This is a genomic window from Anaerococcus obesiensis (genome assembly GCF_016599815.1).
GTDB lineage: Bacteria > Bacillota > Clostridia > Tissierellales > Peptoniphilaceae > Anaerococcus > Anaerococcus vaginalis.
This window is the reverse complement of sequence record NZ_CP067016.1, coordinates 1,614,802-1,730,144: the sequence shown is the minus strand read 5'-3', so window position 1 is coordinate 1,730,144 and position 115,343 is coordinate 1,614,802. Positions and strand designations below refer to the sequence as shown.

The 115,343-nt window shown below is 27.4% G+C and carries 108 protein-coding genes (1 of these 108 running past the window's edge); 102 read left to right on the top strand and 6 right to left on the bottom strand.

Translation table 11 applies throughout. The annotated features are described in order from the left end of the window. Positions 1 to 92: 92 nt before the first annotated feature. Together brnQ and I6H46_RS08720 are read left to right on the top strand one after the other, a co-directional pair. Positions 93 to 1,403 carry a branched-chain amino acid transport system II carrier protein gene (gene brnQ, locus I6H46_RS08725; protein ID WP_019117579.1) on the top strand — a complete coding sequence of 437 codons (1,311 nt, stop codon included), beginning with the start codon at positions 93 to 95 and terminating at the stop codon, positions 1,401 to 1,403. A 223-nt stretch (positions 1,404 to 1,626) separates the two neighbouring features. Then, on the top strand, positions 1,627 to 2,808 hold the full coding sequence (locus I6H46_RS08720) for an acetyl-CoA C-acetyltransferase (RefSeq protein ID WP_019117580.1): 1,182 nt from the start codon (positions 1,627 to 1,629) through the stop codon (positions 2,806 to 2,808). A 100-nt stretch (positions 2,809 to 2,908) separates the two neighbouring features. Here I6H46_RS08720 and I6H46_RS08715 read toward each other — a convergent pair whose 3' ends face one another. Further along, positions 2,909 to 3,514: a thymidine kinase gene (locus tag I6H46_RS08715; protein WP_004838932.1), complete on the bottom strand. Its 606-nt coding sequence runs from the start codon at positions 3,512 to 3,514 to the stop codon at positions 2,909 to 2,911. A 7-nt stretch (positions 3,515 to 3,521) separates the two neighbouring features. Further along, positions 3,522 to 4,619, bottom strand: coding sequence for a redox-regulated ATPase YchF (gene ychF, locus I6H46_RS08710; protein WP_019117582.1), 1,098 nt, complete (start codon positions 4,617 to 4,619; stop codon positions 3,522 to 3,524). Positions 4,620 to 4,750: 131 nt separating this feature from the next. Between ychF and I6H46_RS08705 the strand changes: the two genes are divergently transcribed. The 10 genes from I6H46_RS08705 (at position 4,751) to I6H46_RS08660 (ending at position 18,593) form a co-directional block, all read left to right on the top strand. Then, positions 4,751 to 6,520, top strand: coding sequence for an aminopeptidase P family protein (locus I6H46_RS08705; RefSeq protein WP_019117583.1), 1,770 nt, complete (start codon positions 4,751 to 4,753; stop codon positions 6,518 to 6,520). Next, complete coding sequence (gene uvrC, locus I6H46_RS08700) at positions 6,520 to 8,367, top strand: excinuclease ABC subunit UvrC (RefSeq protein ID WP_019117584.1); 1,848 nt, start codon at positions 6,520 to 6,522, stop codon at positions 8,365 to 8,367. Before I6H46_RS08705 ends, uvrC begins: the two co-directional genes overlap by 1 nt. Before the next feature lie 10 nt (positions 8,368 to 8,377). Further along, positions 8,378 to 9,310: an HPr(Ser) kinase/phosphatase gene (gene hprK / locus I6H46_RS08695; protein ID WP_019117585.1), complete on the top strand. Its 933-nt coding sequence runs from the start codon at positions 8,378 to 8,380 to the stop codon at positions 9,308 to 9,310. Positions 9,311 to 9,413: 103 nt separating this feature from the next. Next, entirely contained in the window at positions 9,414 to 12,944 is a 3,531-nt protein-coding gene (gene nifJ, locus I6H46_RS08690) for a pyruvate:ferredoxin (flavodoxin) oxidoreductase (RefSeq protein ID WP_019117586.1), read from the top strand. Positions 12,945 to 13,161: 217 nt separating this feature from the next. After that, a complete protein-coding gene (locus I6H46_RS08685) occupies positions 13,162 to 13,515 on the top strand; it encodes an Asp23/Gls24 family envelope stress response protein (protein ID WP_019117587.1) in 354 nt (117 codons plus the stop codon). Between the two features lie 7 nt (positions 13,516 to 13,522). Next, positions 13,523 to 15,094, top strand: coding sequence for a DAK2 domain-containing protein (locus I6H46_RS08680; protein ID WP_019117588.1), 1,572 nt, complete (start codon positions 13,523 to 13,525; stop codon positions 15,092 to 15,094). A 5-nt stretch (positions 15,095 to 15,099) separates the two neighbouring features. Beyond that, entirely contained in the window at positions 15,100 to 17,079 is a 1,980-nt protein-coding gene (locus tag I6H46_RS08675) for an ATP-dependent DNA helicase RecG (RefSeq protein WP_019117589.1), read from the top strand. After that, positions 17,079 to 17,639 (top strand): 16S rRNA (guanine(966)-N(2))-methyltransferase RsmD, encoded by a 561-nt coding sequence (gene rsmD / locus I6H46_RS08670; protein WP_004838923.1) that lies wholly within the window; start codon positions 17,079 to 17,081, stop codon positions 17,637 to 17,639. The genes I6H46_RS08675 and rsmD overlap by 1 nt, the downstream gene beginning before the upstream one ends. Continuing rightward, a complete protein-coding gene (gene coaD / locus I6H46_RS08665) occupies positions 17,617 to 18,111 on the top strand; it encodes a pantetheine-phosphate adenylyltransferase (protein ID WP_019117590.1) in 495 nt (164 codons plus the stop codon). Before rsmD ends, coaD begins: the two co-directional genes overlap by 23 nt. Then, complete coding sequence (locus I6H46_RS08660) at positions 18,111 to 18,593, top strand: H+-ATPase subunit H (protein WP_019117591.1); 483 nt, start codon at positions 18,111 to 18,113, stop codon at positions 18,591 to 18,593. The genes coaD and I6H46_RS08660 overlap by 1 nt, the downstream gene beginning before the upstream one ends. Before the next feature lie 21 nt (positions 18,594 to 18,614). Here the strand turns inward: I6H46_RS08660 and I6H46_RS08655 are convergent, their stop codons facing one another. Then, the gene (locus I6H46_RS08655; protein ID WP_019117592.1) at positions 18,615 to 19,790 is read right to left on the bottom strand and encodes a nucleotidyltransferase family protein; all 1,176 of its coding nucleotides are present in this window, start codon (positions 19,788 to 19,790) and stop codon (positions 18,615 to 18,617) included. A gap of 140 nt (positions 19,791 to 19,930) precedes the next feature. Between I6H46_RS08655 and efp the strand changes: the two genes are divergently transcribed. From efp to I6H46_RS08520, 27 genes are all read left to right on the top strand, one after another. Continuing rightward, positions 19,931 to 20,488, top strand: a complete 558-nt coding sequence (gene efp, locus I6H46_RS08650; protein WP_004838919.1) for an elongation factor P — start codon at positions 19,931 to 19,933, stop codon at positions 20,486 to 20,488. A gap of 10 nt (positions 20,489 to 20,498) precedes the next feature. Beyond that, positions 20,499 to 20,813 carry an Asp23/Gls24 family envelope stress response protein gene (locus I6H46_RS08645; protein ID WP_019117593.1) on the top strand — a complete coding sequence of 105 codons (315 nt, stop codon included), beginning with the start codon at positions 20,499 to 20,501 and terminating at the stop codon, positions 20,811 to 20,813. Further along, positions 20,813 to 21,202: a transcription antitermination factor NusB gene (gene nusB / locus I6H46_RS08640; RefSeq protein ID WP_019117594.1), complete on the top strand. Its 390-nt coding sequence runs from the start codon at positions 20,813 to 20,815 to the stop codon at positions 21,200 to 21,202. The genes I6H46_RS08645 and nusB overlap by 1 nt, the downstream gene beginning before the upstream one ends. Beyond that, the gene (gene xseA / locus I6H46_RS08635; RefSeq protein ID WP_019117595.1) at positions 21,203 to 22,384 is read left to right on the top strand and encodes an exodeoxyribonuclease VII large subunit; all 1,182 of its coding nucleotides are present in this window, start codon (positions 21,203 to 21,205) and stop codon (positions 22,382 to 22,384) included. Beyond that, the gene (gene xseB / locus I6H46_RS08630) at positions 22,374 to 22,568 is read left to right on the top strand and encodes an exodeoxyribonuclease VII small subunit (RefSeq protein ID WP_019117596.1); all 195 of its coding nucleotides are present in this window, start codon (positions 22,374 to 22,376) and stop codon (positions 22,566 to 22,568) included. The genes xseA and xseB overlap by 11 nt, the downstream gene beginning before the upstream one ends. Next, positions 22,552 to 23,394 carry a polyprenyl synthetase family protein gene (locus I6H46_RS08625; protein ID WP_019117597.1) on the top strand — a complete coding sequence of 281 codons (843 nt, stop codon included), beginning with the start codon at positions 22,552 to 22,554 and terminating at the stop codon, positions 23,392 to 23,394. The genes xseB and I6H46_RS08625 overlap by 17 nt, the downstream gene beginning before the upstream one ends. Continuing rightward, positions 23,391 to 23,843 carry an arginine repressor gene (locus I6H46_RS08620; RefSeq protein ID WP_004838913.1) on the top strand — a complete coding sequence of 151 codons (453 nt, stop codon included), beginning with the start codon at positions 23,391 to 23,393 and terminating at the stop codon, positions 23,841 to 23,843. The genes I6H46_RS08625 and I6H46_RS08620 overlap by 4 nt, the downstream gene beginning before the upstream one ends. Further along, positions 23,844 to 25,535 carry a DNA repair protein RecN gene (recN, locus tag I6H46_RS08615; RefSeq protein WP_019117598.1) on the top strand — a complete coding sequence of 564 codons (1,692 nt, stop codon included), beginning with the start codon at positions 23,844 to 23,846 and terminating at the stop codon, positions 25,533 to 25,535. Position 25,536: 1 nt separating this feature from the next. Further along, entirely contained in the window at positions 25,537 to 26,076 is a 540-nt protein-coding gene (locus tag I6H46_RS08610) for an NUDIX hydrolase (RefSeq protein WP_004838911.1), read from the top strand. After that, a complete protein-coding gene (locus tag I6H46_RS08605) occupies positions 26,066 to 26,779 on the top strand; it encodes a segregation and condensation protein A (protein ID WP_019117599.1) in 714 nt (237 codons plus the stop codon). The genes I6H46_RS08610 and I6H46_RS08605 overlap by 11 nt, the downstream gene beginning before the upstream one ends. After that, complete coding sequence (gene scpB / locus I6H46_RS08600) at positions 26,772 to 27,308, top strand: SMC-Scp complex subunit ScpB (protein ID WP_019117600.1); 537 nt, start codon at positions 26,772 to 26,774, stop codon at positions 27,306 to 27,308. The genes I6H46_RS08605 and scpB overlap by 8 nt, the downstream gene beginning before the upstream one ends. After that, a complete protein-coding gene (locus I6H46_RS08595) occupies positions 27,298 to 27,993 on the top strand; it encodes a pseudouridine synthase (protein WP_200225818.1) in 696 nt (231 codons plus the stop codon). The genes scpB and I6H46_RS08595 overlap by 11 nt, the downstream gene beginning before the upstream one ends. 2 nt (positions 27,994 to 27,995) lie before the next feature. Further along, positions 27,996 to 29,222, top strand: a complete 1,227-nt coding sequence (locus tag I6H46_RS08590) for a BaiN/RdsA family NAD(P)/FAD-dependent oxidoreductase (RefSeq protein WP_019117602.1) — start codon at positions 27,996 to 27,998, stop codon at positions 29,220 to 29,222. Further along, positions 29,215 to 29,865: a (d)CMP kinase gene (gene cmk / locus I6H46_RS08585; protein WP_019117603.1), complete on the top strand. Its 651-nt coding sequence runs from the start codon at positions 29,215 to 29,217 to the stop codon at positions 29,863 to 29,865. The genes I6H46_RS08590 and cmk overlap by 8 nt, the downstream gene beginning before the upstream one ends. Beyond that, positions 29,855 to 30,445 carry a lysophospholipid acyltransferase family protein gene (locus I6H46_RS08580; RefSeq protein ID WP_019117604.1) on the top strand — a complete coding sequence of 197 codons (591 nt, stop codon included), beginning with the start codon at positions 29,855 to 29,857 and terminating at the stop codon, positions 30,443 to 30,445. The genes cmk and I6H46_RS08580 overlap by 11 nt, the downstream gene beginning before the upstream one ends. Before the next feature lies 1 nt (position 30,446). Continuing rightward, positions 30,447 to 32,522, top strand: coding sequence for a bifunctional 4-hydroxy-3-methylbut-2-enyl diphosphate reductase/30S ribosomal protein S1 (locus I6H46_RS08575; RefSeq protein ID WP_019117605.1), 2,076 nt, complete (start codon positions 30,447 to 30,449; stop codon positions 32,520 to 32,522). A 71-nt stretch (positions 32,523 to 32,593) separates the two neighbouring features. Continuing rightward, the gene (miaB, locus tag I6H46_RS08570) at positions 32,594 to 33,952 is read left to right on the top strand and encodes a tRNA (N6-isopentenyl adenosine(37)-C2)-methylthiotransferase MiaB (protein ID WP_019117606.1); all 1,359 of its coding nucleotides are present in this window, start codon (positions 32,594 to 32,596) and stop codon (positions 33,950 to 33,952) included. A gap of 20 nt (positions 33,953 to 33,972) precedes the next feature. Further along, positions 33,973 to 34,950 carry a V0D/AC39 family V-type ATPase subunit gene (locus tag I6H46_RS08565; protein WP_019117607.1) on the top strand — a complete coding sequence of 326 codons (978 nt, stop codon included), beginning with the start codon at positions 33,973 to 33,975 and terminating at the stop codon, positions 34,948 to 34,950. Positions 34,951 to 34,954: 4 nt separating this feature from the next. Beyond that, positions 34,955 to 35,827: a V-type ATP synthase subunit I domain-containing protein gene (locus I6H46_RS08560; protein ID WP_019117608.1), complete on the top strand. Its 873-nt coding sequence runs from the start codon at positions 34,955 to 34,957 to the stop codon at positions 35,825 to 35,827. Positions 35,828 to 35,839: 12 nt separating this feature from the next. Continuing rightward, a complete protein-coding gene (locus tag I6H46_RS08555; protein ID WP_200225816.1) occupies positions 35,840 to 37,255 on the top strand; it encodes a V-type ATP synthase subunit I in 1,416 nt (471 codons plus the stop codon). 10 nt (positions 37,256 to 37,265) lie between these two features. Then, the gene (locus tag I6H46_RS08550; protein WP_004838899.1) at positions 37,266 to 37,691 is read left to right on the top strand and encodes an ATP synthase subunit C; all 426 of its coding nucleotides are present in this window, start codon (positions 37,266 to 37,268) and stop codon (positions 37,689 to 37,691) included. Position 37,692: 1 nt separating this feature from the next. Then, entirely contained in the window at positions 37,693 to 37,929 is a 237-nt protein-coding gene (locus tag I6H46_RS08545) for a V-type ATP synthase subunit F (protein WP_004838898.1), read from the top strand. 14 nt (positions 37,930 to 37,943) lie between these two features. Beyond that, the gene (locus tag I6H46_RS08540) at positions 37,944 to 38,564 is read left to right on the top strand and encodes a hypothetical protein (protein WP_019117610.1); all 621 of its coding nucleotides are present in this window, start codon (positions 37,944 to 37,946) and stop codon (positions 38,562 to 38,564) included. Further along, positions 38,548 to 40,299: a V-type ATP synthase subunit A gene (locus tag I6H46_RS08535; RefSeq protein ID WP_019117611.1), complete on the top strand. Its 1,752-nt coding sequence runs from the start codon at positions 38,548 to 38,550 to the stop codon at positions 40,297 to 40,299. The genes I6H46_RS08540 and I6H46_RS08535 overlap by 17 nt, the downstream gene beginning before the upstream one ends. Beyond that, on the top strand, positions 40,296 to 41,669 hold the full coding sequence (locus I6H46_RS08530) for a V-type ATP synthase subunit B (protein ID WP_019117612.1): 1,374 nt from the start codon (positions 40,296 to 40,298) through the stop codon (positions 41,667 to 41,669). The genes I6H46_RS08535 and I6H46_RS08530 overlap by 4 nt, the downstream gene beginning before the upstream one ends. Beyond that, positions 41,662 to 42,285 (top strand): V-type ATP synthase subunit D, encoded by a 624-nt coding sequence (locus tag I6H46_RS08525; protein ID WP_070640571.1) that lies wholly within the window; start codon positions 41,662 to 41,664, stop codon positions 42,283 to 42,285. The genes I6H46_RS08530 and I6H46_RS08525 overlap by 8 nt, the downstream gene beginning before the upstream one ends. Before the next feature lie 69 nt (positions 42,286 to 42,354). Further along, positions 42,355 to 42,891, top strand: a complete 537-nt coding sequence (locus I6H46_RS08520; protein ID WP_019117614.1) for a TIGR01440 family protein — start codon at positions 42,355 to 42,357, stop codon at positions 42,889 to 42,891. A 36-nt stretch (positions 42,892 to 42,927) separates the two neighbouring features. On the opposite strand, the gene rodA is transcribed toward I6H46_RS08520, so the two are convergent. Beyond that, on the bottom strand, positions 42,928 to 44,103 hold the full coding sequence (rodA, locus tag I6H46_RS08515; protein ID WP_019117615.1) for a rod shape-determining protein RodA: 1,176 nt from the start codon (positions 44,101 to 44,103) through the stop codon (positions 42,928 to 42,930). Positions 44,104 to 44,200: 97 nt separating this feature from the next. Here rodA and nth point away from each other — a divergent pair, with 97 nt between their 5' ends. The 40 genes from nth to I6H46_RS08315 all read left to right on the top strand — a co-directional run bounded on the left by nth (position 44,201) and on the right by I6H46_RS08315 (position 85,669). Beyond that, complete coding sequence (gene nth, locus I6H46_RS08510; RefSeq protein WP_019117616.1) at positions 44,201 to 44,848, top strand: endonuclease III; 648 nt, start codon at positions 44,201 to 44,203, stop codon at positions 44,846 to 44,848. Beyond that, complete coding sequence (locus tag I6H46_RS08505; RefSeq protein ID WP_019117617.1) at positions 44,845 to 45,678, top strand: Cof-type HAD-IIB family hydrolase; 834 nt, start codon at positions 44,845 to 44,847, stop codon at positions 45,676 to 45,678. Before nth ends, I6H46_RS08505 begins: the two co-directional genes overlap by 4 nt. After that, positions 45,671 to 46,141, top strand: a complete 471-nt coding sequence (locus tag I6H46_RS08500; RefSeq protein WP_019117618.1) for a tRNA (cytidine(34)-2'-O)-methyltransferase — start codon at positions 45,671 to 45,673, stop codon at positions 46,139 to 46,141. The genes I6H46_RS08505 and I6H46_RS08500 overlap by 8 nt, the downstream gene beginning before the upstream one ends. Then, positions 46,142 to 47,068: a thioredoxin-disulfide reductase gene (gene trxB / locus I6H46_RS08495; protein WP_019117619.1), complete on the top strand. Its 927-nt coding sequence runs from the start codon at positions 46,142 to 46,144 to the stop codon at positions 47,066 to 47,068. A gap of 77 nt (positions 47,069 to 47,145) precedes the next feature. Beyond that, complete coding sequence (gap, locus tag I6H46_RS08490) at positions 47,146 to 48,153, top strand: type I glyceraldehyde-3-phosphate dehydrogenase (protein ID WP_004838887.1); 1,008 nt, start codon at positions 47,146 to 47,148, stop codon at positions 48,151 to 48,153. 47 nt (positions 48,154 to 48,200) lie between these two features. Next, positions 48,201 to 49,397 (top strand): phosphoglycerate kinase, encoded by a 1,197-nt coding sequence (locus I6H46_RS08485; RefSeq protein WP_019117620.1) that lies wholly within the window; start codon positions 48,201 to 48,203, stop codon positions 49,395 to 49,397. 9 nt (positions 49,398 to 49,406) lie between these two features. Further along, positions 49,407 to 50,159, top strand: a complete 753-nt coding sequence (gene tpiA, locus I6H46_RS08480; RefSeq protein WP_019117621.1) for a triose-phosphate isomerase — start codon at positions 49,407 to 49,409, stop codon at positions 50,157 to 50,159. A gap of 18 nt (positions 50,160 to 50,177) precedes the next feature. Continuing rightward, positions 50,178 to 51,473, top strand: a complete 1,296-nt coding sequence (eno, locus tag I6H46_RS08475; protein ID WP_019117622.1) for a phosphopyruvate hydratase — start codon at positions 50,178 to 50,180, stop codon at positions 51,471 to 51,473. 108 nt (positions 51,474 to 51,581) lie between these two features. Beyond that, positions 51,582 to 51,809, top strand: coding sequence for a preprotein translocase subunit SecG (gene secG / locus I6H46_RS08470; protein ID WP_004838883.1), 228 nt, complete (start codon positions 51,582 to 51,584; stop codon positions 51,807 to 51,809). Between the two features lie 77 nt (positions 51,810 to 51,886). Continuing rightward, positions 51,887 to 54,007, top strand: coding sequence for a ribonuclease R (gene rnr, locus I6H46_RS08465; RefSeq protein WP_019117623.1), 2,121 nt, complete (start codon positions 51,887 to 51,889; stop codon positions 54,005 to 54,007). After that, positions 53,991 to 54,434 carry an SsrA-binding protein SmpB gene (smpB, locus tag I6H46_RS08460; protein ID WP_019117624.1) on the top strand — a complete coding sequence of 148 codons (444 nt, stop codon included), beginning with the start codon at positions 53,991 to 53,993 and terminating at the stop codon, positions 54,432 to 54,434. Before rnr ends, smpB begins: the two co-directional genes overlap by 17 nt. 4 nt (positions 54,435 to 54,438) lie before the next feature. After that, complete coding sequence (locus I6H46_RS08455; RefSeq protein WP_019117625.1) at positions 54,439 to 55,140, top strand: ABC transporter ATP-binding protein; 702 nt, start codon at positions 54,439 to 54,441, stop codon at positions 55,138 to 55,140. Between the two features lies 1 nt (position 55,141). Further along, positions 55,142 to 58,642 carry an FtsX-like permease family protein gene (locus I6H46_RS08450; RefSeq protein WP_200225814.1) on the top strand — a complete coding sequence of 1,167 codons (3,501 nt, stop codon included), beginning with the start codon at positions 55,142 to 55,144 and terminating at the stop codon, positions 58,640 to 58,642. 51 nt (positions 58,643 to 58,693) lie between these two features. Beyond that, entirely contained in the window at positions 58,694 to 59,263 is a 570-nt protein-coding gene (locus I6H46_RS08445; RefSeq protein WP_019117627.1) for a histidine phosphatase family protein, read from the top strand. Further along, on the top strand, positions 59,260 to 60,291 hold the full coding sequence (locus I6H46_RS08440; protein WP_019117628.1) for a metallophosphoesterase family protein: 1,032 nt from the start codon (positions 59,260 to 59,262) through the stop codon (positions 60,289 to 60,291). Before I6H46_RS08445 ends, I6H46_RS08440 begins: the two co-directional genes overlap by 4 nt. Further along, positions 60,284 to 62,194 (top strand): ATP-binding protein, encoded by a 1,911-nt coding sequence (locus tag I6H46_RS08435; RefSeq protein ID WP_019117629.1) that lies wholly within the window; start codon positions 60,284 to 60,286, stop codon positions 62,192 to 62,194. The genes I6H46_RS08440 and I6H46_RS08435 overlap by 8 nt, the downstream gene beginning before the upstream one ends. After that, the gene (locus tag I6H46_RS08430; RefSeq protein WP_004838875.1) at positions 62,191 to 62,871 is read left to right on the top strand and encodes a metallophosphoesterase; all 681 of its coding nucleotides are present in this window, start codon (positions 62,191 to 62,193) and stop codon (positions 62,869 to 62,871) included. Before I6H46_RS08435 ends, I6H46_RS08430 begins: the two co-directional genes overlap by 4 nt. Then, the gene (locus I6H46_RS08425; protein ID WP_019117630.1) at positions 62,871 to 63,404 is read left to right on the top strand and encodes a class IV adenylate cyclase; all 534 of its coding nucleotides are present in this window, start codon (positions 62,871 to 62,873) and stop codon (positions 63,402 to 63,404) included. Before I6H46_RS08430 ends, I6H46_RS08425 begins: the two co-directional genes overlap by 1 nt. Positions 63,405 to 63,462: 58 nt before the next feature. Beyond that, positions 63,463 to 64,392: an aspartate carbamoyltransferase gene (pyrB, locus tag I6H46_RS08420; protein WP_004838873.1), complete on the top strand. Its 930-nt coding sequence runs from the start codon at positions 63,463 to 63,465 to the stop codon at positions 64,390 to 64,392. Further along, positions 64,385 to 64,813 (top strand): aspartate carbamoyltransferase regulatory subunit, encoded by a 429-nt coding sequence (locus I6H46_RS08415; protein ID WP_004838872.1) that lies wholly within the window; start codon positions 64,385 to 64,387, stop codon positions 64,811 to 64,813. Before pyrB ends, I6H46_RS08415 begins: the two co-directional genes overlap by 8 nt. Continuing rightward, the gene (locus I6H46_RS08410; protein WP_019117631.1) at positions 64,813 to 66,009 is read left to right on the top strand and encodes a dihydroorotase; all 1,197 of its coding nucleotides are present in this window, start codon (positions 64,813 to 64,815) and stop codon (positions 66,007 to 66,009) included. Before I6H46_RS08415 ends, I6H46_RS08410 begins: the two co-directional genes overlap by 1 nt. Next, positions 65,984 to 66,850: an orotidine-5'-phosphate decarboxylase gene (pyrF, locus tag I6H46_RS08405; RefSeq protein ID WP_200225813.1), complete on the top strand. Its 867-nt coding sequence runs from the start codon at positions 65,984 to 65,986 to the stop codon at positions 66,848 to 66,850. Before I6H46_RS08410 ends, pyrF begins: the two co-directional genes overlap by 26 nt. Continuing rightward, positions 66,837 to 67,553, top strand: a complete 717-nt coding sequence (locus I6H46_RS08400; RefSeq protein WP_200225811.1) for a dihydroorotate dehydrogenase electron transfer subunit — start codon at positions 66,837 to 66,839, stop codon at positions 67,551 to 67,553. The genes pyrF and I6H46_RS08400 overlap by 14 nt, the downstream gene beginning before the upstream one ends. Further along, positions 67,553 to 68,452, top strand: coding sequence for a dihydroorotate dehydrogenase (locus I6H46_RS08395; RefSeq protein WP_019117633.1), 900 nt, complete (start codon positions 67,553 to 67,555; stop codon positions 68,450 to 68,452). Before I6H46_RS08400 ends, I6H46_RS08395 begins: the two co-directional genes overlap by 1 nt. Before the next feature lie 8 nt (positions 68,453 to 68,460). After that, a complete protein-coding gene (gene pyrE, locus I6H46_RS08390) occupies positions 68,461 to 69,030 on the top strand; it encodes an orotate phosphoribosyltransferase (RefSeq protein ID WP_019117634.1) in 570 nt (189 codons plus the stop codon). Positions 69,031 to 69,112: 82 nt separating this feature from the next. After that, a complete protein-coding gene (locus tag I6H46_RS08385) occupies positions 69,113 to 69,814 on the top strand; it encodes a glucosaminidase domain-containing protein (protein ID WP_019117635.1) in 702 nt (233 codons plus the stop codon). 127 nt (positions 69,815 to 69,941) lie between these two features. Continuing rightward, complete coding sequence (locus tag I6H46_RS08380; protein ID WP_019117636.1) at positions 69,942 to 71,273, top strand: Mur ligase family protein; 1,332 nt, start codon at positions 69,942 to 69,944, stop codon at positions 71,271 to 71,273. Then, the gene (locus tag I6H46_RS08375; protein WP_019117637.1) at positions 71,270 to 71,920 is read left to right on the top strand and encodes a type 1 glutamine amidotransferase; all 651 of its coding nucleotides are present in this window, start codon (positions 71,270 to 71,272) and stop codon (positions 71,918 to 71,920) included. The genes I6H46_RS08380 and I6H46_RS08375 overlap by 4 nt, the downstream gene beginning before the upstream one ends. A gap of 108 nt (positions 71,921 to 72,028) precedes the next feature. Further along, complete coding sequence (locus tag I6H46_RS08370; RefSeq protein WP_019117638.1) at positions 72,029 to 73,678, top strand: formate--tetrahydrofolate ligase; 1,650 nt, start codon at positions 72,029 to 72,031, stop codon at positions 73,676 to 73,678. Between the two features lie 9 nt (positions 73,679 to 73,687). Further along, positions 73,688 to 74,008 carry a YerC/YecD family TrpR-related protein gene (locus I6H46_RS08365; protein WP_004838856.1) on the top strand — a complete coding sequence of 107 codons (321 nt, stop codon included), beginning with the start codon at positions 73,688 to 73,690 and terminating at the stop codon, positions 74,006 to 74,008. A 165-nt stretch (positions 74,009 to 74,173) separates the two neighbouring features. After that, positions 74,174 to 76,363 (top strand): ATP-dependent helicase, encoded by a 2,190-nt coding sequence (locus I6H46_RS08360; RefSeq protein ID WP_019117639.1) that lies wholly within the window; start codon positions 74,174 to 74,176, stop codon positions 76,361 to 76,363. Between the two features lies 1 nt (position 76,364). Beyond that, entirely contained in the window at positions 76,365 to 78,371 is a 2,007-nt protein-coding gene (gene ligA / locus I6H46_RS08355) for an NAD-dependent DNA ligase LigA (RefSeq protein ID WP_019117640.1), read from the top strand. Continuing rightward, entirely contained in the window at positions 78,372 to 78,650 is a 279-nt protein-coding gene (gene gatC, locus I6H46_RS08350) for an Asp-tRNA(Asn)/Glu-tRNA(Gln) amidotransferase subunit GatC (protein ID WP_019117641.1), read from the top strand. A gap of 9 nt (positions 78,651 to 78,659) precedes the next feature. Continuing rightward, positions 78,660 to 80,069: an Asp-tRNA(Asn)/Glu-tRNA(Gln) amidotransferase subunit GatA gene (gene gatA, locus I6H46_RS08345; protein WP_019117642.1), complete on the top strand. Its 1,410-nt coding sequence runs from the start codon at positions 78,660 to 78,662 to the stop codon at positions 80,067 to 80,069. Next, positions 80,059 to 81,480: an Asp-tRNA(Asn)/Glu-tRNA(Gln) amidotransferase subunit GatB gene (gene gatB / locus I6H46_RS08340; RefSeq protein WP_019117643.1), complete on the top strand. Its 1,422-nt coding sequence runs from the start codon at positions 80,059 to 80,061 to the stop codon at positions 81,478 to 81,480. Before gatA ends, gatB begins: the two co-directional genes overlap by 11 nt. Before the next feature lie 30 nt (positions 81,481 to 81,510). Continuing rightward, on the top strand, positions 81,511 to 82,791 hold the full coding sequence (locus I6H46_RS08335) for an amidohydrolase (RefSeq protein ID WP_019117644.1): 1,281 nt from the start codon (positions 81,511 to 81,513) through the stop codon (positions 82,789 to 82,791). After that, on the top strand, positions 82,788 to 83,975 hold the full coding sequence (locus I6H46_RS08330; RefSeq protein ID WP_019117645.1) for an NAD(P)H-hydrate dehydratase: 1,188 nt from the start codon (positions 82,788 to 82,790) through the stop codon (positions 83,973 to 83,975). The genes I6H46_RS08335 and I6H46_RS08330 overlap by 4 nt, the downstream gene beginning before the upstream one ends. 2 nt (positions 83,976 to 83,977) lie before the next feature. Then, a complete protein-coding gene (alr, locus tag I6H46_RS08325; protein ID WP_200225809.1) occupies positions 83,978 to 85,081 on the top strand; it encodes an alanine racemase in 1,104 nt (367 codons plus the stop codon). After that, complete coding sequence (locus I6H46_RS08320; protein ID WP_019117646.1) at positions 85,071 to 85,415, top strand: type II toxin-antitoxin system PemK/MazF family toxin; 345 nt, start codon at positions 85,071 to 85,073, stop codon at positions 85,413 to 85,415. The genes alr and I6H46_RS08320 overlap by 11 nt, the downstream gene beginning before the upstream one ends. A 56-nt stretch (positions 85,416 to 85,471) precedes the next feature. After that, positions 85,472 to 85,669: an MBL fold metallo-hydrolase gene (locus I6H46_RS08315; RefSeq protein WP_234287350.1), complete on the top strand. Its 198-nt coding sequence runs from the start codon at positions 85,472 to 85,474 to the stop codon at positions 85,667 to 85,669. A gap of 48 nt (positions 85,670 to 85,717) precedes the next feature. Here the strand turns inward: I6H46_RS08315 and murC are convergent, their stop codons facing one another. Continuing rightward, positions 85,718 to 87,109 (bottom strand): UDP-N-acetylmuramate--L-alanine ligase, encoded by a 1,392-nt coding sequence (gene murC / locus I6H46_RS08310; RefSeq protein ID WP_019117648.1) that lies wholly within the window; start codon positions 87,107 to 87,109, stop codon positions 85,718 to 85,720. 158 nt (positions 87,110 to 87,267) lie between these two features. Between murC and rpiB the strand changes: the two genes are divergently transcribed. The 10 genes from rpiB (at position 87,268) to I6H46_RS08260 (ending at position 99,256) form a co-directional block, all read left to right on the top strand. Continuing rightward, positions 87,268 to 87,711: a ribose 5-phosphate isomerase B gene (gene rpiB / locus I6H46_RS08305; protein WP_019117649.1), complete on the top strand. Its 444-nt coding sequence runs from the start codon at positions 87,268 to 87,270 to the stop codon at positions 87,709 to 87,711. Beyond that, the gene (gene tkt, locus I6H46_RS08300) at positions 87,711 to 89,705 is read left to right on the top strand and encodes a transketolase (protein WP_019117650.1); all 1,995 of its coding nucleotides are present in this window, start codon (positions 87,711 to 87,713) and stop codon (positions 89,703 to 89,705) included. Before rpiB ends, tkt begins: the two co-directional genes overlap by 1 nt. Before the next feature lie 117 nt (positions 89,706 to 89,822). Then, positions 89,823 to 90,542: a purine-nucleoside phosphorylase gene (deoD, locus tag I6H46_RS08295; RefSeq protein ID WP_019117651.1), complete on the top strand. Its 720-nt coding sequence runs from the start codon at positions 89,823 to 89,825 to the stop codon at positions 90,540 to 90,542. 9 nt (positions 90,543 to 90,551) lie between these two features. Then, on the top strand, positions 90,552 to 91,943 hold the full coding sequence (gene glmU, locus I6H46_RS08290; protein WP_200225804.1) for a bifunctional UDP-N-acetylglucosamine diphosphorylase/glucosamine-1-phosphate N-acetyltransferase GlmU: 1,392 nt from the start codon (positions 90,552 to 90,554) through the stop codon (positions 91,941 to 91,943). A gap of 2 nt (positions 91,944 to 91,945) precedes the next feature. Continuing rightward, a complete protein-coding gene (locus I6H46_RS08285) occupies positions 91,946 to 92,932 on the top strand; it encodes a ribose-phosphate diphosphokinase (protein WP_026074028.1) in 987 nt (328 codons plus the stop codon). A 2-nt stretch (positions 92,933 to 92,934) separates the two neighbouring features. Further along, the gene (pth, locus tag I6H46_RS08280) at positions 92,935 to 93,519 is read left to right on the top strand and encodes an aminoacyl-tRNA hydrolase (RefSeq protein WP_019117654.1); all 585 of its coding nucleotides are present in this window, start codon (positions 92,935 to 92,937) and stop codon (positions 93,517 to 93,519) included. Continuing rightward, entirely contained in the window at positions 93,512 to 97,006 is a 3,495-nt protein-coding gene (gene mfd / locus I6H46_RS08275; protein ID WP_019117655.1) for a transcription-repair coupling factor, read from the top strand. Before pth ends, mfd begins: the two co-directional genes overlap by 8 nt. Then, entirely contained in the window at positions 97,003 to 98,022 is a 1,020-nt protein-coding gene (locus tag I6H46_RS08270; protein WP_004838831.1) for a peptidylprolyl isomerase, read from the top strand. The genes mfd and I6H46_RS08270 overlap by 4 nt, the downstream gene beginning before the upstream one ends. After that, a complete protein-coding gene (locus tag I6H46_RS08265) occupies positions 97,985 to 98,887 on the top strand; it encodes a peptidylprolyl isomerase (RefSeq protein WP_200225802.1) in 903 nt (300 codons plus the stop codon). The genes I6H46_RS08270 and I6H46_RS08265 overlap by 38 nt, the downstream gene beginning before the upstream one ends. A gap of 87 nt (positions 98,888 to 98,974) precedes the next feature. Next, a complete protein-coding gene (locus I6H46_RS08260) occupies positions 98,975 to 99,256 on the top strand; it encodes an HU family DNA-binding protein (RefSeq protein WP_004838829.1) in 282 nt (93 codons plus the stop codon). A 51-nt stretch (positions 99,257 to 99,307) separates the two neighbouring features. On the opposite strand, the gene I6H46_RS08255 is transcribed toward I6H46_RS08260, so the two are convergent. Then, positions 99,308 to 101,056, bottom strand: a complete 1,749-nt coding sequence (locus tag I6H46_RS08255) for an Rqc2 family fibronectin-binding protein (RefSeq protein ID WP_200225800.1) — start codon at positions 101,054 to 101,056, stop codon at positions 99,308 to 99,310. Between the two features lie 98 nt (positions 101,057 to 101,154). Between I6H46_RS08255 and gmk the strand changes: the two genes are divergently transcribed. The 13 genes from gmk to I6H46_RS08190 all read left to right on the top strand — a co-directional run. Beyond that, on the top strand, positions 101,155 to 101,751 hold the full coding sequence (gmk, locus tag I6H46_RS08250) for a guanylate kinase (RefSeq protein ID WP_004838827.1): 597 nt from the start codon (positions 101,155 to 101,157) through the stop codon (positions 101,749 to 101,751). A 2-nt stretch (positions 101,752 to 101,753) separates the two neighbouring features. Continuing rightward, positions 101,754 to 101,942: a DNA-directed RNA polymerase subunit omega gene (gene rpoZ / locus I6H46_RS08245; RefSeq protein ID WP_004838826.1), complete on the top strand. Its 189-nt coding sequence runs from the start codon at positions 101,754 to 101,756 to the stop codon at positions 101,940 to 101,942. Then, a complete protein-coding gene (coaBC, locus tag I6H46_RS08240) occupies positions 101,935 to 103,107 on the top strand; it encodes a bifunctional phosphopantothenoylcysteine decarboxylase/phosphopantothenate--cysteine ligase CoaBC (RefSeq protein ID WP_195216506.1) in 1,173 nt (390 codons plus the stop codon). The genes rpoZ and coaBC overlap by 8 nt, the downstream gene beginning before the upstream one ends. Before the next feature lie 8 nt (positions 103,108 to 103,115). Continuing rightward, complete coding sequence (gene priA / locus I6H46_RS08235) at positions 103,116 to 105,494, top strand: primosomal protein N' (RefSeq protein WP_019117657.1); 2,379 nt, start codon at positions 103,116 to 103,118, stop codon at positions 105,492 to 105,494. Positions 105,495 to 105,503: 9 nt separating this feature from the next. After that, on the top strand, positions 105,504 to 106,613 hold the full coding sequence (gene ftsY, locus I6H46_RS08230; protein ID WP_019117658.1) for a signal recognition particle-docking protein FtsY: 1,110 nt from the start codon (positions 105,504 to 105,506) through the stop codon (positions 106,611 to 106,613). 133 nt (positions 106,614 to 106,746) lie between these two features. After that, positions 106,747 to 107,535 carry a 30S ribosomal protein S2 gene (gene rpsB, locus I6H46_RS08225; RefSeq protein ID WP_200225798.1) on the top strand — a complete coding sequence of 263 codons (789 nt, stop codon included), beginning with the start codon at positions 106,747 to 106,749 and terminating at the stop codon, positions 107,533 to 107,535. A gap of 10 nt (positions 107,536 to 107,545) precedes the next feature. After that, the gene (gene tsf, locus I6H46_RS08220; protein ID WP_180362997.1) at positions 107,546 to 108,217 is read left to right on the top strand and encodes a translation elongation factor Ts; all 672 of its coding nucleotides are present in this window, start codon (positions 107,546 to 107,548) and stop codon (positions 108,215 to 108,217) included. Positions 108,218 to 108,406: 189 nt separating this feature from the next. After that, on the top strand, positions 108,407 to 109,330 hold the full coding sequence (gene cysK / locus I6H46_RS08215; protein ID WP_200225796.1) for a cysteine synthase A: 924 nt from the start codon (positions 108,407 to 108,409) through the stop codon (positions 109,328 to 109,330). Beyond that, positions 109,320 to 109,850: a serine O-acetyltransferase EpsC gene (epsC, locus tag I6H46_RS08210; protein WP_019117660.1), complete on the top strand. Its 531-nt coding sequence runs from the start codon at positions 109,320 to 109,322 to the stop codon at positions 109,848 to 109,850. Before cysK ends, epsC begins: the two co-directional genes overlap by 11 nt. Positions 109,851 to 109,926: 76 nt before the next feature. Further along, complete coding sequence (locus I6H46_RS08205; RefSeq protein WP_019117661.1) at positions 109,927 to 111,660, top strand: ABC transporter ATP-binding protein; 1,734 nt, start codon at positions 109,927 to 109,929, stop codon at positions 111,658 to 111,660. Beyond that, entirely contained in the window at positions 111,653 to 113,392 is a 1,740-nt protein-coding gene (locus I6H46_RS08200; RefSeq protein ID WP_019117662.1) for an ABC transporter ATP-binding protein, read from the top strand. The genes I6H46_RS08205 and I6H46_RS08200 overlap by 8 nt, the downstream gene beginning before the upstream one ends. A gap of 84 nt (positions 113,393 to 113,476) precedes the next feature. Beyond that, positions 113,477 to 115,015, top strand: coding sequence for a ribonuclease Y (gene rny, locus I6H46_RS08195; RefSeq protein WP_200225793.1), 1,539 nt, complete (start codon positions 113,477 to 113,479; stop codon positions 115,013 to 115,015). Positions 115,016 to 115,184: 169 nt separating this feature from the next. Further along, positions 115,185 to 115,343: the 5' portion of a hypothetical protein gene (locus I6H46_RS08190; RefSeq protein WP_200225791.1), read on the top strand. The gene runs 90 nt beyond the window's last position; only the first 159 of its 249 coding nucleotides appear in the window; it begins with the start codon at positions 115,185 to 115,187; its stop codon lies off the right edge, out of view.

The window sequence follows — 115,343 nt, the reverse complement described above, 5'->3', positions numbered from 1 at the left end:
AATAATTAAAAATTTGTAAAAAACTTTAAAAAAGACTTAATAAGTAATCAAAAAAATGGTAAAATATAAAAGTACAGCTTTAAGGAGGAGTTATGGATATTTTAGTAATAGGATTTGCATTATTTGCAATGTTTTTTGGAGCGGGGAATTTAATTTTTCCACCAATGTTGGGATATACTTATGGAGATAAGTGGTTATTGGCATCTATTGCCTTTACAATTGTAGGAGTCGGATTAACTTTGCTTGCTGTAGTTAGTATGGCAAAAAGGCAAGGAAATATTTTTACTTTTACTTCACTTGCAGGAGATAGGCTTTCAAAAGCAATAGTTTTAATTATTGCTCTTTGTATTGGACCTTTAGGAGCAATTCCAAGAACTGCAGCTACAAGTTTTGAGATGGTACAATCAGCAGGCTTTAATGTAAATATTTGGGTCTTTACTTTAATATTTTTTGGATTATCATTGTTTTTGTCTTTGGCAAAAAATTCTGTTGTAGATTTAATTGGAAAATTTTTGACGCCACTTTTATTAATTTCTTTATTTATAATGATAATTGTTGGAATGTTAAATCCAATTGGACAAATAAAAGAAATTAATATAGATTTAAGTAAAATATTTTCTGATTCAATGCTTGAAGGATATAATACAATGGATGCTTTGGCAGCTCTCGCATTTACACCAATAATTGTAGAAAGCGTAATAAAAAAAGGCTATAAAAATCAATTATTAAAAAAGACGATAGAGGCATCACTAATTGCAGTTTTTGGACTTGCTTTTGTGTATATCTCATTAACTTTTTTGGGAGCAAGTGCCTCAACAAGTATTGATACAGATTCAAGAGTTATTTTATTAAATTATATTTCAGAAAAAATTCTTGGAGATAAGGGCAAATTTGTTTTATTAGTCGCAATTATTATGGCATGTTTTACAACATCTGTAGGCTTGATTTCATCAATCTCTAATATTTTCGCAGAATTTTCTAAAAATAAATTCAATTATAGTTTTCTTGCAATAGCAATAGCTTTAGTGTCTTTATTATTATCTGTTCTTGGAGTGGAATCAATAGTAAAGATTACAGGACCATTTTTACAATTTGTCTATCCTTTAGCAATTGTTTTAGTAGTATTTAATTTGATCGGGAAAAATTCTCTCGATAAATTAGTAATTAGAAATTCTTTTATTGTTGTAACAATTGTTTCATTTATGGATGCTCTAATTAGTTTGATAGATATTTTAAAAGAAATGTTTAATGTAAATCTTTCATTTTTAGTAAGTTTAGAATCTGTGTTGAAAAAAATTATACAAGTTATCTCCTTAAATATTGTAGATTTTCCATGGATAATTCCTCTAATTCTTATAATTATCCTAACTAGCCTATATTTAAAATTAAATAAAAATAAATAAATTTTTGCATCCAAATTTGTTTTTGGATGTTTTTTATTAGAAATTTTTTGCAATTATTTTTTTATCCTGTATATTTTTATTGTAAGTAAAAATATTAGAAAAAGGATTTCAAAATCCAAATAAAAATTATTAGAAAATGTTTGATAAATTTTTAACTACATGTTATAATCGTATTGTAAGTTAAGATAACAATTTATCAGATATAAAATCGAAAGGGGAAATTATGACAAGAAAAGTAGTAATTGCAAGTGCAGCTAGAACTCCAGTAGGAAGTTTTGGTGGAGCTTTAAAATCACAAAGCGCAGTTGATTTGGGTGTTGTTGCAGCTAAAGCAGCTATCGAAAGAGCTGGAATTAAACCAGAAGATGTTGAAGAAACTGTTTTAGGATGCGTTTTACAAGCAGGACTTGGACAAAACGTTGCAAGACAAATTTCATTAGGAGCAGGAATCCCAATAACAACACCTGCAATGACAATTAATAAAGTTTGTGGATCAGGACTTAGAACTGTTTCACTTGCAGCTCAAATGATTTTAGCAGGAGATGTTGACGTTGTTTTAGCAGGTGGTGCTGAAAGTATGTCAAACGCCCCATTCTTATCTAATGAATCTAGATGGGGAGCTAGAATGGGAAATAAAAAATTTGTTGACGAAATGATTACTGATGGTCTTTGGGACGTTTACAATGATTATCACATGGGAGTTACAGCTGAAAATGTAGCTGAAAAATATGGAATCACAAGAGAAATGCAAGACGATCTTGCAGCAGTAAGTCAACAAAGAGCAAGCAAGGCTCGTGCTGAAGGAAGATTTAAAGATGAAATCGCTCCAGTAGAAATTAAAGATAGAAAAGGAAATGTTACAGTTGTTGAAGATGATGAATATATCAGAGACGGTGTAACACAAGAAGGAATTTCTAAATTAAGACCAGCATTTATAAAAGATGGTACAGTTACAGCAGCTAACGCATCAGGAATTAATGATGGAGCAGCTTGTCTTGTAGTTATGAGCGAAGAAAAAGCTAAAGAATTAGGCGTTAAACCACTTGCTACAATCGTAAGTTATGCATCAGCAGGTGTTGATCCAAAAGTTATGGGAACAGGTCCAATCCCTTCAAGTAAAAAAGCTCTTGAAAAAGTAGGATGGAAAGTTGAAGATCTTGACTTAGTTGAATCAAACGAAGCTTTCGCAGCTCAATCATACGCTGTAAGAAATGAAATGGGATTTGACCCAGAAAAAACAAATGTAAACGGTGGAGCAATTGCAATAGGTCACCCAATCGGAGGATCAGGAGCAAGAATTCTTACAACACTTTTATACGAAATGGAAAAAAGAGATTCTAAAAAAGGTCTTGCTACACTTTGTATAGGTGGAGGAATGGGAACAGCTCTAGTAGTTGAAAGATAATAATTTTATAAACAAAAATAAGGTTGCTATAAATAGCAGCCTTTTTTCGTTTGTAAATATAAAATTTTTTAAAAATAAAAACTACCCAATAAAGAGCAGTTTAAATTTCATCTAATGATATTTGATTTTTATTTTTTTCTCTATCTTTCATTTTTCTATTGTAGCATGACCTACACAAAGGTTCGTATGAATCTTGAGCTCCGATTTCTATTCTTTCTTCATTGTAAGATTTTCTAAAAGAAACCCAAGCATCTTCTCCGCATGATGCACAAATTGCGTGGTGTTTTATTAATTCGTCAGCTATTGGCATCAGCTCTTTTACAACTTCAAATGGTTTTGTTTTATAATCCATATCAAGTCCTGACACAACAATTGTAATATGATTTTGCATAAGTTCTACAAAATAATCTACAATTTTTGATGGCTTGTCTGGGAAAAATTGAACTTCATCAATTCCTATAGCATCAATTTCATTATTTTTTGCATAATCCAAAATTTCTTTTATGGATTCTATTTTAATCGCATCAAGCTCCAAATTATCATGGCTTATTATTTTTTCATCTTCATGTCTTGAATCAACTGATGGTTTGAATGCAATTGTTTTGTATCCTGCAACTTTCATCCTATAAAGCTCACGCCATAGGGAAGTTGTTTTTCCAGAAAACATAGAACCTGTATGAACAATAAGTTTAGCTTGTTTTTTCATATTTCACCTAAACATTGAATTTAAAATTGGTAATATCTCCATCTTTCATAACATAATCTTTTCCTTCCATACGAAGTTGACCATGTTCTTTTACTTTTGCCATATTACCATATTCTTTTAGAGTATCAAAACTTACGATTTCTGCTTTTATAAAACCTCTTTGTATATCTGTGTGGATTTTCCCAGCAGCATCTACAGCTTTTGTTCCATTTGTAATTGTCCAAGCTCTTGTTTCATCTTCTCCTGTTGTCAAAAATGAGATTAAATTTAAAGTTTTGTAAGAATCTTTTATAACTTGATCGCAACCTGATTCACTTAAACCAATCATTTCCAAAAATTCTTTCTTTTCTTCTTCGCTTTCAAGCTCTGATATTTCTTGTTCAATTTTTGCACTTACAACAGAAACTTGAGCGTTTTCTTCTTTGGCAAATTCCCTAACTTTTTGAACAAATTCATTATCATCTCCGTTATTTGCAACATCACTTTCATCGACATTGCAAACATAAATTATTGGTTTTGTTGAAAGAAGTTGGTAGGTTTTAAGAAGAGCTTTTTCTTCATCGTGTAAATTTAAAACTCTGGCAGATTTTCCCTCTTCCAAAACTTCTTTTATTCTTTTTAATAATTCAACTTCGCTTCTTGCTGATTTATCAGATTTTGCGACTTTTTCTCTTTTTACCAAAACTTTTTCAACAAGCTCAAGGTCTGAAAGTATAAGCTCAAAATTTATTGTTTCAATATCTCTTAATGGGTCAATGTTACCATCTACGTGGGTTACATTTGGATCATTAAAACAACGCAAAACTTCTACTATTGCATCAGTTTCTCTTATATTTGATAAAAATTTATTTCCTAATCCTTCGCCCTTGCTTGCACCTTTTACAAGTCCTGCTATATCATAAAATTCTATAGCTGCTGGTACAATTTTTTTTGAATTGTGCATTTTTGCAAGATAATCAACTCTATAATCTGGAACATTTACAAGTCCTACGTTTGGATCTATTGTGCAGAAAGGATAATTTGCAATTTCTGCTCCAGCTTTTGTAATTGCATTAAATAAAGTTGATTTGCCTACATTTGGTAGGCCAACTATTCCTAATTTCATTTAATCACTCTCTCTTTTTTATTCTTTATTTAGCATTATTAATTATATAGAAAGCGCCTAAAAAAATCAATTTTTATATTATGCAACAATGGTATAATATGAATAAGATTATAAAAAAAAAAGGAGAAATTATGAATATTGATCAAAAACTAGAAAAGCTTAGAGAGCTAATGGCTAGCAGAAAAATAGATGCTTATATTATTAATACATCTGATCCTCATCAATCAGAATATATTAGTGATTATTATAAAACTCGCGAATTTATTTCAGGTTTTACTGGCTCTGCGGGAGTTTGCGTTGTTACAAAAGATAAGGCAAGACTTTGGACAGATTCAAGATATTTTTTGCAAGCTGCAAATGAATTAAAATATTCAGAATTTGAATTTTATAAACAAGGTTTTGATGAAGATCCAACTATGGAAGAATTTTTGTTGGAAGAAGTTGGAGAATTTGGAAAAATTGGTTTTGATGGTACTTGTTATTCAGTAAAAGATTATAAATCTTTAAGTGAAAATATGGCATCACGTGCTTTGGTTTATGACATAGATTATATTTCTCAAATTTGGGAAGATAGACCAAGCCTTCCAAAAGAAAAAGTTTGGATTTATGATCAAAAATATGTTGGCGAAAGTTTAGAATCAAAAATAAATAGATTAAGAGAAGAATTAAAGAAAAAAGATTGCGATTATAATTTTATTGGATCTCCAGAAGATATTTGTTACCTTTTAAATATTAGAGGAAATGATATTGGATATACTCCAGTAGTTTTGTCATATTTGTTGGTTTCAATGGATGAAATTCATCTTTGCATAGACCAAGATAAACTTGACGATGAAGTTTTGGATTATTTAAAAGAAAATAAGGTAAAAGTTCATTCTTATGATTATATTTATTCTTTATTAAAAAATATTAAGGGGAAAAATAGAATTTATATAGACCCAGAAAGAACTAACGTTGCAATTTTTGATTCTATAAATTCAAATGTAAGAATTACTAGCGGTGTAAATATTTCAACTCAAATGAAAGCGATTAAAAATGAAACTGAATTAGAAAATGAAAGAAAAGCTTATATTATTGATGGTGTAAGTTTAATTAAGTTCTTTAATTGGGTTGAAGTTGGAACAAGTACAGGTTCTTTGACAGAGCTTATAGCTAGCAAAAAATTGCAAGATTTAAGAAAAGAAAATGAATCATATATTGAAGATTCTTTTGAAACAATTGCAGGCTACAAAGAAAATGGAGCTATTGTCCATTATGAACCAACTTCACTTTCATCAAAAACTCTCGAAGAAAAATCACTTTTATTGGTAGATTCAGGAGCTCATTACAAAGAAGGAACTACAGATATAACAAGAACAATTGCCCTTGGAGAATTGACTGATGAAGAAAAAGAAGACTATACCCTAGTTTTAAAATCTCATATAGGCTTGATGAGTGCAAGATTTAAAGAAAAAACCAAAGGACAAAGATTAGATGCAATTGCTAAATATCCATTGTGGAAAGCTGGAAAAGATTATTTCCATGGAACAGGCCACGGAGTCGGATTTAGCTTAACAGTTCACGAAGGCCCAAATAATATTTCTCAATTTAATGATGTAGAATTATTAGAAAACATGACAACATCAATTGAGCCGGGTCTATATATAGCAGATAAACACGGAGTAAGAATTGAAAGCGAAGTTTATGTGAAAAAAGATTTGGAAAATGAATTTGGTAAATTTATGAAATTCGAATGTCTAACTTACGTGCCAATTGATACTAGACCAATAAATATGGATATGATGGATAAGTGGGAAATAGAATGGATAAATGTATATAACAAAAAATGCCAAGAAGTTTTATCTCCATATCTTGAAGGATCAGATTTAGAATATTTGATAGAAAGATGTAAAGAGATTTGATGAACAATCAAATAAAGGAAAAGCTAAAAGAATTACCAGACCTACCAGGCGTTTATATAATGAGAAATAGCCAAGATGAAATAATCTATGTTGGCAAGGCTATAAATTTAAAAAAACGTGTAAGCCAATATTTTGACAACAACAAAAATAAGGGCAGAAAAGTTCTTGCTATGGTAAGTCATATAAATCATTTTGAATATATAATTGTAGAAAATGAAGTCGAAGCTCTTGTGTTAGAATCAAATCTAATAAAGAAAAACAGACCAAAATATAATATTGTTCTAAGAGATGATAAGCAATATCCATATATAAAAATTACAAATGAAAAATTTCCTAGAATTCAAAAAGTAAGAAATGTAAAAAAAGATAAGGGCTATTACTATGGCCCTTATCCTGATGCTTATGCAGTAAATGATGTAATAGAATTATTTCATATACTTTACCCAATAAGAACTTGCAATCTAAATTTTGATAAGGGACAGCAATTAGATAGACCTTGTCTAAATTATTATATAAATAGGTGTAAAGCTCCATGCGTTGGTAAGGGAGATGAAAAAGAATATATGGATAATATAAATAAAATCAAAAATTTTTTAGAAAATAAATCTGATTATATACCAAATTTAGTTATAAATAAGATGAATAAGGCAAGTGAAATTTTGGATTTTGAAAATGCTGCAAAATACAGAGATTACCATAGGGCCTTATCAACCATTTCTCAAAAACAAAAAGTTACTACAACAAATGGTGATGACATAGATATAATTGCAATGTCCAAAGGAATATTTTATGTCACCATGCAGGTATTTTTTATGAGAGATGGAAAGATTGTTGATAGAGAACATTTTATTATTAAAGATGATTACAGAGAAAAAGATGAAGATATAATTTCATCTTTTATGAAGCAATTTTACTTAAACCTTATGTATATACCAAAAGAAATTTTAGTTCACAAATTGCCATCAGATCTTGATGCCCTTAATTTATTTATTGAAAAGAAAAAAGGCATTAAGGTAAAAATTACTTGCCCAAAACTTGGTAAGAAAAAAGAATTAGTAGATATGGCTTTTAGAAATGCAAGCGATATGATGAAAAAATACGAAAAAAGGCTTGAGGAAAAAGAAAGAAAAAAACATTCTGGCTTAAATGGATTAAAAGAAATTTTGAATTTAAAATCTTTAAGTAGGATAGAAGCTTACGATATTTCAAATACATCGGGGGTACAATCAGTTGGATCAATGATTGTATTTCAAAATGGGATAGCAGAAAGAAAAGAATATAGAAAATTCAAAATAAAAACTATAGAAGGGCCAGATGATTATCATTCCTTGGAAGAAGTTCTTACAAGAAGATTTGAAAGAGCAAAAAAAGAAATTAAAAATAATAATACTTATACTGGTTTTGGAAAACTCCCAGATTTAATATTAATGGATGGGGGAAAAGGTCAAGTAAAGTCAGCAAAAAAAGTTTTGAAAGATTTAAATTTTTCAATAGAAGTTGCAGGACTTGTTAAAGATGACAAGCATACAACAAGAGCGATTATATATGAAAATGAAGAAATACAAATAAAAAAACGAGATCCAGTATATAAATTAATTTACGAAATCCAAGAAGAAGCCCACAGATTTGCCATAAATTATCACAGAAAATTAATGACTCAAACTATGAAAAAATCTGAACTTGATAATATTAATGGCATAGGAAAAAGAAAAAAAGAAAATCTTCTAAAACATTTTAAAAGCGTAAAAAATATAAAAAAAGCAAGCTTAGAAGAGCTTATGGAAGTAGATTTGATTGGGGAAAGCCAAGCACTTGAAATAATTAAATATTTTAAACTAAACAATTAAAGAGGATAAAATGGGAAAACAAACAAGCGTAAAATTAAAAGACGTGGTTGAAAATTTAGATCTTGAAATAGTTCACAAATCCACAGATTATGATGAAATTATTTTGCAAAGTCCAGATATTAATAGACCAGGTCTTCAACTTACAGGATATTTGGAAGAATTTCCTTACAAAAGATTACAAATAATAGGAAGCGTAGAATATACTTACCTAACAAGTCTTGACAATAGAATGCAATATGAAAGATTTAGGGGAATATTATCATACAAAATGCCAGCCATACTTTTTTCATATAATGCAGGATTGCCAAAAGATATATTAGACCTTGCTGATTATTATGATATTACAATTTTAAGGTCAAAACTTCCTACGACAAAATTAACATCAATAATTTCGCAAGAACTAGAATATATTTTTGCTGATAGAACTCAAATTCACGGAGAACTTCTAGAAGTTTTTGGTGTTGGAGTTTTAATTAGAGGAGAAAGCTCAGTAGGAAAAAGTGAAACGGCTTTAGATTTAGTAAATCGTGGTCACAGACTTGTCGCAGATGATGTCGTAGAAATGGCTGCTTACGATAATAAACTTGTAGGACAAGCTCCAGAAAATATAAGGCATTATACAGAAATAAGAGGGCTTGGAATTGTAGATGTAAGAAGACTATATGGGACAGGCTCTGTAAAAGTTTCAACTGACATAGATTTGGTAATAGAGCTTGAACATTGGAGAGAAGATTATGAATATGATAGGTTGGGACTTGATGAGCATTATACAGAAATTTTAAATGTTCAAATTCCAAAAATTTTAATTCCAGTAAGAGCAGGAAGAAATTTAGCAATGATTATTGAGGTTGCAGCTATGAACCAAAGAGAAAAATCTATGGGATATAACGCAGCAAAAGTAATGACAGACAATCTATTTAAAAATTCTGACAATGATAATTAGCTTGTGAAATTATTTGATATTTGCTTGACTAATGATGTGATATTTATTATACTAAAAATAGTGTTGACGATAATTGATTCATATAATTTTTAGGAGGTCTTAAATGACAATTAAAAGAGCTATGAAGACTATGGATGGTAATACTGCAGCTGCTCACGTATCTTATGCGTTTACAGATGTAGCAACAATCTATCCAATAACACCTTCATCACCAATGCCTGAAGCAGTAGATGTTTGGGCAGCAAACGGTAGAAAAAACGTATTTGGAAGACCAGTTGAAGTAAAGGAAATGCAATCAGAAGCTGGTGCAGCAGGAGCAGTACATGGAGCACTTGCAGCAGGAGCACTTACTACTACATACACAGCAAGTCAAGGATTATTATTAATGATCCCTAATATGTATAAGATTGCTGGAGAAAGATTGCCAGGTGTATTCCATGTTGCAGCAAGAACACTAGCAACTCACGCACTTTCAATTTACGGTGACCATTCTGACGTTATGGCAGCAAGACAAACAGGATTTGCTATGCTATGTTCAGGATCAGTTCAACAAGTAATGGACTTAGGACCAGTTGCTCACTTAGCAGCAATTGAAGGAAGAATTCCATTCTGCCATTTCTTTGATGGATTTAGAACAAGTCACGAAATTCAAAAAATACAAGTTTGGGACTATGATACATTAGCTCCATTAGTAAACTACGAAGCTGTAGATAAATTTAAAAATGAGTCTTTAAATCCAGAAAGACCAAAAACAATCGGTACAGCTGAAAAGAATATTTTCTTCCAAAGAATGGAAGCTTCAAACCCTGCATATACTGATATAGTAGGCATAACAGAAAACTACATGAACAAAATCAATGAATTAATCGGTACAAATTACGGATTATTTAATTATTATGGTGCAGATGATGCAGAAGAAATCATCATTGCTATGGGTTCTGTTTGCCAAGCAGCTGAAGAAGCAATTGATAAATTAGTAGAAGATGGTAAAAAAGTTGGTATGGTTGAAGTTCACTTATTCAGACCATTCTCAAAAGACCATCTATTAAAAGCTATACCAAAAACAGTAAAGAAAATCGCAGTACTTGATAGAACAAAAGAAAAAGGTTCAGTTGGAGAACCATTATTACTTGATGTTAAATCAGCTTACTATGATGTAGAAGATAAACCACAAATTATAGGTGGTAGATATGGATTATCTTCAAAAGATACAATCCCTGCAGACATTGAAGCAGCATTTAACAATTTAGCTGGCGAAATGAAAGATGATTTCACATTATCAATTACAGATGATGTTACAAATAAATCACTTGAAAGAACAGATTTAAGAATCAGACAAGAAGGTACAAGCAGATGTAAATTCTGGGGATTCGGATCTGATGGAACAGTTGGAGCTAATAAACAAGCTATCAAAATCATCGGTGATAATACAGATATGTATGCTCAAGGTTACTTTGACTATGATTCTAAAAAATCTGGTGGACTTACAGTATCACACTTGAGATTTGGTAAAAATCCAATTAGATCAACATATCTATTAGATGAAGCTGACTTTATTTCATGTTCAAAACCAGCTTACGTTAATCAATATGATTTATTAGCTGGACTTAAAGATGGTGGTACATTCTTATTAAACTGCCCATGGTCAGAAGATGAACTTGAACAACATCTACCAGCTTCAATGAAAAAATACATTGCTGAACACAATATTAACTTTAATATAATAGATGCTTCTCACATCGCTGCTAATATTGGATTAGGTTCAAGAACAAATATGATAATGCAATCTGCATTCTTTAACCTTGCAAATGTAATTCCAATAGATGAAGCTATCAAATACCTTAAAGATTCTATAGTAAAAGCTTATGGACACAAGGGTGATGATATAGTAAATATGAACTACAAAGCAGTAGATCAAGGAATTGATGCAGTAGTTAAAGTTAATGTTCCAGATTCATGGAAAGATGCAAAAGATGAAGTTAAAGAAGAAAAAGAACTTCCAGAGTTCATCAAAAACATCGTTAAACCAATGATTGAACAAAAAGAGGATGATCTTCCAGTTTCAGTTTTCAAAGATAGAACAAATGGAGACTTTGAACCAGGTACAACTCAATATGAAAAGAGAGGAATTGCTCTTAACGTGCCAGAATGGCAAATTGATAATTGTATCCAATGTAACCAATGTTCATACGTTTGTCCTCACGCTGTAATTAGACCATTCTTATTAACAGAAGAAGAAAAAGCTAATGCACCAGAAGGATTTGAAACAAAGAAAGCAATTGGTAAGGGAATGGACGGATATGATTTCAGAATCCAAGTTTCACCACTTGATTGTACAGGTTGTGGAAACTGTGCTGATGTATGTCCAGCTCCAAAGAAGGCTCTTTTAATGAAACCTTTTGAGGAAGAATTAGAAAAAGAAAAAGATAATTGGGAATATGCTCATGAAGAAGTTGGATACAAAGAAGATGTTATGGATCCAATGACAATTAAAGGTTCTCAATTTAAACAACCATTACTTGAGTTCTCAGGTGCTTGTGCAGGATGTGGAGAAACACCATACGCAAAACTTGTTACCCAATTATTTGGAGATAGAATGTATATAGCTAATGCTACAGGTTGTTCATCAATCTGGGGAGCATCATCACCAGCTACACCATATACAACAAATGCTTGCGGACAAGGTCCAGCTTGGGGTAATTCATTATTCGAAGATGCAGCAGAATATGGTTATGGTATGAAACTTGCAGCTGATTCAAACAAACACCTTCTTGAAACATATATGAATCAATTCAATGAATTAGAAGCTGATAGTGAATTAAGCGAAGCATTCAAAGCATGGATTGAAGGAAAAGAAGACGTTAAAGCTTCAAAAGAAGCAACAGCTAAAATTCTTAACCTTGAAGAAAAAGCTAACAGTGTAAGTGATGAAGAACAAAAAGATTTACTACACAAAATATATTCACTAAAAGACTATATGATTAAAAAATCAGTTTGGATATTTGGTGGAGACGGATGGAGCTATGATATTGGATTTGGTGGAGTAGACCACGTACTAGCTAGTGGAGAAAACATCAATATCTTAGTATTTGATACAGAAGTTTACTCAAATACAGGTGGACAATCATCTAAAGCTACACCATTATCAGCAGTAGCTCAATTTGCTGCATCTGGTAAAAAGGTAAGAAAGAAAGACCTTGGTTTAATGATGACTTCATACGGTTATGTTTACGTAGCACAAGTTGCTATGGGCGCAAACCAAAATCAAACAATCAAAGCTATGAAAGAAGCTGAAAGCTATGATGGACCATCTCTAATCATCTGCTATGCACCATGTATCAACCACGGTATAAGAATCGGTATGGGTAAATCTCAATTTAGAGAAAAACAAGCAGTTGATGCTGGTTACTGGCACTTGTGGAGATTCGATCCAAGACTTGCTGATGAAGGAAAGAATCCATTCCAATTAGATTCAAGAGAACCTAAGGAATCATTCCAAGAATTTATCCAAGGAGAAGTTAGATACTCTTCACTCAAGAGATCATTCCCTGAAACAGCTGACCAATTATATCAAGAAGCAGAAAAAGCTGCAAAAGATAGATATCAAACATATAAGAGATTAGCTGGAAAATAAGATAAATTAAATAAAAATTTTAAAGGATGAGCTTGCTCATCCTTTTTTTGTGCGTAAAATTAATTTTGAAGATTTTATTTTTAAAATTTTACAAAAAAATTTATGTTGAAAACTTTTTGAAAATTTTAAATTTAATTTTGCTAAAAGTGTACAATTATAAATATTTACTATTTATGGTATAATAAATTATATATAAAAAAATAAAATGGAGGAGTTTATGGCAATTAAGTATAAAAACAATTACGGTAAAGTTAGTATTTCAGAAACAGTAATTGCAAATATTGCTGCAGCTTCTGTTATGGAATCCTATGGTGTTGTAGGTCTTGCTAGCAGAAGTACAAAAGATGGATTTTATAAACTTTTAGGTATTGATAATATGAATAGAGGTGTAAAAGTTTTAAGAAATATAGATGGAACTGTGACTATAGATATATCATTGTTTTTAAATTATGGTGTAAGAATTGCAGTTGTATGCCAAAATATAATTGAAAATGTGAAATATAATGTTGAACATTCTCTTAATGTTGGTGTATCTAGTGTAAATATTTTAGTTCAAGGAATTAGAAGTTAGGTGAAATATGAAAAAAATCGATAGTAATAAGTTCAAAAGCATTATTATTAAAGCTTTTGAACTACTTAATGAGAAAAGGGATGTTGTCGATAGCTTAAATGTTTTTCCTGTTCCAGATGGGGATACGGGAACAAATATGACTATGACAATGAAATCTGGTGTAGAAAGAGTAAAGGATACTGAAACTTCATCTTGTTATGATGTTGCTAAGGCTTTAAGCCAAGGCACTTTGATGGGAGCGAGAGGAAATTCTGGTGTAATTTTATCACAACTTTGTAGGGGAATGTCTAAAGCTATCAAAGGCAAGGATATTATTGATGCAGAAAGTATAAGAGATATTTTTACAGTTGCAAATAAAACTGCTTATAAGGCTGTAATGAAACCTACTGAGGGAACAATTTTAACTGTGTCAAGATTGATGGCAGAAGAAGCTAATAACGCTTTTGAAAATAACATTGATATTGATAAGTATTTATATAAAATTATTGCAGCAGGTCATAAGGCTTTGCTTGATACTCCAAATTTATTGCCAGTTTTAAAAGAGGCTAAGGTTGTAGATTCTGGTGGACAAGGATTGATGTTTTTGCTTGAAGGCGCTTTAAAAGCCTTAAATGGAGAAATTGATATTGAAACTGATTTATCAGAAATTGAAATTGAAGATTTGCCATCAAAAGACTATAATATCGACCTATCAGTAAGCATAAGTGAAGATGAAAAAGATGATTTACTTGAAAAATTAAATGAGCTTTCTACATCGTTGACAGAAGATTTTGATAATGGAATTTTGAGACTTTCATTTGATTGCGATGGTATAAAGGAACTTTTAGAAGTGGTTTCAAAATATGGACAAGTTTTGACGATGAATGTTGAAAATACTAATCCAGATGTATTGAATGATATAAAAGTAAACAAAAAACCATCTAAAAAATATGGATTCATAGCTGTTTCAAGGGGAGAAGGCTATGATAAAGTGTTTGAAAGTTTAAATGTTGATAGGATTATTGCTGGTGGGCAAACTATGAACCCTTCAACTGAAGATATTTTTAAGGCAATTGAAAAAGTAGATAGCGAAAATATTATTATCTTCCCTAATAATAAAAATATAATTATGAGTGCTAAACAAGCTTGTCAATTGTCTGATAAAACTTGTAGAGTAGTTGAAACTAGGTCAATTCCAGAATCTTTTTCTGCCCTACTATCATTTGATGAAGATGAATCACTAGATGAAAATATGGAAAATTTCAACGATGCGATTGAAGATGTAAGAGTTTTGGAAGTTACTATAGCAGTTAGAGATACAAATGTGAACAATGTAGAAATTAGAAAAGATGAATACATTGGAATAGTTGACAATAATATTGTTACAAGCAAAAAAACAATAGAAAAAACTGCTAGAGAAACCTTGGAGAAGGCGGTCGATGATGACACATCTCTTATAACTATATATTATGGAGAAGATATAGAAGATAAGGAAGCCAGAAAACTCCAAAAATTTGCTCAAAAAAAATTCAAAGATTGCGATGTAGAATTGATTTATGGTGGACAACCTTTATATTATTACACTATTACCTTGGAGTAGTATAGATGGATCTTTTGGACCTAAAAGGTTTAGGCAAAAAGAAAAAAGAATATTTAGAAAAATTATCAATTTATAAGCTAGAAGATTTATATAATTATTATCCTAGGGAATATGAGGATAGGTCAAAAAAATACGACTTATCCCATGGTCTTGATGGAAATAAACATTATTTTGAATGGAAAATAGAATCAAAGCTTTATACAAATTATAGTAAAAAATTTTCTATCTCTTATCTTTATGCGAGTGAAAATGATAAAAGAGTAAAAATAGTATTTTTTAACGACAAATTTTTGCCAAGATCCTTAAAAATCGGACAAACATATAAATTTTATACAAAAATCGTAAAAAATGGTTATGAAATTGAATGCCATAATCCAGAATTTACAGATATAGATGACGATAGAATTGGAAATATTGTACCTATATATCCGCTTACAAAATCTTTGACTAATAAAAATTTATCTGATTTTATAGGTCAAGCCTTGGAATTTTTTGATGAAAATGAAGTTTTATTAGATAAAAAAGTTCTTAATGACTTTGATTTTTCGGATAAACTTTCAAATTTGAAGGAAATTCATTTCCCAACTAGCCTTGAAAATTTAAAAAGTGCTAAAAGTCAAATTAAGATTATAGATTTATTAAAGGAATTGATTTTTATATATGTAATGCAAAAAGAAAATTCCTACCAAGATTTAAATTTAAAATATAATCTAAATGATATTTTAAATAAGCTTGATTTTAAATTGACACCAAGTCAATATAAGTCTTTGATTGAAATTTTAAAAGATTCTACAAGTAAATCAATTATGAATAGGCTTTTGTGTGGGGATGTTGGAAGTGGTAAGACTATTATTGCTTTAATAGTGATGATTATTTTTTCGATAAATTCATACCAAACTTGTATGATGGTTCCTACTGAAGTTTTAGCTATTCAACAATATGAAAAAAATAAAGAATTTGTTGAAAGCTTTGGCTTAAAAATTTCTTTACTTACATCATCAACAAAAAATAAGGAAGACCTTAAGAATAAAATCAAAAATGGCGAAATAGACATTGTTATTGGGACGCATGCACTTATTGTAGATGATGTGGAATTTAAAAATTTGAAATTAATTGTTGCGGATGAACAGCATAGGTTTGGAGTTAGGCAAAGACAAGCCTTATACGAAAAAGGTAATGATGCAAATTACCTAACAATGACAGCAACTCCTATTCCAAGGACACTTTTTTTGAAGATGAAAAAATTATTAGATTTATCTCAAATTACTGAACTTCCAAAAGGAAGAGGAGAAATTATAACTGAACTTGTTCTTTTGTCAATGGAAAATAGTCTGTTTTCTAAAATAGATGATTTTATAAAAAGTGGTAGGCAAGTTTATGTTGTAAGTGATTCTATAGATAGTGATGATGAAAATTCTTTAGAGAATTTATATAAACGCTATAAAAAAAGATTTAAAAATATTAGAATTGTAAAACTTCACGGAAAGTTAAAGGCAAGTGAAAAAGAAGAAATTCTTAGAGATTTTTCTGATGGTAAAATTGATATTTTAATATCTACTACAGTTATAGAAGTTGGAATTGATGTATCTAATGCAAATTGTATGATAATTTATAATGCCAATAATTTTGGTTTATCATCACTACACCAACTTAGAGGAAGAATAGGTAGGGGATCTTATAAATCATTTTGCTATTTGATTAGCGAAAAAGTTGATGAGAGAAGTAAGCTAAATATAATAAAAAATTCAAACGACGGTTTTGAAATTGCAAAAAAAGATTTGAAACTAAGAGGTGCTGGCAAGATTCTATCAACAATTCAACATGGAAAAAATCTTGATGATGTAAATTATTTCAATTTAAAAGAAGATGAAATAAATCTTTGCTTTAAAATATTTACATATCTTAAAGATAAAAATTTCGAAGGAGTTAATTTTTCTTATTTAGAAAAATATTTTAATATAGACAAAAGGATTGTGTTAAATTAATGAGAGTAGTAGCTGGAAAGTATAAAGGATTTAATATAAAATCTCCAAAAGCTAACAATTCAAGACCTACAGATAACAAGGTAAAAGAAGCAGTTATGGCTATGCTTTATCCTTACAAAAAAGACTTTACAGCCTTAGATTTATTTTCATGCACAGGGCAAATGGGAATAGAATTTTTATCTCATGGTGCAAAAGAAGTTGTTTTTGGAGAATTAAATAATTCAAATTATAAAATACTCAAGGAAAATATAGAAAAAATTCAAAGTCAAAATGCTCTAACTATAAGAGGGGATTTTAGAAAAGTTTTGGAAATTTTAAAAGAAAATAATAAAACTTTTGATTACATATACCTAGATCCTCCTTATAAAGAAGATTATTTGAAAATTAGTCTAGAATATATATTGACCTATCATTTATTAAATAAAAATGGTATAATAATAAGCGAATCAGATAGGAATATTGATTTTTCTGATATGACTAATTTAAATTTGATTAAAGAAAAAAAATATGGAAGGAAAATCATAAAAATTTATTGCTATGAAAGTGATATATCCAGGTAGCTTCGATCCTATTACAATCGGACACTTAGACATAATAAAAAGATTAAATAAGATGTTTGATGAGGTAGTCATTGCTATATTGATAAATGAAGCCAAGCACTCTCTTTTCTCAATTAAAGAGAGAAAACAATTAATAGAAAATGAAATTAAAGAATTTCAACTAGATAATGTCAAAGTCAAAACTTTCGAAGGTTTGTTAGTTGATTTTGCAAAAAAAGAAAATTCAAAAATTATAGTTAGAGGTTTAAGGGCAGTTACAGACTATGAGTATGAAATGAATATTGCTCAATTTAATTCAAGCCTATATGAAGATCTTGAAACTATATTTCTACTTTCTGACCCGAAATTCTCATTTATAAGCTCAAGTGGAGTAAGAGAGCTAGCTAGTTTTGGTGGAGATGTATCTAAATTTGTATCAAAAAATGTAAAAAAAGCTATATATGAAAAAAATAAACTAGGAGGAAAAAACTAATGGCAAATATTAACGAACTAATTGATGAAATTGAAGATATAATGGATAATGCTAGTTCTGTTCCATTTTCAAGAAAGGTTTCAGTTGATCCAGATGAAATTTTTGAAATTGTTAGAGATATGAGAGATTCTCTTCCAACAGAAATCAAAAACGCTCAATGGATTAACGATGAAAAAGAAAGAATTTTGCAAGAAGCAGAAAACGAAGCAAGATCTAAAGTACAAAATGCAAATAATGAAATCAAAAATTTCAAAGAACAAGCTAAAAGCCAATATCAAAGAATGATTTCAGAACATCAAATAACAGCAGAGGCTAGACAAGAAGCGCAAAGAATTCTTGAACAAGCAAACCAAGAAGCAAATAAAATTAAACAACAATCATACCAATACATTGACCAATTATTTACAAAATCATGTGAAAATTTCAGCCAATTGGCTCAATCATTGGAAAAAAATAAACAACATATATTAAATCAAAAATAAAATTTGCAAAATAAAAATCCTCTAATATGAGGATTTTTTAATTGAAATTTTTTCTCTATAATCACTATCAAATTTTCTTCCTATAATCATTGAATATAAATTTGATGCCTTAATCATTTGCTCAAAGATTATTTTATTTTCTTTATTTAATTTATCTATATCCTTTTTTTGCATAATTACATTAAGCTTACATTCTTTGAATAATTTTGTGGCATTTTCATTAAAAGATAAAACTTTTATAAAATTTATGTCAACTTCATTAAGATAAGTTTTATTTTCTAATAGGTAATTTATCATAAGCCTTTTTATCCTAGATTTTGTAAATCTTTGGCTTGTAGAATTTTTAATAAAATCTTTATAAAATATTTCATCTTTTGCTATTTTTTTTAGATAATTATCCATGCCGTCTTCGTAACATAAAGTATCTTTCATATTTTTTTCTTCTATTAAAATTTTATACCTAAAAATCTCATACAATAAATCATTTTGTGGAAAAATATTGTATTCATTTTTAAATTTTTTTATATAATTATAAGAAAGACTTGGAAGATAATCTTTAATTTTTATATTTTCAATGTTATTTCTAATAGAACTTGAAGAAGAAAATGAATCTTTTCTTAATTCAACATCTTTATTCATAGAATTTTTTCTCTTGATTGGTACAATTTCTATATTTGCTTTTAGTTTTTTTATAGCTCTGAGATATTCTAAAGCAAGTATATTATTTGCGGAAAAAAATTCTTTATTTTCTATATATTTGATTGAGGCAAGATATGATGCTTTTGCAAAAGACATTCCCTCATCTAGAAAATTCTTTGTATCAATATTTATTCTATTTTCATTTTCAAATATCTTCTCACAAGTCTTTAAAAAATTTTTTTCACTAATATTTTCAATTCCAAATGCAAGATAATCAATTTCTAATTTGTTTAAAATTTCTATATTTTTTCTAGCAAAAAGATTTGCTGCTTGTAAAGAGATAAATGAAGGCATTTCAATAACTAAATCTGCAGAAAGCATTGCAGAATTTGCTCTTTTATATTTGTCTATTAGGCTTATTTCTCCTCTTTGAACAAAATCTCCACTCATTATTGCTATAACTATATCTGCATTAGTTATTTCTCTTGCTTTTTTTTGTATATAATTGTGTCCATTATGAAATGGATTATATTCTGAAATAATTGCTAATTTTTTCATGTCAACTCCTTTTATTATTATATCAAATTGTAAAAAATAAAGTGAAAATTTATTTTAGATTATTACATAATTTTACATTTTTATTTAAAAAATAAAATATAAGTGGTATAATATTAGAAAACAACCTATTAGGAGGATATATGATATCAGCAAATGATTTAAGAAAAGGAATAACTTTTGAATATGATGGAGATGTTTATCAAGTAATAGATTTCCAACACGTAAAACCAGGTAAGGGTGCAGCTTTTGTAAGAGCAAAAATAAAATCTGTTATGCAAGGCGGAAATAAAGATGTAACTTTTAACCCAAATGAAAAGTTTGAACAAGCTATTATTTCTACAAAAGAAATGCAATACTTATACAACGACGGACATTTATATTATTTTATGGATCCAGAAACTTTTGAACAAATTCCTGTTGATAAGGATGCAGTTTCTGAAGCAATTCCTTATATAAAAGAAAATGATACAGCTACAATGAGATTTTATAAAAACAATCCATTTTCAATTGAGGCACCTAATTTTGTAGAACTTGAAGTTGTAAAAACTGAACCTGCAGTTAAGGGAGATACAGCAACAAATGTAACAAAACCTGCAGAAGTTGAAACAGGTGCAATTATAAATGTTCCAGTTTTTGTAAATGAGGGAGATGTTATAAAAATTGATACTAGAAAAGGGGAATATTTATCCAGAGTATAAAGGAGATAAAATGACAAGAGCATTTAAATTTGGAAGTGTTAAAATTGCAAATGAAACTATTGAAGAAATAGCTAAAAAAGCTTGTAGTGAAGTAAATGGTGTAATTGAATCAAACACAAAATCCAATAAGGAAGCAAAAAAAGATACAAGAATTTCTGTAATGGATGGCTTTGTAATTATAGATTTAAATCTTGTACTTAGTGCAGATGTAAATGTGAGAAAAACAATAAAAAATGTCCAAGAAAATGTAAAAAGACAAGTTGAAACTATGACTGGCTTATCTGTAAAGAGAGTAAATGTCGAAGTAAATAGTTTAGTAATATAATGAATAGGGCAAAACAAAGAGACTGGGTATTTAAGTTAATATTTGAAAATCAAATAAAAAATATTGACGATATAGACCAAGCCTTTATTAATCATGAGATAGATTTAAATAAAGATTCTTTTTTATATAAGTCATTAAAATCATATATAGAAAATTATGATAATCTAGAAAATATAATTGCAGAACAAATAGGATTAAAATCTTTACAAAGAATGGCAAAAGTTGATAGGTCAATTTTATTTTTGAGCGTTAATGAAATGGAAAATTTAGATATTCCTATAAGTGTTTCTATAAATGAGGCTGTAAATATTGCAAAAGAATATTCAACAAGTGATGGATACAAATTTATAAACAGCGTGTTAGGTAAAATTGCAGAAAAGAGAAAATAATTGAAATCTTTAAGCGTAAAACAATTTAACCAATATATAAAAACTTCTTTTAAGCACGATCCTTTATTTCAAAATGTAAGTGTAAAAGGTGAAATAGCCAACTACAAAATATCTCACAATCATATATATTTTTCCTTAAAGGAGGAAAATGAAATTATTGATTGTGTGATTTATTATTATGAACAAAAGGATATAGAAGACTTTAATAATGGAGATGAGGTTATTGTAGATGGAAATTTGATTTACAATAGCTTTTTTTCCAAAATATCTATATCAGTAAATGATATGGAAAAAAAGGGCTTGTCAGAAGAATATTTAAATTTTCTAAAGATCAAAGAAGAATTTTTAAAAAAAGGTTATTTTGATAAAGATACCAAAAAAACTATTTGCGATTATCCCAAAGAAATAGGCCTTATAACTTCGGATAAATCAGCAGCTATAGTAGATTTTTTATCTGTAATAAATAAAGAAATTTCAGACATAAATATTTATCTTTATCCAGTAAAGGTTCAAGGACTTAGTGCAAAAGATGAAATAATTAATGCAATAAATGTTCTTGATAAAAAAAACTTAGATGCAATTGTTATTACCCGTGGTGGTGGTAGCAAAGAAGATTTAAAGGTTTTTAATGAAAAAGATATAGTAGAAGAAATATATAAGGCGAAAAGTCCAATAATTTCAGCTATAGGACACAAAATAGACTTGTCTTTAACAGATTTAGTTAGTGATTTGTCCTTGCAAACGCCAACAGAAGCAGGCTCATATTTGGTAAGAAATTATAAAAAAATTAGACAAGATATAAATAAAATATTTATAGACATCCAAAAAACTTTAAATAGAAATATTGAATTAAAAGAATTAAAACTTAATAATTTAAAATACAGCTTAGATTCTTATAGTTTAGATAAATTACTTGATGAAAAAACTAAAAATGTAAATGAAATATTTGAGAAAATCAAGAATAATTTAAATTTAAACATTGAAAAGAAAGAAAAAGATTTAGAAATTTTAAAATATAGACTTAATTCTTTAAAATCAATTTTGGATATTAAGAAAAATAGTATTTTTATTAAGGATTTTGATGGCAATTTTATTTATTCTAAATATTCTTTAAAAAATAAGGATAAGGTAAATATAGTTTTTAGTGATGGAGAAGTGAAAGCTGAGATTTATGATGGATAACACATTTGAAGCAAATTATAAAAAAATGGAATCTTTGTTAAAAGATTTAGAAGAAAATAAAGATAATATAGATAAAAGCCTTGAAATTTATAAAGAGGCTAAAGAAATTTATGATAAACTTAATAAAAAAATCAATGATTATAAGGCAAAGGTTGAAATAATAAATAATGACAAAAATGAATAAGGAAAAATTTGATAAAATTTTAATTGCTGACAAAAATATAATTGATAGGGCAATGATAAAAAAATTTGATGAAGATAATCCTTTAAGTAAGGCCTTGATTTATGCAAGTGATTCTGGAAAAAGAATAAGACCTGTAGTTTTTTTGGAAACTATAAAAATGCTTTTGGGAGAAAATGCAATTAATGAAAAAATAATTGATTTATCATTGGCACTTGAGATGGTTCATGCCTATTCTTTGGTACATGATGATATGCCTTGTATGGATAATGATGATTATAGGAGAGGAAAACTTACAGTCCACAAAAAATATGGAGAAGATCTTGCGATTTTGGTTGGAGATAGTTTGTTATCCTATGCTTTTGAAATCATTCTTGATTTGAGTATATATGACCAACGTTTTCTTGAAGCTGGAAAATATTTGGCAAATGCTTGTGGTAAAGATGGAATGATAAAAGGACAAGTTTTTGATATAAAGGCAAAAAAGGATGAAAATTTGGAATATATTCTTGATGTTTATAAAAATAAAACTGCAAGACTTTTTATGGCTGCAATTATGATGGCAGCTTTGTATGCAAATGTTGAAAAAGATGAGCTAGAAAAATTAGAAAATTACGCATATTATCTAGGACTTGCTTTCCAACTTCAAGACGATATTTTAGACAAATATGATGAGTTTGAATTAAATATTTTATCATGTATTTCTATTGATGATGCAAAAAAATTACTACTAGACTTTAATAGAAAAGCTAAAGAAAATATCAATGACTTTAAAAACAATGATTTTCACATTTATTTAATTGATTATTTAACAGAGAGGATCAAATGAAAAAATACACTAGACAAAGACTTATATTAGATATTATTCAAAATAATGAAGTAAAAACACAAAGTCAACTTTCTAAATTATTAAGAGATCAAGGAGTAGATGCTACTCAAGCTACAATTTCAAGAGATATAAAAGAGCTTAGAATATCAAAAGTACAAACAGATGATTATGAATACAAATATACAGTAATAGATACTGTTTATGATTCATTAAATGAAAGAATGGAAAAAATATTTAAAGAATCTGTCTTATCTGTAGAAAGATCTTACCAATTAGTTGTTATAAAAACTATTTCTTATACTGCAACAGTTTGTGGTTTGTATATAACAAATGCAAAACTCGAAAATATTGGTGGAATTGTAACAGGACTTGATACTATATTTATAACACCAAAAAATATAGATGAAATTGACGATTTGATTGAAACAATAAGAAGTATGGTGAAATAAGTGTTAGCTGAGTTATTTATTAATAACCTAGTGATTATTAAAAGAGATCACTTATTTTTTGATAGCGGATTTAATGTTTTATCTGGAGAAACTGGTTCTGGAAAAAGTTTAATTTTAGAAGCTATCAATATTGTCTTGGGGAAAAGGACAAATAAAGATATAATTGGAAAATTTGATGATAAAACAATTATAGAAGCAGTTTTTAATTTGGACGAAGATACAATAAAAAAATTAGAAGATAAAGATATTACATTTGATGATAATAAACTTATTATTACAAGAACAATAAACCAACAATCTTCATCAATTAGAATAAATGGAAGAGTAGCAAATCTTTCGTTAATAAAAGAAATTTCTTCATTATTAATTGATATTTACAAACAAGGCGATTCAAATATTTTTATGGATAAGGGAAATTATCTTGATATTATTGATGCCTACAAAAAAGATAAGGAAACTATCAAACTAAAAAATGAAATTAATAAATTATTCAATGAAAAAAATAATTTGCTTAAAAAGTTTGATGAATTTAATTTATCCCAAGAAGAAGTTTCAAGAGAAAAAGAATTAATTAATTATCAACTTGATGATATTGAACAAATTGATCTTTTAAATATTGATGAAGAAAAAATTGACCAAGAATATAAAAAATTAAATTCTATAACTGAGCTTAGAGAAAGTATTGAAAGTAGTGAAGAATTGATTTCTTCCTTTGATTATGACAAAGCATCTATTAGCTCACTTCTAGCTAATTTATCTTCAAATTTATCAGATTTTTCAGAAATAGACAAGAGCATTGAAGAAGTTAACGATAAAATATATACTGTTATAGACTTAGTAAATGAAATTTATTCTGAGCTTGATAATTATAAGGATAAGCTTGATCAAAATCCTGAAAGATTATACGAGCTTGAAATGATTAATCAAAAACTTTTCGATTTGAAAAGAAAATATGGAAATGAAATTGAAGATATTATAGAATACTATGATAAAATTTCTTTGAGATTAAAAGAATTAAAAAAAATAAGTGATTTAAAGAAAAATATTGACAAAGATATAAAAAATATAAATAAAAATTTAGAAGAAAAGTCCCTAGAACTTTCAAAAATTAGAAAAGAAAAATCTAAAAATTTGGAAAAGGAAATAAAAAGTGAAATACAATCTTTAAATATTATTAATGGGGATTTTAAGGTTTTATTTAAAAATAAAAACAAAATTGATTCTAATGGAATTGATGATATAGATTTTCTCATTAAAACTAACAAGGGAGAAGATTTAAAATCCTTATCAAAAACCGCATCTGGCGGAGAAGTTTCAAGGATTGTATTGTCATTTAAAAAAATTTTTGCAGATTATGATAAAATTGATACCATGATATTTGATGAAATTGATCAAGGAATTAGCGGTAGAACAGCTCAAATTGTTGGAGAAAAAATTTTAGACTTATCAAAAGAAAGACAAATTTTAGCTATAAGCCATCTTCCACAAATAGCATCTTTATCAACTAATCATATTCTTATAGAAAAATTTGACCAAAAAGATTTAACTATATCAAAATCTACAAATATTAAAGAAAATGATAGGGTAAAAGAAATAGCTAGGCTTTTGGCTGGCGTTGATATTACTGATAAAACAATGGAATCTGCAAAAGAAATGATAGAAATGGCAGAAGAGTTAAGAAAAGGAAATTAGTATGGATAATTATGAAAAAACGATAAAAGTTGACAACATTTATGAAGGAAAAATTCTTTCTTTGAGAGTTGAAACTGTGGAAATGCCTGATAAAAAGTATTCAAAAAGAGAAATAGTAGATCACGTTAAAGGCGTAGGAATAATTGCTTTTGATGGGGAAGATTCTATTTATTTGGTACGTCAATATAGAAAGGCAATCGATGAATTCACTTTAGAAATTCCTGCTGGTTTGGTTGAAGTAAATGAAAAACCAATTGAAACTGCAAAAAGAGAATTGCAAGAAGAAATTGGTTATAAACCATTAGATATTGAATATTTGTTTGATATGCACGCATCTCCTGGTTTTACAAACGATAAATTATCATTCTTTTTGGCTAAAAATTTGGAAGAATCAAAATTAGAATTAGATGAAGATGAATTTTTAGAAAAAAAATCATATAAAATTGAAGATGTTTATAATATGGTAATTAACGGCGAAATCACAGATGCTAAAACAATAATAGCTGTAATGTATGCAAAAAGATTGATTGATGAAAAGTAATAGTTTAAATATTGATTTAGAAGTTTACACAGGACCATTTGATGTCTTGTTAAGACTTATAGAAAAACAAAAAGTAGATATTTATGACATAAAAATAGAAGATATAACAAGCCCTTACATGGAGGCTATCAATGAAATGGATATTCCTCTTGGTCAATTAAGTGAGTTTATTTATATATCTTCTATTTTGTTATACATAAAATCTAGTAAATTGATGCCAAAAGATAAAAATGATACAGTAGAAGAAGATTTTATTTCATATCTTATAGAATATAAAAAAATAAAAAGTGTAGAAGATGATTTAAAAATTCTTGAAAATGAAGCGAAATCTTATTATACAAAATACCAAGAAGATTTATCAAAATATAAGTCAAACGATGAAATAATTAGTAAAGATGTAAATATTTTAAAAAATGAATTTATAAAATTAATAAGAGCTTACAAGAATGAAAAAATAGAAAAACCAGATCTTATTAAATCAATTAAAAGACTTGATGTAAATGATTATATAAAAAAAATAAGAAATACATTAAAATTTACAAAATCAATAAGGCTAAATAAAATTACAGATGAAATAAAATCAAAAGATGCTTGTATAGGAACATTTTTAGCACTTCTTGAGCTTGTAAGATTAAAGGAAATATACTTGGAAGAAGAAAAAATAAATGAATTTTTGATAGTAAAAAGGGATAAGAATGAATAGTGATTACTTAAAAGGAATTATTGAAGAAATTTTATATATTTGGGGCGAACCGATTGACATCAATGATCTTGGAAAAATTATATTTGACGCCGAAAAATCTGAAATAAGAAAGGCAATTAATGAGATGGTTGATGACAGGAATTTAAAATCTTCGGGACTTATTATAAAAAAATATGAAGATAAATACCAATTTGCAACCAGACCAGATCACGAAAAATATATTTCAAATATAGTAAAAAAATCGGAGAAAAATTTATCTAATTCTTCTTTAGAAACCCTATCAATTATTGCATACAAGCAACCAATAACAAGAGCAGAAATTGATAAAATAAGAGGAGTCAAATCCCAATCAACAATAGATTCTCTTTTAGATAAAAAACTTATAAAAGAAAATGGCAGACTTGATAAAATCGGAAAGCCTATTATATATGTTACAACTGATCTTTTTTTAAAGTATTTTAATATTTCAAATCTTGACCAATTGCCAAAAATTGATGAAAAAATAGATGGAGAAATTGATGAGGATTAATAAATATATAGCAAAAACAGGATTTGCATCAAGAAGAAAAAGCGAAGAATATATAAAAACTGGTAAAGTTTATGTAAATGGAAATAAATTAGAAGACTTATCATATCAAGTAAAAGAAACAGATGAAGTTAAAATTGATGGAAAAATTTTAAAAATTCAAAAAAATTTCTACTATAAATTAAATAAATCTATTGGATATATCTCATCAAATTATGATCCTCACAACGAAAAAGATTTAAATAAGTTGCTTAATATTGATGAGAGATTTTTTTGTGCGGGAAGGCTTGACAAAGATAGTCATGGTCTTATGATAATTACTAATGATGGCAAAATAACAAATAAAATAATTCATCCAAGTAAAAAAATTGATAAAATTTATATAGTTAAGGTAGATAAAAAACTTACAGCTTACCAAGAAAAAATTTTTATGGATGGGGTAAAATTATCGCAAAAAGAAATAACATCGGATGCAAAAATTTCTTTAATAGATAAAGAAAAAATTACTTACAAAGTTACAATTCATCAAGGCTACAATAGGCAAATTAGAAGAATGTTTGAATATTTCAAAATAAAAGTTTTAGATTTAAAAAGAATAAAAATAGGACAAATTTGTCTTGATGATTTAAAAGATGGAGATTATAAAAAATTAAGTAAAAAAGAAGTGGAATATTTAGAAAGTTTATAAAAATGGATATTGGAATAATTGGAGCAGGAGCAGGCGGTATTTTTACTGCAATAAATGCTAAAAACGAAAAAAATAAAATAACTTTAATAGAAAAAAATGACAAAATTGGCAAGAAAATATTTATTACCGGAAAAGGCAGGTGTAATATTACTAATGCCAAATTTTTTGATGAATTTTTGGATAATATTCTTGTAAACAAAAAATTTATGTATTCGTCATTTACAAATTTTGATAATTATGCTCTTATGGATTATTTGGAAAATAAGGGATTAAAACTTACAACCCAAAGAGGAGATAGGGTTTTTCCAAAAAGTGAAAAATCAAATGACGTGATTAAATTATTTGAAAAGCTTATTAAAGAAAAAAATATAGATTTGAAATTAAATGAAAATGTAAATAAAATCTATAAAGACAAAGATTTAAATAAATTTATTGTTCTTACCCAAAAAAATTCTTATGAATTTGATAAAGTTGTAATTGCAACAGGAGGTCTTTCATATCCGTTGACAGGTTCAACTGGCGATGGTTATAAATTTGCAAAATATTTTTCCCATAAAATTATTAGTACAAAACCGGCTCTTTGTCCAATTAAATTTTTAGATGATGACTTAGATAGCTTAAATGGAATTTCCTTAAAAAATGTAAGCTTGAATGTGGAGTGCGAAGATAAAAAAATTAGTGAATTTGGAGAAATGCTAATAGGAAAAAATTTCATAACTGGACCTATTGTTTTAACTATGTCATCACTAATTAATAGAAAAAAAGTCAAAAATATGTATATTGACCTTAAAGCAGGTCTAGATTTTGAAAAATTAGATAATAGGCTTCTAAGAGATTTTGAAAATAATTCCAATAAAGATGTAGGAAATATTTTAAAAAAACTATTGCTAAATGCTTTTGTAGATGTAGTTTTAAAAAGATCAAATATAGATTTTCATACAAAAGCAAACCAAATTACAAAAGATGAGAGATTTAGATTAATAAAAGAAATTAAATATTTTCATTTAAAATTTAATGGATTAAGTGAAATAAAAAATGCTATTATAACCTCAGGTGGAGTTGATTGTAAAGAACTTGATCCTAAAAATATGCAATCAAAAATAGTTTCTGGTCTGTATTTTGTTGGGGAAGTTACAGATGTTGATGCTCTTACAGGAGGATATAATTTACAAATTGCATTTTCACAAGCCTATGCTTGTGCTAAGGATTTAAGGAGGGAAAATGAGTAATTTTATTATAGCTTTAGATGGACCTAGCGGCTCAGGAAAAAGCACAATAGCAAATATTTTGGCTAAAAAATTAAAAATTTCATATTTAAATACAGGTTCAATGTATAGGGCTGTAACCTTATTTTTTTTAGAAAATAATATAGAAAAATCTGATAAGATTGATATAGATTTGCTTAGAAAAATTAATATCGACATAAAAGGTGACAGGGTATTTTTAAATGAAAAAGATGTAAGCGATAAAATTAGAAATAAGGAAGTAACTGAAAATGTATCATGGGTATCTTCTATTTTCTTAGTTAGAAAATATTTAGTAGATATGCAAAGAAAAATTTCTCAAAATAAATCAATTATTCTTGATGGAAGAGATATTGGCACAGTTGTTTTTCCTAATGCAAAGTACAAATTTTTTCTAGTAGCATCAAGTGAAGTTAGGGCAAAAAGACGATATGAGCAAAATGAAATTGATAAACCTTTAGAAGAAATTCAAAAAGATATAGAAAAAAGAGATTACTTAGATTCACACAGGGAAATTTCTCCATTAAAAAAAGCAGAAGATGCCATAGAAATAGATTCTTCAAATTTAACAATTGATGAAACTATTGAAGAAATTATAAATAAAATGGACAAAGAAGATGTTTTATAGATTTATATATTTAATATTAAGATTAATAGCAACACCTTTGTTTAGGATAAAAGTACACGGTTATGAAAATATTCCACAAGATAGAAAATTTATTGTTTGTGCAAATCACAAATCTTTTCTTGATCCGGTTTTTGTAGCAATGGCTTTAGATAGGCAGATTCATTTTATAGCAAAAAAAGAATTATTTGAAATACCAATTTTAAAAAATATATTAAAATCTTTAAATGCAATACCAGCTCAAAGAGATGGAAAAGATTTATCGGTTTTAAGAGATTCAATAAAATTAATAAAAACAGGAAAAATTTTAGGAATATTTCCTGAAGGAACAAGAGTTAAGGAAATAAAAAGAGAAAATATAAAAGATGGTGCAGGATATATTGCACTTAAATCAAAAACTGATATATTAACAATAGAAATTTTATCTTCTTATAAGCCATTTTGTAAAACAGATTTATACATAAAAAATCTTATACAAATTGAAGATTTTGAAAAATATAAATCAAAAGATGCAATGGAAAAAATTATGGATAAAACTTATGAGAAAATGTATGAAAATCACAAATTTTTAAGAAAGGTTTGAGATGAAAGTAATAGTTGCGAAAAATTCTGGCTTTTGTAATGGAGTTAGAAGAAGTGTTGACCTTGCAAATAAAGCAAGCGAAAAAAATATAAAAACATATACACTAGGGCCTTTGGTTCACAATCCAACGCAAGTTAAAATGCTTGAAAAAAAAGGCGTAAGTGTTGTAGATGAAAATGAAGTTTTAAAAATAAAAAATTCACAAATAGTAATAAGAAGTCATGGAGTAAGTGAAAATTTAAAAGAAAATCTTAAAAAAAATTCTAATGAAGTTGTTGATGCAACTTGCCCAGTTCTTTTAAATATTTACAAAAAAATAATTGAAAAAGAAAATGAAGGATACACCGTAGTAATTATTGGAGATAAAGAACATCCGGAAATAAAAGCTATGGCATCTTACGTAAATAATGGTATAATAATAAAAGATGAGACTGAAGCAAAAAATATTACAAATATGTCAAAACTTTATGTTGTTAGTCAAACAACAAACAGAATTGATTTTTTTGAGAATATTGCTCATGAGTTAGAGAAGACGAATGATGATGTAGTAATAGAAAATACAATCTGCAATGCTACAAGATTAAGGCAAGAAGCATGTAAGAGCCTATCAAAAGAAGTTGATTGTATGATTGTTGTTGGTGGTTTTAATAGTTCGAATACAAACAAGCTTTATCAAATAGCACAAAAGTATTGTGAAAATGTTCAAAGAATAGAAACTGTTAAAGATCTACCTTTGCAAAAGCTCTCAAATTTTAATATAATAGGGGTAATCGCTGGTGCGTCCACACCAGATCAGGTTATCGAGGAGGTAGTTAATAGGATGGATGATTTAACAAATGAAGAATTAATGAACAGCATTGAAGATAGTATGAAGAAAATATATCCTAGAGATGTTGTAAACGGAACAATTATTGATGTGAAAGATGATGAAGTTTTCGTAGACATTCAATATCGTGCAGATGGTATTGTAAAATTGGATGAAATGACTGAAGAACAAAGAGAAAATCCAAAAGATAATTTTGAAATCGGTCAAGAAGTAGAAGTTTATGTTATAAAACTTGATGATGGAGAAGGCAATGTTTCATTATCTACTAGAAGAGTAGAAGGAATGAAAAATTGGAAAAACCTTAGAGAAGCTTACGAAAATGACCAAACTGTTGAAGGTGATGTAACAGGAGCAAACAAAGGTGGTCTTACAGCTAGAGTTATGGGAATCAATGGATTTGTTCCTGCAAGCCAAATAGCTCCATATTTTGTTAAAAACTTCAAAAAATTTGTTGGAGAACATTGGGATCTTAAAATCATTTCAATAGATGAGAGAAAAAATCGTCTAGTTTTATCAAGAAAAGACATTGTTGAAGAAAAACTTGATGAACAATGGGATGAATTAGAAGAAGGACAAGTTATAACAGGAAAAGTTGCAAGACTTACAGATTTTGGTGCTTTCATTGAAATAGGAAGTCTTGATGGATTACTTCACGTATCTGATATAGCTTGGACAAGAGTAGAACATCCAAAGGATGTTTTAAATATCGGCGATGATATTGAAGTTAAAATTTTAAAATTAAACAAAGAAAAAAATAGAATTTCGCTTGGAAGAAAACAACTTCTTGAAAAACCATTTGCAGAATTTACAAATGAACATGAAGTTGGAGATGTTATAACAGGAAAAGTTGTAAATCTTTTAGACTTTGGTGCTTTCGTTGAAGTTAGCGAAGGAGTTGAAGGATTAATTCACGTTTCTGAAATTTCATGGGATCATGTTGAAAAACCATCAGATGAATTAAATGTTGGTGATGAAGTAGAAGTTAAAATTTTAAGCATTGACCCAGAAGAAGAAAAAATTGGTCTTTCAATTAAAGCTTTAAAAGAAGCCCCAGAAAGAATTGAAAGAAAACCAAGAAGAAATAACGAAGAAAATAAAAACAGATCTAATGCTAAAGCTAAAAGAAAAGCTGAAAAGAAAGAATCAAATAACGAATTTGGCGATAATGATTTAAATAATAACATTGGATTTGCTATAGAAGAAGTACTATCAGGTATAGAAATAGAAGACGAAGATTCTACTGAAGAATAATATCTGATAAATTACAATTATACAAAAAAGAGATGGTCTAGATCATCTCTTTTTTAGCTGTAAGGAGATATATGCAATTAAAAAATAATGAAAAATATAAGAATTATTTTGAAAATAAAAAATATAATATAACAACCTTTGGTTGTCAGATGAATGAACATGATTCTGAAAGAATTTCTTATATATTAGAAGATTTAGGTTATACAAAAACTGATGATAGAAATAATGCTGATTTTATTTTATTTAACACTTGTCTTGTAAGAGAGAATGCTGAATTAAAACTTTATGGTCAAGTATCAAGTTTAAAAAAATTAAAAGAAAAAAATCCTGAAAAAATTATAGCAGTATCAGGTTGTATGATGCAAACTAGCGTTGCTAGAGAAGTTATAGAGAAAAAACACAAAGAAGTTGATATAATTTTTGGAACTAAAAATATAAATTCTTTGCCAGATCTTTTATTTAAATATTTAGAAACAGGCGAAAGAGTAATTGATGTTTCAGAAGATAATGTAAAAGATGATTACGTAAATTATAATAGCAAAAATAATTTTCAAGCTTATGTAAATATAATGAGAGGCTGCGATAATTTCTGTTCATATTGTATAGTTCCTCAATCAAGGGGAAGAGAAGAAAGTAGAAGACCATCTCACATTATTGAAGAAATTGAAAATTTAGTTAAAAATGGCTATAAAGAAATCACACTTTTAGGACAAAATGTAAATTCTTATGGAAACAAATCAGACTTTAATGTAACTTTTCCAGAGCTTTTAGAAAAATGCGCAAAAATTGAAGGGGTTGAAAGATTAAGATTTACAACAAGTCATCCAAAAGACTTATCTGATGATTTAATTAGAGTTATTAAAGAAAATGATAATATATGTAATTATTTCCACCTTCCTATGCAATCAGGTTCTGACAAAGTTCTAAAAGATATGAATAGAAAATATAATAAAGAACAATATTTAGAAAAAGCTAGAAAATTAAAAGAAGAGATTCCTGGTATTGCAATTTCTACGGATATTATTGTAGGTTATCCTACTGAAACAGAAGAAGATTTTCAAGAAACTTTAGATGTTTGTAGAAAAGTAGGATTTGATACTGCTTTTACTTTTAAATATTCTCCAAGACCAAAAACAAAAGCTGCTAAATTGGATCCAATTGACGATAAAATTGTTCAAGATAGGTTTGATAGATTACTGGATACTCTTTATCCAATATTTAATGAAAAAAATAAAGAATATGTAGGTAAAGTTGTTGAAGTCTTGTTAGAATCTGAAAGTAAAAATAATAAAGATGTTTTGACTGGTAGAACAGATACTTTTAAACTTGTTCATGTAAAAGCAGATAAGAAATTAATAGGGCAAATTGTCAAGGTAAAAATAACAGATAACACTTCATTTACAATATCAGGAGAACTAGTCCAAGATTAAATATTAAGAAAGAAGGCACTATGAAAGCTTATGTAGTAAAAGCAAAAGCTAAACTTGGGAAATTGCCTAGTAAAGAAATTTGTAGAGATTTATTGTACGAAGACAGTTTGGAAAGAAAATTAGATATTATTAGAGCAAATAAAAGTGAAATACCTAATATTTACTCTAAAAAAGATGTGGAAATTTTTCTTTCCAATAGCTTATATGACGATTTAAATTCATTTTTGAAATTTCTTAAAGGAGAAGAGAAAAATTTCTTTATAAAATATATTTCAAAATTCGAACTACAATTAATTCAATTAATTGTTCAGGCAATTTTAAATGAGCATTTGAAAGACAGTTTAGATATTATAAAAAGAGAAAAATTTTCTCAAAACATAAATGTATCGAAAGACGATGATTTTCAAACTTTTGTAGAAAAATCTAAGTCAACTAGGTACTATAGAACTCTTTATCCATTTTTAAATGAAAATATGCAAAAAAATTCTATAATTTTTCTAATATCTAATTCATTAAATAAATTTTACTATAGAGACCTTTTAGAAGAAACTAAAAAACTTCCAAAAAATCTTGCTAAGGAGCTTAGAGAATTTATAGGTAGAGAAATTGATATTTTTAATATTGAAATGTTATTTAGATTAAAAAACTACTTTATTTTAAATGATTATGAAATATTTAATTATTTAATTGAAGGAGGCAAATACCTAAAAACAGAAGATTTAAAAAAATTATCAAAATTAAGTCTAGATAAAGTTAAGGAAAGAATATTAGGAAGTCCTTATAATTCATTATTTAATAATTCCTCTAATTTCTATAAAGCAAAGAAAGATTTATTGAGTGATAATTCAAAAAGATTAAATAATTCAAAATATGATTTGCTCAAATTAATTTATATAGTTGATATGATGGAAGTTTCTAATAAAAATATCATAAGTATGCTTGAATTTGATGAAACTTTTGATAAGGATGAAAAGAAGCATTATATAATAAAGAGGTGATAAAATGGCTGTTGAAAAAATGCACTTAGTTAATATAATGGCTAAACTTGAAAATTTAGATGATTTTCTAGAAGATTTAATTAACATTGATGAATTTGATCAAGTTGATGCCTTTAGGCAAGTACAAAACAGAGAGTTTTCTATAAAAGCTAGCGAAGAAAATATCGATAAAACAGAGGACTTTAATGAGCTAGATAGCTTTGAAAAAATAGATTCTACTTTTATAAAAAATCTTGAAGATATTAAAGAATTTTTGAATTTAGAAGATTCCGATAATGGGAAAAGAATTAATGATGAAAAACTTAAAAATTTGCTAAAAATGCTTGAAGATAATATAGAAAAGAAAAAGAATTTAGAAGAAAGAAACAAAAAACTTGAAGAATATATAAATAACTTACAAGCACTTGAAAACGAGGAAATTAATATAAATAAAATTACAAATTTAAATTATTTTAATTATAGATTGGGAGAAGTTAGTAAAGACGGTAGGTTTATATTAAAAAATAATTACGAATCTATACCATCATTAATTATTCATTTACAAAAAAATGATCCAAATATAAAAACTAATAAGGAAGCTTTGAAAAGTATTTATAGTATTGATGATGAAACGACAAAATTAAGAAATGATACTGATGTAATACTAAAAAATGAAAAAGATAATGTTAATAAAGTTAGTCTTGAACTAAACAAAAATTATGATTCAAAAACTAAGGATGATTCCAATAAAATTTATGATGATATTTTAAAAGAAGCGGATTATAAGAAAAAAGAAATAGAAGAATTTTACGAAGAGCAAAAATTAGAAAGTAAAAAAGTTTTTAATGAAAAGAAAGATAAGTTAGTAAAAGAATTCTTTGAAAAGATTATTGACTAGAAGGCAGGTTTTATGAAATTATTGGAAAAATTAGGATTTAAAGATAAGAATGAAAATAATATAAACCAATCTATTGAAAGTGGGAATGAAGATTATCTTTTAGTTTATCCAAAAAGTGTTGAAGATGAAGTAAATAGAACAATTTCATCTTTGGGTTTTATTGATAAGGATATTCCAGAAAATAAAAGTTTAGAAGAAATAAAAAAAGAATACCAAGAAAATAAAATTAAGCTTAAAAAAATAAATGAAAATCTAGAAAAAATCAAAATTGATAATATAGATGAATTGAAAAACCTTCCAAAAACTATAGATTTTTATAAGAAGTCTTCTAAAATAAAAGATAAAATGTTAAAAGGTAGAAAGTATTTTTATCTTTCAGGTTGGGTACCAGAATCAAAATTACAAGTTGTAAAAGATTCTGTAGAAAAATATGAAGATAGTTTGGTAGATCAAAAAAAAAATAGCCAGACAATAGCAAACCCACCAACTAAATTAAAAAATAATAAACTAACTAGGCCCTTTGAGTTTTTGGTTAATATGTATGGAGCACCAAACTACAATGAAATAGATCCGACAGGATTTTTCGCAATAACTTATATGCTTTTGTATGGAATGATGTTTGGGGATCTAGGACAAGGATTAATTTTCATCTTAGCTAGTTTTCTAGTAGAAAAGAAAAATAAAATATTTGGTCAATTAGTAAGAAGAATAGGATTTTCTGCTTGCTTTTTTGGCATAATGTATGGATCATTTTTTGGAATTGAAGATTTAATACCAACATTATTAATTAAACCATTTGATAATATTTTAAAAGTATTAGTTGCTTCAGTCGCCTTTGGAGTTATTCTAATTCTTATATCCTATATCTTAGGAATTTATAATAAACTTCACAAGCAAAAAGATTTAGAAGAAGGAGTTTTTGGAAAAGAAGGTATAGCAGGATTAATTATGATGATTTCATTTATTTTAATCATTTTAAATATTGTAAAAATTAATCCATTGCCAATGAAATTTTCAATAACTTTACTTGTATTATCAATTATATTGATGATATTTAAACAACCAATTTCTAGAAAAATATTAGGAATTAATCCAATATATGATCAATCTTCTGCTGATTATTATATAGAAAGTTCATTTTCTATAATTGAAGCTTTGCTTTCTGTATTTTCAAATCTTGTTTCTTTTACAAGAGTAGGTGCGTTTGCTATAAACCACGTAGGTTTATATATGGCTTTTGAAGTTATGAGTAAGCTTGTAGGCGGAGGAATTATAGGAATTATTATTTTAATATTTGGAAATATTTTAATAATAGGACTTGAAGGAATGATTGTATTTATTCAAGGTTTAAGATTAGAATTTTATGAAATGTTTAGTAAATATTACAAGGGAGATGGACAAAAATTTAGTCCAATAAGTAAATTATAAGGAGAAAATAATGATTTTAATTTCAATATTAGCATTAGCATGCGTTGTTATAACAATTTATTCAGGTTTGTACTTATTAAAAAATAATGAAGATAGCTCTAAAGAAAAAATAAGAAAAGCTTTAAAAATAAATTTATCTACATTTATTCCAATAATGGTTATGATTTTGGTTTTAGTTTTACCAAACGGTGTTAAAGCAGCTACAGCTGGAAGTGCTAGTGAAACAGCAAGCGGCTTGAAATATATTGGGGCAGCCTTATCAACAGGTCTTGCAACAATAGGAACAGGATATGCAGTTGGTCAAGTAGGCTCAGCAGCTCTTGGAGCAATTTCAGAAGATGCATCAATTCTTGGAAGAACAATAATTTTCGTAGGACTTGCTGAAGGTATTGCAATCTTTGGTGTAATTATTTCTATAATGATTTTATTTGCTTAAAATGAAAGCAAAAGTAATTACAAATGACTTATCTTTTCTTCTTGGCTTTAGGCTTGGAGGAATTGATGGTTTGATTTTAGAAAATGAAGAAGAAATATCTTATAATTTTAAAGATTTTACAAAAGAAAAAGACTTAGCTTTAATTATATTTTCAAAATATTGCTATGAGAAAATAAAAGATGAGGTAGAAAATTATAGGGTAGAAAATGCTACTCCTTTAGTAGTAGTTTTAGATTAGTAAAGGAGACTTAAATGCTAGATTTAAGTGCAAAAATTTCAAGCTTTAGGAAGATGGTTTGGTCAAATGAAAAAAGAAAAAGCGAAAAAGAATTATATGATTCAACAGACTTTTCTTCAAAAACTTTAAATGAAATTAAGGATAATTTAGATAAAAATTATAAGCTTTATATAGAAAAAAGAAAAGAATTTGCCAATGCAAGAAAAAATGAAAAAATTGCAAATATTTCTCAAAATAAAAAAACTTCATATAACAAATTCAAAGAATCTTTGCTTGATGAATTAATTGAAGAAATTAAAGATGAATTAAAAAATTATTCAAATAGTAATGAATATAAGAAAAAACTTGCAATAAAGGCAAATGAAATATATAAGAATTTATCAGAAAATGATAAAGATTTGATTTTATGTGTAAAAAAATCTGACCAAGAATTATTTGATTTTAAAACAGAAGAAATGGATGATTCGAAAATAGGAGGCTTTATTATAAAAAATAAAGATTTAACTTATCAATATGATTATTCCTTAGAAAAGAAATTAGATAATTATAAATATGAAATAGGAAGCAAATTTTATAAAATAATTTCTGATGAATTTGAAAAAGAAATGGAGGATAAGGATGACTCCAACAATTAAATCTATAAATGGTCCTGTAATAAAGGCAAGAAATGCGTCAGATTTAAAAATAAGAGAGATGGTAACTGTAGGTAAACTTAAACTTATTGGAGAAGTTGTTTCGATAGATGGGGATTATGCAATAATTCAAGTTTATGAAGATACTTCAGGTTTAAAAATAAATGACGAAATAATAAAAACAAATAGACCCTTATCAGTAAGACTTGGCCCTGGGATGATTGGAAATATGTTTGATGGAATCCAAAGACCGCTAGATAAAATTGCTTTAAATCATGGCTCTTTTATTCCATCAGGACTTGGACTTTCAAATCTTGATGAAAAGAAAAAATGGGATGTAAAAATCAAAGTAAAAGTTGGCGATAAAATAAAAAAAGGTCAAATATATGCAACTATTGATGAAAGTCCAATAATTGAACATAGGCTAATGTCAAATTTTGATGGAGAAGTCCTAGAAGTTTTAGATGATGGAAAATATTGTATTGAAGATACAATTGTAAAAGTTAAAACTAAAGAAAAAATTGAAGATTTAAAATTGTATCAATATTGGCCTGTAAGAGTTCAAAGACCGATTAAAAGAAATAAACCTTTAAGTGAACTTTTACTTACTGGTCAAAGAGTTTTGGATATATTTTTTCCTGTTGCAAAGGGAGGAACAGTTGCAATTCCTGGAGGATTTGGAACAGGAAAGACTATGCTTCAACACCAATTAGCTCAATATTCTAATGCAGATATAATTATTTATATTGGTTGTGGAGAACGTGGTAACGAAATGACTCAAGTTCTCGAAGATTTTCCTAATCTTATTGATCCTAATACAGGCAGAGGATTAATGGAGCGAACAATTCTTATTGCAAATACTTCAAATATGCCTGTAGCTGCAAGAGAGGCGAGTATTTACACAGGAATAACTATGGCTGAATATTTTAGAGATATGGGCTATGATGTTGCTTTGATGGCAGATTCTACATCAAGATGGGCAGAAGCTTTAAGAGAAATTTCTGCAAGACTTGAAGAAATTCCAGCGGAGGAAGGATACCCAGCTTATCTTGGCTCACGACTTTCACAATTTTATGAAAGAGCAGGCGATTTTATAAATTTAAATGGAAGTCATGGTTCTGTTACTCTTATTGGAGCAGTTTCTCCAACAGGTGGAGATTTTTCTGAGCCCGTAACAGAAAACACTAGAAGAAGTGTAAATGTATTTTTGGGACTTGATAAAAATCTTGCTTATTCAAGACATTATCCTGCTATAAATTGGTTAAATTCATATTCAAATTACCTAAATCAAATGGCAAATTATTATGAAAATATTAGTGGGGAAGATATAGTTTCTTTAAGAAATAAAATGATGGAAATTTTAACTGAGGAAGACAAATTGCAATCAATAGTAATGCTGGTAGGAAAAGATTCCCTATCAGATAAGCAAAAAAATCTTTTGGATGTAGCAAGTATGATTAAAATTGCTTTTCTTCAACAAAATGCCTTTAATGATACCGATAAATATGTTCCATTAAATAAGCAAATTCAAATGCTAAAAGTTATAGAAAATTATTATAATATTTCAAAAAATTTAATCGAAGAAGGAATATCTTATAAAAATATTTACGATAAAACATTAATAGCCAAAATTAATTCAATGAAATATGATATTAAAAATGATGAAATTGAAAAATTTGCATCACTAAATAACAATATTCAATCATATTTTCAAAGTGTGAAAGAAGGTAATAAATGAAAAAGCAATATACAAAAATCAAAAAAATTGAGGCCTCAATTATTGAACTTGATAAGGTAGAAGATATTGCTTACAATGCTGTGGTAAAAGTAAACACTTTGGGAGAAAATTTTATTGGTCAAGTTGTAAAAATTGATGATGATACAGTTACAGTAGAAGTTTTTGGAAATACACAAGATTTTTCCTTAAATGATATTGTTGTAGAATTTGAGGAAAAACCTTTAGAAATTCCTTTAAACGAATCTATTTTGGGAAGAATTTTTAATGGGATTGCAAGACCAATTGATGATGGTGGAGAAATTTATTCTGATAAATTTTATTCGGTTGAAGGAAATCCTCTAAATCCTGTTTCTAGAGAATATCCAAGAAATTTTATCCAAACAGGAATTTCATCAATAGATATTCTTACGACATTAATTCGTGGACAAAAACTTCCAATTTTTTCTGGATCAGGAATGCCACACAACGAAATCGCAGCCCAAATTGTAAGGCAAGCAAAATTAAAAACTGAAGAGGATTTTTGTTTTGTTTTTGCAGCTATGGGAATTAAAAAAGATGAAGCTATGTTTTTTGAAGATGCTTTTACCAAAGCAGGAGTTAAAGATAAGGTAGTAATGTATGAAAATTTGGCAGATGATCCAATTATGGAAAGATTAATTACACCAAAATGTGCCCTTACAGCTGCTGAATATTTGGCTTTTGAAAAAAATAAACACGTTTTGGTAATAATTACAGACATTACATCTTATGCAGAAGCTCTTCGTGAAGTTTCTTCAATTAGACAAGAAGTCCCTTCTCGTAAAGGCTATCCTGGATATTTATATTCAGATCTTGCAAGTTTATATGAAAGAGCTGGTATGATTGATGGAGTTAATGGTTCTGTAACTTTAATTCCAATTTTAACAATGCCAAATGATGATATTACTCATCCAATCCCAGATTTAACGGGATATATTACAGAAGGACAAATTGTAATTGATAGAAGCTTAGATCAAAAAGGAATTTATCCTCCAATAAATATTCTTCCTTCTTTATCAAGACTTATGAAAGATGGAATTGGAGAAGGCTTTACAAGAAGTGATCATGATGATTTGATGAATCAGCTTTACGAATCTTATTCAAAAGTTCAAGAAATTAGAAATATTTCTCAAATAGTTGGAGAAGATGACTTATCAGATTTGGATAAAAAATATTTGGATTTTGGTAAAAATTTTGAAAATAGATTTTTAAGCCAAGATTCTTATGAAAATAGGAGTTTGGAAGATTCTTTGGATTTGGGATGGGATATTTTAAAAATTTTACCAATTGAAGAAATTCACAGGGTAAGCAAGGAAAATAAGGAAAAATATTTGGGAGCTAAATATGACTGAAACAAAATTTGCCCCAACTAAGGCAAATTTGATGAAGGCAAAAAATCAATTAAGCCTAATCAATGAAGGTTATGATATTCTTGATAAAAAAAGAAAAGCTTTGATAGGTCAATATAATGCAAAAATAAATCAAAGAAATGAATTGAATAAAATTGTTAATTCTTGCATTAAAGATGTTAAAAAAAATATAAAAAAAGCAATTGTAACAACTGGGGAAGATAGGTTAAAATCGATAGCCTTATCAGTTCCCCTAGATGAATCCATTACTTTGAAAGAAAAAAAGTTTATGCAAACAAAAATTTTTGAAATTGATTTTGATTCGAAAAAATTGGACTTATCGTATTCATTAAATTTGACTAATTCTTTATTTGATGAGGCTCTTTTGTCATTGAATGATTTAAAAGAGAAAGTATATAAACTTGCAGAGCTTGATACAACTATTAAAAATTTGGATACAGAAATAAAAAAAACATCCAAAAAAGTAAATTCATTAGAAAAAGTTCAAATTCCAAATTATAAGGCTATAATTAAATCAATTTCTAGCCAAATTGAAGAGAGAGAAAGAGAAGAATTTTCTAAAACAAAAATGATTAAAGACAAAAAAATTAATAAGTAAAAGATAGGTGCTTATGTCATCTATCTTTTTTTATTGGGTATATTTCTAATAGAGTGATTAGGAGGGGTTATGGAAGATATAAAAAATGAAGTTAAAAAAGCTTGTTTGGAAATTCTTGAAAAATCTAAGGCAAAAGCGGGAGATGTTTTTATTCTAGGTGGATCATCTTCTGAAATTTTGGGATATAAAATTGGTTCACATTCGAGTGTAGAAGTTGGAGAGGAAGTTATTAAAACTTTACTTGAAATTTTAAATGAGAAAAAAATTTATCTTGGTGTTGGTGGATGTGAACATATAAATAGGGCGATTGTTGTTGAAAGAGAGCTTGCTTTTAGGGATAGATATGAAATTGTATCTGTCATTCCTCAAATACACGCAGGAGGTTCTTTTGCAACTGCTGCTTATAAATATTTTAAAGATCCTGTTGTAATTGAACATATAAGTGGAGATATTGGTATGGATATTGGAGATGCAAATATAGGGATGCATATAAAATTTGTCCAAGTTCCTCTTAGATTAGAAATTAAAAATATTGGAAATGCTCATTTGACTGCTTTAAAATCTAGACCAAAATTAATTGGTGGAATTAGGGCAAGATACGAATAAAAAAATCCTTGCAAATTAATTTTTGCAAGGATTTTTTTATTTATTCTCAGATAAATTTATATTTTTATTAGGTGTATTTTTAAATTTTATAGTTTCGTAATAACTTGTATCTTCAATATCATAGGATGATTTTTGCATTGATGCTGATAGGGCAAGTCCTATATTTATAAAACAAATTAGTAAGAATGTTCCACCTGATGAAAAAAATGGGAGGGGAATTCCTGTTACAGGCATAAGTCCTATAGTCATTGCCACATTTTCAAAAATATGGACAAAAAACATTGCACAGATACCAGCAACCATTAAAGAAATAAAGTAGTTTTTTGAATTTTTGCTTATTGTTAAAAGTCTATAAATCATAATTACAAAAGCAATTAACATTAGTATAGCTCCAATAAATCCTAATTCTTCTGCAAGAACTGAGAATATAAAATCACTTTCTTTTTCTGGAATATAACCATATTGTGCTTGAGTTCCTTGCATAAATCCTCTACCAGATAACATTCCTGAAGCAATAGCTATTAAACCTTGTTGTTGTTGCCATCCACTTCCTGATGTATCCCTTGATGGGTCTAAAAAATCGTGAATTCTATCAGCCTTATAGCCTTCTAGATTTAATAATAAAAACAAAGCTCCCAAAACTGCCACAGCTAAAAGTCCAACAATCCATTTCCAAGAAAGACCTGCCAAAAAAAGCATTACAGCTATAAAGAAAATATAAACCATAGCTGTACCAAAATCTGGTTGCAACAAAATAAAAACTATTGGCAAAAATGCAAAAATTAAAGTTTTTATCAATCTTGATGGATTGTTAATTTCGTCCTTATATTTTTCTAAATATGCTGCTAAGGCAAAAATAATTCCTATTTTTGTAATTTCTGATGGTTGGATTTGAACAGGTCCAATAATTAGCCAAGAATTTGAACCCCATCTTTCAGCACCTTGTCCTAAAAAAATAGTTAAAATCAAAAGCAATAGAGAAACTCCATAAACTGGGTAAGCTGCTTTTTTTAAAACATCTAGATCCATTGTGCAAATAAGTATTATAAAAGAAAATCCTAAAATACTAGCAATAATTTGGCTTTTAATTTCTGAAAAATTTCCAGAAAAAGCAGAATAAAGGACAAATAGTCCATATATACTCAAAAAAGTTGTGCTCAAAAACAAAAGCCAATCAAATTTTTTGAATTCTTTTTTCTTTATATTAAACATTTAATCACTCCAATTCAAAAATAATTATATAATAGACAGAAAATTTCTTCAATTAATATTTTTATATTTAAGGGTATAATGATAAAACGATAAAGAGGTGATAATTATTTTAAACAAAAGTGAAATTAATGAAGTTGTTGATAGATTAGATCAAATGTATCCAAATTTAGATAAAAGTTTTTTAGATTTTACAACGCCATTTGAGCTTTTAATTGCAACAATTTTGTCTGCCCAATGTACAGATGTTAGGGTAAATAAAGTTACAAGCAATATGTTTAAATTCGCAAATACTCCAGAAGATTTTTCTAATATGGATATAAAAGAAATTGAATCTTATATAAAAACTTGTGGTTTATATAAAAATAAGGCAAAAAATATAAAAAATGCCTCAATAATGCTTATTAGAGAATTTGATGGAAAAGTTCCAAATAATATGAAAGATTTAACAAAACTTCCAGGCGTTGGAAGAAAAACTGCCAATGTTGTAATGAGCAATGCTTTTGGCATTGATGCAATAGCAGTAGATACTCATGTTCAAAGAGTTTCAAATAGAATTGGACTTGCAGCTAGCAAAGATGTTTTGAATACAGAAAAAGATTTAAGAAAAAATTTGCCAAAAGAAAAATGGTCAAAACTTCATCACCAAATAATTGCTCATGGAAGAAAAATTTGTAAGGCAAGAAATCCCTTATGTGAAGAATGTGATTTAAGAGATTTATGCGAAGATTATAAGGAGAGAAGATGATAAAATTATTTGCAATGGACTTGGATGGAACAAGTCTTGACAATAATTCAATTTTAAGAAAAGAAACAATAGATGCCCTAAAAAAATTAGATGAAAATGGAATTAAATTTGTATTTACATCAGGCAGAGCTATGCCTTCAGTTAGATATTTAATGTCTTTAACAGGCATTGATAATCCATTTGTTACAAACAATGGAGCACTTGCTATGATAAATAAAGAAAAACCAATATACACAAAAGGAATTGAAGATAAAAAAATCAAAGAGCTTATAAATTTTAGCGAAAACTATGAGCTTTCCTATCAATTTTATGACGTAGATACATACTATTCAAACAGAATTAGACCAGAAAGATTTAATCATTTGAAAAAAGATAGTCAGTACGGAATGAATTATCAAGTGAATTTTTCATTTTCAACAAATCCATTAAAAGAATTAAATAATAGAAAAAATACCGCCTTAAAATTTCAAATTTTTCCAGATGTAGAAAAAAAAGAAGAAAAGATTATGGTTTTAGAAAAAGTTAAAGAGTTAGACCTTTATGCTACAAGCTCAAATGATAAAGTTATTGAGATTATGGAAAAAGATGTAAACAAGTTTAATGGAATAAGTGAGATAGGAAGTTTTCTGGGTATAAATAAAAATGAGATTGCAGCAATTGGAGATCAAGATAATGACATTCCTATGTTAGAAAATTCAATACTATCATTTGCTATGGGAAATTCTATTGAAAAGGTAAAGGAAGTTTGCGACTATACTGTTTCAACAAATGAAAATTTTGGCTTAGTTGAGGCAATAAATATAGTATTGGAGAAAAATTCCCATGTTTAATATAGTTTTAATTTCACCAGAACATCCTGGAAATGTAGGAAATATTTCAAGAACCTGTGTATTAACCGAATCAAGACTCCATTTAATAAGACCATTTAAATTTGATTTTTCAGATAAAAGTTTAAAAAAAGCAGGCATTGATTATTGGGATAAACTTGATTTAGTAGTTCACGACTCAATGGAAGAATTTTTGGAATATATAAAAGGGAAAAATATTTATCTTATTGAAACTGGTAGTGATAAAAATTATGCAGATATTTCTTACAAAGATGGAGATTATTTGATTTTTGGCAGGGAAAAAGAAGGAATTGATAAAAAAATAATAGAAAAATTTAAAGATAGGGTTTATACAATTCCAATGACAAAAAATATGGATAGGTCACTTAATTTAGCCAATTCAGTTGCAATAGTTTTATATGAAGGTCTTAGGCAAAATAATTTTTTAATTAATAGAGGTGATTAAATGTTTGATGTAATTATTATAGGAGCAGGCCCTGCGGGACTTACAGCAGGTCTTTATGCAGGAAGAGCAAAATTAAAAACATTAATTTTAGAAAAAGATATAGCAGGTGGACAAATTGCTACAACAGAACATGTAGAAAATTATCCAGGATCAATGAAAGATGCTGGTGGACTTGCCCTATCTGATAGAATGGAAGAACAAGCCAAACAGTTTTGCGATATAAAATATCAAGAAGTAACAAAAGTAGAACTTTTGGGCGATGTTAAAAAAGTTTATACAAAAGATGAAGTTTATGAAACGAAAGTTGTAATCCTTTCAACAGGAGCAAGCCATAGAAAATTAAATGTAAAAGGCGAAAAAGAATTTGCAAATCTTGGAGTTTCATATTGTTCAACTTGTGATGGTCCATTTTATCAAGGACTAGATATTTATGTAGTAGGTGGTGGAGAAGCTGCCCTTGAAGAAGCTTTGTACCTTACAAAATTTGGAAAAAGTGTAACAATAATTCACAGAAGAGAAGGACTTAGAGCAAGTCAAACTGTTATTGATAGATGCAAAGATAATGAAAAAATTTCTTTCTTATTAAATTATACAGTTGAAGAAATAAAAGGAGATAGCGAAGTAAAAGAATTAGTTTTGAAAAATACACAAACTAATGAATTAAAAACAATAAAAAATGACGACGATAGTCCAATTGGAGTTTTTGTATATATAGGAAATGTTCCACAAACAGATTTGTTTAAAGACCAAGTTGAATTAGAAAATGGATATATTCCAACAGATGAGGATATGAAAACAAATGTTAAAGGAGTATTTGCTGTAGGAGACACTAGAGTCAAAAAAATTAGGCAAATGGTAACAGCTGCAAGTGATGGATGTATTGCTAGCGAAATGGCAAATAAGTATATTGAAAATGGTAATTGGTAGAACTAACTTGACAAAAAAACGTCAATTAGTAAAATAATTATTGTAAAACACATTGAAAAAGCACTTAGGAGGAAATAATGACAACAAAAGTAGCTATTAATGGATTTGGAAGAATAGGACGTCTTACACTAAGAAGAATTTCTGAAGTAGAAGAAAATATTGAAGTAGTAGCAATCAATGACCTTATTGATAAAAAAGGTTTATTATATGCATTTAAATATGATACTGCTCAAGGAAGATTTAACGGAGATGCTGAACTAACAGATGATGGATTTAAAATCAATGGCAAAGATATCAAAGTTTTTGCTGAAAGAAATCCAGAAGATTTACCTTGGAAAGAATTAGGTGTTGATATAGTGCTTGAATGTACAGGATTCTTTACAGAAAAAGAAAAAGCAGAAGCACACATAAAAGCTGGAGCTAAAAAAGTTCTTATTTCTGCACCAGGAAAAGGAGATTTAAAAACAATAGTATTTGGAGTAAATCATGAAATACTTGATGGATCTGAAACTGTAGTTTCTGGAGCAAGTTGTACAACAAACTGCTTAGCACCAATGGTTAACGTTCTAAAAAATGAATTTGGATTTGTTTCAGGACAAATGTCAACAATCCATGCTTATACAGCTACACAAGCTATTCAAGATACACCAGCTTCTAAAAAAGACTTAAGAGGTGGTAGAGCTGCAGCACAAAATACAATTCCTGCATCAACAGGAGCTGCAAAAGCTGTAGGAAAAGTACTTCCAGAAGTAGAAGGAAAAATTGACGGTTCTGCATTGAGAGTTCCAACAATTACAGGATCTATTACAGAACTATACTCAGTATTAGAAAAGAAAGTTACAGTAGAAGAAGTTAATGCAGCAATGAAAAAATACTCATCAGATGCATTTGCTTACACAGAAGATGATATTGTATCAAGCGATATAATAGGTTATCCAGCAGGTTCAATATTTGATTCTCAACTTACAAAAATAGTTGAAGGAACAGATGGAACTCAAGTTGTTAAAACTGTTGCATGGTATGACAATGAAATGGGATACGTATCTAACCTAGTTAGAACACTTGATTACTTAGCAAATCTTTAAGAGTTAGACAGGCGAGATATTATTCTCGCCTTTTTTAGAGGAGAATTATGAATAAAAAAACTGTAAAAGACTTAAATGTTGAAGGTAAAAAAGTTTTGGTAAGAGTAGACTTTAACGTTCCTTTATCAAAAGACGGAAATCATACAATTTCTGATGATACAAGAATAAAAGCTGCCCTTCCAACAATTGACTACCTATTAGAAAATAATGCAAAAGTTATTTTGATGAGCCATTTGGGAAGACCAAAAGGAGAAGCAAATCCAGAATTTTCATTAAAACCAGTAGCAGAGTGGTTAGAAAATCACTATGGAGAAAAATTCCACTTTTTACCATCAGATGTAGTAGTTGATGAAAAAGTAAAAGAGGAAGTAGAAAAGCTTGAAAATGGAAATCTTGCTTTGCTTGAAAATACAAGATATGTAAAAGGCGAAACAAAAAATGACCCAGAATTTGCAAAAGAATTATCATCACTTGCTGATTTGTTTGTAAATGATGCTTTTGGAACAAGCCACAGAGCTCACGCTTCTAATGTTGGTGTAGCAAGTAATCTTGAAAGTGCTGTAGGATTTTTAATTCAAAAAGAAATTGAAATAATGGGCAAAGCTTTGGAAAATCCAGAAAAACCATTCGTTTCAATCCTAGGTGGAGCAAAAGTTTCAGATAAAATTGGCGTAATAGAAAATTTAATTTCAAAAGTTGATTATATTTTAATCGGCGGAGGAATGGCTTATACTTTCTTAAAAGCGCAAGGAAAAGAAATAGGAAAATCACTTCTTGAAGAAGACAAGATGGATTTGTCTTTAGAATTAATTAAAAAAGCTGAAGCAAATAATGTAAAAATACTTTTACCAAAAGATGTAGTTATTGCTGATGAAATAAAAGAAGATGCTGAAACTGAAATAGTTGATATTGATAATATCCCACAAGATAAAGAAGCTTTAGATATTGGACCAAAAACTGCAAAAGAATATGCTGATATTATAAAGAAAGCAAAAACAGTTGTATGGAATGGACCTATGGGAGTATTTGAAGTAAAAGTATTTGCTAATGGAACTAATGAAGTAGCAAAAGCCTTGGCAGATTCTTCTGCAACAACAATAGTAGGTGGTGGAGATAGTGCACTTGCTATAGAAGAAGCAGGATATAAGGATAAAATTACTCACGTATCAACAGGTGGTGGAGCAAGTCTAGAATTTTTAGAAGGAAAAACTCTACCAGGAATTGATTGTATAGATGAAAAATAAGGAGTAGATATGCGTACACCTGTAATAGTAGGAAATTGGAAAATGAATATGACTCCTAGCGAAGCTAAATCTTTGCTAGAAGAATTAGTAGAACTTGACCTTGATGAAAGCGTAGAAAAAGGTGTTTGTGTACCAGCGATTGACCTTTTACTTGCAAGTGAGATTTTAAAAGATTCAGATATAAAATTTGGTGCTCAAAACATGTACTTTGAAGAAAGTGGAGCTTATACTGGAGAAATTTCTCCAAAAATGTTAAATGACATAAAAGCTGATTACGTAATTTTGGGACACTCTGAAAGACGTGAATATTTTAATGAAGACGATGAACTAATCAACAAAAAAGTCCTTTCAGCACTTGATCATGATATAGTTCCAATTCTTTGTGTTGGCGAAACTTTAGAAGAAAGAGAAGCTAATAAACAAGAAGAAAAAGTTAAAGAACAACTTGAAAAAGATCTTAAAGGAATTGAAGGTAAAGATATAACAAAAGTTATTATTGCTTACGAACCAATCTGGGCTATAGGAACTGGCAAGACTGCATCTGCAGAAGATGCTGATGACATGTGTGCTTTTATTAGAAATTATATAAAAGAAGCATTCTGTGAAGATTGTGCTGGAAAAATTAGAATTCAATATGGTGGTTCAATGAAACCAGCTAATGTTAAAGAATTATTAGCAAAAGAAAATATTGACGGTGGACTAATAGGTGGAGCAAGCCTTAAAGCAAATGACTTTGAACAATTAATTAATCACAAAAAATAAAAATATAAGGAGAATAAGATGAGCTTAATTTCAAGCGTATATGCTAGACAAATATTAGATTCAAGAGGAAATCCAACTGTAGAAGTTGAAGTAGTAACAGAAGAAGGTGGTTTCGGTAGAGCAAGCGTACCATCAGGCGCATCAACAGGTGAATGGGAAGCAGTTGAACTAAGAGATGGCGATAAAGATTATTATTTAGGAAAATCTGTTCTTAAAGCTGTTAATAATGTAAATGAAATCATAGCTGAAGAATTAGAATTTACTTATGATGTTTCTGATCAAATCGGAATAGATAAAGCAATGATTGAACTTGATGGAACAGAAAATAAAGGAAAATTAGGTGCAAATGCAATTCTTGGAGTTTCTCTTGCAGTAGCAAAAGCTGCAGCAGATGAACAAGGTGTTTCTCTATATAATTATATTGGAGGAGCTAATGCAAAGCTTCTTCCTACACCAATGATGAATATTTTAAATGGTGGAGAACACGCTGATAACTCTGTAGATATTCAAGAATTTATGATTTTCCCACTAGGAGCTGAAAGTTTTTCACATGCTTTACAAATGGGCGCAGAAGTATTCCACAGCCTTAAAAAAGTTCTTTCAAACAAAGGCTACAATACAGCTGTAGGTGATGAAGGTGGATTTGCTCCAAACTTAAAATCAAATGAAGAAGCTCTAGAAATTATCTGTGAAGCTATAAAAGAAGCAGGCTATGAACCAGGAAAAGATGTTTATATAGCTATGGACTGTGCATCAAGTGAATTTTACAACAAAGAAGATGGAAAATATCATTTAGATGGAGAAGGCACAGTTAAAACAGAAGATGAAATGATTGATTGGTTAGAAGAATTAGTAGGAAAATATCCAATTATTTCAATCGAAGATGGACTTGATGAAAATGACTGGGAAGGATGGGCAAAACTTACAAAAAGACTTGGAAATAAAGTTCAATTAGTAGGGGATGACCTATTCGTAACAAATACTAAAAAACTTGAAAAAGGAATTAAAGAAGGCGTTGCTAACTCTATCCTTATCAAAGTAAACCAAATAGGTTCTTTAACTGAAACATTAAATGCTATTGAAATGGCAAAAGAAGCAGGATATACTGCAGTTGTTTCTCACAGATCAGGAGAAACTGAAGATACAACAATTTCAGACTTAGTTGTAGCTGTTAATGCTGGACAAATTAAAACTGGAGCTCCATCAAGAACTGATAGAGTTGCAAAATATAATCAACTTCTAAGAATTGAAGATGAATTATTTGATACAGCTAAGTTTAAAGGACTTAAAGCATTCTATAATATTAATAAATAATATTATTATTTAATAAATAGAGGGGTAAAATAATAGAAAGCCCCTCTTTTTATTGTAAAATTTATATAATTGTGATATTATAAAATAGTATGAAAACGGAGGTGTCAGATGACAACAGTATTATCAGTATTATTGATGATAGCTTCTGTAATTTTGGTTATAGCAGTAACCTTACAAGAACCAAAAACTGATGGGCTTGGAACCTTAGCTGGTCAAGAAACAAATGTATTTGGTAGAAGCGCTCATAAATCAAAAAACGAAATGTTAGATAAGGTTGTAATTTTTGCAGGTGTTGTCTTATTTTTATTAAGTACAATACTTCTTGCAATAAACTAAGGGGTTTAGTAAAGATTTTTAATTTGTAAGGCAAGTTAAGAAGGCTTTCACTAGCCTCTTTTTTAATAGGAGAAAATATGAATTTTAAAGATTTAATTATAAATATAGTAAACGATAAAAATTACAAGCCAATGACTATTGATGAGATGTTAAGATATTTGGATTGTGATAAGTATATAAAAAAAGATGTAAAAAAAATTATTAAAAAACTTGCTAAAGAAAATGAAATCAAAATAAGCTCAAAAAATAAAATTCATCCATTAAGTAATGATGATAAATCACTTATGGGAGAAATTTCACTCGCTCAAGGTGGATATGGATTTTTTATTTCTGATAATAATGAATATATGGATGTTTTTATTTCTCAAAATAATTTAAATTCAGCAAATGACAAAGATAGGGTTAAAATTGAAATTATAAAAGAAAAAGAATATGGGAAAAATGCTGAAGGAAAAGTAGTAGAAATTCTTCAAAGAAATACAAATCAAATTGTTGGACTTTATAAAAAAAATAAGGGATTTGGATTTGTAATAAGCGATAGAGATAACTTATCTTCAGATATTTATATTGATGAAAAATTTTCAAAAAAAGCAAAAAATAATGACAAGGTAGTTTGTGAAATTATAAAATATCCAAAAAATGGCTCTCCAGAAGGAAAAATTGTAGAAGTTTTAGGAAATAAAAATGATTTTAATGTTGATGTTTTATCAATAATAAGATCTTACGGATTAAAAGATAATTTTTCAAAAAAAACAAAAAAAGAAGCTGTTTTTATTGAAAAAGAAATAGATATTTCAAAACAAAAAGATAGAAAAGATTTAAGGGATTTATTTACAGTTACGATTGATGGTAGGGATTCTAAAGATTTTGATGATGCAATATCTATAGAAAAAGATGAAGAAGATTTTATTTTATATGTTCATATTGCAGATGTAAGCCATTATGTAAAAGAAAATAGTGAAATTGATAAGGAAGCTTATCAAAGAGGAAATTCAACTTATTTATACAATATAGTTTTGCCTATGCTACCAGAGGAATTATCTAATGGAATATGTTCTTTAAATCCAAATGAAAATAGACTTGCTTTAAGTTTAAAAATGAGAATTAACAAATCAGGTAAAGTTGTTGATTATAAAATATATAAGTCTATGATCAAATCTAACTATAGGTTAGTCTACGATGATGTAAATGATTATTTGGATAATAAAGACAAAGTTTATGATGATGAAATTTTGATAGAAAAATTAGAATTATTTGACAAATTATACAAAATTTTAAAAAATAAAAGAGAAAAAAGAGGAGCTATAGATTTTAATTTTACGGAAAGTCAAATTGATGTAAATGAAAAAGGAGATGTTTTAAATATTTCTATTTTTGAAAGAGGATCTGCAAATAAAATGATAGAGGAATTTATGTTAGTTTCAAATGAAACTATAGCTAGTTTATTTGCTTACATGGATTTTCCATCATTATATAGAATTCATGAAAAGCCAAAAGATGAAAAGGTAGAATCTTTCAAAAATATTTTAAACACATTAGGCTATAATATTAAGGGAAAAGAACTTCATCCAAAAGATTTCCAAGAAATTTTAAAAGAAGTTTCAGGAAAAGATGATGAAAGTCTTGTAAATATGTTAATGCTTAGGACAATGAGAAAAGCAAAATATGCAAATTATAGGGATATTCATTTTGGTTTAGCAACAAAATATTATACACATTTTACAGCTCCTATAAGAAGGTATCCTGATTTAATTGTTCATAGGCTTGTAAAAGATTTTGTTGATAATAAATTTGAAAATATAAGCCAATCATCATTAGAAAAACAATTAGCAAAAAATGCAGAACACTTATCAATTACAGAAAGAAATAGTGAAGAATGTGAAAGAGATGTAGAAGATTTATATAAGTGTAAATATATGAAAAAATATATTGGAGAGAAATTTCAAGGAATTATTTCAACGATTACAGATTTTGGGATTTTTATTGAACTTGAAAATACGGTTGAAGGATGTTTTATGTATAAATTTTCTGACGATCATTTTGAATATATTGAACAAAAGCTATCTTGTGTAAATAGAGATAATAATAAAAGATATAAAATTGGACAAAAAGTTTTGATTGAAGTTAAAAATGTAGATCTTGAAAAAAGAAATATAGATTTCGATTTGTTGGAGGAAGAATTTGAAAATTTTAGCTAATAATAAAAAAGCAAAACATGATTATTTTTTGGAAGAAAAATATGAGGCTGGAATTGAATTAAAGGGAAATGAAGTAAAAAGTATAAGAGAAGGAAAAGTTTCGATAAAGGAATCTCACGTTGGGGATTATAAGGGAGAATTATTTATTTATAATATGAATGTTACACCTTATGAACAATCCTACGAAAAAAATATTGATCCAATTAGAACTAGAAAGCTTTTGCTTCATAAAAAAGAAATTGATAAATTAATTGGAAAAGTTTCTCAAGCAGGTTATACTATGATTGTAAATAAAATTTACCTAAAAGATGGCTTGATCAAAGCGGAAATTGCTCTTGCAAAGGGTAAAAAAATCTATGATAAAAGAGAAACTATAAAGAAAAATGATGCTAAAAGAAAAATAGAAAGAGCACTCAAAAATTATTAATGATATGGCATATATAGAATTAAAAAATGTATACAAGTATTTTGAAGTTGGTAGAAATAAGATTGTTGCAAATGATAATATTAATTTAAGTATAGATGAAGGCGAGCTTGTTATAATTGTAGGAGCAAGTGGAGCAGGAAAGACTACACTTTTAAATTTAATTGGTGGAATGGATACTTTAAGTGATGGAGAAATAATTGTTGATAAGAAAAATCTATCAAAAATGAATGAAAAAGAATTGACTAAATATAGAAGAGATGACGTAGGTTTTGTTTTTCAATTTTATAATTTAATACCAAATCTTACAAGCATCGAAAATGTTGAGCTTGCTAGTGAAATCGCAAAAGATAATATGGATGCTGAAAAAGCCTTGGATGAGGTAGGACTTTCTCATAGAAAGAATTCTTTTCCTTCTCAACTTTCAGGTGGGGAACAACAAAGAGTAGCAATTGCAAGAGCAATTGCCAAAAACCCAAAACTTTTATTGTGCGATGAGCCAACAGGAGCTTTGGATTATAAAACTGGAAAATCAATTTTGAAATTATTGCAAGATACTGCAAAAAATTTAAACACTACTGTAATTATTATAACTCATAATGGTGCAATAAAAGATATAGCAGATAAGGTTTTTGAACTAAAAGATGGCACAATTGTAAATTCTTATGTCAATGAAAATCCGGAAAATGTTGAAAATATAGAGTGGTAAAATGAAAAAAAATAATTATTATAGGTCAATTTTTAGGGATATAAAACAAACCAAAGGCAAGATTTTTTCGATTTTTGTTATGATAATGCTTGCTTCTATGGTTGTTGTTGCCCTTTTTATGACTGGGCCTTCAATGCGAAAAACTCTAAATAAGACTTTAAATAAAAATAAACATCCAGATATAATTATTAAAGCAACTTATGGAATTAAAAACGAAGATAAGTTAATTATCGAAAAGGATGAGGATATTGATAAGCTTGCTTATAAAAAAAATTTGGATTTATATGCTAAAGATAAGCTTATTTCTGTAAAATCTTATGATAAAGATATTGAAAAATTAAATATAATAAAGGGAAGAAAAATCAAAAATGATGAAGAAATAATTTTAGATGAATTATTGAAAAAAAATTATAAACTAGGCGACTATATATATTTTAAGTCAATAGATGATGAAAAATTAGATGATTTACTAAAATATAAAAAATATAAGGTCGTAGGTTTTGCAAATTCTTCTGAATATTTGATGGATGAAGTAAGGGATGTTTCTTATAAGGGAAAAGAAATGGTTTTTTCTTTTGCCTATATAAACAAAGATAATTTTAAAACTGATGAGATTAGTGAAGTTGATATTAGTTATAAAAAAACAAAAAATATGGATAGATTTTCTGATGAATATAAATCTTATGTAAAAGAAAAAAGAGAAAATCTAAAAAAAGATTTAAAAAACAGACCTAGTCAAGTTTTAAAAAGAGTAAAAGCTGATGCTAATAAAAAACTTAATGAAAAAGAAAATGAACTATCTTCTAGTGAGAAAAAATTACAAGAACAAAAAGATAAACTTATAGATGCAAACGAAAAGTTGTTAGATGGTATAAATTCATACAACAAAGCAGAAGATGAATTTAAGGTTAAAATTAACGATGCCTATGAAAAGTTAGGTGCATCAAAAAAACAAATTGACCAAGGATTTTCTAAATTAAATAGTGGTAAAAAAAGCTACAATAAAAATTTTCTTTCTTTTAATGAACAAATGAAAAAAAATGAAGAAAAATTAAACGATTCAAAAGAGAAAATAGATAAGGCTTATGAAGAAATTGATAAAAATTATAATAAGATAAATTCGAGCAAGTCTTTAATCGAAAATTCTTTTTTAGAAAAAAAAGCTATGCTTAAAAATTTGGAAGATAAAAAAAATGAGGAAAATACAAATCTAACAAATTACAAATCTGAATTAAATGAAATAAATTCAAAAATAGAAAATTTAGAGAAAAAATTAGAAGTATTATCAAACTTGAGTGATAATGAAGAAAATAAAAAAGAAATTGAAAATATAAAAAAAGAATTACTTTCTTTAAATGAAAAAAAAGAAGATTTAAATATTAAAATTTCTCAAAGTGAAATTATATTGGATAAGTTAAATAAGGAGTATTTAGCAAATAAAAATAAATTTGATGAAGCTTACCAAAATGCTATGAGTCCAATAAATGAAAATTTGAAAAAATTAGATAAAGCAAAAAGAGAGTTGGATGAAAAAAACTCTTTATATAAGCTATCAAAAGAGAAATTTGAAAAAGAAAAAATTGATGCATCAAATAAATTAAAACAAGGCAAGATAGAACTTGATAATAATGAAAAAAAATTAAACTCAGCTTTGATTTCTTATAAGAATGGAAAAAGAAAATTAGATGATGAAAAAATTAAGGGAGAAGAAAAGTTAAAGTCTTCTTTTAATGAACTTTTAGAAAAAGAAAGTGAGCTTGATAAGGCGAATAAAAAGTTTGAAGACGAAGAAAAAAAGGCTAAAAATAAAATCAAAAAGGGATATGAAAAAATTAATGAAGCTCGAGAAAATTTGGTAAATTTAATTGATCCTACTTATGAATTTGAAAGCATATTTTTAAATAAATCTATTGATAGCTATTACAAAAATAGTTTAAATATGGACGAATTATCAAAAGTTTTTCCAACATTTTTTTATTTTATCGCCCTTCTTGTTTCTCTTACAACAATAAAAAGATATATTGAAGAACAAAGAATACAAAACGGAACTTTGAAAGCTTTGGGTTATTCTAATTTTGATATAGGTAGAAAATTTTTTATTTACGGATTAATTCCTACGATTTTTGGTTCTTTAATCGGTTCATTAATTGGAAAATATATAGTTTGTAAAGTTATTTTTAAAGCATATTCAACTGGATTTAGAGTTTTAGATTTGGAATTTATAAATTCGTTTTGGATAATTTTATTTACTATATTTTTATCTACTTTTTTAATTTCACTAACTGTTTATTTTACAAGCATAAGCGAAGTAAAAGAGCAAACAGCAGATTTATTAAGAGCTAAAGCTCCAAAAAATGGATCTAGGATATTTCTTGAAAAAATTAAATTTATTTGGAATAGCCTATCTTTTATGACAAAAATTACATTTAGAAATTTATTTAGGTATAAATCTAGAATGTTTATGACAATTTTTGGAGTGGGTGGTTGTACTGCACTTTTATTTTTTGGTTTTGCCATGATTGATTCTGTTAAAGATACATCTAAATTGCAAAAACAAGAAATTACAAAATATGATTTTATATCAATTTTTGATAAAAATGCCAAAAAAGAAGATAAAAAATCTTATGAAAGTATTTTAAAAGATACAGAATCTATGAAAATTATCTATGAGAATGTAGATGTAAGCTTGAAAGATAAAAATAAAAAAGTTAATTTAATTGTTTTTGATGATAGAGAAAGAATTGATGATTTTATAAAAATAAGGGATAAAAATAAGAAAAAAATTTCACTTGATAATAATAAAGTTGTAATTAGTAAAAATTTATCAAATAATTTAAAATCAAACAAAAAATTAAAATTTGAATTAGATTATAAAATTGTAGAAACGGACATTAAAGATATTGCCGAAAATTATATTGATGATTATATTTATATGACAAAAAATGCATATAAAAATAAATTTGGCAAAGATTTTATTGCAAATGCTAATCTAGTAAAAGCAGGCGGTCAAATTAAAAATAAAATATTGGAAAATAAAATAAGTCAAAGTATTATAGAGCCAAGTAAATTTTACGAAACGATGGACACTTTAATGGCAAATTTAAATCTAGTAATTGGAATTATTACCGTGGTTTCTATGCTACTTGCCGTTGTAGTTTTGTATAATTTGACTAATATTAATGTGAGCGAGAGAAAAAAAGAACTTGCAACTACAAAAGTTTTAGGATTTTATCCTAGAGAAACAACTTCCTATATTTATAGGGAAACATATATTTTAACATTTTTTGGCATTATTCTTGGATATATTTTGGGATATATTATGCTAAGATATGTTTTAATTGTAGCAGCACCAGATGGAATTTTTATTTCTTACAAAACTCATTTATCATCATATATATTTTCTGCCTTTATAACATTATTTACATCATTTTTGATAATGTTGATTGTTCATTTTAAATTAAAAAAAATAAATATGGCAGAAGCAATGAAAGCAGGCGAATAAAAAGCATTCGAGCCTGCTTTTTTTATATGTTATAATAATAAAGGTGATAATATGAAAATAATATTTTTAAGACATGGATTAACAGAATCAAATAAAGAATTAAAATTTTCAACTCCTAAAACAAAACTTTCAAAAAAAGCTTATATTGATTTGGATAAAAGCAAAAAAAATTTAAAAAATTACAAAATAGATAAGGTCTTCACATCAAAATTAATAAGAAGTCAAGAAACAGCAAAATATTTGGGCTTTGATGAATTTATTGAAGATGAAAGATTAAATGAATTAGATTTTGGGGATTTTAAGGGACAAAAAGTTTTAGATACAAAAGAAAAATATAAAGATTTCTATGAAAATTTAAAAAATAATCCTTACTCAACTAAATATCCTAATGGAGAAAGCGTTGAAGATTTAATAAAAAGAGTTAATGATTTTATAAAAGAAAAATCTACTTATGATGGAAATATTTTGTGTGTAAGTCATGGAATTGCAATTAGAGCAACTTTATTTACAGTCTTAAAAGATTTGGACAATTTCAAAAATTTTTGGATAGATAACGGCTCTATTACAGTTTTTGATATAAGTGAAAATAAAACAATGATTGAGTGTGTGAATTTGATATGAAATTTCTCCATATTTCTGATATACATTTGGCTGATAAATTGGATTTTGATAGTTCATATAGCAAGCTTATAAGAAAAATAAAATGGGATAGCTTTGAAAAAATTTTGAAAGAAAGTAAGGATGTAGATTTCTTGTTAATTTCGGGAGACCTTTTTGAAAGAGATTATTTTAGTTTAAAGGATTATCAAAAATTATTTGAAATATTTGAAGAATTTTCTAAAAATATATATTATCTTTGCGGAAACCACGATTATATAGATTCAAAAAATGAAATATTTTTCTCAGATAAACCTAAAAATCTTCACATATTTTCTAGTGAAAAATTTGATTTTTTTGAATATGAAAATGTAAGAATTTATGGGATTTCTTATAATGATAGGATATTTGATAAAAATTTTAACTATAATATAAGGCTTGATTACAATTTTTATAATATCTTTTTAGGTCATGGGGAATTTAATCAAAATAATTCAACTTATATGAATTTAAATTTGGAAAAAATAAAAAATCTTAAATTTGATTATGTTGGTTTGGGACATATTCACAAAAGAGAAGAGTTTTTTAAAAATATTTTTTATGTAGGAAGTATAGAACCAGTTAGTTTCAAAGATAAGGGCGATTTTGGCTATAATTTAGTAGATGATTATGGCATAAATTTTATAGATTCTTCACAAATGAGTTTTAAAAGTTTAAAAATTGACTTAAACAATTTTGAAAATTTTGATGAATTAAAAAAATATTTGGCAAATTTTTTGGAGAAAAAATATAATTTTTTATCTATAAATTTATTAAATTATGATAAATTTGCTTTTGATGAGAAAAGTTTAAAGGAAAAATTAGATATTACTTATCTTAAAATTAATAGGGAAAAAAGCATAGATTATTATGAAAATTTAGGAAAAATTTACGAATCTTCTTTGCTTGGAGATTTTTATAAAAATGTTAAAGATTTGGATATGGAAGATCCTATTAATAAAAGATGTTTAGAAATTGGCTTTGATGCCATATTGAGGAGCAAGGATGAGTAAGGTTTTTATTAAAGAATTGAATTTAATTTCTTTTGGTAAATTTCAAAATAAATCCATAAAATTAAATCAAAATTTCAATTTAATTTATGGGGATAATGAAAGTGGTAAATCTACAATTTCTGATTTTATTGAAGGAGTATTTTATGGCTTTGATGATGGAAATAATAAAAGGCATTTCTCCTATAAAAAAGAAAAATACAAACCTTTAGGCTCTTATAAATATTTTGGGAATTTGATCTTATCATCTAATAATGAGGATTTTAGGATAGAAAGAAATTTTGATGATGGTTCATATAAAATATATAACTTGTCTTTGAAAAAAGAAATTTTGGGAAAAAAATCAAATTTGAATTTTCCTGGAGAATATTTTTTAAAATTAAATTATTCTTTGTATAAGAGTATAGCAAACAATTACCAACTTCAAAGTTTTGATAAGGATTCTAAAAAGGTTGTAATAGATTTTTTAAAAAATCCATCAAATGATATAATTTTTTCTCAATTAAAAGCTATTGATAATATAAAAGATTGGCTAAATAAAATTGGAAGTTCAAGGGCATATACAAAGCCTTATGCAAAAACTTTAAAAGAATTGGAAAATAAAAATGAAAAATTGGATAATATTAGAAATCTTAGAAAATCCTATAATAACGACATAATAAATTTGAAAAGACAAAGAGAAGAAATAAAACTCTTAGAAGAAAATCTCAAAAAATTAAAAATTGATAGGGATAATTACAGAAAATTTAAAGCAAATTCTAATTATATTGAAGAAAAATCTAGGCAAGACCAGCTTAAAATAATTGATAAAAAATTAGAAGAATATAAGGAATTTTCAGGAATTGACAAAGTATTTTTTGATAATCTTGATAGGCTTTTGGAAAAGCAGGATGATTTTTATAAGAATAAAAAAGATAATAAGATAAATTTACTTTATTTTTTAATAGGATTTATGATTTTATTTGTATCAATTTTTACAAAAAAATATTTTATTTTATTATTCCTGCTTCCACTTTTTTTATTTTATTTTTTTAAAGGTAAAATTTTAAATATAAATAGCAGAGAAGAGATTAGCAATTTAAATATAAAAATAAAAAATGAATTTGCTAAAATTTCTGTAAATTCTAAATCTTCTTATAAAAATGCAAAAAACAAATACAAAGACTATGAAAAATTAATTATAGAAAGAGATAAGACTTTAGAAATTTTAAATATTCTTCAAAAACAGGAAAAATATGATGTGCCTGTTGATTTTTCTTGTGATGAAATTGATATTTTGAAATTAGAAAATAAAATTAAATTTTACGAAAATTCATATTATAAACTTTTAGATGATAATTTAAAACTTGAAAAAAAGCTTGTAAGTGTTGAGGAAAAAATATCAAAAGAAGTTGATTTGATTGATGAAATTAATCAATTAAAGGAAAAATTAAATAATTTAGAAATAGAAATTTCTGCGTGCAATAAAGCTATAGATATTATAAGTTCAAACAAGGATAAATTTATTTATAATAAAAAAATTCTATCTCAATTTATTAGTCAAATAATTAGAGAAATTTCAAAGGGGAAATATAAAAAAATTGATTTTGACAAAAACCTAGAGCCTATCATAATAAGTTCTGATAATGAAATAATTGATATTGATAAAGTTTCAATAGGTTTTTTTGACCAAGTTAATTTTTCTTTAAGATTTGCTCTTTGTGAAAAATTATTAGATAATTTATTTTTGATTTTTGATGATGCTTTTATAAATTATGACAATGATAGGTTGAGGATGGCTTTGTTAAATTTGTTGGATTTATCAAAAAAATTTCAAATTATTTATTTTACATGTCACAAAAGAGAAAAAGATATTTTTGATGCAGAGGCTATTAATATAGATATAAAAAATATGGAGCAAGTATGATATATGCAATAGGAGATTTACATCTTGATTATACAGAAGAAAAATCCATGGAAGTATTTGGAAAATCATGGCTTAATTATCAAGAAAAAATATTTAACAATTGGAATAAGATTGTAAATTCTGATGATACAGTTTTGATTGTGGGGGATATTTCTTGGGCTATGAATATAGAAGACGCCTACATTGATCTTAAAAAAATCGATGATCTTAACGGAAATAAAATAATGCTAAAAGGCAATCATGATTATTGGTGGTCATCCTTAAAAAAACTCAATGAATTAGATTTAAAATCTATTAAATTTTTGCAAAATAATTCTTTTTTTGAACAAGGCTATGAAATTTGCGGAACAAGAGGATGGATTAGCAGAGATAATAGTGAATTTACAGAACACGATGAGAAAATTTTTAAAAGAGAGCTACAAAGACTTAAAAATTCATTGGACTCTAGTAAGACAAATAATAAAAAAATTGTTATATTACATTATCCACCTCTTAACAGCGATAAATCTTTGAATGAATTTTTTGGAATTTGTAAAGAGTATCAAGTAGAATGTGTATTGTATGGACATCTACATGGACCAGGGCATAAACAAATTTTTGAAGGTATAGTAGATGGTATAGAAATAAAATGTGTGGCAGGAGATTATATAAATTTTTTGCCAGAAAGGATAAGTTAATGGATAGAGAATTAGAAATCAAGGTATTAAATATTAATATCGAAGAAATTGAAGAAAAATTAAAAGCAAAAGGTGCAGAATTTTTGGGAGTAGAAATTCAAAAAAATTATACCTTTGCTCCAAAAAACGCAAAAGAATTTTCTAATGGTTATTTGAGAATTAGAGAAAAAACTGTAGATGATAAAAGAGAAGCTACAGAGCTAACTTTCAAAGAAGTTGTTGATAACAAAGATAATATAAGAGTAAATAATGAATACACTACTACAATAAATTCAACTTCAAATATGATAAAAATTTTAGAAGAAATTGGCTTAGTTGAAAGATATGTTGGCGATAAAAAAAGAATTTCTTATAATTATAGGGGACAAAGATTTGATATAGATATTTGGTCCAAAGATGTTTATCCTGATCCTTATATGGAAATTGAATTTACTAATGTAAATTTAATGGAAGAAATTCTAGATGAATTTGAAATTGATAGAAAAAATGTGACAAATGAATCAATTAACGAGTTAATCGAAAAGCGTAAATAATTATTGACGAGTCTATATGCTTTTGGTATAATAGTAAAAACAAAAAAAGGAGTGTCAAATGCTAAAGATTAAAAATTTGTTAAGTGCAGAAGATTTGTTTAAAGATGATTTACTTGAAATAATTGATTTAGCAGAAGACATAATGAAGAGTCCTGAAAAATTTTCCAATTATTGTAATGGAAAGTTATTAGGGACTCTTTTTTTTGAGCCTTCTACTAGAACAAGACTTTCTTTTGAATCAGCAATGTTAAGACTTGGAGGAAGTGTTGAAGGATTTTCAAATCCAAAAGCATCAAGCCAAGCTAAGGGAGAAAGCTTACAAGATACAATTAGAACTGTAAGCCAATACGTTGATGTAATTGCAATGCGCCATCCACAAGAAGGAGCTGCAAAATTATCATCAGAAACATCTGATTGTCCAATAATAAATGCAGGAGATGGTGGACATCAACATCCAACTCAAACTCTTACAGATATTTTGACAATTTCAACTTATAAGAAAAGACTTGAAGGATTAAAAATAGGAATTTGTGGAGATTTAAAATATGGAAGAACTGTTCACTCTTTACTTAAAGTTATGACCTTATTTGATAATAACGAATATGTTCTAATTTCTCCAGAAGAATTAAAACTTCCTAACTACATTAAAAAAAGTGTTTTTGAAAAAAATAATATAGAATATGTTGAAAAAAGATCTTTGGATAATTCTATAGATGATCTAGATATTTTATATATGACAAGAATCCAAAAAGAAAGATTTTTCTCTGACAACCAATATACAAGATTAAAAGATTCTTACGTATTAAATAGAGAAAAATTAGCTAATGCAAAAAAAGATCTTGCAATCCTACATCCACTTCCAAGAGTAAATGAAATTGACAAAGATGTGGATGATGATCCTAGAGCTTTATATTTCCAACAAGTTAAATGCGGAATGTATGCTAGAATGGCACTAATTATAAAATTATTGGAGGCTAATAATGATTGAGATTACTTCATTAAAAAATGGAATTGTAATAGACCATATTAAACCAGGATTAGGAATAAAAATTTTTAATCTTTTAAATCTAGACCAACTTGATGATGAAGTTGCACTAATATTAAACGCAAATTCTTCCTCTCAAGGAAAAAAAGATATAGTAAAAATTGCAAATAACTTAGATATTAATTTAGATGCTGTATCAATAATAGACCCAAGTGCAACAGTAAACTTCATTGAAGAAGAAAAAGTTGTAGAAAAGAAACAATTAGAATTACCAGAAGTTAGCAAGGGAATTTTAAAATGTCAAAATCCAACTTGCGTATCAACCACAGAAAGAAATATTGAAAGCAAATTTATATTGATAGATAAAAAAGAAAAAATGTACAAATGTGCTTATTGCGATCACATATATGATGTGGAGGAATAATGAAACAAATTTTTACAAATCTTGTTGCCATTGATGATATAAATATATCAAAAAGGGACATCTTTGTAGAAGATGGATTTATAACAACTGAATTTAAATCTGATGAGGAAACTGAGATTATAGACTGTAATGGTCTTGTCTTGGTTCCTTCTTTTGTGGACATGCATACTCATTTTAGAGATCCTGGATTTACCTACAAAGAAGATTTAAAAACAGGATCAATGTCAGCTCTAAAAGGTGGATATACAACTGTAAATTTAATGCCAAATACAAATCCAATTGTATCAAGCAAAAAAGTATATGAGGATATTGTTAAAAGAGCAAAAGATTTAGATTTAATAGATATAAAACAAGTTTACTCAATAACAAAAGATTTCAAAAGCGATGACCTATCTCATTTAAAAGATTTACCAGAAGGATTATTGTTCTTGTCAAATGATGGTAAGGGAGTTGATGATGATTTTTCCATGTATCAAGCCATAAAAATCGCAAAGAAAAATAATTTAAAATTTACCTTGCATGAAGAATGTAAGGAAATTTCAAAATATGATTATGAAATAGCAGAAGATGTTATGACTTTGAGAGATTGTTATTTATCTTATAAGATGGATATGCCAATTCATTTTTCTCACGTTTCTACAAAAGGAGCAATTGAGGCAATAAGATATTTTAAAGATTTGGGAGCGAAAATCACGTGCGAAGTAACACCTCATCATATATATTTTTCTGATAGAAAAGAGTTAAAAGTAAATCCACCAATTAGAAAAGAAAAAGATAGATTGGCTTTATTAAATATGATAAAAAAAGGATATGTTGATTGTATAGCCACAGACCATGCTCCTCATTCAAAGGAGGAAAAAGAAAACGGTAAGCCAGGTTTCATTGGACTTGAAACAGCTTTTTCAACTTCTTATATGACTTTAGTGAAAAGTGGAATTATTTCATTAAATGATTTAATCAGGTTAATGTCAACAAATCCATCAAAACTTCTTGAAATAAAAAAAGGAAAAATAGAAGAAGGATATATGGCTGATTTTACTCTTATAGATTTGGATAAAATATACGAATATAAAGAAGAAGATATTTTATCAAAATCAAAAAATTCATTATTTATAAATCAAAAACTCCAAGGACAAATAGTAAGAGTTTACAAGAAAGGAATTTTGAAATATGACCTTAATGGAAAGACTTTATAAAAAAATCGAAGAAAATGGATTTGTTTGCGTTGGTCTTGATACATCACTAGATTATATTCCAGAAAAAATGAAGAAAAATAAAAGTGTAAGCGAACAATTATTTGATTTCAATAAGGAAATTATTGACAATACAAAAGATGTTTGTGCTATTTATAAAGTTCAAATTGCCTACTACGAATCTTATGGTATTGAAGGAATGCTTGCTTACAAAAATACTTTAAAATATTTAAGAGAAAATGATTTGTTATCAATTGCTGATGTAAAAAGATCAGATATTGCTCAAAGTGCAAGTCAATATGCAAAAGCACATTTTTCTGGAGATTTTGAGGCTGATTTTATGACTTTAAACCCTTATATGGGAATGGATTCAATTTCTCCATATCTTGAATTTATAAAAACTAAAGATAAAGGAGTATTTGTTCTTTTAAGAACTTCAAATCCAGGAGCAAATGATTTTGAATGTTTAAGATTAAAAGATGACAGCGAATTATTTTATACAATTGGAGATAAATTAAAAGAATTAAATGATAAATTGATTGATGATTCAGGATACGGACCAATTGGACTTGTAGTTGGTGCAACTCACAAAGAGGAAGTTGAAAAAATTAGAAAAAGATATAATAATATGTTTTTCTTGATTCCAGGTTTTGGAGCACAAAAAGCCGATTCATTAAATGTTTATAATTTATTAAATTCATTAAATGGAGGAGTTGTAAATTCATCAAGGGCAATACTTAAAAATTATTTAAACTATGATGATGGGGAAGATAAAATAGGATATTATGCAAGAGAAAAATGTATAGAAACTAGAAAGGAAATCCAAGCTAATGGAATCTTATAGAGAAGCTTCTGTAATTTTTAATAAAAAAATAAAGGATGATATTTATTTTTGTAAAATAAAAACCAAATTAAATGCAAAAGCAGGTCAATTTTTTATGTTAAGATGCGATAGCTTTAGAAATTCGCCCCTTCTTTCAAGACCCTTTGGTGTTTGTGATAAAGATGATGAGTCTATGTCTTTTTTATACCAAGTAAAAGGCGTTGGAACAAAAATTTTAAGTGATTTAAAAGAGGGTTCAAAAGTAAAAATATTAGGCCCTTTGGGAAATGGATTTGAAATAAAAAAAGGAAAAAAAGCTGCAATAGTTGCTGGTGGAATTGGAATAGCTCCACTTTTATATTTGGCAAAATCATTAGATTTAAAGGCAGATTTTTACGCAGGATTTAGCGATGAAGAATACTTTACTGATTATTTTAAAGATTATGTAAATTCTACAACTGTAACTATTGATAAAAAAGATAAAATTTTTATAACTGAAAAAATTGATACAGAAAAATATGATGTAATTTATGCTTGTGGCCCAAATCAAATGCTAAAAACTTTGGCGAATAAAAATAAAAATGCTGAAATTCAAATTTCAATGGAAGCACACATGGCATGTGGAATCGGAGCTTGTCTTGGTTGCACAGTAGAAAATGTAAAAGGCGATTTTATAAGAGTTTGCAAAGATGGTCCGGTTTTTGATTCAAAGGAGATTTTCTAATGAGTTTAAAAGTGAATATTTGCGGAATTGAATTTAATAATCCGGTCATAGCTGCAAGTGGAACTTTTGGTTTTGGTAAAGAATTTGCAGACTATATTGATATAAATAAACTTGGAGGAATTTCTTCAAAAGGACTAACCCTACATAAAAATTTGGGAAACAAGGGGATAAGAATCTATGAAACTGCTGCTGGAATTATGAATTCAATTGGACTTCAAAATCCTGGAATAGAATATTTTATAAAAGAAGAATTGCCATTTTTGGAAACAAAAGATGCTGTAACAATTGCAAATCTTGGCGGACACAGCGTAGATGAATATGTTAAGGGAGCAATCTTGCTTGATAAAACATCTGTCCCAATAATTGAATTAAATATTTCTTGCCCAAATGTAAAAGAAGGTGGAATGGCTTTTGGAACAAATCCTAAAAAAGCTTGCGAAGTTATAGAAAAAGTAAGAAAAGCTACAAAAAAAGTTTTGATGGTAAAACTTTCTCCAAATGTTGGAGATATAAAAGAATTTGTAAAAATTGCAGAAAATTCAGGAGCTGATTGTATTTCTCTAGTAAATACTTTTAATGCCCTTGCAATTGATGTTGATAATAAAAAAGCTGTTTTTGAAAATAAAACGGCAGGTCTTTCTGGACCTTGTATAAAACCAATTGCTTTAAGAATGGTTTATGAAGCAAGTAATGCTACAAATTTACCAATAATTGGTATGGGTGGAATTTCAAATTACAGGGACTGTTTGGAATTTATTATGGCAGGAGCAAGTGCAGTGCAAGTTGGAACAAGCAATTTTGTAGATTTTAACACAATGATAAATATAGTTGATGATTTAGAAAAATACATGCAAAGAGAAAATTTAAATTCATTAGAAGAAATAAGAAAAATTATATAGGAGAGATTATGGATAGAACAATTGAATTATTAAAAAAATCTGATGCACTATTAGAAGGACATTTTTTATTATCAAGTGGTAAACACTCAAAAAAATATATTCAATGTGCAAAATTAATAGAAAATCCTGTTTATTGCGAAGAAGTTTCAAAAATAATTGCTGAAAAAATAAAAGAATCTGGTATAAAAGTAGATTTGTGTGTAGGACCTGCAATGGGCGGAATAATTATAGCTTATGAAGTTGCAAGAGCTTTGGGAGTTAATGCAATTTTTACTGAAAGAGTTGATAATATTATGACTCTAAGAAGGGGATTTGAAATAAAAGAAGGTATGAATGTAATTATAGTTGAAGATGTAGTTACAACAGGCAAATCTTCTTTTGAAACTGTTGATGTAATTGAAAGCTATGGAGCAAAAGTAAATGCTTTAACATCAATTGTAAATAGATCTGGAAAAAAAGAAATTAATGGTTTAAAATTATTATCTGCAACTGAGCTTAACATTGAAACTTATGATCCTGATAATTTACCAGAAGATTTAAAAAATACACCAGCTATAAAACCAGGTTCTAGAAAATAAAATTTGCAATCTAGCATAAGAAATGATATAGTAGTTGTAATTGTTTTGTTACTATTTATTTATGAAAGAAGGAAGATAAAGGATGAAAAAAAATAGAATTAAAATTTCATTTTTATCTTTTTTAGCTATTGTTCTTGTGCTAGTTATTTCAACAGGATTGGAAAAATCATCTCTAGCTGCAAAAAACAAAGGTAAAAGAGATAGCTTGATTAATGGAGTAAATGAAATTAGCAATGAAACCTTAACTTTAAGACAATCTAGAATTGAAAGATTTGAAAAATTAGAAAAAGATTATAAAGAATTGAACGATAAAGGATCTGATGAATTAAGCAAAACATCAATGTTGTATTTGACAAACAAAACTAATTTAACTGCTGAGGAACTTGAATATGGTCTTAAAAATACAAATTTACAAGGTCTTGGAAAAGATTTCAAAAAAGCAGAAGAAAAATATGAAGTAAATGCGATTTTATTGATGGGAATGGCAAAACATGAAACTGGAAATGGTCATTCATACCTTGCTAAAACAAAAAATAATTTATTTGGCTTTAATGCTATCGACCAAGATCCTATTAACAGTGCAAATACTTTTAAAGATAAGGGCGAATCAATAGATCACGTTGCTAAATTTCTAAAAGAAAATTATTTAAGTGAAGATGGAAAATATTATAATGGGATATCTACAAAATCTATAGGAAAGTTATATGCTAGCGATCCAGAATGGTCAAATAAGGTAGATTATATGATGAGAGAAGTTTGTAGAAATATTCTTCAGGAAAAATAGACTAAACTAAAAGTTTTAGTCTATTTTTTTGTTTAATTTTAAAATAAATTTAATTCTTTTATTATTTAAAATAATTTGAATAAAAATTTTATAGACTTATTAGCCTTTAATCTGTTATAATTTTTTTATGAATATAAAAGATAAATTAATTATTAAAATTGCAAAATTTAGTAAATTTTTACTAAAACTTACAAATCATAAAGCTACAAGCTTGCCAGGGAAAATCGCTTATAATTTAGATAATGATATTTTGGATGCTTTAAGCGAAAATACCAAATTTATTTTTGTAACTGGTACTAATGGGAAAACTATGACAACTCATTTTGTTACAAATATTTTGAGAAAGCACTATAAAAATGTTTTTACAAATGATTCTGGTTCTAATATGATTCAAGGTATAATAACAGTTTTGTTGGATATTCCTAAAAATGAAAATGCACTTGCGATCTTGGAGGTAGATGAAGCTAATCTTGTTAGGATAAGTAAATTTTTAAAACCAGATTATGTTATTTTAACCAATATTTTTAGAGACCAAATGGATAGGTTTGGAGAAATTTATAATGTTTATAAAAAAATCATGGATGGACTTGGCGAATGTAGTGATGTAAAAATAATTGCCAATGGAGATTTGCCTATTTTTTCATACGATGAGCTAAAAAAATATAATCCTATTTATTATGGAATAAGAGAAGATGATAAAAAATCCAATTCTTATAATCTTGAGGCAGAATTTAATAGTGATGGAATTTTATGTCCAAAGTGTAATTCAATTTTAAAATATAAATTAGTTAATTATTCTTCTTTGGGAGATTTTTCTTGTCCAGAATGTGATTTTCATTCTCCTAAATTATCTTATAATATTGGAGAGATTATTTCTATGGATGCAAATTTTTCAAAATTTAAAGTAAATGGAGAAATTTATGAAACTCAAATTGGAGGATTTTATAATATTTATAATGCTTTAAGTGCTATAGCTCTTGCTAAAGAATTGAAAATACCTTATGAAAAAATCTATGAAGGCTTAAAATTTCAAGAACACGTATTTGGAAGACAAGAAATAATTAAGATTGAAAATAAAGAAGTGATAATAAATCTTGTCAAAAATCCTACAGGCTTAAATCAAATTATTAATTTAATGTTATTAGAAAAAGAGCCAATTAGTTTATATTGTTTGTTAAATGATAACTACGCTGATGGAACTGACGTTTCTTGGATATATGATTCTTATTATGAAAAACTTAAAAAATTAAATATTAAAAGCATAAAAGTTTCAGGAACTAGAAAAACTGATATGAAAAGAAGACTTGAAATAGCTGACATTTATGGTGGAGAAATCGTAGAAATAGACTATGAGAATGAAATTTTTGATAATATAAAAAATGAACCAACAGAAAAAATTTATATACTTTCTACTTACACAGCTATGCTAAGACTTAGGGAGGTACTAAAACTTAAATGATTATAAATATTTGTCATCTATATGGAAATTTATTAAATACTTATGGTGATGTAGGAAATATTATGGCTTTAAAATATTTCGCTCAAAAAAAAGGTCACGAAGTAAATATTGAAGTAGTAAGTTTAAAAGATGAATTTGATTATAGAAAATATGATTTTGTTTTTTTTGGTGGTGGACAAGATTATGAACAATCAATTGTAGAAAAAGATTTGGAAAGTAAAAAAGAAAATTTAATAAAATATATTGAAAATAATGGCTTATTTTTGGCAATTTGTGGTGGCTATCAATTAATGGGACAATATTATTATGATGCTTACAACAAAAAAATTGAAGGCTTAAAAATATTTGATTATTATACAAAAAACCAAGAAAATGGAAATAGATTTGTTGGAAATATTGAAATTAAAGATTTGCAAAATGGACAAATTTATCATGGTTTTGAAAACCACGGTGGAATAACTATTTTAAATGATAAAAACAAAGCTTTTGCAAGTGTTGTGTCAGGCAATGGAAACAATGGTGAGGATTTAACAGAAGGATTTAGATATAAAAATACTTTTGCATCTTATTTACACGGACCACTTCTTGCTAGAAATGAAAATTTGGCAAATACATTCATTAAGATTATAGAGAGTAACAAAAGATAAATAAATAAATTTTAATTCGCTTTAATCGACTATTGCACTGAATGTAATAAGTTGATATAATATACATGAAAAGCAAAACGTATTGTAATTATAATTATAGGAGTTTAAATGAAAAAAGATATTGAGATTGCTAGAGAAGCAAAGATAAAAGATATTGAAGAAATAGCAAATTATCTTGAAATTAGTGATTATGAAAAATATGGCAAATACAAAGCCAAAATTAATCCATGCTTTGATGAAAAAAAAGATTCAAAACTTGTTTTAGTAACAGCAATTTCTCCAACACCTTTTGGTGAGGGAAAAACTACTATGAATGTTGCCTTATCTATGGGACTAAATAAATTGGGCAAAAAATCTATTTCAGTTCTTAGAGAGCCATCTTTGGGACCTTCTTTTGGAATTAAAGGAGGAGCTTGTGGAGCAGGATATTCTCAAGTAATTCCTATGGAAGATATAAATCTTCATTTTACAGGAGATTTTCATGCAATAACAAGTGCAGTTAATTTAGTAGCTGCTATGATTGACAATCATATCTACCAAGGAAATGAAAAAAATATTGATCTAAATAATATTTTATGGAAAAGATGCGTTGACTTAAACGACAGAGCTCTTAGAGAAGTTGTTGTAGGTTTAGGCAAAAAAACTGATGGAGTTACAAGACAAGATGGATTTGATATTACTGTTGCAACAGAAATGATGGCAGTATTTTGTCTAAGCAATGATCTTTACGATTTTAAGAAAAAAGTTGCAAAAATGATAGTAGCTTATGACACAGATGGCAATGCTGTAACTGTTGACGATATAAAAGCAACAGGTCCTGTTTGCGTGTTAATGAAAGATGCATTAAAACCAAATTTATGTCAAACTTTAGAAAACACACCAGCAATCATTCATGGTGGACCATTTGCAAATATAGCTCATGGTTGTAATTCAATTATTGCTACAAAAACTGCATTATCTTTGGCGGATTTCGCTGTAACAGAGGCAGGATTTGGTGCAGACCTTGGAGCTGAAAAATTCTATGATATTAAATGTAGACAAGCTGGACTAAAACCAAATATGACAGTTGTTGTAGCTACAATAAGAGCTCTAAAATATCATGGTGGACAAGATTTGAAAAAAATTGATGAAGAAAATATTGAAAGTCTAAAAAAAGGATTTGATAATTTAAGAATTCATCTTGAAAATCTAAAGAAATTTTCAAAAAATATCGTTGTCGCTATAAATAAATTTGATCAAGATACAAATAAAGAATTAGAAACTCTAAAAAATCTCGTAGAAAACTTATCGCTTAAAGCGTTTGAATGTGATGTTTACCACAAAGGCTCTGAAGGATGTCTTGAAATTTGTAATTATATTATTGAAAAAAGTAAAGACGAAAATGATTTTAAAGTTTTATATGATGAAAAATTACCGATTGAAGAAAAAATTGAAATCATAGCAAAAGAAATTTATAGGGCTAGTGGAGTAAAATATTCTAAAAAAGCTTTAAATGAAATTAAAAGAATTAACAATTTAAATTCTGATAAATTACCAATATGTATTGCTAAAACTCAATATTCCTTATCAGATGATCCAACAAATTTAAATCCAGATAGCGAATATGAGATTACTATAAATGATATTAGATTAAATCAAGGTGCAGGCTTTATAGTAGCCTTAACTCAAAATATTTTAACAATGCCAGGTCTTTCAAAAAGACCAGCAGCATACGATATAGATATTGATGATGATGGTAATATCATGGGATTATTTTAGGAGATAAATATGACAGATTCAAAATTACAAAGTAAAGAATTAGATGAATTTTTTGATGCTATTTTAATGTTAAAAAATAGAGATGAGTGCTACGATTTTTTTGAAGATGCTTGCACAGCAAGGGAACTTCAATCAATTTCTCAAAGACTACAAGTTGCAAAATTATTAAAAATCAGAAAAACTTATAGTGAAATAGAAGAACAAACTGGAGCATCAACAGCAACAATTTCTAGAGTAAATAGATCACTTCATTATGGAACTGATGGATATGATTTAGTTTTGGAAAAATTAATTGAAAATAATTTAAAAGAAGAAAAAAATAAAAAATAAATTAAAAAAATTTAAAAATTAAGACGAATTTATCAATTTGATAGATTCGTTTTTTTATTTTAAAATTGTCTTTGCTCTGATTAATTTATTTTTTTAATAAAATTTTTATGCTTTAGATTACTTTGTTTCTTGTGGTATAATTATTAGGATGAAAGGATGTGAAAAATGGACTTATCTAATTTAAATGATAAACAAAAAGAGGCAGTTTTGCACGACAAAGGACCCCTTCTTGTTGTTGCAGGAGCTGGGAGTGGAAAAACTAGAGTATTAACCACAAGCATTGCTTATCTAATAAAAGAAAAAAATGTAAATCCAGTTAATATTTTAGCTATAACTTTTACAAATAAAGCTGCCAATGAAATGAAAGAAAGAATATCAGATCTGTTAGATGAAGATGTTTCTCACTTATGGATTGGTACTTTTCATTCTATTTGTGCAAGAATACTTAGGATGAATATAAATAAAATAGGATATGATAATAATTTCACTATATACGATACAAATGATCAAAAAACCTTGGTCAAAGAAATTATTAATGATTTAAATTATAAAGATGATATTAGCCCAAAAGAGGCTTTAAACCTTATAAGCTATTGTAAAAATAAATCAATTAGTCCAAAAGAATTTTTAAATATTAATACTTTTTATGCAAAGCAAGAAGAATATTATGATATTTATAAAAATTATGAAAAGAAAAAATTTGAATACAATTCTTTAGATTTTGATGATTTGATTTTAAAAACTTTGGAATTATTTGCTGAAGATTCAAATACTTTGAAATTCTATCAAGATAAATTTGAATATCTTTTTGTAGATGAATACCAAGATACTAACAAAAGCCAATATGAACTTATTAAATTTATTGGAAAAGGTCACAATAACGTTAGAGTTGTTGGAGATGCTGACCAATCAATTTATAGTTTTAGGGGAGCTGATATTAATAATATTTTGGACTTTGAAAAAGACTTTAAGGATGCAAAAACTATAAAACTTGAAGAAAATTATAGGTCAACTTCTAATATTATTAATGTTGCAAATAAACTAATCAAAAATAATAACGAAAGAAAAGAAAAAAATCTTTGGACATCAAAAAATGATGGATCAGAAGTTTTATATAAAAAATCTTCTGTAGAATCAGAAGAGGGAAAATTTGTTATAGATGAGATTAATTCTTTACTAAATGATGGCTATAGACTTAAAGATATGGCGATTTTATATAGGATGAATGCTCAATCAAGGATTTTTGAAGAATATCTTATGAAAAATCTACTTGATTATAAGGTTATTGGTGGGCTTAAATTCTATGATAGAAAAGAAATAAAAGATCTTATCTCTTACCTAAAAATTTTAGTGAATCCAAAAGATGATATTAGTTTAAAAAGAATAATAAATGAACCAAAAAAAGGAATAGGCGATAAAACTGTAGAAAAATTAGAAAAAGAAGCCAATAAATTAGGATTTTCTTTAACAGAGCTTGTTTGTGATCCGTCTTTGTTTTCAAATCTTCCTACAAAATTAAAAAGTTCTTGTGAAAAATTTTATAATCCATTGGCAAAAATTTTTGACAATTATAAAGATTATGACATTGTGGAATTGATAGAAGAAATACTTGATAAAAGTGGATACATAAAAGCTTTGGAAGAATCTTATTCTGTAGAAAATAGGTCGAGGATTGATAATTTAAATGAATTTATTTCCTCAGCAGCAGAATATCAGTCAAATAATCCAGAAGATAATATCTATGATTATTTAGAAAATTTATCTCTTTTATCAGATCTAGATAAAACTGAAAATAGTGATGATGCTATTTCTCTTATGACGATTCATTCAGCCAAAGGACTTGAATTTAAAGTTTGTTTTGTCGTTGGAATGGATGAAGGTTTATTTCCATCAAAAAGAAGTATTGATGAGGGAAATATTGAAGAAGAAAGAAGACTTTGCTACGTTGCAATAACAAGGGCAATGGAAAAATTATATCTTTCAAGTGCAGAAATTAGAAGACAATTTGGTCAGGCTGTATATTATAAGCCTTCAAGATTTTTAAATGAAGTGAAATCTCTAATCAAAAAAATTGATCAAGATAAAACTCCTGCCTACTCCCCTTATGTAAAAATGAAAAGCAATGAAGCTTATATGAGAGATAAGGCAAGAGAGAGTGTTCTAAAGAAAAATACTGTAAAAGAATCATCAAAAGAAGATTTTCAAATTGGAGATAAAATTATTCACACCAAATGGGGAGAGGGAATGATAGTTCAAGTGAAAAAATCAGACGATGGCAATGAGCTTGTTGTAGCTTTTGATAAAAAAGGATTAAAAAAGCTAAACCAAGACTATGCTCCAATTAAGAGGCTTTAAAATGGATAATATAGATAAAATAAAAATAGATGAGTTAATTGATAAAATAAATGAATTAAATTATCATTACTATACCTTAGATAATCCCATAGTTTCAGATGGAGAATATGATAAGTTGTATGATGAGCTTTTAAATCTAGAAAAAAAGACAGGCTATGTAAATGAATTTTCTCCAACCCAAAGAGTTGGTGGAGCAATATTAGATAAGTTCGAAAAGCACTTTCATATTACAAGATTATATTCCCAAGATAAATCGCAAAATATAACTCAATTAAAAGATTGGCTTATAAGAACTAAAAAATTACGAGACCAATATAATAAAACTCATGAAGATAAATTAGAAGAATTAGAATTTATTACAGAATATAAATTTGACGGTTTAACTATTAATTTAACTTATGAAAATGGTTTATTAAAAACTGCAGCTACAAGAGGAAATGGTATAGAAGGAGAAGATGTAACCAAACAAGTTTTAACTATTCCAACCATTCCAACAAAAATAAAAGAAAAATCATTATTAGAAATTCAAGGGGAAGCTGTAATGCCCTTGTCTAGTCTTAAAAAATACAATGAAGAAAATGAAATACCTTTAAAAAATGCAAGAAATGCTGCGGCGGGCGCAATAAGAAATCTTGATACAAGTCAAACAAAAAAAAGAAATTTAAAAGCTTATTTTTATCAAATTTCAACAAATAGTCTTGATTTTAATACTGAAGAAGAAAAATTAAATTTTTTAAAAGAACAAAAACTTCCAGTTTATCCTTATAAAAAAGTAATAAATAAATTTGATGATATAGTAAAAGAAATTGATTTTATAAAAGAAGAAAGACATCATATTGATGTTTTGACAGATGGTGTTGTAATTAAGGTTAATGATGTAAAAACTCAAGAAGTTTTAGGCTATACAAATAAATTTCCAAGATGGTCTATTGCTTATAAATATGATCCAGAGGAATACACAACAACTTTATTAGATGTTGTGTGGAATGTAGGTCGATCAGGAAAAGTTACACCGTCAGCAATCCTTGAACCAGTTGACTTTTCTGGAGTGACTGTTCAAAGAGCCACCCTTAATAATTACGATGATATTTTAAGAAAAAAATTAAAAATTGGTTCAAAAGTTTTTATTAGAAGATCAAATGATGTAATTCCTGAAATTTTGGGAGTTGTTGATGAAAATCAAGAAAACACAAAAGAAATAGAAAAACCGGATAAATGTCCTTATTGTCACAGTGAATTAATTGAAGGAAATGTTCATATATATTGTCCAAATTCAATTTCATGTACTCCTCAATTAAAAGCTAGAATGGTACATTTTGCATCAAGAGATGCAATGGATATAGAAGGTTTGTCTGAAAAAACCATTGAATTATTTATAAATAAATTAGGCATTAAGGAAATCTACGACCTTTATGATATTACTTATGAAGATTTGATTAATTTGGAATCTTTTAAAGAAAAAAAGACCAATAATTTATTAAATGCCATTGAAAATAGCAAATCTTGTGAATTAAATCATTTTATCCATGCAATTGGAATTCCAAATGTAGGTATAAAAACTGCAAGAGATTTGGCAGAAAAATATAAAAGTTTTGATAAACTTAGAGAAAGTAAGCAAGAGGACTTAATCGAGATTGAAGATATAGGGGAAAAAACAGCAGAGGACATAGTTGATTTTTTCAACGACCCTAATATCAAAAAATCACTGGATATTTTATTGTCTAAGGGAATTAAAATAAAAGCTATTGACACTAGCGAAAAATCTAATTCACTTGATGGAATGAAAATTGTTATAACTGGTACAATAGAAAATTACAAAAGAAATGATATTAAAAATTTAATTATAAAAAATAATGGAGATGTTACTTCTTCGGTATCAAAAAATACTGATTTGGTTTTGTGTGGAGAAAAACCTGGAAGTAAAAAAGAAAAAGCAGAAAATTTGGGTGTAAAAATTTTAGAAAATCAAGAATTATTTGAATTTTTAAAAAAATTAGAGGAGGAATAAATGGACAAAAATGAAGTTATAAGAATTTATAAATTAGCAAATCTTGATTTATCAAATCAAGATATTGATATAATTTCTGATAAATATAATAAAATTTTAGATTTTATTGACCATATTTTTGATGTGGATTGTAAAGATGTAAAAATGACTGAAATGTTAGATAATCATAAGGCTGTATTAAGAGAAGATATAGAAGGAAAATCTTTAGATAGACAAGATGCTCTAAAAAATGCAAAAGATAAAGAATATGGTTATTTTAGATTGAATTGGAAATTATAAGGAGCTATTATGGATATTAAAAATACTATAGATAAATTTATAAATAAAGAAATTTCAGTCTATGATAATACAAAAAATGTATTAGAAAAAATTAAAAACGATAATTTAAATGCTTATATTTCTTTTAATGAACAAGATAGTTTGGATAGGGCAAAATATTTAGATGAAAAATTAAATAAAGGCGAAAAAATTGGAGCTTTATTTGGAATTCCTGTGAGTGTAAAAGATAATATTTCATATAAAAATATGAAACTAACTTGTGCATCAAAAATGTTAGAAGATTTCGAGCCAGTTTATAATGCAACTGTTGTAGAAAATCTATTAAAAGAAGATGCTATTATTATTGCAAAAACAAATATGGATGAGTTTGCAATGGGAGGCTCTGGAGAAACTTCATATTTTGGCCCAATAAAAAATCCTTTAGATGAAAGTTTAATTCCAGGTGGTTCTTCATCAGGCTCTGCTGTTAGTGTTGCAAAAGGAGATGTTTTAGTTTCTCTTGGAACTGATACAGGTGGGTCAGTAAGACAACCTGCAAGTTATTGTAGTATTATTGGTTATAAACCTACATATTCACTTATGAGTAGGTATGGTGTTGTTTCTATGGCAAATAGTTTAGATCAAGTTTCATTATTTGCAAAAAATGTAGAAGATTTGAGAATAATTGCTAGTGCAAGCCAATCTCCTGATAAGTTAGATATGACTTCTTGCCTAGATTTTTATAATTTTGAAAAAGAAAATTTTGATTTTTCTGATAAAAAAATTGCAGTCATAAAAAATGAAGCTAATTTTTATAATTTAGATAAAGAAGTAGAAGATGATTACAATTATGCAATAAATATTTTAAAAGAATTGGGAGCAGAGATTTGTCCAATAGATTTAAAATATTCTAAATATGCAAATGAAGTTTATAATGTTGTAATGAGCTCTGAAGTTTCAAGCAATTTATCAAGATTTGATGGAATTAGATATGGTCACCAAACTGATGAGTATAAAAATGTTGAAGAATTATTTATAAAAAATAGGTCTGAAGGTTTTGGAGAAAATGTTCAAAGAAGAATTGCACTTGGAACTATGTATTTATCAAGTGAAGATGACCAAAGAATTTACAAGCAAGGACTAAAATTAAGAACTTTGATAGTGGAAGAATTTAAAGAAATATTTAAAAACTATGATTTATTAATTACTCCAACAACAGTGGATCTTCCATCAAAATTAGGAATATATACTGATGATCCATTAAAAGATTTTTCTTCAGATATATTTAATGTTTGTGTAAATCTAACAGGTTCTTGCGGAATTTCTATTCCAGTAAGAGATGGAATATCTGGAAGTATTCAAATTATTGGAGATAGATTTAAGGATAAAGATATAATAAATGCTTGCGAAACTTTCGAAAGGAAAATAAATGAAAACTAGAACTATTATAGGATTAGAAATTCACGTTGAATTATCTACAAAAACCAAAATGTTTTGTTCCTGTAAAAATGAATTTGGAGCTGTTCCAAACACAAACACTTGTCCAATTTGCTTAGGACACCCAGGAACATTACCTTTAATTAATAAAGAAGCTGTAAGATATGCTATAAAAGCAGGTCTTGCCTTAGATTGTGAAATAAGAGAATCAATGAAAATGGATAGAAAAAAATATTTTTATCCAGACCTTGTAAAGGGATACCAAATAACCCAACAAGACGAGCCTTATGCTGTTGGTGGACATATTATTTTAAGTGATGGAGATGAAATTAGACTAAATTCTATACACATGGAAGAAGATACAGCAAAATCTAATCACGATGAAAGTAATAACACCCTAATGGATTATAACAGAGCAGGACTTCCTCTAATCGAAATTGTTACAGAACCAGATTTAAAATCTGCAAAACAAGCAAGAGAATTTGTTGAAAAATTAGCTCAAACTTTAAGATTTTTGGAAGTTTCCGATTGTATTATGGCAGAAGGGCAAATGCGTTGCGACGTAAATATAAATCTAGAAAATCTTGATAATGGAGAAAAAACAACAATATCTGAGATTAAAAATCTAAATTCAATAAAAGCAATCGAAGATGCTCTTTTATTTGAAACTGATAGACATAAAAAAATGCTTGAAGAAGGAAAAAAATCAGTAAAAGAAACCAGAAGATGGGATGACGATTCTCAAACTACAATTTCTATGAGAACTAAAGAAACTGCTAATGATTATAGATTTTCTATAGAAGCAGATATACCAAGAATTGAGCTTAGCAAAGAATTTATTAATGAAATAAAAGAAAATTTACCAGAATTGCCTGAAGCAAAAGCAAAAAGATATATGAAAGAATATAAGCTTTCAGAATATGATGCAAAACTTTTGTCAAACGATAGAAATCTTGCAAATTTATTTGAAAAAACAAATGATTTGGTAAAAAATCCTAAGGAAGTTTCAAATTGGATACTAAGTGAGCTTTCAAGAAGGCTAAATGAAAGTGAAATTGAAGCAGATCAAATGAATTTATCTGTAGAAAATTTCTCTAAATTAATAAATTTAGTTTTGTCTAATAAAATTAACAATAATGTTGGAAAAAAATTATTAAGAGAAATTTTTGAATCAAATGAAGATCCAGAAAAACTTGCTAAAGATAGAAATCTTCTTCAAATTAATGATGAAAATTTCTTAGAAGATGTAGTTAAAGAAGTCTTAAGCGAAAATTCTCAATCAATTGAAGACATAAAAAATGGTAAAGATAGAGCTTTTGGATTTTTAGTTGGTCAATGTATGAAAAAAACTAAAGGAAAGGCTAATCCACAACAAATAAATATCTTATTAAAAGAAAGAATAGGAGAGTTATAAGAGTAAGCTTTTTAGCTACTCTTATTTATTATGAATATACTTATAGAAAATGTAAAAATCCTCACAATGGTTGATGGGGAAGTAATAAAAAATGGAAATATTTATATAGAAAATGAAAAAATAAAAAAGATTACAAGTGATAAAATTGATTTTTCTTATGATAAAAAAATAGATGGCAAAAATTATCTTGCAATGCCTGGTTTTGTAAATGCTCACACCCATGTTGGGATGAGTTTATTTAGAAATTTTAGCGATGATGTTGAATTAATGACTTGGCTAAATGAAAAAATTTGGCCTTTGGAAGATAAATTAATTGCAGAAGATGTTTATTGGGCCTCACTCTTATCTCAAGCTGAAATGATTATGACAGGAACAACAAGTTTTGCAGACATGTATTATTTTGAAGATCAAACTATAAAAGCCCTAGAAAAATCAAAAATGCGAGCGCAAATTTCAAGAGGACTTACTCTTGAAGATAAAGACTGTACAAAAATAAAAGAAAATATTGATCTTTTTAAAAAATATGAAAATTCTCAAGATGGAAGAATAAATATAGCTTTTGGACCTCACGCGGTTTACACAACAGATAAAAATTATCTAAAAGAAATAAATAAATACGCAAAAAAATATAAGATGCCAGTTCATATTCATTTATCTGAAACAAAAACAGAAAACACAGATTGTATGAAAAGATTTAATCAAAGTCCAACTGAAGTCTTTGAAGAATGTGGAATTTTTGAAAATAAAACAATAGCAGCTCATGGAGTTTATTTATCAGATAAAGATTTAGGTATTTTATCAAAATATGATGTTAGTGTAGTTCACAATCCTTCAAGTAATTTGAAACTTTCATCGGGATTTTTAGATTGTACAAGAGTGATTAATAAGAAAATAAATTTAGCTATGGGTACAGATTCATCTGCAAGCAATAATAATTTATCAATGATAAAAGAAATTTCTTTAGCATCACTTGTGTCAAAATATAAAAATCCTCAAAATTTAAAAGCTTATGATGTTTTAAAAATGGCTACAATAAATGGGGCGAAGGCATTGGGACTTGATGATAAAATTGGAACTTTGGAAGAAGGAAAACTTGCAGATATTATTTTAATTGATTTAAATAATCCTAACCATACACCACAAAATAATTTGATTTCATCCTTGCCTTATTCAACTTTTGATAAAGATGTTTCTTATGTAATAATTAATGGTGATCTTGTGTATGATGATAAAAAATTTGTTTATTTAAATGAGAAAGAAATAATTAAAAATGCAGAAGAATCATTTCAAAAATTGAGGAATAGAAAATGATAGGAATTGACATAGTAAATATTGAAAAATTTAAAGAAAAATTAGAAAAAAAAGATTTTGAGAGTAAAATATTTACTGATAATGAAATTCATTATTCTAAAAAAAAGAAAAATTCATTACAAACTTTTGCTGGAATTTTTGCAGCAAAAGAAGCTATTATTAAGGCTTGTGGTTTTAATTTAGCCTACATATTGAGAAAAAAAATAGAAATCAAACATATAGGTAATAAACCGATTGTTTTTATTGATAATAATAAAACACAATTAAATTTGAGTATAAGCCATGACGGAAATTATGCTCTTGCTATTTGCTTAAAAAAAGAAAATTATATTGAAATAAATAAATCTGTAAAAAAATTATTAAAAGATAGACCAAAAGATGGACACAAGGGAGATTTTGGAAAAGTTGCAATAATTGGTGGGCAAAAAGGAATGGCTGGTTCTGTTTATTTGTCATCTTGTGCATCTTTACGTTCGGGATGTGGTCTTTCTTATATTATTTGTCCTTCATCTATTTCTGACATTTTACAAATAAAATCTACAGAAAGTATAATAAATGAGGTAGATTGTGATTATTTTTATTACTCAGAAAAAATAAGCAATAAAATTTTATCACTAATAAAAAATAAAGATGCAATAGGAATTGGTCCTGGTATGGGCAAGGGAAATAATCTTTATAAATTAATAGAAAAAATAATCCAAAATTATGAAAAAAATCTATTAATTGATGCAGATGGACTAAATGCTTTGAAAGAAAATATTGAAATAATAGATAAGAAAGAAAATATTGTTTTAACTCCGCATGAAATGGAATTTTCTAGAATTTCAAATTTGCCTTTAGATTATATAAAAAACAATAGGGCAAAAGTTTCTTTTGAATTTGCAAAAAAACATAATATTGTTTTAGTTTTGAAAGGAAAAAATACAATTGTTACAGATGGTGTAAATATTTACATAAATGAATCTGGAAATAATGGAATGGCGACAGCTGGTAGCGGAGATGTTTTGACAGGAATTTTACTTTCAAATTTAGCTATTATGAAACCGTATGATGCGGCGGTTTTGTCTGTTTACATTCATGGGCTTGCTGGAGATATTTATTCTTTAGAAAACTCTCAAGATTCACTAATTGCTAGTGATATTATAAAAAATTTACCAAAGACCTATAAATTAATGAGGTGTTAATGATGGAAGAAAATTATTTATTAGTTGATTTAGACAAAATATTAAATAATATCAAATCAATAAAAGAAAAATCTCAAAATTCAAAATTTTGTGCAGTTTTAAAGGCTGACGCTTACGGGCTAGGTTCTTTAGAAGTTGCAAATTACATAAAAAATTACATAGATTACATAGCTGTAGCTCAATTTAAAGAGGCAAAATATTTAAGAGACAATGGAATTAATACTCCTATTTTAATATTAGGATATTTGCCTATAGATAAATATAATGAATGTGGCAAATTAAATATTGATGTAGTAATTTATGATTTAGATTATGCTAAAGAAATAAATAGTAAATTAAATTCAAAAATAAATTGTCATATTGGGCTTGATACAGGACATACAAGAATTGGATTTAGAGATTTTGAAATAGAAAAAATAAAAAAATTAAAAGAGCTTGAAAATTTAAATTTCATAGGAGCTTTTTCTCATTTTGCAACAGCTGATGAGAAAGATTTAACATATACAAATGAACAATATAAAAAATTCACATACATAATAGACCAAATCAAAGATGATTTTGATTTAAAATTAGTTCATATTGCAAATTCTGCAGCATCAATGGAATATGATTTTAAATCAGACTTGTTGAGGGTAGGGATTTCTTTGTATGGCGTTTATCCATCTGATTATATAAAAGAAATTTCAAAAATTAAATTAGAACAAGCTTTTGAATTTAAAGCACAAATTTCTTTTGTAAAAAATGTAGAAAAAGGAACAAGCATTTCTTATGGCAGAACCTTTACTGCTGATAAAGATATGAAAGTTGCTACAGTTGCAATAGGTTATGCAGATGGATTTAAAAGAGCATTTTCAAATATAGGAGAAGTTTTAGTAAATGGGAAACTAGCAAGAGTTGTTGGAAGAGTTTGTATGGATCAAATGATGATTGATGTAAGTGATATTGATTGTAAAATAGGAGATTATATTACAATTTATCCAGATATTTACAAAGAGGCAAAAAAAATTAATACAATCCCTTATGAATTAATGACTTCAATTTCAAAAAGAGTTCCTAGGATTTATAAATGCAATTCTAAATTTATAGGAGAAAATAATGAAAGTTAAAAGAGGAGATTTATTTTATGCAGATCTTTCTCCTGTTGTAGGGAGCGAACAGGGAGGAGTAAGACCTGTAATTGTTGTGCAAAATGATATGGGAAATAAATATTCTCCAACAATTATAGTAGTTCCTGTTACAAGTCAATTAAAAAAATCAAAATTGCCTACCCATGTTTCTTTAAGTGCAAATCAATTTGGTTTGCCAAAAAATAGCGTGGCTCTTCTTGAACAATTGAGAACAATCGATAAGAGAAGGCTAAGAGATAAATTAGGTTCTTTTGATAAGTCGGTAATGTTAAAAATTGATGCGGCAATTGCCATATCTGTAGGAATAGATTAGTGAAAATAAATTTTAAAAACTTATTAATAGTATTCCTGTCGGCTTTTTTTATTTTTTTGCTTGTTAATAAAAAAGAAAATACATATACAAATTTAGATGAATTAGAAATTACTTATATAGACGTAGGTCAAGGAAATGCAGTTTTAGTAAAAACAAAGGACAAAAGTCTATTAATAGATGGGGGAAATAGGTCTAATAGTAGATATTATTATACTTATATTAAAAATAAAAACCTTAAAAAAAAAGCAAGTTAAAGAAAATCTTTTAATTAAGAATTTCTAAAACTTGCTTTTTAATTTCTTTTATTCACTAACACCTGCTATCATTCTAGCTAAACGATCTGAATCTCCGCTACCTGTAACTATAACTTGATCATCTTTTTTAATATCAGACAATAAGTATTCTTTTACCTTTTCAAATGTAGGAATATATTTTGCGCTTTTTCCAGTTTTAATTAGAGCATCAACTACATCTTTACTAGAAATACTTGGATCAAATGGTTCACGTGCTGCAAAAATATCAGTAATTATAACTTCATCAGCTTCATCAAAACATTTAACAAATTCATTAAACAATCTCTTAGTTCTTGTGTAAGTATGAGGTTGCCATACACAAATAAGTCTTCCTTTTGTGTGTTCAGCCAAGGCATTTAAATTAACTTGAATTTCTGAAGGATGGTGACCATAATCTAAAATAATATTGCAATCATTAACATTTCCTATTAATTGCATTCTTCTTTCAAGACCAGTGTAGGCTTCGATATTTTTTTTGATCGTTTTTATGTCAACACCACTTTCTAAAGTAGCAATGATTGATGCGCAAGCATTATTTATATTATGTCTTCCAAGAATTGCTAGCTCAAAATGTTCAACATCTCCATTTTTCATTATCAAATCAAATCTAGGCTTACCACTTTCATCAAAACTTATATTTGTAGCATTATAATCAGCATCAGGATTATCTTGTCCATAGGTAATCAATTCTCCTTGAACTGCATCTATAACTAATTTATTATTTTCTTCATTTAAATTCAAAATTGTTTTTGAATCTTTACTTTGATTTCTCAAGTAAAATTTAAAAGTTTCAACTATGTCATTTATGTCTTTATAATAATCAAGATGATCTTCGTCAATATTTAAAATTATTCCAATTGAAGGGTAATAATATCTTATATTTCCTTTATATTCACAAGCTTCTGTTACTAATATATCCTTATCGCCAACATGAACATTTCCTTCGATTTCATCAAGATCTCCACCCAATAAAATAGTAGGATTTTTTGTAGAATTCATAAGAATTTTTGAAATCATACTTGTTGTTGTACTTTTTCCATGAGAACCAGAAACTGCAATAGAATTTTTGTAGTTTTTCATCAAACCACCCAAGAAAACCCCACGGCTTACTACAGGAATATCAAGTTTTCTAGCTGCAACTAATTCTTCATTATTTTCGGCGATTGCATCTGTATATATAACTAAATCTGGATTTTTAATATTTTCTTTTTTTTGTCCAATTGTATATTTAATTCCATTTTTATCTAAATGTTTGCTTGTTTCAGAAATTGAAATGTCAGATCCTGTAACCTTATAACCATTATTATTTAATAAAATAGCAATACCACTCATGGAAATTCCACCAATTCCTATCATATGTATATTTTTATATTTATAATCATTTATGTTAAATTCGAACATTGATGCTCCTTTATTTTTATATTTTTTGCCTAACTATTATACCATAAAATTTATACAAAGACCATTAATTTGATATTTCTAACAACTTTTACCAAATTGACAGTAAAGTCATAAAATGATAATCTTTATTTATAAGCAAATAGTTAGAGAGGTTTTTAATGAAATATATAATAGGAAATGATCATGGTGGTATTGATCTAGTTGATAGCGTAGAAGAAAAACTTTTAGAACTTGGATATGAAGTTGAAAAAGTTGGAACATTTACAAAAGAATCTTGTGATTATTCAGATTTTGCAAAAATTGCATGCGAAAAAGTTTTAAACAAAGAAGCTGATTTTGCTGTTTTAATTTGTGGGACAGGAATAGGAATGAGTCTTGCTGCCAATAAATTTAAAGGTATAAGAGCAGCTTGCGTGTCTGAGACATATTCTGCAAAAATGTCTAGAGCGCACAATAATAGTAATGTTTTGTGCATAGGTTCAAGAGTAATTGGCTCAGAAGTTGCAAAAATGATTGTAGAGATTTTTGCTACAACAGAATTTGAAGGCGGACGTCATCTTAAAAGAGTAAATAAAATCAAAGAAATTGAGGAGAATAATTAATGTTTGATAAAAAAGATTTAAAAGCTGTAAATGCAATAAGATGTTTATCAATAGCACAAATTGAAAAAGCAAATAGTGGCCATCCAGGTCTTCCAATGGGAGCAAGTCCTATGGCTTATGTTTTGTGGAATAAAATAATGAATGTTAATCCTAAAAAAAGCAATTGGCACAACAGAGATAGATTTGTTTTGTCAGCTGGCCATGGTTCAGCTATGCTTTACTCTCTATTACATTTATCAGGCTATGATTTGAGTATTGATGATTTAAAAGATTTCAGACAAATTGGCTCAAAAACTCCAGGCCATCCAGAAAGAAAACATACAGATGGTGTTGAAGTAACAACTGGTCCTTTGGGCCAAGGAATTGCAAATGCAGTTGGATTTGCAATAGCTGAAAAACATCTTGCTGCATTGTATAACAAAGATGGATTTAACATAGTTGATCATTATACTTATGCAATATGCGGAGATGGAGATTTGATGGAAGGAATTTCATACGAATCAATGTCTTTAGCAGGTCATTTAAATTTAAATAAATTAATAATTCTTCATGATTCAAATGATATTTGTTTGGATGGAAATTTAAATACATCTTTTTCAGAAAATATTGAACAAAGAGTTAAAGCTCAAAATTGGAATTATATTAAAGTTTTGGATGGGAATAATCTTGAAGAAATTTATGATGCAATTAATAAAGCAAAAGAAAATAAAAATGGTCCAACTTTTATAGAAGTTAAAACAGTTATTGGTTATGGTTCAAAAAATCAAGGAACAAATAAAGTTCATGGTGCACCAATTGGAAATGACGATTTTATAGAAGCAAAAAAATTCTACAATTGGGAATATGAAGATTTTGAAATTTCAGAAGATGTTTATGATACATTCAAAGAAAATATTATAGAAAATGGTAAAAAATCATACGAAAAATGGGAAAAACTTTTAGCAGAATATAAGGAAAAATATCCAAAAGACTATAAAGAATATATTAATGGATTTGAAAGAAAATTACCAGAAAATTGGATGGAAGAAATCAAAAAATATTCTCCATCTGATGATAGTCTTGCAACAAGAGCTTCTAGTGGAGAAATAATCCAAGATTTAGCAAAAGTCACAAAAAATTTCTGGGGCGGAAGCGCAGATTTATTTTCATCTAACAAAACAAATATAAAAAATGCTGAAAGATTTTCAGACACAAATCCTTGTGGAAGAAATGTTTGGTATGGAGTTAGAGAATTTGCTATGAGTGTAATAGCAAATGCCATTGTAGCACACGGCGGAACTTTCCATCACGTTTCTACATTTTTTGTATTTTCAGATTATTTAAAAGCAGGTTTAAGAATTTCAGCTCTTTCACAAATTCCTGTAACTTATGTTTTCACTCATGATTCTGTTGCTGTTGGAGAAGATGGACCAACACACCAACCAATAGAACAATTAGCAATGATTAGAACAATACCAAATGTAATAATGCTAAGACCAGCAGATGCAAATGAAGTTAGACTTTCTTGGAAAATTGCTCTTGAAAGCAAAAATTGCCCAGTAGTTATAGCTTTAACACGTCAAAACGTAAGTAATCTTGAAGCTACACAAAATATTGATGATATTTCAAATGGAGCCTATATAATTAAAGATTCTGATAAAGAAGTTCCAGATGGAATTTTAATTGCAACAGGTAGTGAAGTAGAATTAGCTTTACAAACAAGAGATGAATTGAAAAAATCTGATATTGATGTAAGAGTTGTATCAATGCCATCAATGGAATTATTTAGAAAACAAGACCAAGCTTATAAGGAAAAAATTCTTCCAGCTAATGTTAAAAATAGAGTTTCAATTGAAATGGCAAGTTCATTTGGATGGAGCGAATTTACAGGAGATAAGGGAATAAATATTTCTATTGATAGATTTGGAATATCAGGTAATTTTAAAGATGTGCAAAAAGAATTAGGATTTACTAAAGAAGAGATAGCTAAAAAATATATAGAAAAATATAATTAATTTGTAGGGGACTGTTGCAGAATTATTTATTTATAATTTTGCAATAGCCCTTTTTATTTTAAAAATATTTTAAAAAGTGATATTATATTACTAGAAATATAAAAATAAGGAGTAATTATGACAATACCAACACCACATATTTCAGCAAAAAGTAAAGATGAAATAGCAAATACAGTTTTGATGCCAGGAGATCCTTTAAGAGCTAAATATATAGCAGAAAATTTTCTTGAAGATGCAAAAGAATTTACAAATACAAGAGGAATGTACGGATATACTGGTTATTATAAAGGAAAAAGAGTTTCAGTAATGGGAAGTGGAATGGGAATTCCTTCATCAATGATTTATTTTAATGAATTATTTAATTTTTATGATGTCGATACAATAGTCAGAATTGGAAGTGCTGGAAGTATGCAAGAAAATATAAAATTACACGATATTGTTCTTGCAACAAGTGCTTGTAGTGAATCATCAATTAACGATAATTTATTTGGAAATATTCATTATTCTCCAACACCTGATTTTGATTTATTACTTGATGCATACAAAAAAAGTCAAGAATTAGGATACACAACTCACTGTGGTCAAGTTCATTCATCAGACCAATTTTATAGTGAAATGGATCCAAAAGTTTTTGAAAATTTACAAAAATATGGAGTTTTATGTGTAGAGATGGAATCTTATGGTCTTTTTACTGTAGCAAGAAAATATGGAAAAAGAGCCTTAGGAGTTTTTACAATTAGTGATTCCTTAGTATCTAACGAATCTGATAGTGCAGAAAATAGACAAAGTGCTTATACACAAATGATGACACTTGCTTTAGAAGTTGCACCAGAATAAGGAGATTAGATGTTAAAAAATGTAATACTTGCTGCTGGAGAAGGTACTAGAATGAAATCTAATACCTCAAAAGTTATGACTAAAATTTTAAATAGAGAGCTTATAACTTATATAGTTGATGCTTGCTCATTTGAAAATTCAAATACTATAATAATTGGTGGAAAAAATAAGGATTTATTAAAAGAAAAATTTCCAAATATTGAAATAAAAGAACAAAAGATTGGAAAAGAATTCCCTTACGGAACAGCTTATGCTGTAAGTATGGCTATTGATTTAATAAATGACGATGATGATTGTCTTATTTTAAATGGAGATATTCCACTAATTACAAAAAAATCTCTTGAAGATTTTATTGATTTTCATAAAGAAAATAACAATAGTCTAACTGTTATGTCAACAAAAGTTGATAATCCAAAAGGATATGGAAGAATAATACGAGAAAATAATAAATTCCAAAAAATTGTAGAAGAAAAAGATGCAAGCGAAAAAGAAAAAGAAGTAAATGAAATCAACGTTGGTATCTATGCTTTAAAAGGGATTGATCTAAAAAATTCTTTAAAAAAGATTAACACTGACAACAAGTCCAATGAATATTATTTAACAGACTGTATCGAAATTTTAAATAATGAAGGAAAAAAAGTAGAAGCTTATATGTCTGACAATCCTGATCAATTTTATGGAATAAATAATAAAAAAGAGCTAGCAAATGCTACAAAACTTTTAAGACAAAGAATTAATGATTATCACATGTTAAATGGTGTAATTATTGATAATCCTAGTATAGTAGATATTGAAATGGGCGTAAAAATTGGAAAAGATACTGTAATATCTGGTCCATGTAAAATTATAGGAAATACAGAAATTGGCGAAGATTGTATTATTGAAGGCTCATCTAGAATTGAAGATTCAATAATAAAAGATAAGGTTAAAATTGACAATTCTGTAATAGAAAAATCTTTTGTTGATCAAGGTACAGATATTGGTCCGTTTTCACATTTAAGACCTAAGGCTAAACTTGGCAAAAATGTCCATATTGGAAATTTTGTGGAAGTTAAAAATTCTAATGTTGATGATAATACAAAAGCAGGACACCTAGCTTATATCGGAGATTGTGATTTAGGTAAAGATATAAATATTGGTTGTGGAGTAATTTTTGTAAATTATGATGGTAAATTTAAGCATAGGTCAATTATTGAAGATGGAGCATTTATAGGATCAAATTCTAATATTGTAGCACCTGTTCATGTGAAAAAAGAGGGATATATTGCTGCAGGCTCAACAATAACAAAAGATGTTGACCAAGGAGAGCTTTCAATAGAAAGAGCTGAACAAAAAAATATATCTGGTTACGTTGAAAAAAAGAAAAAAAGAGATTTGGAAAAGTTAAAGGAGCAAAATTAAAAATGAGTGAATGTTCAAGTTCATCACATATCAAAAGAGGCGATTTAGTTGTATTGGCAGGAAACTCTAATCCTGATTTAGCAGAAGCTGTTGCAAAATCATTGGGCATTAAATTAGGAGAAGTTGAAGTTAAAAAATTTGCAGATAGTGAAATTAATGTAAAAATTAACGAAGCTGTAAGAGGCAAGGATGTATATATCATTCAACCTACTTCTTATCCAACAAACGACAATCTAATGGAATTATTAATTATGACAGATGCATGTAAAAGAGCATCTGCAGGTTATGTTAACCTAGTAGTTCCGTATTATGGCTATGCAAGACAAGATAGAAAAACTAGAGGAAGAGAACCAATTAGTGCTAAACTTGTAGCAAATCTTATGACTGTTTCTGGAGCTGATAGGGTTATAACAATGGATCTTCATGCTGGTCAAATTCAAGGATATTTTGATATACCTCTTGATCACTTTACTGCTATTAGATTATTGTCATCATATTTTAAAGAAAAAGCATTTGACAATCCAGATGAATATGTAGTAGTAAGTCCTGATTTAGGAGGAGTAACTAGAGCTAGAAGCTTTGCTGATTATTTAAAATTAACAATAGCAATAATTGAAAAAAGACGTCCAAGACCAAATGTTTCAGAAGTTATGAATGTAATTGGAGATTTTGAAGGTAAACATTGTATTTTAGTTGATGATATTATTGATACTGCTGGAACTATTTGCAATGCAGCAAATTATCTAAAAGAACATGGTGCAAAAGAAGTTTCAATTGCTGCAACTCACGGTGTTTTAAGTGGAAATGCTTGCGAAAATTTAGAAAATTCTTGTGTAAAAGAAGTAGTTATTACAGATACAATAAAATTACCTGAAGAAAAGAAAATTCAAAAAATCAAACAAATCTCAATAGCTCCTTTATTAGCTGAAGCTATAAATAGAATTAACACTTACGAATCAATAAGTGGTCTTTTTGAGGACGGTAAATAAAAATGTATTATATTGTAGGCTTGGGTAATCCTGGTATACAGTATGAGAACACAAGACATAACGCTGGCTTTATAACTATTGATTATTTAGCTAGAAAATATAGTATTGATGTAAGAAAAATTAAATTTAAATCTTTAATTGGCCAGGGAGTAATTTCTGGCCATAAAGTTATGCTTGTAAAACCTCAAACTTATATGAATAATTCAGGAGAAGCTATTAGAGAAATATATAAATATTTTGATTTTGACCATGATAAACTAATAGTTATTTATGATGATATAGATATTGATTTTGGAAGTATTAGAATAAGAAAAAAAGGTTCAGCTGGAACTCATAATGGAATGAAGTCAATTATTTACAATCTAGAATTTGATGATTTTCCAAGAATAAAAGTTGCAGTTGGAAAAAAACCTTCATATATGGATTTGGCGAATTTTGTATTAAGTGGATTTTCAAAACAAGAAGTTAAAATCATTGAAGAAGAAGTAAAGCTTGCAAGTGATGCTATAGAGATGATTTTAGAAGAAGGAATAGAAAAAACTATGAGTATGTTTAATTCAAAAAGGCTAGTTGAAGATAATGAATAGCCTTATTAATGAAATTTATAATATTAGTCAAGTTAAGGAAATAATTGAAAATTATAAAAAATTATCTCCAATATTTTTACATGGCCTAACTGATGAGAGCAAGGCTCATATTTTTCAAACTCTATTTACTTACACCGGAAAAACATTAATTATTATTTGCGAGAATGAAAAAAAAGCAAAGTTAATGTGTGATGACATTAATTCTTTGCAAGATGATTCTTGTATGTATTTTCCATCAACTGAAATTAACTATTACAATATTAAAAATTTAGAAAATAATAATGAAATAAATCGAATTGAAGTTTTAACAAAGCTTATTAATGAGGATAAGTTTATAATTACTACTACTTTAGATGCCTTAAGAAATAAATTAACTCCAAGAAAAATTTTTAAAGATAAGTCATTTAAAATTTATATTGATAGTGAATTAGATTTAAGAGAGGTAAAAAAATCATTTATAGAATTAAATTATGATTTTACAAAATTAGTTGAGTCAAAAGGAGAATTTTCTATTAGGGGCTCAATAATAGATTTTTGGCCTATAGAATATGATAATCCTATAAGAATAGAATTATTTGATACAGAAATAGATTCAATGAGATTTTTTGATAAAGACACTCAAAGATCTCTTGAAAATATTGATGAAATAATAATTAGACCAACAAAAGAGTTAATTTATGATAAAAATGATTATCAGAAAATAATTGAATTAATAAAAAAAGATATAAAAAATATATCAGATTCAAGTAATTCTACAAAATTAAAAGATAAATATAACCAAATAATTTCTTATCTCAGTGATAGTTTATATATCGCAAATGAAGATTTAATTACTCCCTATAGAAATGAAAATTTTGATGACTTTTTTGATTATTTAGATAAAGATTCAATATTTCTTTTTCAAGATTTAAATAGGTCAATTGACAATTTTTCACAAGATAAGGAAAAATCAGATCTAGATTTTACAAATCAGTTAGAAAATGAGGAAATATTTCCATCATTTAAAAATATTAAAATAGATATAAATAAAATTTTTACTAATATCAAATCTTATCCTATAATAAATTCTTCAAGTTTATTAAAAAACAATAATATAATAAAAGCAAAAAAAATTATTGAATTAAAATCTATTGAGCAAGAAAATTTTAATAAAAATATTGAAAATTTCATTTTTAATATTAATTCTTTAATTAAAAATAATGAAAAAGCTATTATTTTTGCATCTGATAAAAAATCTCTAGAAAGTATAAAAGAAATTTTTAATGAAAATAATATTGGAAATTTTTCTATTGGTCTAGATTCTGATTTAAATAATACTAATATAATCTTAACTGAAAATTCTTTATCAAGAGGTTATATTTTCACTGACAAAAAAATAAATGTATATTCTCATAGGGATATTTTTGGTAAAGATAAATTTAAGAATAAAAAAACAAGAAAGAAACAAGTAAGCGCTAAAGATATAATTAATTATTCTGATATAGAAATTGGCGATTATGTAGTTCATGAAAATAATGGTATTGGTATATATAAAGGAATATCTAAAATTGAAGTAAATAATACCAAAAAAGATTATTTTGTAATTGAATACAAGGGAAATGATAAAGTATTTGTTCCTGTTGACCAAATGGGTTTAGTTAGTAAATATATTGGTAACAAAGGGGACAAGCCAAAAATTTCATCACTTGGAAGTAATCAATGGAAAAAAGCTAAACAAAGAGCAAAAAAAGCTGTAGATGAAATAGCAGATGATTTGGTAGAACTTTACGCAAAAAGATCAAAAGCCAAGGGACGTGCTTTTAGTGAAGATACAACTTGGCAAAAAGAATTTGAAGATTCTTTTATTTATGAAGAAACGGATAGCCAAGTAAGATCTATTAATGAAATTAAAGATGATATGGAAAATATCAAACCAATGGATAGACTTCTTTGTGGAGATGTTGGTTATGGAAAAACTGAAGTAGCTTTAAGAGCTGCATTTAAAGCAATAATGGACGGCTATCAAGTTTGTTTTTTAGTACCAACTACAATTCTTGCAAGTCAACATTATTCTACAATGAAAGAAAGGTTTAAAGATTATCCTGTCGAGTGTGCTTTATTATCTAGATTTGTAAGTAAAAAAGAACAAGATAAAAATATAAAAAATTTAAAATCAGGTAAAATTGATATTATTGTAGGAACTCATAGGTTACTATCAAATGATATAAAATTTAAAAATCTTGGCTTGTTAATTATAGATGAAGAGCAAAGATTTGGTGTAAGACATAAAGACAAACTAAAAAAATTAAAAGAAAATATTGATGTTTTAACTTTGTCTGCTACGCCAATTCCAAGAACCTTACAATTATCATTAACTGGGATAAGGGATATGTCAACTTTGGATGAACCTCCAGAAAGAAGACTTCCTGTAAATACTTACGTATTAGAATATGATTCATCAATTATAAAAAGAGCTATCGAAAAAGAGCTTGATAGGGATGGGCAAGTATATTTTGTCTATAATAGAGTTTATAATATCGAAAAAATTTACAATGAACTTGTTGAATTAATACCAGATGCAAATATTGCTATCGCTCATGGGCAAATGTCTGCAAAAAATCTTGAAAAAATAATGGAAGATTTTGTGAATGGGGATATTGATATACTTCTTGCCACAACAATCATTGAAACTGGTATGGATATACAAAATGTAAACACAATTATAGTTTATGATTCTGACATGATGGGACTTAGTCAACTTTATCAATTGAAAGGACGAATAGGTCGATCATCTAGGTCTTCTTATGCTTATTTTACTTATGCCAAAGGAAAAGTTTTAACTGAAATAGGTGAAAAAAGATTAAAATCAATTAAAGATTTTTCTGACTTTGGTAGTGGTTATAAAATTGCTATGAGAGATTTAGAACTTAGGGGCGCAGGAAATATTTTAGGTGAAAGCCAAAGTGGGCAAGTAGAAGCTATTGGATATGACTTATATGTTAAATTCTTGCAACAAGCTGTTAATAAAGCAAGCGGAAAAGAATTTAAATCTAGCGATTTAAATGACGTATATATTGACTTGAAAGTGGATGCTTATATTCCAGAATCTTATATAGAAGATCAAGGACAAAAAATAGAAATGTACACCAGAATATCAAGAATTGAAACTTTGGAAGACTATAGTTTTCTTGTTGAAGATTTGATTGATAGGTATGGAGATATTCCATTAATGGTTGACAATATAATGTACGTATCATTGGTAAAATCCCTTGCTGATAAATTAGGTTTTGATGAAATTAGAGAAGTAAAAAATGAAATAATAATATCTTATGACGATAGAAATAAATTTACTTTTGAGCAATTATCTCAAATTAATGAAAATTATCACGGAGAACTTTCATTTGACCTTTCACAAAATCCAGCTTTTAAATTACCAAATAAAAATACAAAACTGTTAGACTGTTACGAATTATTAAAAGTTATTAAAAATGTTAAGGAGAAAAAATGAACAAAAGACTTATAGCCTTAGTTTTAGCAACAAGTTTTGCATTAAGTGCTTGTGCTAATGATGGAGCAAAAGACAAAAAAGACAACGGATCAAATGAAACTCAAACTTCAGAAAGTGCAAAAGGAGAAAAATTACCAGATGATGCAGTAGCATTAGTTGGTGGCGAAAAAATCACAAAAGATTCTTATAAAGATGAAATGAGTTTTTATTCTGCAATGCTTGCAAGCAGACAACAATTAAAACCTTCAATTGTTCAAATGCTAGTTCAAGATAAACTTATAGCAGATGATATGAAAAAAAATAATGTAAAAGTTGATGATAAAGCTCTTGATGACAAATTTTTACAATATGTTCAACAATTTGGTGGACAAGAAAAATTTGATAAAATGCTTGAAGATTATAATATGAGCAGTGATAAATTTAAAGAAACAATTAAAAAAGATGAAATTTATCAAAAACACAGAGCTTGGTTTGAAGAAAAAAATCCAGTAGATGAAAAACAAATTAAAAAATATTATGAAGAAAATAAAGATACTCTATCTCAAGTTAAAGCAAGCCATATTTTAGTAGCTGACGAAGCAACAGCAAAACAAGTAAAAGAAAAACTAGATAATGGAGAAGATTTTGCAAAACTTGCAAAAGAATATTCAAAAGATACTGCTAATGCAGAAAAAGGTGGAGATTTAGGATACTTTACTAAAGATAAAATGGTTAAAGAATTTGCAGATAAAGCTTTTTCTATGAAAAAAGATGAAGTTTCTGATCCTGTTAAAACTTCTTATGGATACCATATAATAAAAGTTACAGATAAAAAAGATTCTCCAGAAGCATTAAAAGATGAAATTTCTAAAACCTTAAATGATAAAAAATATTCTGATTACCTAACAGACCTATTTAACAAAGCAAAAGTAGTAACAGAAGATGGTCCTCAAAAGAAGGAAACAAAAAAAGAATCAAAAACATCTGATAATAAAAAAGATGAAAATAATAAAGAAAATTCCAATAGTAATAATTAGTATTTCTTTAATTTTACTAAGTTCTTGTTCAAAAAAATTTGATAAGGATAAGTATGTAGCTGTTGTTAATGATGAAGGAATAAGCAAAGAATTATTTGAAAAAGAATTAAGTTATTATCAAAAATTTTATTTAAAAAAATATGGGGATAAATTCTTAGATTCTAAATCTAAAAAGGGAGATTCTAATTACAAAAAATTAGAATCTGAACTTTTAGATTCTTTAATTATGGATCAAGCTATGCTTGATGATTTGAAAAAAAATGGAATCAAAGTAACAAAAAATGATTCTCAAGAAATAATCGATAAAATAAGCCAAGAAATTTCATCAAAGGATTCACTAATTGAAAATGTAAAGTCATTTGGTGTTACAGAAGATGAATTTGAAGAAATTTCATATCAAGATTCAATTAGAAAAAAACACTATGATTATTTTTTAAACAATAATAAGGTTAAAGATTCTAAAATTTTAAAATATTATGAAGATAATAAAAATCTCCATAAAAAATATAAGTATGATTGCTTGATTTTTGATGATAAAAAAGAAGCTATAAAAATAAGGTCTAATATTAAAAATTCTGATGATTTTAAAAATAATCTTAAAAATAAAGTTAGAAATTATGATATTTATAGGTCTGAGTTCGTTTATAACGATGATAATTTGCTTAAAGAATCATCACTAACCAAGGCAAACGAAATAAGTAATGTATTCAAATACAAAGATTCATACATAATTTTAATGGTTAATTCAATAAATAATAACAAAAAAAGTCTTTTGCTTGATGCAAAAGAATTATATTTAAGAAACGAATATAATAATTATTTGAAAAATCTTATAAAAAATTCAAATATCAAGCTTTTTATTTGAAAAACGCTTGAAATAAATAAAATATATATGTATAATCTTACTTAGAGTTAAGCAGAATAGATTAAGATTGATTTATAAGGAGGATATATGAATAAATCAGAATTATTAGTTAATATCTCAGAAAAAAGTGGACTTAAAAAAGTAGAAGCTGAAAGAGCATTAAATGCTTTCATCGAAACTGTAACAGAATCTCTTAAAAAAGAAGAAAAAGTTCAACTTGTAGGATTTGGTACTTTTGAAACTAGAGACAGAAAAGCTAGAGAAGGAAGAAATCCTAGAAAACCTGATGAAGTTATCAAAATTCCAGCTTCAAAAGCTCCAGTATTTAAAGCTGGTAAAACTCTTAAAGAAGCAGTTAACAATAAATAATAATTCAATTTTATATGTTAAAAGCCCAGATTTTTTTCTGGGCTTTTTAATTTATTTTATTTTTTCATATAAGTTTTTTGGATTCTCATCCATATTTACGGTTACTGTTTTGAAATTTTCATAATAAACCATACCAGGTTTAGCTCCCTTTGCCTTGTTCACATTCTTTTTTTCTGTGTAGTCAACGTCAACTTTATTTGATTTAGCTTGTGATGAGTTTGATGCAGCAAGATAGGAGGCTATTTTTATATCATTTTCATTTAATAAATTGGTTTTTAAAATAACGTGACTTCCTGGAGCATTTCTTACGTGGAAAAAATAATCATTTTTATTTGCAAGTTTTAAAGTAATATAGTCATTTTGTCTTGAATTTTTTCCAACATATATATTACTATTATCCACAGTTTTAAACTGCATAGGTTTTGATTTGGATTTAGTTTTTTTCTTATTTCTACTCGTATTTTTAATTATTTTATTTTCAATTAGTTCTTCTTTTATCTCATCTAAATCACTTATGCTCTCGCTTCTTTCAACAAAATCAGATACTTGATTTAAATACTCTAATAAGTCATTTTGCTTTGGAAGATCATCTTTTGCAAAATCTATGGAATTTTTAATTTTTTTGTATCTTTTATAGTAACTATCAACATTCTCCCATGGATTTTTTCTAGAGTCTAGGCTTATTTTTATATCTTTATTGTTATTATAAAAATCTTTTAAAATTATTTCTTTATAGCCTTTGTTTAATTTATTTACATTTGCTGCTAGTAAATCGCCTTTCATTCTTATAGAATCCATATTTTTTTCTTTGCTTAGATTTTTATTTAAAATATCTATTTTTTTATTAACTAATTTAATTTGGCTATTTATTTTTCTTAATAAATTATTTTTAATTTGTCTAAGTCTATCATTGGATTTGTTTGATTCATAAAAATTTTCAATAGCATTACTCATAGAATTGCATAATATTTTTTCAAACCCAAGACCAGATAAATCAAAGGAATAAAATTCCTTATATTTTCTACTATTTTTATATAAAACTGGGCTGTAGGTATTATTAATTAATGAATTTCTAAGTTCATATAGATTATCATTAAGCAATTGTTTTTCATCTTCACTTACAAGTCCCCAATTTATTCTAGGATCAATATTTGATTTGTATATTAACTCTTTAGAAATTGTAGGGGAGAATCCTAAATAATTTTCATATAAAAGTTTTTCTGGATTTTGATTATCTGCTATGTTTTTATCTAATTTTAAAATATCAAGTGAAAAATCTGATTCTAAAATATTAATTTTATTGCTTTCTATAAATTTATATTCTAGACCTGGCAAGATTTCTCTAACTGATGACATTTTAAAATTTACTCTTTTAATGGAATCTATTATTTTATAATTTTCATCTGTTAGTATTATATTGGAATATTTTCCCATTATTTCTACTATTAATTTATTTGAAATATCAAAACCCATTTCATCAACTGAAGATATATGAAAAATAATAACCCTATCCATTTGATATTGTTCAATTTCAACAATTTTACTTTGATTTAAATATTTTCTTAAAACCATGCAAAAATTAGGAGGGCTTATAGGATTTTCATATTTTCTTTCTGTAATATGAACTCTGGCTTCATTATTATTTGCACTTAATAATAATTTGTAGCTTTTTCCAATCGAATAGATATTTAAAACAATATCATTTTTGGAAGGTTGGCTAATTTTTTGGATTTTTCCTCCAAGCAATAATTTTTTTATTTCAAAAGTTATGGCTTTTGTTACTAAACCATCGTAACTCATTAAATCACCTCTTTAATTTTTATATTTATATTATATCAGAATAATATACTTGAACTAAATTTTTGCATAATGTAAAATAGTAGTAATAAGGAGGCACGATGAAAAAAGGATTTTTATTAGTAATATCTGGACCTTCAGGTGTAGGTAAAGGAACAGTATTGCATGACCTTATGAATACACAAAAAAACTTAGTTTATTCAGTTTCTGTGACTACTAGGAAACAAAGGCCTGGGGAAATAGAAGGAGTAAGCTATTTTTTTAAGAGTCATGAAGAATTTGAAAAAATGATTGAAGAAGATAAATTTTTGGAATATGCTAAAGTTCACGATAATTATTACGGTACACCTAAAGACTTCGTCGAAGAAAAAATCAATGAAGGTAAGATAGTAATTTTAGAAATAGATGTTCAAGGAGCATTAAATGTTAAGAAAAATATTGATAATGGAGTTTATATTTTTCTGGCGCCTCCTAGCCTTAGCGAACTAAAAAATAGAATTGTTAATAGGGGAACTGAAACAGAAAGTGACATCAATCTAAGAATGCATAATGCAAGAAAAGAATTATCTTATATAAAAGATTATGATTACTTGGTTGTAAATGATCATTTGAATTCTGCTATAAATTTAGTAAATGAAATTATTAATGCAGAAAAACATAAAGTTTTTAGAGAAGAAATAGATTTTGAAAAGGAGTAAATATGAATAATCCATCTTTTAAAGAATTATCAGAAATAAGTTCAAGTAGGTACGAAATTTGCATGATGGCTGCAAAAAGAGCAAGAAGAATTGTAAATGGATCAGATTTATTAACTAAAGAAGTTGAAGACAAACCTGTAACTCAAGCTTTACATGAAATAATGGAAGGAAAAGTAGAAAAAAATGATTAAGGGTAAAAATATTCTCCTAGGTGTTAGTGGGGGAATAGCCGCTTATAAAGTTTTAGATCTTTGCTCAAGATTAAAAAAAGAAGGAGCAAACTTAAAAATTATTATGACAAAGGCTGCTTGTGAATTTGTTAGTCCTTTGTCTTTTGAAACTATGGGAAAATGTCTTGTCTATTCTGATATGTTTGAAGGAAGTCATGAAAAGGTTCATCACATTGAGCTTCCAAAATGGGCAGATGTTTTTTTGGTTGCACCATTAAGTGCAAATACGCTTGCTAAAATGACTTATGGCATTGCAGATAATATGCTTACAGCCTCACTTTTAGCTTGTGATAAAGACATAATTGTAGCTCCTACTATGAATACAAATATGTTAAATAATAAGGCAACTCAAAGTAATCTTAAAACAATTAAAGAAAGAGGAGTACATATAATTAATCCAAATTCAGGGATTCTTGCTTGCGATACAAGAGGAGATGGCAGAATGGAAGAACCTGAAAATATTGTAAGATACCTTGATTATTATTTTACAAAAAAAGATTTAAAGGGAAAAAAAATTATTGTTTCTGCTGGACCAACTGTAGAGCCAATTGATTATGTAAGATTTATAACAAATAAATCCAGTGGCAAAATGGGATATAATATAGCGATAGAAGCTTTTAAAAGAGGTGCTGATGTTAAATTAGTATCTGGTCCTGTAAATCCTATTAAGACAAATGGAATTGATAAAATCAATATTAGAACTAATTTAGAATTAAAAGAAGCAATTGATAAAGAATTTGATGATTGCGATGCCTTAATTATGTCAGCTGCTCCTACAGATTATAAAGTTAGAGAAGTAAGCGATAAAAAAATCAAAAAAAATGGCGACAATTTAAATCTAGAATTGATTGAAAATGTTGATATTTTAAAATATTTTGGAAATAAAAAAGATAAACAAGTTTTGATTGGTTTTGCTGCAGAAACAGATGACCTTATAAAAAATGCAAAAATAAAATTAGAATCAAAAAAGGCAGATTATATTATAGCCAATGATTTGAAAAAGAAGGGCGCAGGTTTTGATGTAGATACAAATATTGCATCAATTCTTTCAAAAGATAAGGTTGAAAAACTTGATATAATGACAAAAAAAGAACTAGCTAATAAAATTTTGGATCTTTTGGTTTAGGTGATAATTTGTTTTGTTATGTAATACTTGATAGTAAAAGTAGATTTTTGGATAAATCTTTTACTTATCACATACCTGATAAATTTAAAAATAAAATAAAAAAAGGGATGAGGATTATTGTCCCATTTGGCAAAGGCAATAAGAATACTATTGCCTTTGTTTACGATATAGTGGAAAATTTGAATGAAAACTTTGAAATAAAAGATGTTGTAGATATTATTGATTCAAAAAATCTCGTAGATGATGAATTAATTAATTTAGCTTTTTTTATGAATAAAAGGTACCTTTCGCCTTTAAGAGCTTGTATAAAACAAGTCTTACCACCTGGAAATATTAAAGAAATCAAAGAATATTTTTATAAAACAAAAAATTTGGATAAAAAAGATAAGCTATATAAAATTTTAGAAGATAAAAAGTCTTTGGAAGATTTAATTAATAATTATGGCTTAGATATAGATACTTTAAGAAAATATAAAAAAAATAAACTAATAGATTCTTATTTTGACATTAATTCAAATCAAAATATTAATTATAAATACTTACTTAGTCTATCTGAAAATTATAAGGAAATCAAAATTCCAAAAAATGCCAAAAAACAAATAGAAATTATTAATTATCTCAAAAATAATAAAAATTCAGATTATAAAGATGTATTAAGTAAGACAAGCTCAAGTAAAAGTTCTTTAGATTCTCTTGTTAAAAAAAATATTGTAAAAATTGAAAAAATAGAAGTAAATGAATCTTTGGTTAAAGAAATAAAAAATTATGGCAAATTTTCATTAAATAACGAGCAAGGTCAAGCCTTTAATAAAATTATAAAAAATCCTAATGAATCTTATTTATTAAAGGGAGTTACTGGCAGTGGAAAAACTGAAGTTTTTTTACAAATTGTAGAAGAGAATCTAAAAAAGGGAAAAGATTCAATAATTCTTGTTCCAGAAATATCATTAACTCCCCAAACTATAGAGAGATTTCAAGGAAGATTTAAACAAAAAATTGCTATAATGCACTCAAGACTAAGTCAAAAAGAAAGATTTCAACAGTGGAGAATGATTAAAAATGGAGAAGTTAAAATCGTTGTAGGCGCAAGAAGCGCAATTTTTGCTCCATTTAAAAATCTTGGTCTAATTATAATTGATGAAGAACACGACAAAAGTTATATATCTTCCCAAGATCCAAAATTTCATACTGATGAGTTGGCCTTATTTAGAAAAAAATACAACAAGGCAACTTTAATATTTGCATCGGCTACTCCATCTATTAAAACTATGACTAAAGCTATAGATGGAGACTATAAATTACTTGAACTAAAAAATAGAGTAAATGGAAGACTCCCAAAAGTGAATATTGTTGATATGAGAGAAGAATTGAAAAGTTCAAATTATTCAATGATAAGCTCTTTACTATATGAAAAAATTAAAGAAAAACTAAAAAATAAAGAGCAAACAATTTTATTTTTGAATAAAATAGGACATAATTCTTTTACTTTTTGCAGGCAGTGTGGATACGTAATAAAGTGTGAAGCATGTGATGTTTCTATGACCTACCACAAAAATGTATCCAAATTAGTATGTCATTATTGTGGAAGAACAAAAAACCAACCTCATATTTGTCCTTCTTGTGGCTCAAATAAAATTAAAGAATTTGGTGCTGGAACTGAAAAACTGGAAGAAGAAATTAAAGCATTGTTTCCAAAAGCAAATATCATAAGAATGGATTCAATGACAGCAAAAAATAAAAAAACTTATGAAAAAATGTATAAGAATATGAAAGAAAATAAAGTTGATATTCTTATTGGGACACAAATGATAGCAAAAGGTCTTGATTTTGAAAATGTAACCTTAGTTGGAATTATTAGTGCTGATTTATCTTTAAATCTTAATGATTACACAGCATACGAAACAAGTTTTGAACTTTTAACCCAAGTTTCAGGAAGAGCAGGAAGGGCAGATAAAAAAGGCGAAGTAATAATACAAACCTATAGACCGGATAATTTTGTAATAAATGCAGCAAGTAAAAATGATTACGAAAGATTTTATAAATATGAGATAGAAGCAAGAAAAGCTTTCGATTATCCACCATTTGTAAATTTGATTACTATTAAAGTATTAAACAAGTCGAGAATAAAATGCATAGACATATCAAAAAAAATAAAGTATTATCTTGATTTAGAATATGAAAAAGATTTGGATGTTAAAATAATAGGGCCAAATCCATGCAAAATTTCTCGTATAAATAATAAATATAGATATAATATAATTATTAAAACGAATGAGGAAAAATTAGAAAAAATATCTGATTTTCTTACAAGACTTAAAAATTACTTTATAAGTAAAAGCAAAGACACAAGCATACTGATTGCACTAAATCCAAGTGATATAAATTAAGGAGAAAAAATGTTTGATTTTTTTAAGAAAAAAAAGAATGATGAAGAAGAAAATAGCAAAAAAAATCTATCAGATGAAAATAATTTAGAAAAAAGCGAAGAAAATGAAAAAATACAAGAAAGTGGATTTGAAGAAACTATAGAAGAAAATTTTGAAAATGAAAATTCAAAACAATTACAAGATGACGATACCGAAGAAGAATTAGGATTTTTTACTAAATTATCAAAGGGTTTATCAAAAACAAGAGAGCAATTTTCCTCAAAACTTAAAAACTTATTTACAGCAAATGTAAAAATTGATGATGACTTATATGATGAATTAGAAGAAATTTTAATATCAGCAGATATTGGTATGAAATCTACCATTGAAATAGTTGACCAATTAAAAGATGAAATTAAAGAAAAATCAGTTAAAAATGCTGATGAAATTTTTCCTTTGCTAAAAGAAATTATGGAAAAAAAATTAGATGAAAAAAATCTTGAAAATAAATTAAATATTTCAAAAGATAAGCTAACAGTAATTTTAGTTATAGGGGTTAATGGAGTTGGTAAAACAACTACTATAGGAAAACTTGCAAATAACTTGAAAAAAGATGGATACAAAGTGACTTTAGCAGCTGCCGATACATTTAGGGCAGCAGCAATTGAGCAACTCGATTCATGGGCAAAACAATCAAATACACAAATGATTGCTCACAAAGAAGGTTCAGATCCATCAGCAGTAATTTTTGATGCAATTCAAGCAGCAAAAGCAAATAAGTCTGATGTCTTGATTTGTGACACAGCAGGAAGACTTCACAACAAAAAAAATCTTATGAATGAATTAGAAAAAATAAATAGAACAATTTCAACTCATGCTAATAATGCTAATAGAGAAAATTTATTAGTTTTGGATGCAACTACAGGACAAAATGCGATAAGTCAGCTTAGGGAGTTTAAAAATGTTTGCGATATTACAGGATTGATTTTAACCAAACTAGATGGAACTGCAAAAGGCGGTGTGATTTTCCCATTACAAGTTGAACTTGAAGTACCTGTTAAGTATATTGGTGTAGGAGAAGGAATAAATAATTTAGAAAAATTTGATTCTAAATCATTTGTTGAAGCAATGTTCGAATAAACTTGTAATATATTATAATTTATGGTATATTACATAAGTACTATGCACATCTTTGGATAGATTTACGTTGCTAATTTAATTAGTTTAAAATCTAGAAGAAAAAGATGGAAGAAAATAAACGGAGGTAAGATATATGTCAATAGTATCAATGAAAAAATTATTAGAAGCTGGTGTACATTTTGGACACCAAACAAGAAGATGGAACCCAAAAATGAAAAAATTCATCTTCACAGAAAGAAATGGAATCTATATTATAGATTTAGCAAAAACTGCAAATCAAATTGAAAAAGCTTACGAAACAATTAGAGATATTGCTAGCGAAGGCGGAACAGTTTTATTTGTAGGAACAAAAAAACAAGCTCAAGATTCAATTGAACAAGAAGCTAAAAGATGTGGTCAATACTATGTATCTAACAGATGGTTAGGTGGTATGTTGACAAACTTTAACACAATTAGAAATAGTGTAAACAAACTTAAAAAATATGAAACAATGGAAGAAGATGGAACATTTGATCTTTTACCAAAAAAAGAAGTTCTACAATACAACAAAGAAATGGATAAATTAGAAAAAAATCTTGGTGGAATCAAAGATATGGAAGATTTACCAGATGTATTATTTGTTGTAGATCCATCAAATGAACAAATAGCAGTTCACGAAGCTAGAATCTTAGGTATTCCAGTTATTTCAATTGTAGATACAAACTGTGATCCAGATGTAGTAGATATTGCTATTCCTGGAAATGACGATGCTATAAGAGCTGTAAAACTTATTACTTCATTAATGGCTGATGCTGTAATAGAAGGAAATCAAGGTAGTGAATTCGCAGTAAGCGAAGAAGACTTTGAAGAAAATGATGAAGAAGAAGAAACAGAATCAGAAGAGTTAGAAGAAAACGATGAAGAAGAATCTATTGAGGAATAATTAGGAGGAAATCATGGCAGTAAGTGCAAAATTAGTAAAAGAATTAAGAGAAAAAACTGGCGCAGGAATGATGGATTGTAAAAAAGCTTTAACTGAAACTGATGGTAATATAGATGATGCTATAAAACTATTAAAAGAAAAAGGACAAGCTACTTTGGATAAAAAAGCTGATAGAATTGCTGCTGAAGGAATTATTGGTTCATACATTCACAACGATAAAATTGGTGTAATTGTTGAAATCAATACTGAAACAGATTTTTCAGCAAATACTGACACAGTTAAAGAATTTGCAAAAAATATAGCTATGCATATAGCTGCTTTAAATCCACTATATATTTCAGAAGAAGACGCTGATGAAAAAGATGTAGCAGAACAAAAAGAAATATTAATTAAACAAGCTATGAATGAAGCTAATCCAAATATGCCTGAAGACAAAAAAGAAATGATAGCTCACAAAAAAGTTGAAGGTAGACTTAAAAAATATTTCAAAGATGTATGCTTAATGGATCAACAATATATCAAAAATCCTGATCTTACAATTGAACAATATCTAAGAGATACTGCAAATAATGTAGGAGAAAACATCAAAATCAGAAGATTTGCTAGATTTGAAGTTGGCGAAGGTTTAGAGAAAAAAGAAGAAGATTTCGCTAAAGAAGTTCAAAGCCAAATGAATGCTTAATAATTAAATTATAAAGAAAGCCGTTTGGCTTTCTTTTTTTACAAAGAATCCATAGTAATTTACTATGATTTTTTTCTTAATCGTTTGAAAGATAATTTTTTTACTATATAATATTAACAATTGAAAAAATTAAATGATTTTTAAATTTTAAATTTTAAATTTTTATATATAATTTTGAAAGGAGAATTAATGAAAATTTATAATAACGCAAAAGAAATAATTGGAAATACTCCATTATTAAAATTAAATTCCTTGAAAAAAGAAGGTAGAGCAGATATTTATGTAAAAGTTGAAAAAAATAATATAGCAGGCTCTATTAAAGATAGAATAGCTTTGTATATGATAGAAGAAGCAGAAAAAGATGGAAAACTAAAAAAAGGCGATACAATTGTAGAGCCAACAAGTGGAAATACTGGCCTAGCTCTTGCTGCCCTTGCTGCTGCAAAAGGATATAAATGTATATTAACTATGCCAAGCTCAATGAGTATAGAAAGATCGAAACTTGCTCAAGCCTACGGAGCTGAAGTAATAAGGACAACAGAAAATGGTCTTCAAGGATCAGTTGATAAGGCTATAGAATTATCAAAAAAAGACGGATATTTTATGCCAGACCAATTCTCAAACCCCGCTAATATAAAAGCTCATTACGAAACAACTGGTGTTGAAATTTTAAATGAAATATCTCCAGATGCTTTTATTGCAGGAGTTGGAACTGGTGGAACTGTAACAGGAGTTGGCAAAAGACTAAAAGAAAATAATAAAAATGTAAAGATTTTTGCAATTGAGCCAGCAGAAAGTCCTTTATTATCAGGTGGTAAGGCATCAGGTCATAAAATTCAAGGAATAGGTGGAAACTTTATTCCTGAAAATTTAGATTTTGATTTAATAGATGGAATTGTTGATGTTAAAGGCGATGATGCTATAAAAATGTCTAGATATTTAGCTAAAAACGAAGCCTTAGCTGTTGGAATTTCTTCAGGAGCTAATGTATGTGGTGCAATAGAAATTGCTGATAAGCTTGGTGAGGGTAAAAAGGTTGTTACTGTTTTGCCAGATACAGGCGAAAGATATTTATCAACAGAATTATATAATATAGATCAATATGACTTTTGAAGAATATAAAGATGAATTAGTTAAGGCAGCTTTGGAAAAAGATCCTGCCTTAACTAAGGCAGAAGATGCTTTGAGATTTTCTCCGGGAATTAGAGCTTTATTAGCTCATTTTGAGGCACACAAATTATATTTAGAAGGAGAATTTTCTAAGGCAAATGAGATTAGTCAAAAAGCTAGAAGAGAAACTGGAATTGAAATCCATCCTGGTGCTAAGATTGGAAGAAGATGCTATATAGATCATGGAATGGGTGTTGTAATCGGAGAAACTGCTGAAGTTGGCGATGATGTGTTAATGTATCATGGCGTTACCTTAGGTGGTTTAAAAAATGCAAGAGTAAAAAGACATCCAACTGTTGGTAATAATGTTTTAATTGGAGCAGGTGCAATTTTATTGGGAAATATCACCATAGGTAATTTTTGTAAAATTGGTGCAAATTCTGTAGTTTTAGATGATGTGCCAGATGATTGTACTGCAGTAGGAGCTCCAGCTAAAATTATAAAACATAAACATAATAAATAAGAAAAGGGCTGTTATTTAATTTTAAATTATTAACAAATATTTTAAAATTAACAGCTCTTTAATTTTAAGAGGTAGTATGTACAAAAAATTTAAATGGTTTATCAAGTATTATAAGAAATATTATATCATTGGAGTTATATTTTTATTATTAAGTGATATTGTTTCACTATTTTTGCCATATATTATTGGAAAATTAATTGATTTAATATACAACAATTCAATTGATTTAAATAATTTTATTAAAATTATATCCTTTACTATATTTGTGGTTATTTTAAAATATTTTTTGGCTATGGGTTGGTCTTATAATGTTTTTAAGGCTAGTGGAAGCATAGAATATTTAGCAAGAAATAAGTTAATGAGAAAATTTTTAAACCAATCTCAAGAATTTTTCGAAAAAAATTCTACAGGATCTCTTATGGGAAAATCTACCAATGATATTTCTCAAATATCAATAATGGCAGGTTATGGAACTCTAGCACTAATAGATGCTACAATTCTTCCTTTTAGTATAATTTTGGTTATGGTTTTTACTATTGATTTAAAACTAACTTTACTTTCTATTTTACCACTACCTTTTATTGCTATTATCTATTTTAAAATAGGGGATAAGATTTATGATAAGTCAAAAAAAGTAAATCAATCCTTCGATAGGTTAAATGATAGTGTTTTAGAAGACGCTGAAGGTATAAGGCTTATTAGGGTTTTCAACATAGTTGAAAATAGGAGAAAAATATTTTATAAAAACGCTGATGAATTAGCTACAAACAATATAATTCTTGCAAAATATCAGGCTCTTTTAGCTCCTGTAGAAAGAATTATAACGTCACTTACTTTTATTATAGCAATAGGATTTGGCTCATATTTAATGAGTTTAGGAAAAATTTCTATAGGTCAAATTGTTTCTTTTACCTATTATTTAAATATGCTAGTTTGGCCAATGTATGCTCTAGGAGATTTTATAAATTTAAAAGAGCAAGCAAGCGCTGCTATGGATAGGATAGATGAAACTTTAAATTATAAAGAGGAAATAAAAAATACAGATAATAAAAAAAGCGTCAATTTCCCATTGGATATAAAATTTGATAATCATAATTTTAAATATCCAAGTTCAAAAGAAAATATATTAAACGAAATAAACTTATCTATAAAAAATTCTAAATCTTTGGGAATTTTAGGAAAAACTTCATCAGGCAAAACTACCCTGATTAAACAAATTTTAGACTTATATAAGGTTGATAAATCTGATATATATTTTAATGATGATATTTCATCAGATATTTATTTTAAAAGTTTTAAGGAAAATCTTGGGTATGTTCCACAAGAAAATATGATTTTTTCAGATACATTAAGAAATAATATATTATTTGCAAAAGAAGATGCAAGTGAAGAAGAGTTGAATTTGGCAATAGAAATAGCAGATTTTAAAAAAGATATAGCTGATTTTCCTGAAGGTCTTGAAACTATTACTGGCGAAAAAGGAGTTTCATTATCAGGTGGACAAAAACAAAGATTGTCTATTGCTAGGGCTGTATTAAAAAATCCAGAAATTTTAATTCTAGATGATGCTATGAGCGCTGTTGATGCTAATACCGAAAAAAATATTATTACGAATTTAAATAAATATAGGAGTAATAAAACAACAATTATAGTAGCTCATAGGATAAGCCAAGTGCAAAATTGTGATGAAATTATTGTTTTAGAAGATGGAAAAATTGTTGAAAAAGGAAACCATTATGAGCTAATGAAAAATGACAAATGGTATAAAAAACAATATGAAAATCAAATTTTAGGTGATATGTATGATTAAGGCAAATGAAAAGAAAAATTATAATAAATTAAAAACTTACGCATTAGATGAAAAAAAGTCTTTGCTTATTGGATTTATTTTTTCTTTTTTTCGAACTATACTTGAAATAATCGGACCTATGATTATTGCTTTTATAATAAATGATGTATTAAAATCTAAGCTTACACCACAAAGCTACAAAAAAATTGCAATACTATTATTTATATATTTTATCGTTTTTGTATTGTCAGGAATTTTATTAAACAGGTCTAGAGTTAATTTTCAAATTGCAGCCAATAAAATTGCATCAAAAGTACAAAAAGATGTCTATGATAAAGTATCAACTTTTCCAATTTCCTATTTTGATAATCTTCCTTCAGGAAAAATCGCATCAAGAATAACCAATGACACAAATAAATTAAAAACAATGTTTCAACTATTGTTTTCTGATATTATAAATTCCTTAATATTAATTATTGGTCTATATATAACACTTTTATTTACTGATACAATAGCAGCTTTAATGCTTTTGATACTCATGCCTATTGTGTATTTGATATTTAAAACTTATTTAAATAAAACTTATGCATATACTAAAGATATAAAAATCTATACTGCAGATGTTAATGCAAAAATTAATGAATATATTCAAAATATGGAAATCATTCAAGTTTTTAATAGAGAAAATTATATTTTCAAAAAATTTGATAAAATAAATAGAAAAATATATGATTTGAATATTAAATTATCCAAATTAAGATCTTATTCAGGTTATAGAGCTATGGATATTATTCAATTTTTAGCTATAATAATCGTACTTATTTATTTTGGAATTGGCTCAATTACAAATATATATTTTGTAACAATAGGTTCTTTATATATGGCAATAGACTATACAACTAAAATTTTCAATAATATCAATACAATAATTATGAGATTTGGAGATGTTGAAGATGCTCTAAGCTCAGCAAATCACATATTTGAACTTTTAGAAATGAAATCTATGGAAAAATTAGAAAATAAAAAAATAAATTTAGAAAATGACATTTATTTTGATGATATTTATTTTTCTTATGATAATGAAGATGTAATAAAAGGAATTTCATTTGAAGTTAAAAATGGAACATCCCTAGCTTTTGTTGGGCAAACAGGTTCGGGCAAATCAACTTTGATAAATCTGCTTTTAAATTTTTATTCCCCAAGAAAGGGAAAAATATATATAGGAAATACCAACATTAATAAAATAAATAGAGATTTATTGAGAAAAGATATGGCAGTTGTTTTGCAAGATGCTTTTTTATTCAAGGCTAGCATAAAAGAAAATATTAGCTTGGGAGAAAATTTTACAGACAAAGAAGTTATAGAATCACTAAAAAAGGTTGGTGGACAAAAATTATTAAAACGAGGTATTGACAGCAAAGTTTTAGAAAATGGATCTAATTTGAGCCAAGGAGAAAAACAACTCATATCTTTTGCAAGAGCTTATATAAGAGATCCAAAAATTCTAATTTTAGATGAAGCAACATCAAATATAGATACAGAAACCGAAAAAATAATTCAAGAAGGTATAAATGAATTAAAAAAAGACAGAACAACTTTTATAGTTGCTCATAGATTATCAACAATAAAAAATGTAGATAAAATTATTGTCCTATCCCACGGCAAATTTTTAGAAAGCGGTAATCACGAACAATTAATCCAAAATAATGGAGAATACAAAAAAATGTATCTAAAGCAAATGAAAGAAAAATAAATTTAGAAAAACTTTTTCGTATAAATATAGATTTATGATATAATTATTTATAGGATGAAAATCCTAATTACAGGAGGTGATAAAATGAATTTTAATCAAATTATTCTATCTGTCGCCTTCATAATATTAGCTTTTTTTATAGGCTATCTTTGTAGAAAAAAAATAGGTGAATCAAAAATTTCTTCTGCAGAAGAATTATCTGCAAGAATTATTGATGAAGCAAATAGAGATGCCGAATCTCTAAAGAAAGATGCGCTAATAAGTGCTAAAGATGAGATTTCTAAACGCAAAAAAGAAAGCGAGCAAGAAATTAGCAAAAAAAATAATGAACTTGCTACAAAAGAAGGTCATCTTTTAAAAAAGGAAGAGAGTCTAGACAAAAGATCCTTATTATTAGATAAGAAATCTGATGAAATCTCTAGTGACCAAAAAAAGTTAAAACAAAAAGAAGACAGAATTGAGAAACTTATCGAAGAACAAGAGTTGAAGTTACAAGATATTGCTGGGCTTACAACAAGTGAGGCCAAAGATATTTTACTTCAAAGCTTAAAGAATGATGTTGTTCATGAACAAGCTAAAATCATTAAAGAGTTTGAAGAAAAAACAAAAAATGAAAGTAAAAAATTAGCTTCAGAAATTCTAGCAACAACAATTCAAAGATATGCGGCTGATGAAGTAGCAGAAAGCACAGTTACAGTAGTATCATTGCCAAACGATGAAATGAAAGGTCGCATAATTGGAAGAGAAGGTAGAAATATCAGAGCTTTTGAACAATTATCAGGAACAGATATGATAATTGATGACACACCAGAAGCTGTAGTAATATCTGCATTCGAACCAATCAGAAGAGAAATAGCTAAAGTAGCATTAGAAAGATTAATACTTGATGGAAGAATAAATCCTTCAAGAATCGAAGAAATGCTAATGAAAGCAGAAGATGAAGTTGAACAAAGAATAATTGAAGACGGACAAAAAGCAATTGAAGAAGTGGGAATACACAATCTTCATCCTCAACTTGTAAGACTTGTAGGAAAACTTAAATTTAGAACTTCTTATGGACAAAATGTTTTAAAACATTCCATAGAAGTTGCAAAAATTGCTGGAATGTTAGCTCAAGAACTAGGACTCGACGACAAGGATGCTAAAAGAGGAGGACTATTACATGATTTAGGAAAAGCTATAGATCATGAAGTAGAAGGAACTCATATATCAATAGGAGTCGAAGCTGCAAAAAAATATGGCGAAAACAAAAATGTAATTAATTGTATTGAATCCCATCACGGAGATGTAGAAGCTAATTGCATAGCTGCAATCCTAGTACAAGCATCAGATACAATTTCAGCAGCAAGACCTGGAGCAAGGAGAGAAAGCTTAGAAAATTATATTAAAAGACTAGAAAACTTAGAAGAAATTGCTAATTCATTTGATGGTATAGAAAAAACTTTCGCTGTTCAAGCAGGAAGAGAACTTAGGGTAATGATAAAACCTGAAAAAATATCGGACGATCAAATGGTTGTAATTGCTAGAGAGATTGCACAAAAAATCGAAAATGAATTAGAATATCCTGGTCAAATAAAAGTTAATGTAATTAGAGAATCAAAAGCAATAGAATATGCTAAATAAAATTTAAGGAGAGGAAAAATCATCCTCTCTTTTTATTTGCTTTTAAATATATATTACAAATCCAAAACTTTTTCTAAAAATATTACAAATATATTGAATTTTAAACTAAATATTGACAATTATTACAAACAATATATTATTATAGTAATAACAATACAAGGAGTTTTAAATGAAACAAAATAGTAACAAGAATATAACAAAAATTACAAGTGGAGCATTAGTTTTATTACTTGCTAGTGGTGGATTGTTTTCTAATTCTTCTGCTAAAGATCTTGAATCCACTAATGTTGAAAAGGTTATAGTTGATAAAAAACTTGACTTAGAAGAA

Bases quoted from the DNA above. Each gene is read 5' to 3' on its own strand.
- brnQ (WP_019117579.1), top strand. From the start codon at position 93: ATGGATATTTTAGTAATAGGATTTGCATTATTTGCAATGTTTTTTGGA.
- I6H46_RS08720 (WP_019117580.1), top strand. From the start codon at position 1,627: ATGACAAGAAAAGTAGTAATTGCAAGTGCAGCTAGAACTCCAGTAGGA.
- I6H46_RS08715 (WP_004838932.1), bottom strand. From the start codon at position 3,514: ATGAAAAAACAAGCTAAACTTATTGTTCATACAGGTTCTATGTTTTCT.
- ychF (WP_019117582.1), bottom strand. From the start codon at position 4,619: ATGAAATTAGGAATAGTTGGCCTACCAAATGTAGGCAAATCAACTTTA.
- I6H46_RS08705 (WP_019117583.1), top strand. From the start codon at position 4,751: ATGAATATTGATCAAAAACTAGAAAAGCTTAGAGAGCTAATGGCTAGC.
- uvrC (WP_019117584.1), top strand. From the start codon at position 6,520: ATGAACAATCAAATAAAGGAAAAGCTAAAAGAATTACCAGACCTACCA.
- hprK (WP_019117585.1), top strand. From the start codon at position 8,378: ATGGGAAAACAAACAAGCGTAAAATTAAAAGACGTGGTTGAAAATTTA.
- nifJ (WP_019117586.1), top strand. From the start codon at position 9,414: ATGACAATTAAAAGAGCTATGAAGACTATGGATGGTAATACTGCAGCT.
- I6H46_RS08685 (WP_019117587.1), top strand. From the start codon at position 13,162: ATGGCAATTAAGTATAAAAACAATTACGGTAAAGTTAGTATTTCAGAA.
- I6H46_RS08680 (WP_019117588.1), top strand. From the start codon at position 13,523: ATGAAAAAAATCGATAGTAATAAGTTCAAAAGCATTATTATTAAAGCT.
- I6H46_RS08675 (WP_019117589.1), top strand. From the start codon at position 15,100: ATGGATCTTTTGGACCTAAAAGGTTTAGGCAAAAAGAAAAAAGAATAT.
- rsmD (WP_004838923.1), top strand. From the start codon at position 17,079: ATGAGAGTAGTAGCTGGAAAGTATAAAGGATTTAATATAAAATCTCCA.
- coaD (WP_019117590.1), top strand. From the start codon at position 17,617: ATGAAAGTGATATATCCAGGTAGCTTCGATCCTATTACAATCGGACAC.
- I6H46_RS08660 (WP_019117591.1), top strand. From the start codon at position 18,111: ATGGCAAATATTAACGAACTAATTGATGAAATTGAAGATATAATGGAT.
- I6H46_RS08655 (WP_019117592.1), bottom strand. From the start codon at position 19,790: ATGAAAAAATTAGCAATTATTTCAGAATATAATCCATTTCATAATGGA.
- efp (WP_004838919.1), top strand. From the start codon at position 19,931: ATGATATCAGCAAATGATTTAAGAAAAGGAATAACTTTTGAATATGAT.
- I6H46_RS08645 (WP_019117593.1), top strand. From the start codon at position 20,499: ATGACAAGAGCATTTAAATTTGGAAGTGTTAAAATTGCAAATGAAACT.
- nusB (WP_019117594.1), top strand. From the start codon at position 20,813: ATGAATAGGGCAAAACAAAGAGACTGGGTATTTAAGTTAATATTTGAA.
- xseB (WP_019117596.1), top strand. From the start codon at position 22,374: ATGATGGATAACACATTTGAAGCAAATTATAAAAAAATGGAATCTTTG.
- I6H46_RS08625 (WP_019117597.1), top strand. From the start codon at position 22,552: ATGACAAAAATGAATAAGGAAAAATTTGATAAAATTTTAATTGCTGAC.
- I6H46_RS08620 (WP_004838913.1), top strand. From the start codon at position 23,391: ATGAAAAAATACACTAGACAAAGACTTATATTAGATATTATTCAAAAT.
- I6H46_RS08610 (WP_004838911.1), top strand. From the start codon at position 25,537: ATGGATAATTATGAAAAAACGATAAAAGTTGACAACATTTATGAAGGA.
- I6H46_RS08605 (WP_019117599.1), top strand. From the start codon at position 26,066: ATGAAAAGTAATAGTTTAAATATTGATTTAGAAGTTTACACAGGACCA.
- scpB (WP_019117600.1), top strand. From the start codon at position 26,772: ATGAATAGTGATTACTTAAAAGGAATTATTGAAGAAATTTTATATATT.
- I6H46_RS08595 (WP_200225818.1), top strand. From the start codon at position 27,298: ATGAGGATTAATAAATATATAGCAAAAACAGGATTTGCATCAAGAAGA.
- I6H46_RS08590 (WP_019117602.1), top strand. From the start codon at position 27,996: ATGGATATTGGAATAATTGGAGCAGGAGCAGGCGGTATTTTTACTGCA.
- cmk (WP_019117603.1), top strand. From the start codon at position 29,215: ATGAGTAATTTTATTATAGCTTTAGATGGACCTAGCGGCTCAGGAAAA.
- I6H46_RS08580 (WP_019117604.1), top strand. From the start codon at position 29,855: ATGTTTTATAGATTTATATATTTAATATTAAGATTAATAGCAACACCT.
- I6H46_RS08575 (WP_019117605.1), top strand. From the start codon at position 30,447: ATGAAAGTAATAGTTGCGAAAAATTCTGGCTTTTGTAATGGAGTTAGA.
- miaB (WP_019117606.1), top strand. From the start codon at position 32,594: ATGCAATTAAAAAATAATGAAAAATATAAGAATTATTTTGAAAATAAA.
- I6H46_RS08565 (WP_019117607.1), top strand. From the start codon at position 33,973: ATGAAAGCTTATGTAGTAAAAGCAAAAGCTAAACTTGGGAAATTGCCT.
- I6H46_RS08560 (WP_019117608.1), top strand. From the start codon at position 34,955: ATGGCTGTTGAAAAAATGCACTTAGTTAATATAATGGCTAAACTTGAA.
- I6H46_RS08555 (WP_200225816.1), top strand. From the start codon at position 35,840: ATGAAATTATTGGAAAAATTAGGATTTAAAGATAAGAATGAAAATAAT.
- I6H46_RS08550 (WP_004838899.1), top strand. From the start codon at position 37,266: ATGATTTTAATTTCAATATTAGCATTAGCATGCGTTGTTATAACAATT.
- I6H46_RS08545 (WP_004838898.1), top strand. From the start codon at position 37,693: ATGAAAGCAAAAGTAATTACAAATGACTTATCTTTTCTTCTTGGCTTT.
- I6H46_RS08540 (WP_019117610.1), top strand. From the start codon at position 37,944: ATGCTAGATTTAAGTGCAAAAATTTCAAGCTTTAGGAAGATGGTTTGG.
- I6H46_RS08535 (WP_019117611.1), top strand. From the start codon at position 38,548: ATGACTCCAACAATTAAATCTATAAATGGTCCTGTAATAAAGGCAAGA.
- I6H46_RS08530 (WP_019117612.1), top strand. From the start codon at position 40,296: ATGAAAAAGCAATATACAAAAATCAAAAAAATTGAGGCCTCAATTATT.
- I6H46_RS08525 (WP_070640571.1), top strand. From the start codon at position 41,662: ATGACTGAAACAAAATTTGCCCCAACTAAGGCAAATTTGATGAAGGCA.
- I6H46_RS08520 (WP_019117614.1), top strand. From the start codon at position 42,355: ATGGAAGATATAAAAAATGAAGTTAAAAAAGCTTGTTTGGAAATTCTT.
- rodA (WP_019117615.1), bottom strand. From the start codon at position 44,103: ATGTTTAATATAAAGAAAAAAGAATTCAAAAAATTTGATTGGCTTTTG.
- I6H46_RS08505 (WP_019117617.1), top strand. From the start codon at position 44,845: ATGATAAAATTATTTGCAATGGACTTGGATGGAACAAGTCTTGACAAT.
- I6H46_RS08500 (WP_019117618.1), top strand. From the start codon at position 45,671: ATGTTTAATATAGTTTTAATTTCACCAGAACATCCTGGAAATGTAGGA.
- trxB (WP_019117619.1), top strand. From the start codon at position 46,142: ATGTTTGATGTAATTATTATAGGAGCAGGCCCTGCGGGACTTACAGCA.
- gap (WP_004838887.1), top strand. From the start codon at position 47,146: ATGACAACAAAAGTAGCTATTAATGGATTTGGAAGAATAGGACGTCTT.
- I6H46_RS08485 (WP_019117620.1), top strand. From the start codon at position 48,201: ATGAATAAAAAAACTGTAAAAGACTTAAATGTTGAAGGTAAAAAAGTT.
- tpiA (WP_019117621.1), top strand. From the start codon at position 49,407: ATGCGTACACCTGTAATAGTAGGAAATTGGAAAATGAATATGACTCCT.
- eno (WP_019117622.1), top strand. From the start codon at position 50,178: ATGAGCTTAATTTCAAGCGTATATGCTAGACAAATATTAGATTCAAGA.
- secG (WP_004838883.1), top strand. From the start codon at position 51,582: ATGACAACAGTATTATCAGTATTATTGATGATAGCTTCTGTAATTTTG.
- rnr (WP_019117623.1), top strand. From the start codon at position 51,887: ATGAATTTTAAAGATTTAATTATAAATATAGTAAACGATAAAAATTAC.
- I6H46_RS08455 (WP_019117625.1), top strand. From the start codon at position 54,439: ATGGCATATATAGAATTAAAAAATGTATACAAGTATTTTGAAGTTGGT.
- I6H46_RS08450 (WP_200225814.1), top strand. From the start codon at position 55,142: ATGAAAAAAAATAATTATTATAGGTCAATTTTTAGGGATATAAAACAA.
- I6H46_RS08445 (WP_019117627.1), top strand. From the start codon at position 58,694: ATGAAAATAATATTTTTAAGACATGGATTAACAGAATCAAATAAAGAA.
- I6H46_RS08440 (WP_019117628.1), top strand. From the start codon at position 59,260: ATGAAATTTCTCCATATTTCTGATATACATTTGGCTGATAAATTGGAT.
- I6H46_RS08435 (WP_019117629.1), top strand. From the start codon at position 60,284: ATGAGTAAGGTTTTTATTAAAGAATTGAATTTAATTTCTTTTGGTAAA.
- I6H46_RS08430 (WP_004838875.1), top strand. From the start codon at position 62,191: ATGATATATGCAATAGGAGATTTACATCTTGATTATACAGAAGAAAAA.
- I6H46_RS08425 (WP_019117630.1), top strand. From the start codon at position 62,871: ATGGATAGAGAATTAGAAATCAAGGTATTAAATATTAATATCGAAGAA.
- pyrB (WP_004838873.1), top strand. From the start codon at position 63,463: ATGCTAAAGATTAAAAATTTGTTAAGTGCAGAAGATTTGTTTAAAGAT.
- I6H46_RS08415 (WP_004838872.1), top strand. From the start codon at position 64,385: ATGATTGAGATTACTTCATTAAAAAATGGAATTGTAATAGACCATATT.
- I6H46_RS08410 (WP_019117631.1), top strand. From the start codon at position 64,813: ATGAAACAAATTTTTACAAATCTTGTTGCCATTGATGATATAAATATA.
- pyrF (WP_200225813.1), top strand. From the start codon at position 65,984: ATGACCTTAATGGAAAGACTTTATAAAAAAATCGAAGAAAATGGATTT.
- I6H46_RS08400 (WP_200225811.1), top strand. From the start codon at position 66,837: ATGGAATCTTATAGAGAAGCTTCTGTAATTTTTAATAAAAAAATAAAG.
- I6H46_RS08395 (WP_019117633.1), top strand. From the start codon at position 67,553: ATGAGTTTAAAAGTGAATATTTGCGGAATTGAATTTAATAATCCGGTC.
- pyrE (WP_019117634.1), top strand. From the start codon at position 68,461: ATGGATAGAACAATTGAATTATTAAAAAAATCTGATGCACTATTAGAA.
- I6H46_RS08385 (WP_019117635.1), top strand. From the start codon at position 69,113: ATGAAAAAAAATAGAATTAAAATTTCATTTTTATCTTTTTTAGCTATT.
- I6H46_RS08380 (WP_019117636.1), top strand. From the start codon at position 69,942: ATGAATATAAAAGATAAATTAATTATTAAAATTGCAAAATTTAGTAAA.
- I6H46_RS08375 (WP_019117637.1), top strand. From the start codon at position 71,270: ATGATTATAAATATTTGTCATCTATATGGAAATTTATTAAATACTTAT.
- I6H46_RS08370 (WP_019117638.1), top strand. From the start codon at position 72,029: ATGAAAAAAGATATTGAGATTGCTAGAGAAGCAAAGATAAAAGATATT.
- I6H46_RS08365 (WP_004838856.1), top strand. From the start codon at position 73,688: ATGACAGATTCAAAATTACAAAGTAAAGAATTAGATGAATTTTTTGAT.
- I6H46_RS08360 (WP_019117639.1), top strand. From the start codon at position 74,174: ATGGACTTATCTAATTTAAATGATAAACAAAAAGAGGCAGTTTTGCAC.
- ligA (WP_019117640.1), top strand. From the start codon at position 76,365: ATGGATAATATAGATAAAATAAAAATAGATGAGTTAATTGATAAAATA.
- gatC (WP_019117641.1), top strand. From the start codon at position 78,372: ATGGACAAAAATGAAGTTATAAGAATTTATAAATTAGCAAATCTTGAT.
- gatA (WP_019117642.1), top strand. From the start codon at position 78,660: ATGGATATTAAAAATACTATAGATAAATTTATAAATAAAGAAATTTCA.
- gatB (WP_019117643.1), top strand. From the start codon at position 80,059: ATGAAAACTAGAACTATTATAGGATTAGAAATTCACGTTGAATTATCT.
- I6H46_RS08335 (WP_019117644.1), top strand. From the start codon at position 81,511: ATGAATATACTTATAGAAAATGTAAAAATCCTCACAATGGTTGATGGG.
- I6H46_RS08330 (WP_019117645.1), top strand. From the start codon at position 82,788: ATGATAGGAATTGACATAGTAAATATTGAAAAATTTAAAGAAAAATTA.
- alr (WP_200225809.1), top strand. From the start codon at position 83,978: ATGGAAGAAAATTATTTATTAGTTGATTTAGACAAAATATTAAATAAT.
- I6H46_RS08320 (WP_019117646.1), top strand. From the start codon at position 85,071: ATGAAAGTTAAAAGAGGAGATTTATTTTATGCAGATCTTTCTCCTGTT.
- murC (WP_019117648.1), bottom strand. From the start codon at position 87,109: ATGTTCGAATTTAACATAAATGATTATAAATATAAAAATATACATATG.
- rpiB (WP_019117649.1), top strand. From the start codon at position 87,268: ATGAAATATATAATAGGAAATGATCATGGTGGTATTGATCTAGTTGAT.
- tkt (WP_019117650.1), top strand. From the start codon at position 87,711: ATGTTTGATAAAAAAGATTTAAAAGCTGTAAATGCAATAAGATGTTTA.
- deoD (WP_019117651.1), top strand. From the start codon at position 89,823: ATGACAATACCAACACCACATATTTCAGCAAAAAGTAAAGATGAAATA.
- glmU (WP_200225804.1), top strand. From the start codon at position 90,552: ATGTTAAAAAATGTAATACTTGCTGCTGGAGAAGGTACTAGAATGAAA.
- I6H46_RS08285 (WP_026074028.1), top strand. From the start codon at position 91,946: ATGAGTGAATGTTCAAGTTCATCACATATCAAAAGAGGCGATTTAGTT.
- pth (WP_019117654.1), top strand. From the start codon at position 92,935: ATGTATTATATTGTAGGCTTGGGTAATCCTGGTATACAGTATGAGAAC.
- mfd (WP_019117655.1), top strand. From the start codon at position 93,512: ATGAATAGCCTTATTAATGAAATTTATAATATTAGTCAAGTTAAGGAA.
- I6H46_RS08270 (WP_004838831.1), top strand. From the start codon at position 97,003: ATGAACAAAAGACTTATAGCCTTAGTTTTAGCAACAAGTTTTGCATTA.
- I6H46_RS08265 (WP_200225802.1), top strand. From the start codon at position 97,985: ATGAAAATAATAAAGAAAATTCCAATAGTAATAATTAGTATTTCTTTA.
- I6H46_RS08260 (WP_004838829.1), top strand. From the start codon at position 98,975: ATGAATAAATCAGAATTATTAGTTAATATCTCAGAAAAAAGTGGACTT.
- I6H46_RS08255 (WP_200225800.1), bottom strand. From the start codon at position 101,056: ATGAGTTACGATGGTTTAGTAACAAAAGCCATAACTTTTGAAATAAAA.
- gmk (WP_004838827.1), top strand. From the start codon at position 101,155: ATGAAAAAAGGATTTTTATTAGTAATATCTGGACCTTCAGGTGTAGGT.
- rpoZ (WP_004838826.1), top strand. From the start codon at position 101,754: ATGAATAATCCATCTTTTAAAGAATTATCAGAAATAAGTTCAAGTAGG.
- coaBC (WP_195216506.1), top strand. From the start codon at position 101,935: ATGATTAAGGGTAAAAATATTCTCCTAGGTGTTAGTGGGGGAATAGCC.
- ftsY (WP_019117658.1), top strand. From the start codon at position 105,504: ATGTTTGATTTTTTTAAGAAAAAAAAGAATGATGAAGAAGAAAATAGC.
- rpsB (WP_200225798.1), top strand. From the start codon at position 106,747: ATGTCAATAGTATCAATGAAAAAATTATTAGAAGCTGGTGTACATTTT.
- cysK (WP_200225796.1), top strand. From the start codon at position 108,407: ATGAAAATTTATAATAACGCAAAAGAAATAATTGGAAATACTCCATTA.
- epsC (WP_019117660.1), top strand. From the start codon at position 109,320: ATGACTTTTGAAGAATATAAAGATGAATTAGTTAAGGCAGCTTTGGAA.
- I6H46_RS08205 (WP_019117661.1), top strand. From the start codon at position 109,927: ATGTACAAAAAATTTAAATGGTTTATCAAGTATTATAAGAAATATTAT.
- I6H46_RS08200 (WP_019117662.1), top strand. From the start codon at position 111,653: ATGATTAAGGCAAATGAAAAGAAAAATTATAATAAATTAAAAACTTAC.
- rny (WP_200225793.1), top strand. From the start codon at position 113,477: ATGAATTTTAATCAAATTATTCTATCTGTCGCCTTCATAATATTAGCT.